Genomic DNA, 112899 nt, shown 5'->3' with positions numbered 1-112899 from the left:
AGATCCAGCCCACGCCCGTCGCATCTGGCCCCAGCGACACCTTCACGCCTGGCGGAAACTGCGCCTGTACCTGGCTTAAATATTCCAGCACCCGGGATCGCGCCCAGTAGAGATCGGTGCCATCCTCAAACAGCACATACACATAAGCGTCACCAAACATTGAAAAACCACGCACGGTTTTAGCTCCCGGCACAGACAACATGGAGGTTGTCAGGGGCCAGGTCACCTGATCTTCAATCACCTGCGGCGCTTTTCCGGGGTAACTCGCTTTGATAATGACCTGCACATCAGACAGATCGGGCAACGCGTCCAGCGGCGCGCGCTGCACCGCCCACCAGCCCCAGCCGGCCATCATCAGCGCGGCCAGGATCACCAGCAGGCGGTTACGCAACGAGGCGCGAATCACAGCGGCAATCATGGCGTCACCTCCGGCATCACGCTACGCAGGCTGGCTTCGGAATCAATGAGGAATTGCCCGGACGTCACCACCTTATCGCCCTCTTTGACCCCGGACAGGATCGCCGTCCAGCCCTGCGCCGTCAGGCCGGTTGTCACCGTCACAGGCTGGAAATAACCGTCCCCGGTGGCCAGCAGCAGACGCGCAGACTCTCCGCTGTTAATCACCGCCTCTTCCGGCACCGCCAGCACCGGCGGGCCTTTCATCTCTTCCGCACGCCTGACGGAGAGGTACATGCCTGGCTTAAGCGTATGTGCGGTATTTTCCAGCACGATACGGGCTTTCAGGGTTCGCGTGGTCGCCTCCATCTGCGGCAGCAATTCGCTGACCGTGCCGTGGAATTGCTCCCCCGGCCAGCTTTCTGAAGTTGCTACCACGTTGCTGCCCACTGCCAGAGACTGCGCCTGGGTTTGCGGGTAATCGACCACCAGCCAGACCGGATCGAGGCTGGCGATCTCAAACAGCGGCGCCGTTGCGGTGATTTGCGCCCCTTCCCGCACGTCCAGCTTCACCACATAGCCCGCCCGGTCAGCGCGCAGGGTGAGCGTGGTCTGCGGCTTACCGCTACGCTCCAGCAAACGAATGACCTCTTCCGGCATAAACTGCAACGCCAGCCGCTCGCGTGCGGCGCGGGTCAATGCGGCATCGCCAAGCTGACGAACCGCGAGATACTCCTGCTGGGCGGTGGTCCATTGCGGGATCCACAGTTGCGCCAGCGCCTCTCCGGCTTTCACCTGCTGCTGTGGCGCATTAACAAACAATTTTGACACCACGCCATTGGCCGGGGCTGACACCACCGAGACGTTACGTTCATCCGTTGCAACCGTGGCAAAGGCCGAGAACGGCGAAACCAGCTGGCGCATCTCAACGTTGGCGGTTTTCATCCCCAGGTTTTGCTGCTGTTGAGTGCTGATGGCCACGCCCGACGCCGCCTGTGCTTCATCGGCGTAGCGCGGGACCAGATCCATATCCATAAAGGGGGATTTACCCGGCTTATCGAAGCGCTGACCGGGCACCATAGGGTCGTACCAGTAAAGCACCTTACGTTCAGAGGGTTGTGCAGCCGCAGCCGGCTGATGCGTCTGCTTCTTTCCGACAAAATAGCCGCCAGCGGCAGCTATCGCGATGGCAATCGCCATTAACGTTGTTTTTTTCATTGCGCCAGCTCCTGCGGGATCAGCCAGTTCACGGCAGCCCAGGTTCGCGCCATTTCGCGCTCCGCCTGGTTCACCGCCAGTTCCGTATCCAGTACGCCACGACGCGCCTCCAGCAGGGCCGGAAGCGCCGACTGTCCAGAGCGATATTGCGCCGTCAGTACCGCCAGCCGTTGACGCTGCAACGGTAGTACCTCGTCCCGCTGTCGCTGCCACACCGTTTGCGCAGCCTGATACTGCGCCACCAGCGTTTGCACCTGGGCAATGTGTTCACGTTTGAGCAGCGTCAGTTGATCCACCGCCTGCATTGAGCGGGAAACATCGGCGGCGTAATCCTTGTCCTGACGTTTTGACTGGAACAAAGGCAGATCCACGCTGAACATCACGCCAGCCATATCGTCATAGCCTTCGGCGCGGTGGGCGTAATAGACCTCCACATCCACATCGGGTATCGCCGCCACGGCAGATTGCGCTGAACGCGCTTTCGCGGTCTCGGCTTCACGTCGTGCGGCCTCCACTTCCGGGTGCCTGACGATCCCCTCCTGCAACGTTTTTTCATCGGCAGGAAGACGCTGATAGCGCGGCAGCGGACCGCGAACCGCCGTAATCGCGTGCCCCGTAAGCTCCAGCAGACGGCTTTGCGCCAGCTGCACATCCCGCTGCGCCAGCGTCTCTTTGTCGCGCATGGCGCTGAGGATCATTTGCAGGGCCAGTACGCTGTCCGGCGTGGCGCTTCCCGCCCCGACGCTCGCCTTCTGCACGCCCCGCTGGCGTTCCGTTTCGCGGACCAGCGTTCTGGCCGTGTTCAGCGCCTGCTGGGCCAGCGCCAGATCCAGCCAGGCCTGGGCGGTATCACGCTGAAGCGCGGCGCGGACGGCCTCGGATTTTGCCAGCACGCTTCGCGCCTGCGCCTGAAAGGTCTGCGCTTTACGTTCCCGCTTCTCTGAGCTGACGTAGCTTTGCATGATGCCAACCTTCTGCATGGTCATCCCTTCGCGCGTCAGCCGCCGATCGTTGCTGCCCTGTACCGGCACGTTTTCGATACCGAATTTCAGTTTTGGGTCAGGTAATTGCGTGGCGGAATCCGCCATCGCATCCAGCGCCTGCGCTTCATTACGGCTGGCAGAGAGTTCTGCCGAGTAGCGCTGGGCTTCGGTCAGGGTGTGTTCGAGCGTCCACGGCTCCGCCTGCGCGGCGGAGGTTAACAGGCCGAACAACACCCCACCGAGCCACAGGCTCAGTGTGTGTTGTTTCATGGTGACCTCGCTTAGCGTGCTGGCGTCAGCGAGATAATCTGGAAACCGTCACCCGCACGCTCAAGCGTGAAGGTCACTTCATCCCCTGGTTTGGCGTCATTCAGCGTGGCGCCGGCAGATAAAGTAAACGGCATGGTCATTGCTGGCCATTTTAGTTCCGGTATGGCCTCGTGCCGGAGCATGACGGCGCTGTCAGAGATCGACTGAACCACGCCGTGGCCCTGCCAGGTCTGGTTTGCCTGAACGGTATAAGAAGCGAAAGAGACGGACGCGCCAACCAGCGCGGAAAGGAATATAGTACGCATGATAAATCTCCTGTTAAACGTTAAGTAAATAAAATCAACGAATTAACAGGTTTTTACTCCCGAAACCGGCAGTAGCGGATCGTTGCCGGCGGCCCCACAGCAGGAGGGGTAACGGACCACGCAGAATGGCTTGCAGATGAGCACTCTGGGGTCGTTAAGGTCAGGGTCATGGCGGCAGGCAGCGCCACCAGATGCGGCTGGGCAGGATCTTTTTGTACCTGATCCGGCACACAATGCTTTTCACACAGCGGTGAAGCACCGGCAGCATAATGCGGCCCCGGTTGCGCCATCATATCCATATGCTGGATGGTGGCCACCTCACCGCGCAAATCCATTGAACATTGATGGGAGGCGACGGCAACCTGACTCTGGATCAACAGCCAGCCAAACGCCAGCAAAAACATCAGCAGATGTTTTTTGATAAAGCGCAGGCGATATGTCCAGCTGGCGTGCATATTCAGATCGTCGGATAGGGTAAAAGTGAACCGAGTATAAGCAGGCAAAAGAATGAAAGAGAAGTGGTTTTAAAGAGATTTACGTTTTAAATCGATTGTCGGCAAGTAATACTCAAAACCTTAACACTTCACCATCATTTTAATGACATATAATATCTATTCATCAGGTCAATAACGTCTTAATATAAATGACGCAGGGTTAGCAAAAATATCGTCATCAGTGCCTTTAGTAGTCTCTTTCTTGATTTTAATCAGCAAGGACTGGACATTTATTCGGCACATTTCAGCTTCTTTTTTATTGATTATTTGTCTCTCGGGCAGCAAGGATACAGGGGAAATCATGCTTACTTTTCTCGAACTCCTCATTGGAGTCGTGGTCATTGTTGGTGTAGCACGCTACATCATTAAAGGTTACTCAGCCACCGGCGTGCTATTTGTCGGCGGCCTGACGCTGCTGATCATTAGCGCGCTAATGGGTCATCAGGTTTTACCCGCCAGCGAAGCCAGTACCGGATATACCGCTACCGATATTGTGGAATATATAAAAATTCTGCTGATGAGCCGCGGCGGCGATCTGGGCATGATGATCATGATGCTCTGCGGATTTGCTGCCTATATGACCTATATCGGCGCGAATGATATGGTGGTAAAGCTGGCTTCTAAGCCGCTGCAATATATTAATTCCCCCTATCTGCTGATGGTCGCGGCCTATTTCCTGGCCTGTCTGATGTCATTAGCCGTTTCCTCAGCAACGGGCCTTGGCGTGCTGTTAATGGCAACGTTGTTCCCGGTAATGGTTAACGTCGGGATCAGCCGTGGCGCAGCGGCGGCTATTTGCGCCTCTCCGGCGGCGATTATTCTCTCCCCTACTTCCGGTGACGTAGTGCTGGCCGCAAAAGCCGCGGAAATGTCGTTGATTGACTTCGCCTTCAAAACCACACTGCCGATCTCCATCACCGCTATTCTCGGCATGGGCGTGGCGCATTTCTTCTGGCAGCGCTATCTCGATAAGAAAGAGAACGTCAGCCACGAAATGATGGACGTCAGCGAAATCACCACTACCGCCCCGGCGTTTTATTCCATCCTGCCCTTCACGCCGATTATTGGCGTGCTTATTTTCGACGGCAAATGGGGCCCGCAGCTGCACATCATCACTATCCTGGTGATCTGTATGCTGCTGGCGGCCATCCTGGAATTCGTTCGTGGTTTTAACACCCAGAAAGTATTCACGGGTCTGGAAGTTGCTTTCCGCGGTATGGCGGATGCCTTCGCGGGCGTGGTGATGCTGCTGGTTGCCGCGGGGGTGTTTGCCCAGGGGCTGAGCACCATCGGCTTTATTCAGAGCCTGATCTCTATCGCCACCTCGTTCGGCTCGGCCAGCATTATCCTGATGCTGGTGCTGGTGGTGCTGACCATGCTGGCGGCGATGACCACCGGCTCCGGTAACGCGCCGTTCTACGCCTTTGTTGAGATGATCCCTAAGCTGGCGCACTCCTCCGGCATCAACCCGGCTTACCTGTCCATTCCAATGCTTCAGGCTTCCAACCTGGGTCGTACCATTTCTCCGGTATCGGGCGTGGTGGTTGCGGTTGCGGGGATGGCGAAAATCTCTCCGTTTGAAGTGGTAAAACGCACGTCAGTGCCGGTGCTGGTTGGCCTGATTATCGTTATTATCGCCACCGAAGTGCTGCTTCCCGGCGCTGCCTAAGCGAAATTCCTGATTTCCAAAAAGCGCCTGCGGGCGCTTTTTGTGCTTTAATAACCCCCAGAAATTAATCGCGCCCAACCAATCAGGAAAGCAAATGTTCAGGAAGGATATCGTTATCCCGTCTGGCGCAGTAGCGCTTGCACTCTGTGTCTTCTCAATTCAGGCAGATCCGCTTAAGCCAACCCAGTACGGCGATTTCGATCGCTACGTTCTGGCCCTTTCCTGGCAAACCGGATTTTGCCAGAGCATGGTCGAACGTAACCGTGACGAACCGGAAGAGTGTCGCCTGCAAAAAGAGAGCAGCAACAAAACCGATTTTCTGACCGTCCACGGCTTATGGCCCGCGCTGCCGAAATCTATTGCCGCTCGCGGAGTGGATGAACGCCGCTGGATGCGCTTCGGCTGTGCCACTCGTCCGGTTCCGAATATGCCGGAAGCAAAAGCCAGCCGCAAATGTGACGCCGCAGAGACCGGACTATCGCTAACCGGCGCGGCGAAGCTGAACAGCGTGATGCCCGGCGCGGGCGGCAACTCCTGCCTTGAACGTTATGAATACGCGAAACACGGCGTCTGCTTTGGTTTTGATCCCGACGCTTACTTCGGCACCATGGTGCGCATGAACCAGGAGGTGAAGCACAGCGCGGCAGGAAAATTTCTGGCGGAAAATTATGGCAAAACCGTCCGCCGCAGCGACTTCGATGCAGCCGTGGCCAAAAGCTGGGGGAAACAGAGCGTAAAAGCGTTCAAGCTTACCTGCCACGGCAATCCGGCTTATCTGACCGAGATGCAGATCTCGCTGAACGCCAGCACCATCAACAACCCGCTCTCTGCCGGCTCCTTTGCGCCACAGCCGCATCCGGGCAACTGCGGCAAACAGTTTGTCATTGATAAAGCCGGTTACTGATGCTGCGCCGGGCACCTTTTTGCCCGGTTTTTCATTGATTTCCGTGATATGACGATTAACCTCACACTTCCGCTCACACGCATCATTTTTCCAGCTAAAGCATTATTAATCCGGTAAACATCACTGAAACCTCCCCGCCATAATCATGGCGTTATCTACAGGAGGAATTTCACATGGCTAAAAAACTGATTGCACTGTGCGCCTGCCCGATGGGCCTGGCACATACCTTCATGGCAGCCCAGGCGCTGGAAGACGCGGCGACGGAAGCCGGTTATGAGGTAAAAATTGAAACCCAGGGCGCGGACGGGATCCAGAATCGCCTGACCCCGCAGGATATTGCCGACGCTGACATTATTATCCACGCCATCGCGATCACCCCGGAAGACAATGAGCGCTTCGAAACGCGCGACGTGTATGAGATTACGCTTCAGGACGCTATTAAAAACGCGGCAGGCACCCTGAAAGAGATCGAAGAGATGATTGCAGCAGAACAATAATAATCCTCACACCCAGGGGTTTTCGTCATGGCTATTAAAAAACGCAGCGCGGTTCGCCCGGACAGTCACGAGGGTGACACACTTGCCATCAAATCCGCACCGGTTGCCGCCGGTGCGTCTTTCTGGAAAGAGCTTCCACAGCACATTATGTCGGGGATATCCCGCATGGTGCCAACGCTTATCATGGGCGGGGTTATCCTCGCCATTTCACAGCTCATCGCCTACGTCTGGCTGGAGATCCCGCCTGACACCGGTATTCTCGACGCGCTTAACTCTGGCAAATTCACCGGTTTCAATCTCTCGGTATTGAAATTTGGCTATCTGACCGAATCGTTCGGCGGGCTGCTGTTCAGCTTCGCCATCCCGATGTTTGCCGCCTTTGTCGCCAACTCTATCGGCGGAAAGCTGGCCTTCCCGGCCGGGTTTATCGGTGGCCTTGTCGCCACGCAGCCGACGCTGGTGCTGAACTTTGATGCGGAAAAACTAACCTGGCTTGCCACCAAACCCGTGCCCTCCACGTTTATTGGCGCGCTGATTATCGCCATAGCCGCAGGCTATCTGGTCAAATGGCTGAATAGCCGTATTAACGTACCGCAGTATCTGCTGGCCTTTAAAAGCACCTTTCTGATCCCAATCCTCTCGGCGCTGTTTGTGATGCTGGCGATGTATTACATCATCACGCCGATTGGCGGCTGGCTGAATGCAGGTATGCGGACCGTACTGCTGGCGGCGGGTCAGGCGGGCTCAATGATGTACGCCATCGGGATGGCGGCGGCCACGGCGATTGATCTTGGCGGCCCCATTAACAAAGCGGCGGGATTTGTTGGCCTGGGGCTGACAACCGATCATGTCCTGCCCATCACCTCCCGCGCCGTGGCGATTGTTATTCCGCCCATTGGTCTGGGGCTGGCCACGCTGATTGACCATCGTCTGACCGGCAAACGCCTGTTTAGTCCGCAGCTTTATCCGCAAGGCAAAACGGCCATGTTCCTCGCCTTTATGGGCATCAGTGAAGGGGCCATCCCGTTCCTGCTGGAAAATCCGCTTGCGACGCTGCCGGCGTATATGGCGGGTGCGATCGCGGGTGCGATGACCGCCACCGCGCTCGGTGCCGTGCAGTGGTTCCCTGAATCGGCGATCTGGGCGTGGCCGCTGGTCACCAATCTGGGGGCGTACATGCTCAGTATTGTGGTCGGGGCGGCGATCACCGCGCTGTTGGTCGTGATTATTCGTAACAGTCTGCACAAGCGCGGAAAACTCGCTATCGACACGCTGTAACGGGGTGAACCATGGAATTACTGAGAAGGCTTCGTGCCTGGCTGGCTGCGGAAAAACTGGACGGCGTGCTCATCTCTTCGCGCCAGAATAAACAGCCGCACCTGGGCATTTCAACCGGTTCGGGATATGTGCTGGTGTCACAAACCGCGGCACATATCCTGGTGGATTTCCGTTACTACAGCGATATCGCTTCACGAGCGGCGGGCTATGAAATGCACCTGCTTAACACGGAGAACCCGTTTGCGCAGGCGGTGAACCAGATTATTGCGAAGGACAATCTCGCCCGTCTTGGCTTTGAGGGTGAATACGTGAGCTGGCAAACAGGCGTGCTGTGGCGCGATACGCTGAATACCACCCTTTGCAGCACCTCGCTAGACGCGCTGCGGCAGATAAAAACCGCTGACGAAATCGACCGTATCCGTGCAGCATGCGGCATTGCCGACCGCGCCGCACAGCACATCCGGCGTTTCATTCAGCCCGGTATGCGCGAGCGTGAAGTCGCTGCCGAGCTGGAGTGGTTTATGAAGCAGGAGGGTGCGGACAAGCCCTCTTTCGACACCATTGTCGCCAGCGGGCCGCGCGGTGCGCTGCCCCACGGCAAAGCCTCTGACAAAGTGATTATGCCTGGCGAGATGATCACCCTTGATTTCGGCGCCCAACACCAGGGGTATTGCTCGGATATGACAAGGACCTTTCTTGTCGCCGGGCAAAACACGCCGCCGGAGGAGCACCCTCTCTATGCGGTGTACCAGATCGTTCTGGCGGCACAACAGGCGGCCATTGATGCCATCCGCCCCGGCGTTTCCTGTCATCAGATCGATAGCGCCGCACGTTCCGTGATTGAACGTGCAGGTTACGGTCCGCAGTTCGGGCATAACACCGGTCATGCCATTGGTATTGATGTCCATGAAAATCCACGTTTTTCCCCTACCGACCGCACCCCGTTGCAGCCCGGCATGGTGCTGACCGTTGAGCCGGGGATCTACCTTGAACACCAGGGCGGGGTACGAATTGAAGATGTGGTGCTGGTGACGGAAACGGGCGCCGAGGTGCTTTATACCCTCGACAAACGGCTATTGCTGACGGGAGAACAAGAATGGACAGAGATTTACTGCGCGCCCTGAGCGAAGCAGACGCCATTGCGGCCTCAGAGCAAGAGGTGCGCGACATCCTGCTCAGTGAGGCGCAAAAATACCATAAAGAGGTTCAGTTTGATGGGCTGGGTTCCGTGCTTATCCGCGTCAACCAGAGCCGGGGCCCGAAGGTGATGGTCTGCGCCCATATGGATGAAGTCGGTTTTATGGTGCGTAGCGTCTCGCGCGAAGGGGCCATTGATGTCCTGCCCATCGGCAACGTGCGCATGATGGCCCGTACCCTTCAGCCGGTGCGCATCACCACGCGTAACGGGGAAAAAATACCGGGACTGCTGGATGGAGATCTGAAAGGAGAAAACGTTGACAATTTACGTGTCGACATTGGCGCGACGTCGGCGGAGGAGGTGTTCGCCGCCGGTATCGACGCAGGCGACCGCGTGACGTTCGATACACCCTTTCAGACCCTTCCCCACAATCGGGTGATGGGTAAAGCCTTCGACGATCGTCTCGGCTGTTACCTGCTGATCGCGCTGCTGCGCAAGCTGCACCAGACACCGCTCGACTGCGAGCTTTGGCTGGTGGCCAGCTCAAGTGAAGAGGTCGGCCTGCGCGGCGGCCAGACCGCCACGCGCGCCATTCATCCTGATATCGCGCTGGTGCTGGATACCGCCTGCTGGTCAAAAAATTTCGATTATGGCAGCGCCAACCATCGCCAGATCGGTGCGGGCCCGATGCTGGTGCTGTACGACAAAACGCTCATCGCCCCAGCCAAACTGATTGCGCTGGCTGAGACGATCGCGCGCTCGCAAGGGATCCCGCTGCAAAAAGACATGTTTAGCAACGGCGGAACGGACGGCGGGGCGATCCATCTCTCCGGCACTGGCGTGCCGACTCTTGTGCTTGGTCCCCCGACCCGACACGGGCACTGCGCGGCATCCATTGCCGACGAAAAAGACATTCATCACACCCAACAACTGCTTGTCGCGCTTGTGGCATGCATGAACCGTGAGACCGTGGATCATCTGACGGACTTCAGATGCTGATCTCACGCGGCCAGGAGGAAGTATGCTTTCAATTGAATTTTTCTGCCCACTGCCCAACGGCCTACATGCGCGTCCGGCCTGGGCGTTAAAAGAGCAGTGCAGCGCATGGCGCAGCGACATCCGTTTTATCAACAGACGGCTTAACACTCACGCGGATGCCAAAAGCTCGCTGGCGCTGATCAGTACCGGTACGCTGTTTAATGACAGCTGCGTGCTGGAAATTAACGGCAGCGACGAGGAGCAGGCCCGACGCGTGCTGGAGGCGTATCTCACCGGCGCGTTTATCGACAGCGACAGTATTCCCTCCGGCGACGCGCCGCACGTTGCGCATCCCCTGCCCCGTTCGCTTGTAAGGCTTGCTCCCCACCTTCAGCACGGCATTACGCTCGCCAGTGGCATCGGGGCTGGCACTCTGCGAGGCTGGCAGAGCGATAACCTCAAACGTTATTGTCAGATCCCCGCCTCGCCGGAAGATATTACCCGCCTGGAACACAGCCTGGCGACGCTGGCTGAACAGCTCAACCACCGTCTGCGCGGGCTGGACGGCGAGAGTAAAACCATTCTCAGCGCGCATCTTTCGCTGATCCAGGATGAGGAGTTTGGCGGCACCATACGCCGACTGATCGCCGAGGAACGGCTAAGCCTTGCGGAGGCGATCATTCGTAATATGGCGCTGATCTGCGACAAGCTGTCGCTCTCCGCCAGCGACTACCTGCGTGAACGCGTCAGCGATATTCGCGACATCAGCGAGCAGCTTCTTAACATTACCTGGCCGGAGTTGCAGCAAACCTCCGCATTCACCCTCAGCGCTCCCACTATTCTGGTGGCGGAAGATCTGACGCCCAGCCAGTTTCTCAGCCTCGACACGCAGTATCTGAAAGGCATGGTGCTTGAAAAAACAGGCCGGACGTCGCATACGCTGATCCTGGCACGCGCGGCCTCCGTGCCTGTGCTGAGTGGTTTAACGGTCGCCTCGCTGGCGCCGTTGATGGGAAAAGAGGTCATTCTGGACGGCATCTGTAGCGTGCTGGTCGTTGAACCCAACGACGCGGTGAATGATTACTATAGCGTGGCGCAGCGCCTTGCCGACCGACGCCACCAGCAGCAGATCAAAGATGCGGGTCTTCCAGCACTCACCCGCGACAACGTACCGGTAGAGATTGCCGCCAACATCGGCAGCGCGCTGGAAGCGCCCGGGGCGTTTGCCTGCGGCGCGCAGGGTATCGGGCTGTTTCGCACTGAAATGCTGTATATGGACAGAGACTCCGCGCCGGACGAGCAGGAGCAATTCGAAGCCTATCAGCAGGTGCTGCTCTCCGCGCAGGGCAAGCCGGTCATCTTTCGCACAATGGACATCGGCGGCGATAAGCAGATCCCTTACCTGAACATTCCCCAGGAAGAAAACCCGTTCCTCGGCTATCGCGCCGTTCGTATTTATCCCGAATTTGCCGATCTCTTCCGCACCCAACTGCGCGCGATCTTACGCGCAGGCGCCAGCGGCAATGCGCTGTTGATGATCCCGATGGTGCACAGTCTCGATCAGATTTTATGGATCAAACAGGAGCTGCAAAACGTTCGTGACGCCCTGGCCTCACAGGGGTTACGTCACACCGCACACCTGCCGCTGGGGATCATGGTTGAAGTGCCTTCAGTCTGCTTTATCATCGATCACTTCTGCGAAGAGGTGGATTTCTTCAGTATCGGCTCGAACGATATGACTCAGTATCTCTACGCTGTCGATCGCAACAACCCGCGCGTTTCGGGGCTGTATAACCCCATCACACCGTCTTTTTTACGCATGGTTCGCCAGATCGTCACCGCAGCGCATCGTCACGGGAAATGGGTCGGCATTTGCGGGGAACTTGGCGGAGAGCAGCGCTACCTCCCTCTTCTGCTTGGTCTGGGCTTAGATGAGTTCAGCATGAGCGGGCCGCGCATCCCTGCGGTAAAAACCCAGCTGCGTCAGCTGGACATGGCAACCTGCCGGGCGCTGGCGGAAAAGGCCTGCGACAGCCGCAGCGCAGAGGAGATTGAAGCCCTGCTGGCGGATTTCACACCGGAAGCGCCGCCGCGTCCCTTGCTGGCCCTGGAGACTATCGTGGTCAATGAGCCGCTGACCTCAAAAGAGCAGGTGCTTCAGTTCTTATGCGGAAATCTTGCGATTCATGGCAGGACCGAAAACCCGCTCGAACTTGAAGAAGATCTCTGGCAGCGCGAAGAGATTGTCACCACCGCCGTCGGGTTTGGCGTGGCGATCCCTCACACCAAATCGCAATGGATACGCCACTCCAGCATCAGCATTGCACGCCTGGACAAGGCGATTGACTGGGAGTCGGATTTGGGCGATGTCGAGCTGGTGATCATGCTGACGCTCGGCGCTCAGGAAGGGATTAATCACGTGAAGGTCTTTTCCCAGCTGGCGCGGAAGCTGGTCAATAAAACGTTTCGCGAGTCGCTGTTTGCAGCAACGACGCCGCAAAGTATCCTGGATCTGTTGAACGCTGAAATCACGTTCTGACTGTCACTGAAAGCGTGCGCGATACTCCCCCGGCGTCAGGCCAAACTGGCGCCGGAACAGACGGCTAAAATAGTCGCTATCGGCATAGCCGCAGCGCTTCGCCACTTCCCCCACCGGCAGGTGGTATTTTTGCAGGATGGTTCTCGCCTTCGCCATACGCACCCAACGAACGTAATCCACAAAACTCATCGTCCCCTGTTGGGAGAACAGGCGTGACAGATGGTTAGCCGAAATATTAAAAAGCGCGGCGACGCTGTCCCGCGACAGGGATTCAGCATAGTTTTCCTGCACCCAGTTACAAATGCTCTGATAGAGGAAATCCCCGCGCGACAGTCCCGGTTCAGGCAGCGACGACACCACTTTCCGGCACCAGTGCAGCAGGCTCAGCACCAGCGGTTGAATAATGGCCTGATCCTGCGGGGAAGCGCTCAGGTGCGTCAGGGCCATCAGCATCGCAGCACATTCGCCTCGTTCAGGGTGAGGAAGCTCAACGTGTCGCTGCGCAGGCACGGAGCGCCCGTGACGGGTATCATGAAACACCAGCCCCAGCCACGACGGCGCAAAAAGAATGCTCAGCAGCATGACCGGTCGTTCAAACACCGGGACGCTGGCGGCCTGGGCGGGAAGAAACAGCATTTCCCCCTGGCAGAGGGTCTGCTGCCCGGTAACCAGTCTGTTGCCATATTCCCCGCGAAGAACGACATCAAGCCGTGGCCAGTCGCGGCTCACGCTTCCGACAGCGTCAGACGCGCCACGTTGAGCAAACCAGACTCGCCCCAGCTGCTGTGGGTTGAGCACCAGGCCGCTCAACAGATCGGCAAAAAACTGCTGATCGGCGGGCAACAGGGTTGCGTGCATATCACCCCCTGCGCGCATCCGGGCGTACCAGATCGAAGCGATGGCTGTCACTGATGGCGTAGTAGGCCGTCGGTCCACCCGCACGCAGAATGGGCTGCGCTTTCGCGGTCTGGTAAATCCCCTCTTCCAGCAAACTCTCGGCGATATGGACGCCCACGACTTCGCCGAGCACCAGCCAGGTATCAATCGGTGTCCCATCCGCGCCGGTAAGCTGAATGCACTGTGACAATCGACACTCGAAATTCACCGGGCTTTCCGCCACGCGCGGCGAGCTCACAAGCTGGCTGGCAACGGGCGTCAGGCCGGCAAAGGTAAATTCATCCTCGCCATGAGGGAGCGTGGCGGAGGTTTCATTCATCGCCTCGGCGAGATCGCGCGTTGCGAGGTTCCAGACAAACTCCCCCGTTTCGGTAATATTCCGCACGCTATCCTTCCAGCCGTTGCTGGAAAAACCAATGATCGGTGGGCGATAGTTAAAGCAGTTAAAGAAGCTGTACGGGGCAAGGTTCAGTTGACCGGCCTTATCACAGGATGAGATCCAGCCAATCGGACGTGGACCGATAATGGCGTTCAGCGGGTCGTGCGGCAGGCCGTGCCCCTGAGACGGTTGGTAAAAGTACATATCGCTCTCTCTACGCTGGGGCTGCAACGCGCATTGCCCGGGTTCAGTCTTTCCAGCGTAACGAAATTTCCGTTCAGCGTGAATCGGGACGCCGGGTTTATTGCCAAAAATTCATATGGCGCATGATTGTGACCTTCATCACTTCAAACTTACGGTTTCAGACAGTATCATCAGATAAGTTAAACCCTCGCTGCCAGACGGCGAGGGTTTTCTTTTGGATTGGTTTCTGCGTTACACGCAGCATTAACGACATGGAGTAAAAATGTCCAGACCTACGATTATCATCAATGAACTCGACGCAGAACGTATTGACCGACTGTTGGAGAAACCAGAATTCGCCTCGCTGCCGGTAGCCGATGCGCTGAACGAAGAGCTCGACCGGGCGCAGATGTGTACGCCTGAGACCATGCCGCATGATGTGGTCACCATGAACAGCCAGGTGAAGTTCCGCAACCTGACCACCGGAGAGGAGCTCACCCGTACGCTGGTCTATCCGGCGCAGATGACCGACAGCAGCACGCAACTGTCGGTGCTGGCACCCGTGGGCGCGGCGCTGCTTGGACTGCGCACGGGCGATACCATCCACTGGGAACTCCCGGGCGGCGCCTCAGCTCACCTGGAAGTGCTTGAGCTGCTCTACCAGCCCGAAGCCGCTGGCGATTACCTGCGTTAATCCCTTCTGAACAAGCGACCCCGCTTTGCACAGAGGATGCACACGCATCCTCTTTCCGCAAATTCACCCTATTGTGCTATACCGGACAAAAACCGCTTAATTCACGCTTAGTCTGTTGTAGTGCCGTGGGGACGGTCATGGGTGAGATACTTGTTATCACACTGGTTTTTCTCATCATCCTGGCGATCCTCGTCGTTGCGGTGCTGTATCTTGAGCGCCACTGGTGAGTGAGGAACCTCACACAACGCCGCCGGGGAAGGCATTCACCAGTCCCTTCACTTTCTGCTGCGCTGCCTCCGGGGTGTCTGCGCCAGGCACCAGGATCACCTTGCGGCACTCCTCCTCCCGTTTTTCGAAGATCTTATAGGCGCGTTCCGCATCAGCCAGCGGAAGATAGTGGGTCACAATATCTTCTGGGGTAAGCAGCCCTTTTTCGATGAGCGGCAGCAGCTCTCCCAGCCAGGCATGGACGTGGGTCTGCCCCATCTTAAAGCTCAGCCCTTTATCGAAGGCATCGCCAAACAGGAAGCCGTGAATAAAACCGGCGTACACGCCCGGCACGCTGACCACGCCGCCGCGTCGCACCGCAGCAATGCACTGGCGCAGGGCTTTGCCGCTGCTGCCTTCAATTTTCAGGTTACTGAGGATCGTTTCCGTGGTGCTGCCTTTGGCCTCAAACCCGACGGCATCAATCACCGCATCCACTCCGCGCTGTCCGGCCGTTTGCTCAATGATTTTCTCCGCCGCGTCGTTATCGTCATCAAAGTTAATCGGGATCGCGCCGTAGCGCTCCTGGGCAAACCGCAGTCGATAGGGATGATGGTCAACCACGAAAATCTGCTCTGCGCCGAGAAGCCGCGCGCAGGCAATGGTCAGTAACCCCACCGGCCCGGCCCCGAATACGGCGACGCTGGAGCCTTTCTGGATCTGCGCATTTTTTGCCGCCTGCCAGGCGGTAGGCAGAATGTCTGACAGGAAAAGCGCTTTGTCGTCAGACAGCAGCTGGGGCACTTTAAACGGCCCCACGTTGCCTTTCGGGACGCGCACATACTCCGCCTGTCCGCCCGGCACGCCGCCGTAAAGATGGCTGTAGCCAAACAGCGCGGCAGGGGCGGGAATTTGCTTTTTGTTCAGCGCCGCGCCCTGCCCGCGGTTCGTGTTTTCGCAGGCCGCGTACTGTTGCATCTGGCAAAAGAAGCAGTCACCGCAGGCAATCACAAACGGGATCACCACCCGGTCACCTTTCTGCACGTTTTTCACTTCGCTCCCGCACTCCACCACCTCGCCCATAAATTCATGACCAAAGATATCGCCGTGCTGGACCTTGGGAATTTTTCCGCGATAAAGATGCAAATCAGAACCACAGATCGCCGTGGCCGTTACGCGCAGGATGATATCGTCAGGTTGTTCGATGCCCGGATCGGGGACATTATCGACCCGAACATGATGTGGACCGTGATAGGTGAGAGCTTTCATGCAACCTCCGAAAGGGTGTGGGTAAGCTTATAAAAGGGTAGCTACCTCTCGGGATCTGCCCCGAAATCCGGCTGTTTTGAGATTTATCCTGGCGAGATAAAAAAGTGCTGTCGGGATTACAGAAACCTTTTATATTTTGTGGTTGAATGATTTCAGCGTTTATAAACAAGGAGAAACGGTTATGTATCAAACAATCATTATGCCGGTTGATGTTTTCGAAATGGAACTGAGTGATAAGGCTGTACGTCACGCGGAATTTCTCGCGCAGCAGGACGGAGTTATTCATCTTCTGCATGTTTTACCGGGCTCTGCCAGCCTGAGCCTGCATCGTTTCGCTGCTGATGTGCGTCGTTTTGAAGAGCATTTACAGCATGAAGCCGAGACACGCCTGCAAACCATGGTCGGGCACTTCAGCATCGATCCTTCCCGCATCAAAACCCACGTCCGGTTCGGTAGCGTGCGCGACGCCGTTAATGAGCTGGCGGGGGAATTAAATGCCGACGTGGTAGTGATTGGTTCACGTAACCCTTCCATCACCACTCACCTGCTGGGGTCGAACGCCTCCAGCGTGATCCGCCACACCTACATTCCGGTGATGGTCGTGAGATAAAAAAAGAGGCCACCTTTTGGTGGCCTCCGGCATTGCAGGTGTCGTCTTGCTTTCTTTTATTATGCGGTTTTGGTGCGGATCAGATAATCAAACGAGCTCAGCGACGCTTTCGCACCTTCGCCAGTGGCGATGATGATCTGTTTGTACGGCACGGTGGTGCAGTCGCCCGCCGCAAATACGCCCTTCACGCTGGTTTCGCATTTCGCATCAATGATGATCTCGCCCATGCGGTTGCGCTCAATCGCGCCTTCCAGCCAGGTGGTGTTTGGCAGCAGGCCAATCTGAACAAAGATCCCTGCCAGCGCCACGCTGTGGATATCGCCACTCACGCGGTCACGGTATTCCAGACCGGTCACTTTGCTGCCGTCGCCTTTCACTTCTGTCGTCTGGGCATTGAGCACAATATCGACGTTATTCAGGCTACGCACCTTATCCTGCAACACCTGGTCCGCTTTCATCTCCGGGGCGAACTCCAGCAGGGTAACGTGTTCAACAATTCCCGCCAGATCGATAGCCGCTTCCACACCGGAGTTACCGCCGCCGATCACCGCTACGCGTTTACCTTTGAACAGCGGGCCGTCACAGTGCGGGCAATAGGTCACGCCTTTGGTACGATACTGATCTTCGCCCGGGACGTTCATGTTGCGCCATTTCGCGCCGGTGGCAATGATCACGCTGCGCGCCTTCAGCACCGCGCCGGACGCCGTTTCAATCTGGTGCAAACCACCCTCGACCGCGGCCGGAACCAGTTTGCTGGCGCTCTGGCTGTCAATGACATCCACGTCGTAGTCGCTGACGTGCGCTTTCAACGCCCCGGCCAGCTTCTGGCCTTCGGTTTTCGGCACGGAAATGTAGTTTTCAATGTCAACGGTATCCAGAACCTGACCACCGAAACGCTCGCCCATCAGACCGGTACGGATCCCTTTACGTGCGGAGTACACCGCCGCCGCTGCGCCCGCCGGGCCGGAGCCAACAATCAGTACGTCGTACGCATCGCGTTGGTTCAACTCTTCCGCCGCACGTTTTTCTGCGCCGGTATCCACTTTGGCGACGATTTCGGTCAAGGTCATACGCCCCTGGCCGAACTCCTGACCATTCAGGTAAACCGCCGGAACGCCCATCACGTTGCGCTCGGTGATTTCGTTCTGGAACGTACCGCCGTCAATCGCCGTGTGCTTAATGCGTGGGTTGAGGACTGACATCAGGTTCAGCGCCTGCACCACGTCCGGACAGTTATGGCAGGAGAGTGAGTAATAGGTTTCAAACTCAAAATCACCGTCGATATCGCGTATCTGCTCCAGCAGCGCCTGCGCTTCTTTTGACGGATGACCACCGGTCCACAGCAGCGCCAGCACCAGGGACGTAAATTCGTGCCCCAGCGGAGAGCCCGCGAAACGCGGCCCCTGGTCAGACCCTGGGTTGGCGATCAGGAAAGAAGGCTTACGTACTGCCAGCGTGTTGTCTTCTTTGAAGGTCACCTTCGTCGACAGCTCAGCAATCTCTGTCAGCAGCGCTTTGATTTCTGCCGATTTCGCGCTGTCGTCCAGCGTGGCAATCAGCTCAACAGGTTTGGTCAGTTTCTCAAGGTAGGCCTTGAGCTGGGTTTTCATGTTAGCGTCGAGCATTATTCTTCCCTCTCTTAAAACGTCATCATGCAAGCCGCCTTATACGGGCTGCCTGAATGCAACTTGCATCATGGTGCTGGAATGAAATGGGCGCGGGGAGCGCCCATTGATTGCCGGGTGGCACTTCGTTTACCCGGCCTACGATACTGTAGGCCTGTGCAAGCGTAGCGCCGCCAGGCTTTACAGACTTAGATCTTGCCGACCAGGTCCAGAGATGGAGCCAGCGTCGCTTCGCCTTCTTTCCATTTCGCCGGGCACACTTCGCCTGGGTGAGAAGCAACGTACTGAGCCGCTTTCACTTTGCGCAGCAGGTCAGATGCATCACGGCCGATACCTTCAGCGGTAACTTCGATAGCCTGGATAATGCCCTGCGGGTCAACAACGAAGGTCGCGCGGTCTGCCAGGCCTTCATCTTCACGCATGTTGTCGAAGTTACGGGTCAGGGCGCCAGTCGGGTCGCCGATCATCGCGTATTTGATTTTCGCGATAGTTTCAGAGCTGCTGTGCCACGCTTTGTGGGTGAAGTGGGTATCGGTAGAAACAGAGTAAACGTCTACGCCCAGCTTTTGCAGTTCTTCGTAGTGGTCTGCCACGTCGCCCAGTTCGGTCGGGCAAACGAAGGTGAAGTCAGCCGGATAGAAGAAGAACACGCTCCAGCGGCCTTCGGTATCTTTCTCAGTTACTTCGATGAATTCACCGTTTTTGAACGCCTGGTTTTTGAAAGGTTTAATTTTGGTGTTAATCAAGGACATCTGTACTTCCTCCGTGTTTTCGTTGAGATGTAAGGTAACCAACTTTGTTCATCGGGGCTAATGCGTATGCTTTATCAAATCAATCAGCCAAACCTTACAACAGCAACAAGACAGCAAGGTGAACCTTTTAAAGGAAAACCTGAAAGTAAAAAGGCCGCCTCAACGGGCGGCCCTGATACCTGAATTCCCCGCAGGTACATTCAGTGCCAGCCGAAGCTGGCGTTGCGTTGCGCTCTACATACCTTGTATCAAGGCCGTAACAGCGGTTTGATTACAGCACCCGCGCGCGCATTGAGCAATGGATAAGAGGGATAGTCCTGCCTATGGTTGTGATAGGCTGAACCGAACAGGCTTCTGAAACGTTATAAATTTAATTTCATTATAAATTTCGCGCTATATATAAATGCCAGTTGTTATTCAAATAATTCAATCACACTTCAAAGATAAAATTATCTTAATAAACCTTGAAGTTGTGTTTCAATAATCCAAAGCCATGATATATTAAGATCACTTAAATTTTGAATTAAGCAAGTTACCCACACGGATTGAAAAAGGTAACTTTCCTCTGTCGTACTCCATGATGTGATAACGACAGCAAACACAGCACACTCAGGACGAAACATGGCCAACCTCTACGACCTAAAAAAATTCGATCTCAATCTGTTAGTCATCTTCGAATGCATTTACCAACATCTCAGTATCAGTAAGGCTGCCGAGACACTTTATATCACGCCATCCGCCGTGAGCCAGTCGCTGCAACGCCTGCGTGGCCAGCTCAATGACCCCCTGTTCATCCGTTCAGGTAAGGGAATTACGCCGACCACGGTGGGCACCAACCTCCATCATCATCTTGAACAGAATCTCAACCAAATTGAACAGACGATCAACATGATGCATCACTCGGACATCAAGAAAAAGTTCGTTATCTATTGCTCCCAAATGGTGTCGCCTGGCTATATGCTCGAACCGATGAAACTATTAATATCCGAGGAAAATTACGAGATAGAACAACGTGATATGCTTATCTCTCCGGAATCCGCAGAGGACCTGCTCGCCTACCGTAAAGCCGACCTGATTTTCACAATTGCCCCGGTAAAAAATCGCTCTGTGGTTTGTGTTCACTTTACCACGGTGCCAATAACGTTAATCTGCCGGGAAAACCATCCAAGACTCACCGATACGGTCAGTCTCGAGGCGTTATACCGGGAGAAATTCACCTTTTACCAGAGCGCTCACCCGGGCGTTAAAGAGTTCCAGAATCGCGCCAATGACGTTTTCCCGGAAAGAAATATTGCTTTTCGCACGGACTCCATCAGCTCGCTTATCTCCATGGTCAGTTCATCTGATCTGTTAGGCTTTATACCCATATCAATCTATGAAGCCTATAAAGAGACGTTAAAATTAAAACGAATCGCCGCCCCTTTTGAATTGCCCGAAATACATGTCTATATGCTTTACAGCCGTTCTTCTCTGAACAGCAGCGTTTTTTCAACGTTTATTGAGAAAATGCATAAACTCTGTCTTTCCGCTCCGTCTGCGTAAAATCATTTACATGGTGAATATAAAAGCTGCAAACTAAAAAAAATGATTCCGTGAAAATAATGAAAAATGATTTCATAATATCGTCTTAATTTCTTCCAGACATTTAACACGCAGGATGCGATTAACTATGTCGATCTATAAAATCCCTTTACAGGAAAATGTTTCAGACGCTTCAGCGGAACGCATAGACTGGACGCTAAACAATTTCTCCAGGGTATGCGTTTCCTTTTCCGGTGGAAAAGATTCTACCGTGATGCTGCATCTCGTTGCCCAGCAAGCACGGCAATTAAAGCGAAAAATAGATGTCATCTTTCTGGACTGGGAAGCGCAATTCTCCTCAACCATTCAGCATGTTGACACGATGAGAACGCTGTATCGTGATGTTATCCATCAGTTCTGGTGGGTAGCGCTTCCGCTCACGACCCAGAACGCACTGTCACAGTTTCAACCTGAATGGCAGTGCTGGGAACCCGGGACAAACTGGGTTCGCCAGCCACCGGAAGATGCCATTACCGATTATCACTATTTCGATTTTTATCAGCAGGGAATGACGTTTGAAGTCTTCGTGCGAGAGTTTGCCGAATGGTATGCGCAAAAACGTCCTGCCGCCGTCATAGTGGGGATCCGCGCCGATGAATCCTACAACCGTTTTCTGGCGATCGCGTCGGCACGTAAGCAGCGCTTTTCTGACGATAAACCCTGGACGACCGTCGCACCGGGTGGTCACTCCTGGTATATCTACCCTCTGTACGACTGGAAAACCGCCGACATCTGGACGTGGTTCGCGAAATCAAAATGTTGCTATAACCCCTTATACGACCTGATGTACAAGGCGGGGGTGCCGCCACGTTATATGCGCATCTGCGAACCGTTTGGCCCGGAACAGCGTCAGGGCTTGTGGCTCTATCATGTCATTGAACCCGAACGCTGGGCGGCGATGTGTGAGCGTGCCTGCGGGGTGCGCAGCGGCGGTATTTATGCCGGGCACGATAACCATTTTTATGGCCACCGGAAGATCCTGAAACCAGACCATCTTGGCTGGCGCGAATACGCCATGCTGCTACTCGACAGCATGCCGCAAAATACGGCGGAGCATTACCGCAATAAAATTGCGGTTTATCTCCACTGGTATCAAAAGCGAGGCATGAACGATATTCCCGATACGCAGGAGGGCGACATTGGCGCCAAGGACATCCCCTCCTGGCGACGTATCTGTAAGGTTTTACTTAATAACGATTACTGGTGCAGGGCCCTGTCATTTAGCCCAAATAAACCAAAACACTATCAGCGCTACAGCGACAGAGTGAAGGCAAAACGCAAGGAGTGGGGCATTTTATGCGACAGCGAATAATCACCGAAATTGACATCTACCTTCAATCACTTACCGAAGAGGATCGAATCAATGCCATTAACGCCTTCCGTCAGGCAATACATAAAAACAGCCCTTTTCGTGAGCAACCTATAGACTGTGTGCTCTGGGTTAAGCAGGACGCGATTACCGCCAACGATTACAACCCCAATAACGTTGCCCCACCGGAAAAACGATTACTCAGCAAGTCACTGGAACTTGATGGATTCACCCAGCCTATCGTTGTGACCGAAAGCGAACAGCAGCAGTATGAAATCGTGGACGGTTTTCACCGCCATGAAATTGGCACAACCCGGGCGGTTTTGAAGCGCCAGCTCAAAGGGTACTTACCCGTCACTTGCCTGCGCCAGGAGCGACAGGACAAACATAACCGAATGGCGGCCACCATTCGCCACAATCGGGCTCGTGGGCGGCATCAAATCAACGCCATGTCAGAGATTGTTCGTGAACTGGTTCAGCTCGGCTGGGACGATGAGAAGATAGGCAAGGAGCTTGGGATGGATAGCGACGAAGTGCTGCGCCTCAAACAAATCAACGGTCTGCTCGAACTCTTCGCAGACCGTCGTTTTTCTGAAGCCTGGACGGTGAAATAGTCAGAGCGCGTTTAACCGCGCTGCCGCTGCCAGCAGCGTCGATTCCTGCTTCGCAAAGCAAAGTCGGATCAGCTTATGCGGGAAGGGATCGGCGCAGAACACCGACAGCGGAATGGCCGCCACGCCCACCTCTTTCGTCAGCCACTGGCAGAAACTCACGTCGTCCAGATCGGAAATCGCGCTGTAGTCGGCCAGCAGGAAATAGGTCCCTTCACAGGGTAAAATCTCCAGACGGCTTTTGCTCAACGCAGCCACAAACCGATCCCGACGCGCACGGTAGAAATCCGGTAGCTCACGGTAGTGTCCGGGGTCGCTGCGCAGCATATCCGCCAGCGCCAGCTGAGCGGGTGTGTTCACCGCAAACGTCAGATACTGATGCACTTTACGCAGCTCAGCGCTGATGGCGGCGGGCGCCACGCAGTACCCGACCTTCCAGCCGGTCATATGGTAGGTTTTGCCAAATGACGATACCGCGATTGCACGCTCACGAAGCTGCGGATGCGCCAGCACGCTGGCATGCCCCTCTTCGGCGAAGCAGATATGCTCATACACCTCGTCGCTCAGAACATAGATTTCACGTTCGGCGATGGCCTGCCACAGGGCGGCAAAATCGCTCTTCTGCCACACCGTCGCCGATGGGTTGTGCGGCGTATTCAGGATCACCAGCCGGGTTTTATCGCTCAGCAGCGCGGCAAACGCCTGCCAGTCCGGACGAAAATGCGGCGGCTGGAGCGCCACGCGTTTCACTACGCCGCCAGCCAGTTCAATCGCCGGGGCGTAGCTATCGTAGCTCGGGTCAAAACAAATCACCTCATCGCCCGTACGCACCAGGGCGGTTATCGCCGCATACAGCGCTTCGGTCGCCCCTGCGGTTACCGTGATCTCGCTGTTCGCATCAGGTTTATAGCCATACAGCTCAGCCGTTTTATCCGCAATGGCTTCACGCAACGCCTGCACGCCGGTCATCGGCGCGTACTGGTTGGCTCCCTGCGCCACGTGGTACGCCAGACGCTCCTGCAAATATTTCGGCCCGCCAAAATCCGGAAAACCTTGTGAGAGGTTAATGGCGTTGTGCTGCTGCGCCAGGGCGCTCATCTGGGTAAAAATCGTCGTGCCGAGATTTGGAAGTTTACTCTGCGGGATCAACGGGTTATTGCTCATTGTAGTGTGCCTGCCTGTAATACTTATGTTGCTGACACTATAACACGATGTTAGTCTTTGGCAATCAAGACGCTTAGACGTCTAAACGATATAAATATTCCTGACCGAGAGGGTAAAAGGAAATGACAGACAACCTGCAACTCACACACCTGGTCGAGGCCTGCCGCTGGATTGGCGCTAAAGGCTGGGCGCCCGCTACCGGCGGCAATATGTCCGTGCGTCAGGATGAACACCTGTGCTGGCTGAGCGAATCCGGAAAAGATAAAGGCAGCCTGACCACCGCCGATTTTCTACAGGTTGAAATCGCCACCAACCGTGCGCCGTCTGGCCGTAAACCGTCGGCAGAGACCGGGCTGCATACCCTCATCTATCGCCTGTTTCCCGAGGCTAACGCCGTCCTGCACGTTCACACTGTCAATGCCACGGTGCTGTCGCGTCTGGTCAACGAGGCCGAGCTGAAGATCACCGGTTTCGAGATGCAAAAATCCCTTACCGGGCAGACCACGCACCAGGATACGGTGGCCATCCCGGTGTTTGATAACGACCAGGACATCGACGCCCTCGCCTCGCGCATCGCCCATTACGCGCAGGAACGCCCGCTTAATTATGGTTTTCTTCTGCGCGGTCATGGCTTAACCTGCTGGGGACGCGACGTGGCCGAAGCCCGCCGTCATCTGGAAGGGTTAGAATTCTTATTTGAATGCGAAATGCGTTTACGACAATGGGAGAGAGTATGATTCGCGCGATTGTGACGGATATTGAAGGGACCACCAGCGATATCCGTTTTGTCCATGATGTTTTGTTCCCCTACGCGCGTGAGCGGCTGGCGGCCTTTGTGACCGCGCAGCAGTACGCCGAGCCGGTCAAATCGATTCTGGACAACCTGCGCGATGAAATCAGCGCTCCGCATGCCAGCGTCAGCGATCTCATCAACGTACTGTTTACCTTTATGGATGAAGACCGCAAATCGACGGCGCTCAAAGCCCTGCAAGGCATCATCTGGCAGGACGGTTACGTCAACGGTGACTTTACCGGACACCTCTATCCTGACGTACTGCCCGCGCTGGAAAAATGGAAGGCGCAAGGGATTGATCTCTATGTTTATTCCTCTGGCTCCGTCACCGCGCAGAAACTGTTATTTGGCTACAGCGACGAAGGTGATATTACTCATCTGTTCAGCGGCTATTTTGATACCCACATTGGCGCCAAGCGCGAGGTGCAGTCTTATCAAAATATTGCGGCGCAAACGGGCATTGCCCCGTCGCAGATCCTGTTTCTGTCGGATATTCATCAGGAGCTGGACGCAGCTGAGCAGGCGGGTTTTCGTACCCTGCAACTGATTCGCGGTGAAGATGACGGCGCAAGCCATCATCATCAGATCCACCAGTTTGACGAGATTAATCCGGAGCAGATCCCTTCATGAGCGCATTGACCATTTATTCCGATAAAGACGCCAGTCAGCACCAGTGGCACAGCACCGACGCCGCCGAGATTGCCCAACAGCTGAACGCCAAAGGCGTGCGGTTTGAACGCTGGGCTGCGGATCGCGATTTAGGACACGATCCCGCACCAGAAGCCGTGATCGCGGCCTATCAGCATGCGATCGACAAGCTGGTGGCAGAGAAAGGTTACCAGAGCTGGGATGTGATCAGCCTGCGCGCCGACAATCCGCAGAAAGAGGCGCTGCGCGCGAAGTTTCTGAACGAACACACTCACGGTGAAGACGAAGTGCGCTTTTTCGTGGAAGGGGCGGGATTGTTCTGCCTGCACATCGGCGATGAGGTGTATCAGGTGCTGTGCGAGAAAAACGACCTGATTTCCGTTCCCGCGGGCACGCCGCACTGGTTTGATATGGGCTCAGAGCCGAACTTTACGGCGATTCGTATTTTCGATAACCCGGAGGGTTGGGTCGCACAGTTTACCGGGGATGCGATTGCGGATGCGTATCCACGCCTGGCATGATCTTTTCTCCCTCTCCCTTGTGGGAGAGGGCTGGGGTGAGGGGGAACATACGGCTCTGGTGGTCAGTTCCATATTCAGACATTAATCAAATACTGGCGATAATCCTCTGCACATCAGCGCCAACCAGCCTCGCCAGATGCACAAACTCCACTACGTCTAACCTGCGTTCACCACTTTCCACTTTAGCGATAAACGATTGGGGTTTCCCCAAAGCCTCCGCAAGCTGGGCCTGAGTAATCCCCTTCTCTTTACGAGCTTTCTTCAACGCATTGATAACAAGCTGGTATTCTTCTGAATAAACTGAGGCCATTGTTCCGATTCCATACAAATATCCTGAAATCGAATATCCACCTATTGCCTTTTTATCCCAAAACAGGTTAATTGAGTGCGTAACGCAAACCTGTAAGGAGTAAAGAATGCAACGTCAAAACTGGCATCCTGCCGATATTGTTGCGGCATTAAAGAAACAAGGAACAAGCCTGGCAGCGTTGTCACGCAAGGCCGGCCTTTCTTCATCCACATTAGCAAACACACTCTCGCGCCCGTGGCCAAAGGGCGAATTGATTATCGCTCAGGCGTTGAACATTCCACCGGATGTGATATGGCCGGAAAGATATTTTGGTAAAAATGGTGAACGCATATTCCGTCAGATGAGAGCGACCAGGAAAAAAACGTGTCTTTGACATGAACAGCGTTTTCCCCCCCTTCGGGGAAGCCCATCAGTTCATGCTGCTCAAGAATTTCCCTTTCGCTACCTCGTCCGGCGTGACCACGCCTGTATCCAGCACCCAGCCGCTAATCAGCGAGGCGGGGGTGACGTCAAACGCCGGGTTGTAGACTTGCGCGTTTTCCGGCGCCCACTGCACCACGCCAAAGCTCCCCGCCACGCCCGTCACTTCACTGGCCGCGCGCTGCTCAATCGGGATTGCGTCACCGTTCGGGCAGTCCGGGTCGAGGGTCGTTTGCGGGGCAGCGACGTAGAACGGAATGCCGTGAAACTTCGCCAGCACCGCCAGGGAATAGGTGCCGATTTTGTTCGCCACGTCGCCGTTGGCGGCAATGCGGTCTGCACCCACCCACACGGCGTCCACCTGCCCTTTTGCCATCAGGCTGGCGGCCATGGAGTCGGTAATCAGCTGATACGGTACGCCCAGCTCGCCGAGTTCCCACGCGGTCAGCCTGCCGCCCTGCAATAGCGGACGGGTTTCATCCACCCAGACGTTGCTTACCTTGCCTTCCTGATGCGCGCGGGCAATCACCCCCAGCGCGGTACCGACGCCCGCCGTCGCCAGCCCGCCGGTGTTGCAGTGGGTCAGCAGACGGCTGCCGGGCTTCACCAGCGCGCTGCCCGCACTGGCAATAGCGTCACAGAGCCGTTTGTCTTCGTCAATCAGCCGCAGCGCTTCAGCCACCAGCGCCGGAATATAATCTTCCTGCCACAGCGCAATCTTCATGCGGTCGAGGTTATTCATCAGGTTCACCGCCGTCGGGCGGGAGGCGCGCAGGGTTTCCAGCGCCACCGCCAGCTCGTCGCGGCTTTTGCCGCTTTCCGCTAACAGCGCCAGCAACAGGCTTGCAGAGAGACCAATCAGCGGCGCGCCGCGCACCCGCAGGGCGTGGATGTGCCCGACCAGCGCCTCGACCGTCGAGGCATCCAGCCAGCGTTTCTCCTGTGGAAGCGCCTGCTGGTCGAGAATAAAGAGCTGATTATCCGCCACCCGCAGGCTGGTCGTCTGTAATGTCTGCATGTCGTTAATTCCCTGTTGCGTTGTTGTAGCACATTGTGTCAGGATGAAATCCAGATGTATAGACGTCTACATGTCTTAATTAGCAAAACTGAGGAGCAGGCCATGTCGCAATACCGTACCTTTACCGCTCAGGACGCCGTGGAGTATGCCAGGCAGTTTGGCGGACTTGACGATCCTTCATCGCTGGTAGAGGCGCAGGAAATCGGCGACGGCAACCTCAACCTGGTCTTTAAAATTTTCGACCGCGCGGGCGTGAGCCGCATCGTCGTTAAGCAGGCGCTGCCCTATGTACGCTGCGTCGGCGAATCCTGGCCGCTGACGCTGGATCGTGCCCGTCTTGAAGCGCAAACCCTGGTCGAGCATTACCAGCACAGCCCGCAGCACACGGTGAAAATCCACCACTTTGACCCGGAACTGGCGGTGATGGTGATGGAAGATCTCTCCAGCCATCGCATCTGGCGCGGCGAGCTGATTAACAACATTTACTACCCCCAGGCGGCGCGTCAGCTGGGGGAATATCTGGCTCACACCCTGTTTCACACCAGCGATTTTTATCTGCATCCGCACGATAAAAAAGCGCAGGTAGCGAAATTCATCAACCCGGAGATGTGCGAGATCACCGAAGATCTGTTCTTTAACGATCCGTACCAGATCCACGCGCGCAACAGCTACCCGGCCGAGCTGGAAAACGATGTTGCCGCCCTGCGCGACGACGCCCAGCTTAAAATCGCCGTGGCCTCCCTCAAGCACCGCTTTTTCTCGCACGCCGAAGCCCTGCTGCACGGAGACATTCACAGCGGTTCGATTTTTGTGGCCGACGGCAGCCTGAAGGCCATCGACGCTGAGTTCGGCTATTTTGGGCCGATTGGCTTTGACGTTGGCACCGCCATCGGCAACCTGCTGCTGAACTTCTGCGGCCTGCCTGGGCACCTCGGCATTCGCGATGCCGCCGCCGCGCGCGAGCAGCGCCTGACCGATATTCAGGAACTGTGGAACACCTTCGCGGAGCGCTTCCAGGCGCTGGCAAACGAGAAAGCCCGCGACGCCGCACTCAGCGCGCCGGGCTATGCCTCCGCGTTCCTGAAAAAGGTTTGGCATGACGCCATCGGGTTCTGCGGCACCGAGCTGATTCGCCGCAGCGTCGGGCTTTCACACGTGGCGGATATCGATACCATCCAGGATGAAGCCATGCGCCACGAATGCCTCCGCCATGCAATATCCCTCGGTAAAGCGCTGATTGTCATTGCCGACCGCATCGACAGCGCGGAAGAGCTGGTGGCGCGGGTGCGGCAGTACAGCTGATTTTCTCCCTCTCCCTGTGGGAGAGGGCCGGGGTGAGGGCATCAAACCGCACTCACCCCAGATACTCAATCACCGATAACCCGCCGTTATAATCCGTGCTGTAAATAATCCCCTGCGCATCCACAAATACGTCACACGACTGGATCACCTGCGGGCGGTTGGGCCGCGTATCCATCATCCTCTCCGGCGCCGCGGGCACCAGCGCTCCCGTTTCTACCGGGCGATACGGATTGGAAATGTCATACGCGCGCACGCCCGCGTTCTGGTACGTCGCGAAGATCAGCGTTGAGCTGACGAAGCTTCCCGGCCGGTTCTCGTGCAGGTTGTGCGGGCCGAAATGCGCCCCTTTCGCCACGTAGTCGGTTTCATCCGGCTGCGGGAAGGTGGCAATACTTACCGGATTCGACGGCTCGCGGATATCAAACAGCCAGATCAGCTTTTCGCCGTCCTGCTGGTTATCCAGCACCGCTTCGTCCAGCACCACCAGCAGGTCGCGGTCCGGCAGCGGCAGCGCGGTGTGCGTTCCGCCGCCAAACGGCGGGCTCCAGTTGCGATGGCTAATCAGCTTCGGCTGCGCGCGGTCCTTCACGTCCAGCAGCGTCAGTCCGCCGTCACGCCAGCTGCCATACGCGGTGTCGCCGGCAATAATCGCATGGTGCAGCGCGTAGCGTTTGCCTTCCGGCCAGCCCGGCTTCTCACCTTCGGCCTGGTTCATCCCGGGCAGCCACCAGCGCCCCGCGACTTCAGGCTTACGCGGGTCCGCCAGATCGATAGTCAGGAAAATGTAATCGGTAAAGCCGTCGATCAGCGCTGAAACGTAGGCCCAGCGGCCACCGACGTACCAGATGCGGTGAATGCCGATGCCGCTCAGCGACAGAAAGCCGATTTCGCGCGGCGCGTCCGGCGTGGAGATATCAAAGACGCGAAGCCCGGCGCTCCAGCCTTTATCCTGCACGTCGCTGACGGTCTCCCCCACCTGGCGGGTGTAGTAGACCTTCTCATCGGCAAAACGCGCATCGGCAAACAGATCCCGGGCGTTGATCACCAGCAGCAGATCGTCGTGCGCCTGGAGGTGTACGTTCCAGGTACCCGGCGGCGCGGGCACGTAACCTGCGGCTTTTGGTTTTTTCGGATCGCGCACGTCGACAATGGAAAAGCCCTGCGACACCATATGACCGATATAGGCGAAACCACGGTGCACCATCAGCTGTACACCGTCCGGACGACCGCCCTGGTCGCTATGGCCAATCAGCCGCATATTGCGGCTGTATTCGGGAGGGGGTAATTGAGACACCTTATGCTCCTTACGCCCGGTGGCGCTACGCTTACCGGGCCTACGGGTGCGAAATGTAGGCCGGGTAAGGCGCAGCCGCCACCCGGCTTGGTTTACTTGTTTTTAGCGGCAAGCGTCGCAAACCACGGCGCGATAAAATCTTCCGTCTGGCCCCGGCCTGGAATGATTTTCCCCAGAGACGCCACGTTCACCGCGCCCGGCTGGGCGGTCAGCAGCGCCTGCGGAATAGCCGCCGCCTTGAAATCGTAGGTGGCAGGCGTCGCTTCTCCGGCAATCTTATTGGCGATCAGGCGTACGTTGGTCGCGCCAATCAGCTTCGGATCTACCGCCACGCTCACCTTCCACGGGCTACCCGGCTCGCGCATCAGCTGGAGATCCTGGTTGGAGATGTCGATGCTGTAGAGCTTGATCTCGGTGCGGCCGTTCTCTTTCAGCGCCTTATACGCGCCCTGACTGAAGGCATCCCAGGTCCCCCAGATGGCGTCGATTTTACCTTTCGGGTATTTCGCGAGGATCGCCCCCACCTTGTTGGCGGTGTCGCCCTGCACGTCAGAGGAGACCGCGCCGATGGACTCCAGCTCTTTAATCTCCGGATACTGCTTTTGCAGTTCTTTGTAGGCCGCCTGACGGCGCTCCATCGGCGGGAAGCCCGCGACCCACAGCTTGACGATATTGGCCTTGCCGTTGAAATCTTTCGCCAGTTGACCAAAAGAGAGGTTGGTCAGGGAGGCATCGTCCTGCTGGGTAACGGTTACACCCGGGATCTCGCCGTTCACGGCGGTATCAAACACCGAAACTTTAATCCCGGCATCCACCGCCTTCTTTACCAGCGCGGTGGAGTACGGATCGCGCCCCTGAGAGAGAATAATCCCGTCGTATTTCTGGCTGATGGCCTGGTTCACGAAATCCTGGAATCTGGCGTCGTCCCCGTTACTTAAAAACGTGCTGACCTTAAAGCCGAGCTTTTTCCCTTCCTGAATCGCCCCGGCAACAAACTGCGTGGTGTTGTCGTCCGAGCCCAGGTTGCGGATCACCGCAATGCGAATGGGGCCGTCATGGCTGGCAATGGCGGCCGGAACCGGCGCGGGGGTAGCCGCCAGGCCCGGCAAAGAAGTGAGTAATCCAAGAGCTACCAAAGAGAGCGCAATCTTTTTCATTTATTATCCCGTTGTGTTGTCAGCGTTTTTGTATGTAAGTAATCGCCAGTGCCACCGCGAGCACCAGCCCTTTTATAATGTCCATGGCGTAATACGGCACGGAGAGCATCACCAGCCCGTTCGACAGCACGCCAAGGATCACCGCCCCCACCAGCGTGCCCAGCGCGTTCGGCTTGCCGGACCCGGCCAGCGAGAACCCGATCCACGCCGCCGCCACCGCATCCATCAGGTAGCCGCCCCCCGCATTCACCTGCGATGAACCGATACGCGAAGCCAGCAAAATTCCGCCCAGTCCCGCCAGCAGCGAGGCGATCACGTAGGCCGCCACCTTGTAGCGCGTGGTGCGAATACCGGAGAGACGCGCGGCTTCCGGGTTGCCGCCAATGGCGTACATCCGGCGTCCGTGGGTGGTCAGCGACAGGCCAAGCTGCGCCAGAATCGTCACCACCAGCATGACGATCACAATGGTCGGCACCTGCCCCAGCAGGCTGAACGCCGCCGGAATGGTCCCTTCCGCCATGTCGCCGCTCGGCAGCACCATGTTCTCGGTAATCGACCCGCCGTAGCTGTAGGTCATCGCCACGCCCTGGATGACAAACAGGCTGGCAAGGGTCGCGAGCATGTCCGGAATGCGCAGGATGACGATCAGAAAGGCGTTAAACAGGCCGACCAGCGTGCAGAGCGCAAGGGTCAGCAGAATCGACTCGGTGGTGCCGAAGCCGTGCCAGACGAAAAGCGAAATCACCAGCGCGTTCGCCAGCGACGCGGTTGACCCCACCGAGAGATCGAACCCGCCGACGGTCAGCGAAATCGAGACGCCGATGGCAATCACCGTCACGATGGCAATCGAGCGCAGAATGTTGATGATGTTGTTCGGATCGAGGAAGCTGTCCGACGCCAGGCCAAACACCGCCACCAGCGCGACGACGGTCAACAGCATGCCCCACCTGTAGAGAAAATCGAAAATCTGCTGACGGCCAGACGCCGCCGCGTTCACTGAAAGGGCCTTGCTCACGACGCCGTTCCTCCGGTTGAATAATAAAGTAGTGTCTCTTCCCGGGCCTCGGCCCCGGCGATTTCCGCCACGATGCGCCCGTCCCACAGCACGCAGATGCGGTCGCACAGCCCGACCAGCTCGGCGAACTCGCCCGAGGCGTAAATCACCCCTTTGCCCTCGCGCGCCAGGCCGTCGATCAGCTGAAACAGATCGGTTTTGGCCTTCACGTCCACGCCTTTGGTCGGCTCGTCGAATATCAGCACGCTGGCGTCATTGCGCAGCCATTTGCCGATGGCGACCTTCTGCTGGTTACCGCCGGAAAGCCGACGCAGCACCTGCCCCGGCCCGCGCGTGCGCACACCGACGCGGGCAATCACCTCTTCTGCCCAGCGCCACGCCTGACGATGACCAAACAGGCTCCAGCGCGAGAAGCTGTTATCGGCGCACACGGCAAGGTTCATGCTCACCGGCTCGTCGATAAAAATGCCCTCTTTGCGCCGCTCCTCCGGCACCAGCGCCAGACCGCGCAGTACCGAGTCTGCCGGATCGCGCGGTTTCCAGGCCTGATGGTTCAGCTCGCCGCGCGCGACGCGGCTTTTGCTGGCGCCAAACAGCGCCTTGCAGAGTTCCGTTTTCCCCGCCCCCGCCAGCCCGGCAATGCCAAGGATTTCACCTTTGCGCAGGTGCAGGGAGATATCTTTCAGCAGCGCATCGTCGTGCAGCCCTTCCACCCGCAGCAGCGTCTCCTCACCGTGCGGCGGGCGCGGGGGCGGATAGATATCGCTCAGCTCGTGGCCGAGCATCTTCTCAACAATCGCTTCGCCGCTCAGATCCGCCATCGGGCCGGACTCAATCAGCCTGCCGTCGCGCAGCACCGTCAGGGTGTCGCAGATGGCCTTCAGCTCGTGAATGCGGTGAGAGATAAACACCACGCCGATACCCTGCTGTTGCAGACGTCTTACTACCGCAAACAGACGCTCACTCTCGTGCGCGTCCAGCGGCGCGGTGGGCTCATCAAGGATGAGAAAACGGCAGTGGTGCGACAGCGCCCGCGCCAGCAAAATCTGCTGTTTTTCAGCCAGCGTGCAACTGTCGATGGAGCGGCGTACGTCGAGCGAAACATCCAGCTGCGCCAGCGCCTGCCGCGCCTGCTGGCGGATGTCGCGCCAGCTGTAGCGATGCCCCGGATGCGCCAGCTGGTCGAGCATGATGTTTTCGGCAATGCTTAACCCGGGAATGAGCGCAACATCCACCTCCTGCTGCACAAGGTGGATACCCAGCCGTTTGGCGTCCAGCGGCTCGCGGATACTTACCGGCTGGTTGTTAATGCAAATTTCGCCTTCATAACGATCGTGCGTCCCGCACAGCACCGCCATCAGCGTCGATTTCCCCGCGCCGTTGGCGCCGGTCAGCGCATGCACCGACCCGCCGTTCAGGGTGAAATCCACGCGCGACAGGGCCTGAAAGCCGGAAAAGGCCAGGCTGATACCGCGCATCTCAAGGCGACTGGAAACCATCCGCGTAAATCCTTCATTACTCTTCTGATTTAGCGAATTTTTCACAGCTCTTGTTGACTGACAACGACGTAAAAGGCATAAGTTAAAGCAAAATATTATTAGCCATCCGGATGTCCAGACATAACATCGGGTTAGCGCTTGCTAAAAAAGGACAACTTCATGAGCAACACCGATATCCGCGTCGTGCCCGGCCCGGCGAACTACTTCTCTCATCCGGGAAGCCTTGCCCACCTGGATGATTTCTTTACTCCGGAACAGCTTTCCCGCGCGGTCTGGATCTACGGCGAGCGGGCAATCGAGGGCGCACGCCCTTATCTGCCGCAGAGTTTTAACGCGACGGGGGCAAAACATCTGCTGTTTAAGGGCCATTGCAGCGAGAGTGACGTCACCCATCTGGTGAACGAGTCGGGTAGTGAAACCAGCGTGGTGATTGGCGTGGGCGGCGGTGCGGTAATGGATACCGTCAAGGCCGTGGCGCGTCGTCTGGGCGTGCCGTTCGTAGGCATTCCCACTATCGCCGCCACCTGCGCGGCGTGGACCCCGCTCTCCGTCTGGTACAACGATGCCGGTCAGGCGCTACAGTTTGAGATTTTTGACGACGCCAACTTTCTGGTGCTGGTGGAGCCGCAGATCATCCTTAACGCCCCGGCGGAATACCTGCTGGCGGGCATCGGCGATACGCTGGCGAAGTGGTACGAAGCGGCGGTGCTCGCCCCTCAACCTGATAGTCTGCCGCTGACCGTGCGTCTTGGCCTGAACGGTGCGCTGGCGATCCGTGACGTGCTGCTGGAACGCAGCGAAGAGGCGCTTGCGGATCAGCAGCGCGGCGAACAGACGCAGGCGTTCCGGGACGTGGTGGATGCGATTATTGCCGGAGGCGGAATGGTCGGCGGTCTGGGTGAGCGCTATACCCGCGTGGCGGCGGCGCACGCGGTGCACAACGGCTTAACCGTGCTGCCGCAGACGGAAAAATACCTGCACGGCACCAAGGTGGCCTACGGCATTCTGGTGCAGAGCGCCCTGCTCGGTCAGGACGACGTGCTGGCGCAGCTGGTGGCGGCGTACCAGCGCTTCAATCTGCCGACCACGCTTCGCGAGCTGGACGTCGATATTCACAACCGCGACGAGCTGGATAAGGTCATTGCCCACACCCTGCGCCCGGTGGAGTCGATTCACTATCTGCCGGTGACGTTAACGCCTGAGGTGCTGCGCGCCGCGTTTGCGAAGGTGGAATCCTTCAGCCGTTAATCGCGCCGACGGGCTATACCTAATGATGATTCTCTCCACTCTTGCAACGAGGTCATCATGCAGATCGATTTAACAGGTAAAAAGGCGCTGGTTACTGGCGCCAGTCGTGGGCTGGGGCCGCGGGGCAAATTTCCGGCACCGGTCTGGACGTGGACGGCGGTTTGAACGCCTGATCGCATCTTTTTCTGCAAGCCTCTGTCGCCCGGCAGAGGCCTGTTCGAGCCGCCTCGACGATTCGCGGTTTGCCGCTTTCTCGCGGTTTTTCTCCGCTCTACAGTACCCATAAGAAATTCGGAATTTATCTAATAGTCTTATTATTCCCTTATATTTTGTGTGGGCGTACAGTGGAGGTACGGATGAAGATTGTGTGGTCTAAAACAGCAGAGAAGCAGTTTTCTAAAATCGATACGCGATATCAGAACCGCATTAAATTCAGGCTGGAGAAGATGGATGATAAAACATCACCTGTCGCGGATATCAAGAAATTATCATCTCCCGAAAACCACTACAGGCTGCGATTAGGTGATTACAGGGTAATTTACACCTTCGGGGATCCGCCGGGTGATATCTGCTACGTAGTGGCGGTTAAACGCCGGACAACAACCACCTACCTTCATGAGGAGCATACGGAATATGACTGTTCAGTTCATAAAGGATAAAGAAGGGAAAAAACAGTATGTTGTCATTCCTTATAGTGAATATTTTCGCATGCGTTTAGCCACGCTTGAGTATGACGATGAGGATGAAAGCGACTGGGAAGACATCCCTTATGAATCAGATATCTACGATAACGTAGGTTTACCGGGGGAAGTGTGCGACGTCATGCATAACGAGAACGTCAGCCTACAGGCCGCCTGGCGCATTTTACGCGGCATGTCCCAGCAGGAGGTGGCGGAGAAGCTTGGCATCAGCCAGTCCGCCGTGTCACAGCTGGAAGCGCTGGACTCCCGACCGCAAAAGCGCACCCGCGAAAAGCTGGCGGCAATTTACGGCTGTAAACAGGAGCAGATCAGCCTCTATTTACCAAAAGAGGGTTAACAGCACTTCGCCCCGCCCTTGCCGCCGTAGCGGGCGTCCTGACGGTCGCGGAAAAATTCTTCGTAGGTCATGGGCGTCTGGTCCGGGTGGTTGACGCGCATATGCTCGACGTAGTTGTCGTAATCCGGCACGCCAATCATCATTTTAGCGGCCTGGCCCAGGTATTTACCTGCTTTGGAAAGGGTGTCGAACATAGTTCTGATCTCACAGGAAATGTAGGCCGGGTAAGGCGAAGCCGCCACCCGGCACACGGGTTAATGCGCCCCTTTCGCCTGGGTGACAATCTCGTCCAGGTTCTCAGGCATTGGCTCATACGGCGTCTCTTTCGCCGTCGGTTTGTCGACTTTCAAAGCCGCCAGCGCGGTTTTCAGAGAATACAACGCCAGCACCACAACCACCACCATAAAGAAGATGGTCAGCCCGGCGTCCAGACGGTTGTTAAACACCAGCTGCGACAGTTGAGATTCGGTGTACTGTGCCGGGATCTTACCGCTGTCGATCATCGCCTGGAACTTGTTGGCGATCGCCAGGAAGCCCACCTTATTGTCCGGGCTGAAGGCTTTCTGCCAGCCCGCGGTCAGGGTACAGATCAGCAGCCACGCCGTTGGCACCAGCGCCACCCATGCGTAACGCTGGCGCTTCATCTTGAACAGGACTACGGCACAGAGCATCAGGGCCATGCCCGCCAGCATCTGGTTGGCGATACCGAACAGCGGCCACAGGGTGTTAATCCCGCCGAGCGGATCGACCACGCCCTGATGCAGGAAGTAGCCCCACGCCAGCACGCACAGCGCCGTCGCCAGCAGGTTAGCCGGGAGTGAATCGGTACGCTTCAGGTTCGGGGAGATCACCCCCAGCAGATCCTGCAACATAAAGCGCGCCGCACGCGTACCGGCATCCACCGCCGTCAGAATAAACAGCGCCTCGAACAGAATGGCGAAGTGATACCAGAACGAGACATCCATCAGCCCGCCCAGTGCGCCGTGCAGAATGTAGGCCATGCCCACCGCCAGCGTTGGCGCCCCGCCTGCGCGGGAGATAATCGACTGCTCGCCGACCTCATTAGCGATATGCGTCAACGTTTCAGGGGTAATCGCAAAGCCCCAGCCGCTGACCACCTGCGCGGCAGAGGCAACCACGTCAACGGTGCCGGCCGGGGCCAGTACCGCCATTGGGCTGTTCATCGCAAAGTAAACGCCCGGGTCAATAATACAGGCCGAAACCAGCGCCATAATCGCCACGAAGGATTCCATCAGCATGCCGCCGTAGCCAATCAGGCAGGCCTGATTTTCATTCGCCAGCATCTTCGGCGTGGTCCCGGAGGCAATCAGCGCGTGGAAGCCCGACACCGCCCCACAAGCGATGGTGATAAACAGGAACGGGAACAGGTTGCCGGTCCAGACCGGGCCGGTGCCGTCAATAAATTTGGTCAGCGCAGGCATGGTCAGGGTCGGACGCATAATCAGAATGCCGATCGCCAGCCCGACGATGGTGCCGATTTTCAGGAAGGTGGAGAGGTAGTCACGCGGGGCCAGCAGCAGCCATACCGGCAGCACCGCCGCCACAAAGCCATAGCCCACCAGCATCCAGGTCAGTTGCACGCCGGTGAAGTCGAAGAACGGCGCCCAGGTCGGGCTTTCCGCTACCCAGCCGCCGGAGATAATGGCAAACACCAGGAACACCAGGCCAATAACTGAAACTTCACCAATGCGCCCCGGACGCAGATAGCGGATATAGATCCCCATAAACAGCGCCAGCGGAATGGTGAAGGCGACGGTATAGGTTCCCCACGGGCTGTGGGTCAAGGCTTTCACCACGATCATCGCCAGCACCGCGAGGATGATCACCATGATCATAAAGGTCGCCACCAGCGCAATCACCCCGGCGGTTGCGCCCATCTCCTCTTTCACCAGCTCACCCAGCGAACGACCGTCGCGGCGGGTGGAGACGAACAGCACCATGAAGTCCTGCACCGCGCCCGCCAGCACCACCCCCGCGAGGATCCAGATCATCCCTGGCAGGTAGCCCATCTGCGCGGCCAGTACCGGCCCCACCAGCGGGCCTGCCCCGGCAATCGCCGCGAAATGGTGACCGAACAGCACTTTTTTATCGGTCGGCACGTAGTCCAGCCCGTCGTTATGACGCACGGCCGGCGTCATGCGCGTGCCGTCTACGCCCAGTACCGTCTTCGCGATATAGCGGCCATAAAAACGGTATGCGATCAGATAAATGCAGACGGAGGCGACGACGATCCACAGCGCGTTGATCTGCTCCCCCCGGTTGAGGGCGATATAGCCCAGGGCAAAGGCTCCCACCACGGAGAGCACCGCCCACGTAAGGTATTTCCCTGAGTTGTTCATAGTTGTTGTCCGTTGTTGTGAAACAGTGAGATGTTACATTTTGTTTCTAGAACAACGGATAAAATTTAACAACTTTGAAACGCAATAATGCGTGGTCAAACCAGAGATTTACACCACAGTGTTAAGCCGATCACTTTCAGCTGAATGACTTACCCCAACACCATCGTACTCAACCGACAGGTACAGCACCGCCGCCCCTGCTCGTCGAACACCACGATCTCCCAGCTCTGGCTGGAACGGCCCAGATGCAGCGGCTGACACACGCCGCGTACCTTACCGTGAGAGACCGCGCGGTGGTGCGTGGCATTCAGTTCCGTGCCCACCACGTTCTGCCCGTCACGGGTCATCAGAAAACCGGCCATTGAGCCCAGCGTTTCCGCCAGCGCCGCCGAGGCGCCGCCATGCAGCAGGCCAAACGGCTGGTGGGTGCGGGCATCCACCGGCATCTCCGCTTCCAGCGTATCGTCCCCGAGGCGGGTATAGACGATGCCAAGGTGCCCCACCATCGTATTCAGGCTGGTGGCGTTCAGCTCCTTGAGCGTTAAATGACGTTTCCAGATCATTACGCCCCCAGCGTGGAGCCGCCGTCCACCACGATATCCTGCAAGGTGATATGGCTGGCGGCATCGGATGCCAGGAACAGCACGGTCGCAGCAATCTCCTGTGGACGGGCAATTTTACCGAGCGGAATGCCGAGCTTGAACTGCTCGCCAAAGCCGCGAATGCGCCGCTGTTCCGCATCATCGCTGGTCCACAGGGTGCGCTGCATGTCGGTATCCGTTGAACCCGGCGACACCAGGTTACAGCGTACGCCGCTGCCCGCCAGTTCCAGCCCGACGGTCAGCGCCAGGCTTTTCAGCGCCGCTTTCGACGCGCCGTAGGCGCTCATGCCGATGCGCGGCGTGTGCGCCGCGTCAGAGGCCACCGTCACAATCGCCCCCCCCTGCTGATGACGGAACTGGCCCATCGTCTGCTGGAACAGGTTGAACGCGCCGCCGACGTTGACCGCAAAGGTCTGCTGCCAGTCCTCCTGCGAGAGCTGATCCGTCGCGCCCATACGTAGAATGCCCGCCGCGTTAACCAGCACATCGAGCCGCTCAAGGCTGCTGAGCAAACGCCCGCAGACGTCACTCGCCTGCGCCGCATCCGCCACGTCCAGCGTTTCGGTGGCAAACGGATATTCGCCGTGAGGGAAAGCCAGATCGAACCCGGTCACCTGCGCCCCGGCCTCCACAAATGCCAGCGCGGTCGCATAACCAATGCCCTTACCCGCGCCCGTCACCCAGACCGTTTTACCGGTGAAATCAAAAGCCATCACTTCACCTCGCGGGAGAGCAGCGCCCACCAGGCATCGAGGGTCGGATTTTTTGCCAGCATCACGAAATCAATGTCGCCGTGCACTTTGCGCCAGCGGGCGGCCAGCGCCATCATGCGCACTGAATCCAGACCGTAGTCGATCAGGTTTTCGTCATCCATCGGCTCGTCGGACTCGTCCAGCAGCGGCAGGATCAGCTCACGCAGCGCGGCTTTGGTTGCCGGAACGGACGGCAGCAGTTCGTCGGTCATCACCACGCGGCCCGAACGTCCTGCCACGTATTTCAGCGACATCAGGTGCTCGTCGCGGGTGAAATCCGCCAGCGCGTCGGCGATAAAGAACGGTTTGATGTCGCGCATAAAGGCGTCGGTGGCGGTGGTCATGCAGCCGATGTGGGCGTACACGCCGGTGATCAAAAGCTGGTTGCGCCCGGTCTCTTTCAGCATCTGCTCCAGCGGCGAGCGGTGAAACGCGCTGTAGCGCCACTTCACCAGCACGGTGTCCGCTTCGTCCGGGGTCAGCTCAGCGACGATGCGCTGCTGCTCCGGCGAGCGAGTCAGGCCCGGCCCCCACATATCGTTCAGCAGGGCGCGGTCTTCGTCGCTCTGATCTTTCGGCTGCGCGGTGTAGTACACCGGAATATTGTGCTCTTTGCAGTACGCGCGCAGTTTAGCGATGTTCGCCACTACCTGCTGCATCATGTCGCTATTTTCGCCCCAGAAGTTCAGGAAATACTCCTGCATATCGTGGATCAGCAGCGCGGCGCGCTCCGGTTCAAACGCCCAGTTCACTTTACTGGTCGGCAGTTCGGCGGCGGTTGGCAGCGCGTATGCGGTTAATTTTGGAATGGCCATTCTCTGTTCCTCAGCCCCGGGCGCGTTCAGCAAGCCACAGGCGCAACTGTTTCTTATCAACTTTGCCGACCGGCGTGAGCGGAAGCGCATCCACGCTCTCCACGCGGTCCGGCAGCTTAAATTCGGCGACGCCCTGCTCGCGCAGGAAGCGGCGCACCTCCACCGCGCGCAGGGGCTGTTTCACCACCAGGTACGCGCAGCTTTTTTCGCCCAGCAGGCTATCCTCCATGCTCACCAGCGCGGCGTGGATCACCGCGTCGTGGCGCAGCAGCAGGTTTTCGATCTCTTCGGCGGCGATCTTCTCGCCACCGCGGTTGATCTGATCTTTCTCGCGCCCCTGCACGGTGATGTAACCCTGCTCATCAATGGCGATCAGATCGCCCGAGCAGTAGAAACCGTTGGCATCAAAGGCGCTGGCGTTGTGTTCCGGGCTATTGAAATAGCCGCGGAAGGTGTAAGGGCCGCGCGTCATCAGACGCCCGACTTCCCCGCGCGGCAGCGGGTTGCCGTCCTCGTCCGCCACCCACACTTCATCGTCCGGGCACATCGGGCGGCCCTGGGTATTGATGATGCGCTCCGGCGCATCGTCGAGGGCGGTGTAGTTCACCAGCCCTTCCGCCATGCCAAACACCTGCTGAAGCTGGCAGCCAATTTCCGCCGGAATACGTGCCGCAAGCGTGGCGGAGAGACGTGCGCCGCCTACCTGGAGCAGTTCGAGGGATTTCAGCTGGGCGTTCCCCGCGCCGTCGGCAATCGCCTGCAACCACAGGCTGACCGCGGGCGGCACCAGTGAGGTGACGTTTATCTGATGCTGCTCAATCAGCGGGAAGCAGAGCGTGGCGCTCGGATCGTTAGCCAGCACCACGCAGCCGCCCGCCGTGAAAACGCCTAACGATCCCGGCGAGCTCATGGCGTAGTTATGCGCCGCGGGAAGCGCGTTCAGATAGCGGGTGTGCGCAGTGATACCGCAGATTTCGTTGCTGCGACGGATGCTGTAGTCGTAGTCGTTGTGCGTACGCGGGATCAGCTTCGGCGTGCCGGTGCTGCCGCCGGAGAGCTGGAAGAACGCCACTTCGTCGGCGGGCGTCGGGTTCGGGATGAAATTGTCCGCCGGGCGTGCAATCGCCGCCTCCAGCGCGTGTTCGCCCTTATCGCCGCGTAGCAGCACAACGCGTACCGAGCGATGCGCATCCACAAAGGTATTGAGAAAATCATCACCCGCGAACAGCGTGTGGTCGCGATCGGCAATCAGCACGGCGGGTTTGATCTGCTCCGCGTAGGCGTTGAGTTCGCTGCGCTGATGGCTAAAGAGCGCGTTAACCGGTGCGACGCCGATTTGCAGCAGCGCGAAGAAGGTGATGTAGAACTCGGCCACGTTGCCGAGCTGCACCAGCGCTGTCTCGCCGCGATGCAGCCCCTGCGCCTGAAGGACAGACGCCAGATTCGTCACCGCCTGATTAAACGCGCGGTAGGTGATGCGGCGATCGCCGTCAATTATCGCGACCGCATCGTTGTCCGCATGGTCCGTCAGGATGTGGGTCAGCGGCAGATCCTGCCAGTAGCCTTTTTCACGGTAGCGGCGGGCAAAATCCTCAGGCCAGCGGGTAAAAGGGATGGTCATGAGTATTCCTTAGTGCAAACCAAACACGTTGAGCATGGTGGAGAGCTTCACGCCCGTCTCGCGCCACTCGCCCACCGGGGAGGAAGCAGGCACAATGCCCGCGCCGGCAAACAGGCGAACGGTATTTTGATGCAGCCGCGCGCAGCGGATAGTTACCACCCACTCGCCGTTACCTTCGCTGTCGCACCAGCCGACGATGCCGCCGAACAGCTCACGATCGAACGGCTCCAGCTCGGCAATCAGCTCTTTTGCCGCCTGATGCGGGAAGCCGCTCAGCGCTGGCGTCGGGTGCAGCAGGCAGGCCAGCGTCAGGGCGTTCTCGTTTTCACGCGCGTCACCTTCTACCGGCGTCGCCAGATGCCACAGCGTCGGGGTGGTGATGAGCTGCGGGGAAGCCGGCATGGTCAGATGATGGCTGCGCGGTTCCAGAATGGTTTTCATCGCCTGCGTTACCAGGTCGTGCTCGTGACGGTCTTTTTCGGAGGCCAGCAGCTTAGTGCCCGCTTCGCGATCCAGCACATCGTCCGGCTGACGGCGCGCAGAGCCCGCCAGCGGCAGCGAGCTAAAGTGCGCGCCCTCTTTACGCAGCAGCAGTTCCGGGCTGGCGCCCAGCAGCACGCCGCCGTCTTCCAGCGGTACGTGGAAGTTAAAGCTAGCCGGGTTCTGGGCGATAAGACGCTCCATCAGCGCGCTGCTATCAATCTGTTTGTCGGTGGCGATATCAATCAGGCGCGACAGTACCACCTTATTCACCTGCGGCGTGGCGGTGAGCGACGCGGCGCGGGCGACCATCTCCTCGAAAACCGGCTGCGGCGGGATCTCGGTGCGTTGTTGCACATTCAGCGTCTGCGCGCCGGAGGCGTAGCGTGCGGACTGCTGACGCGCCGGGCGAGAGAAGGTTTGCCAGCGTTGCGGAATAAACAGCGATGACGGTTTGCGGGTATCGAAGGGGATCGCCCCTACCATCACCGGATGGGCAATGCCGCTGTTTTTCGCATTCTGGAAAGCCTGAGCTAATTTCTGCTGAAAGGGGCCCGCCGGATCGTCACCGCCGACGGCGGGTTCAGAAAAACGGGCAAAACAGCCTGACGTGGTAAAACTGCGATAGGGCGACATAAAGAAAAAGCTGTCTGATTGCAGCGTGGTCGCGGTGTGCTGAAGGTCCTCAGCCAATGACGTATCCATATCATCCTCCTAAAATGATAAAAGCAGTAATAATGATTATCATTTATATTTTCGTCGGCTAACCTAATCCCACATCGCCCTGGTGTCAACCGCAGAGCAAACAACTTGTGCGACTAACGCTTGCATACCTTCCCCGCAATCATGAAAATGAGAAGCATTAACTTCAACAAAAACAGGATGCCGCTCTGTGAAACTCCCTGTCGTTTGCCGTAATGCCTTTCTTTTAACAGGACTTTTTGTTTTAGGACTAACCTCAGCGACGGCCGCCGACTGGCCGCGTCAGGTCACAGACAGCCGCGGCGTACATACGCTTGAGAGCAAACCGACGCGCATTGTCTCCACCAGCGTGACCCTAACCGGCTCCCTGCTGGCCATTGACGCCCCGGTTATTGCCAGCGGAGCCACCACGCCAAACAACCGCGTGGCGGATGCACAGGGCTTTTTACGTCAGTGGGGCGATATCGCGAAACAGCGTAAGGTTGCCCGGCTGTACATCGGCGAGCCGAGCGCCGAAGCGGTCGCGGCCCAGATGCCGGGCCTGATTTTGATCAGCGCCACCGGCGGGGATTCCGCGCTGGCGCTCTACGATCAGCTTTCCGCCATCGCCCCGACGCTTATCATTAACTACGACGACAAAAGCTGGCAGGAACTGCTGACCCAGCTGGGGACGATCACCGGGCAGGAAACACAGGCCGCAGAGCGCATCGCTGCCTTCGATAAACAGCTCGCCCAGGTGAAGCAGCAGATGAAGCTGCCGCCGCAGCCGGTGAACGCCATCGTCTACACCGCCGCGGCGCACACGGCGAACCTGTGGACGACAGACTCGGCTCAGGGCAAGCTGCTGCACCAGCTGGGCTTCACGCTGGCGGCGTTACCTGATGGATTGCACACCTCGCAAAGCCAGGGCAAGCGTCACGACATTATTCAGCTGGGCGGGGAAAACCTGGCGACGGGGCTGAACGGCGAAGGGCTGTTCGTGTTTGCCGGCGACCAGAAAGACGTGGACGCGATTTACGCCAATCCGCTGCTGGCGCATCTGCCGTCGGTCAAGAACAAGCGCGTCTGGGCGCTGGGAACGGAGACGTTCCGCCTGGATTATTACAGCGCGTTGTTGGTGTTGCAGCGTTTGAATTCAATTTTTAAATAAGTGGCACGTTTCCCGTAGGCCCGGTAAGCGCAGCGCCACCGGGCGTTTTGTCGGGTGGCGGCTACGCCTTACCCGACCTACAGGTTCTGCCTGAACCGACGCAACTCCACCAAAACCGCCAATAAAATTACGCCAACCACGGCTAACACAAACCCGCTGCTGCTCGCCGACGCCACCGGGGTCATTATCGCCCCCAGCCCGCCGAGGATCGCTGCGCCAATCGCATCGCCCGTGACGTTCTGCGCCGTCCACAGGCCGTTAATGCGCCCGAGCATCCCTTCCGGCGTCTGGGTCTGGATCAGGGTGTACTGTAAAAGAGAGCTGACCGCGCTCAGCCAGCCAAAAATCACCAGACACATCACCCCCAGCGCCCACACCGGCATCAGGCTGAAGAAACCAATCGCGATAAACGAGGCCAGCGTCGCCACCAGCATGATTAACCCCGGTCTCGCGCTCTGCGCCAGGTTTCCGCTGGTCAGCGCCCCGCACGCGGCGCCGAGCGGAATGGCGGCGTACAGCACGCCAATCTCTGAGGCGCTCATCTGCCACTCGCCCGCCAGCGCCGGGTACAGCACGCGCACGGCGCTCGCCATCGTCAGCAATCCGCCGAGCAGCGCAATGCCGCCAATCAGCGGGTTGCTGAACAGGAAACGAATCGCGGCCATCAGGGACTTCAGCGGATGCTCGCGCGGCTGCGGCGGGGGTGGCAGGAGTGGCAGACGCAGCAGCGTCAGGGTGGTGATAAAGGTGCCCGCCGCGGCAAGGCCGTAGTTCCACGCCACGTTGCCGGTCGCCAGCAGCAGGCCGCCGACCATCGGCGAAATCACCGATCCCAGACGCACGGTGAGCATGGTGATCGCCCCCGCCTGCATCAGGTTCTCTCGCCCGACCAGCGCGGGCGTGGCCGCCAGCAGCGCCGTCACGCCTAACGAGGCAAAAAAGCCGTCCCACAGGCCCAGGGCATAAATCGCCATCAGCGACGGCTCCGGCAGCATTGCGTTCAGACACAGCCCGACAAAGCCCACCCCGCAGGTGCCGCGCGCCAGCAGGATCAGTTTTTTACGCTCGTAGCGGTCCGCCAGTACGCCGCCCACCATCAGGCCGATAAACATCGCCCCGCCGGTTAAGGTGACGGATAACCCCACCAGCCAGCTGGAGTGGGTCATGGTCTGGATCTGTACCGGCACGGCGACCCCGAGCAGGCCGAGGGATAAAATGGAGATAAAGCGGGCGATAAAAACCGCTCGAAACGCCGGGTGCGTTTTCAGCAGGCTGTGGTTGAGCAGCCAGGATTTTTGATTCATGACAAGGCCTTGAGGTATCGGTCTACCATTTCCATGGGCGCACATGCTAACATAGCCAAATAAGATAGATAACGATAATTACTATCATTATCACATCATGGACGTTGCTATGTCGTTTTCCTCTTCCGCGGTGCGCGCCGTAGCCGTGCCCGTTTTATTGCTGCTGTTGATCCTTGCGATTGCACTCAGTTTGCTGGTTGGCGCGAAGCCGCTGCCCGCGTCCGTTATTGTCGATGCGCTCTCCGGTACCTGTCAGAGCGCCGACTGCATTATCGTGCTCGACGCCCGCCTGCCCCGCACCCTTGCCGGCCTGCTGGCCGGTGGCGCACTCGGGCTTGCCGGTGCCCTGATGCAAACCCTCACCCGCAACCCGCTGGCGGACCCTGGCATTCTCGGCGTGAACTCTGGTGCCAGTTTCGCCATTGTGCTCGGCGCGGCGCTGTTTGGTTTCACCTCTCCGTCTGAACAGCTGGTGATGGCCTTCTGCGGCGCGCTGGCCGCCTCGCTGGTGGTGGCCTTTACCGGCAGCCAGGGCGGCGGACAGCTCAGCCCGGTACGTCTGACACTGGCGGGCGTGGCGCTCGCGGCGGTGCTGGAAGGCTTATCGAACGGCATCGCCCTGCTCAACCCGGACGTGTATGACCAGCTGCGCTTCTGGCAGGCCGGTTCGCTGGATATCCGTACCCTTGATACCCTGAAAGTGGTGGCATTCCCGGTGTTTATCTCTGCCGCCGTAGCGCTGTGTTTAAGCCGGGCGCTCAACAGCCTGAGCCTCGGCAGCGACACCGCGACCGCCCTCGGCAACCGCGTGGCGCGCACGCAGCTGACGGGCCTGCTTGTCATCACCGTGCTGTGCGGCAGCGCGACCGCCGTCGTCGGGCCGATTGCCTTCATCGGCCTGATGATGCCGCACATGGCGCGCTGGCTGGTGGGGGCGGATCACCGCTGGTCGCTGCCGGTCACGCTGCTGGCGACCCCTGCCCTGCTGCTGTTTGCCGACGTACTGGGCCGCCTGCTGGTGCCGGGTGAATTGCGCGTCTCGGTGGTCAGCGCCTTTATCGGCGCGCCGGTGCTGATCTTCCTGGTACGACGCAGACGCGGGGGTGGCGCATGATGGCCCCGTCCCGTCGATTACTCACCAGCGTCGCCCTGCTGGTCGTCGCCAGTCTGCTGCTGGCGGTCTGGAGCCTGCAAAGCGGTGCCGTAACGCTTGATTTCGCGCAGGTCTTTCACGCTCTCACTGGCAGCGCGCCGCGTAACATCACCATGGTGGTCACCGAATGGCGACTGCCGCGCGTGGCGATGGCGATCCTGGTTGGCGCGGCGCTCGGCGTCAGCGGCGCAATATTCCAGTCGCTGATGCGTAACCCCCTCGGCAGCCCGGACGTGATGGGCCTGAATACTGGCGCGTGGAGCGGCGTGCTGGTGGCGATGGTGCTGTTCGGGCAGCATCTCATGGCCATTACCTTTACGGCGATGGCGGGCGGCATTCTCACCTCCCTGCTTATCTGGGCCCTGGCCTGGCGCAACGGCATCGACACCTTCCGCCTGATCATCATCGGGATCGGCATCCGCGCGATGCTGATGGCGTTTAACACCTGGCTTCTGCTACAGGCGTCGCTGGAAACCGCACTCTCCGCCGGGCTGTGGTACGCCGGTTCCCTCAACGGTCTGACGTGGGGAAAAACCTGGCCCGCCGCGCCGCTGATTATCCTGATGTTTATTGGCGCGCTGCTGCTGGTCAGGCGCATGCGGCTGCTGGAGATGGGCGACGACAGCGCCTGCGCGCTGGGCGTGAGCGTAGAGCGCTCGCGCCTGATGCTGATGCTGGTGGCGGTCTTGCTGACCGCAGCGTCTACCGCCATCGCCGGGCCGATCTCGTTTATTGCCCTTGTCGCGCCGCATATCGCGCGGCGACTTAGCGGCACCGCGCGCTGGGGATTAACCCAGGCAGCGCTGTGCGGCGCAGTATTACTGCTGGCCGCCGATCTCTGCGCTCAGCGGCTGTTTACGCCTTATCAACTGCCGGTGGGCGTGGTGACCGTCAGCCTCGGCGGGATTTACCTCATCGTCTTGCTCGTTCAGGAGTCACGCAAGAAATGACAGATTCAACACCCCGCTTGCGCGGCGAAAACTTGACCCTCGGCTACGGTAAAAAAATCATTGCCCGGGACTTATCCGTTGCCATTCCGGACGGCCACTTCACCGCCATTATCGGGCCAAACGGCTGCGGCAAATCGACATTGCTGCGCACGCTGAGCCGCCTGATGTCGCCGGTCGAGGGCAGCGTGTTCCTCGACGGGGAGCAGATCCAGCGCTTCGCCAGCAAAGAGGTGGCGCGCCGAATTGGGCTGCTGGCGCAAAACGCCACCACGCCGGGGGATATCACGGTGCAGGAGCTGGTCTCGCGCGGACGCTATCCGCACCAGCCGCTGTTTACCCGCTGGCGCAAGGAGGACGACGAGGCCGTGAAGCGCGCGATGCAGGCGACGGGCATCACCGATCTGGCCCAGCAAAGCGTCGATACCCTCTCCGGCGGACAGCGCCAGCGCGCGTGGATCGCGATGGTGCTGGCGCAGGAGACCTCCATCATGCTGCTGGACGAGCCGACGACCTGGCTGGATATCAGCCATCAGATTGACCTGCTGGAGCTGCTGAGCGAACTGAACCGCACGCAGGGCTACACCCTGGCAGCGGTGCTGCACGATTTAAACCAGGCGTGCCGCTACGCTACGCATTTGATTGCGCTGCGCGACGGCGAGATTGTGGCGCAGGGCGCGCCGAAAGAGATTGTGACGCCGGATCTGATCGCGCGGATCTACGGCATGCGCTGCATGATTGTTGACGATCCGGTGGCGGGTACGCCGTTGGTGGTGCCGTTGGGTCGGCGGTAATTGCCGGGTGGCGGCTACGCCTTACCCGGCCTACATTCAGCTCCCGTAGGCCCGGTAAGCGCAGCGCCACCGGGCATTTGCACTATCCAAAAATTTCCTTCAGTACCGGCCCAATCTTTTCAAACGCCTGCGGTGAAATAATATCCACGTGGGCGCAGTCCTGGCTGTACACCTCCAGCTCATCCACCCACGGCGCCCACGCGGCCTGCGGATCCAGGGTTCGCGTTCGCTCGGCGACAAACAGCGTCGCTTTACCGTCAAACCGCGCGCTGTGTGCCGTGGTGAGCAGCCGCACCGCGTCCGCATAGTTGCCTTCAATGGCGTTAAACAACTCGCTGGAGCCCTGCCCCTGCTGGGCAGCGATAAACGCCTGGCGTTCGCGCTCAATTTCCGCCAGCACCTCCGGATCGAGGCCGTTGGCCTCTTTCTCCGCCCAGTTCTGGGTTTCCGGTGGCCAGGTATCCAGCAGGCCGAGGAACGCTACGTCTTCACCCTGCTCGCGCAGACGCGCCGCAATGCCCTGCGCCAGCGTGCCGCCGAGGGAATAGCCGAACAGATAATACGGCCCCTGCGGCTGTTGCTTACGCAACGTGTTCAGATGATGTTCGATCACCGCATCGAGATCCGCACACTGCTGCATCGGCCCCTCAGGCCGGGGAGACTGAATGCCGACGATTGACCAGCGCGGGCTGAGGTAGCGCGCCAGGACGCTAAACTGCCAGGCAAAGCCGGACGCCGGATGGAAGCAGAACAGCGTGGGGCCGTTGCTTTCACGCAGCGGGAGAACGGTTTCATACCCCAGACGCTGCGCCTGCTCGTCGCTCATCTGCGAGTCCAGCAGGGCGCTAAGCTTGCTCACCGTCGAGGCGACCATAATCTGCCCCGGCGTGACCTTGCGGCTGAACGCACGGCTGAGCTGAGCCGCAAGGCGCATCGCCAGCAGCGAGTGGCCGCCGAGGGCAAAGAAATCGGCCTCGATATCGTTCACCGCGCAGCCCAGCAGGGCAGAAAACGCCTGCGCCACGGTGACTTCAGTTTGCGTCTCGGGCGCGCGACCGGAAGTTTTGCTGGTCAGCTCCGGCAGCGGCAGCGCCTTGCGATCCAGCTTGCCGTTGGCGCTTAACGGCAGCGCGCTGATTTGCAGCAGCACCACCGGCACCATATGCGGCGGCAGCTGGGCTTTGAGTGAGGCAAGCAGCGCGTCGCGATCCAGCGGTAAGCCGGATTCAGAGACAACGTATCCCACCAGCTGGCGGGCATCGCCGCCCGTGGCAGCCGCCTGGTTGAACACGCAGGCGTGCGCCACCGCCTGGGCCACATCCGGCAGCGCGAGCATCGCCCGGTCGATTTCGCCCAGCTCAATGCGCTGGCCGCGGATTTTCAGCTGATCGTCGCTGCGGCCCAGATATTCCACCGCGCCGTTGTCCAGCCAGCGGGCAACGTCCCCGGTGCGGTACATTCGCTCGCCGGGGGCAAACGGATCGGCGATAAAGCGGCTGGCGGTAAGGTCGGGGCGTCCCAGATACCCCTGCGCCAGCTGAATGCCGGTGAGATACAGATCCCCCGCCACGCCGAACGGCACCGGGCGCATCATCGCGTCCAGAATGCGCAGCCCCGTATTCCACACCGGGAAGCCGATAGGCACGCTGTTGCCCTCCACCGCCGCCAGCTCGGGGCCGTACGCCGGATACCAGCTGACGTCCACCGCCGCTTCGGTCGGGCCATAGAGGTTGTGCAGCGGCGCATGGGTGAGCTGTTCCCACTCGCGACACAGCGCAGTCGGCAACGCCTCGCCGCTACAGAACACCTGCTTCAGCGTCCTGCAACAGTCGACGTTTTCCGGCGTCAGCGAGGCGACAAAGGCCGCCAGCATCGACGGCACGAAGTGGGTGGTGGTTACGCCATATTCTGCGAAGAAGCCCTGCATCGCCTGCGGATCGCGGTGCGCGTCCGGCTCGGCCATCACCAGCTTCGCCCCGGCGATAAACGGCCACCAGAACTCCCACACCGACACGTCAAAGCTGCACGGCGTTTTCTGCGCCACCACGTCATGCGCCGCCAGTGGATAATGATCCTGCATCCACTTCAGGCGGTTAACGATGGCGGTATGGCCGACCATCACCCCTTTTGGACGCCCCGTCGAACCGGAGGTAAAGATGATGTACGCGGTCTGCTCCGGCTTCGCCAGGCGCAGAGGTTCAGCATCGGTGACCGGTAATAGTGTGTTGTAACTAAAGGTGGCGATCGGCAGATCGTTAAAGCGCGGAAGCTGCTCGTCGGTGGTAATGAGCAGCGACGGCTTCGCGTCCTCCAGCATCATCCGCAGACGGTCATCCGGGTAACCGGTATCCAGCGGCAGCCAGGCGGCGCCTGCTTCAACAATCCCGTGCAGCGCCAGGGTCAGGAACACCGAGCGCGGGAGCGCCACCGCCACGCTGTCGCCCGGCTTCACGCCGCGCGCGCGCAGCAGGTTTGCCAGCGCGACCACCTGCTCGCGCATCTGGCGGTAGTTCAGTTCAGTATGGGCATCCGCCAGCGCGGGGGCGTCCGGCGTTTTGCTCGTCTGCTCCGCCACAAGATCCGCCAGCGTGGTGGACGGCAGCGCCAGCCCGGTATCGTTGATGCGCGCCAGCCGGGCGTATTCCTGCTCTGATACGGTTTCCACGTCGCCACAGCGCAGGTCCGGATTGGCGGCAAACTGCGTCAGCATTGCGTTCAGGCGCGCCGCGTGCCCCTTCAGCGTCGCCTCGTCGTAACGCTGCCCGTTGGCGAGGATCTCAATGCTCAGTCCGCCCTGATCGTCCGGGAACAGCGCCAGCTCCAGATCGTTCACCGGGCCGGTTGCCAGCGTGTGGGTAATGGCCTCCACGCCGTCGATATTCAGCTGATAATCGAACACCTTGACGTTCAGCACCGGACCAAAAAGGGCTTCGTCGCCTGCGGCACGTCCGCTGTCGCGCACGATCTGCTCGGCGTCGTAACGCTGATGGCGGCGCATCTTTTTCAGCTGGTTCGCCAGGCGCAGCGCCAGTTCCGGCAGGCTCTCCTGCGGGCGAATATTCACCGCCAGCGGCAGGACGTTGAGCACCGGTCCGGTCGCGGTCAGCGCGGCGGAGCCCATGCGGCGCATAAAGATAAACCCGGCGGCGTAGTCCAGCCGTCCGGTCAGGCGGCCCAGCCACAGCGCCACCAGCGCAAGGGCCAGATCGGTACGCTGCGCCTGGCCTGCCTTCTGTGCAAGCTGGCTGAACGCACGGCCGTCCATCGCAATTTTCAGGCGCAGGATATCGGTGGTGGCGGCGCGTCCCGGCAGCGGCGCGGAAGAGAGCGAGACCGGAGAAGGAAGCTGTTTGCGTTGTTCGGCCCAGAAAGCACCGTCGCGCTGATACGCCTCGCTGTCGCGATAGCGCTGATACTCCTCCACCACCTCGGCGAACGGGGTGAACGGCGAGGCCGGCGTGGATTCACCTTTCTGCCACGCAGCGTAAGTGGCGGCGATCTGACGGGTAATAGCCGGGAAGCTGAAGCCATCTACCACCAGATGATGATACCGCTGATACCAGTACCAGTGGCTTTCTCCCACCTGGATCAGCTGGTGAAACGCCAGCGGCTGACCGCTGTCGACGCGCAGGTTCTGGTTGAGATCGGCCTCCATCAGCGCCACGGCGGCGTCGTGGGAGTCAACGCGCACGATGGACGGCTCCGGCAGGAGCATGGCCTCATCGATCCACTGCCACACCTCACCGTTATCTTCGGCAAAACGCATCCGCAGGGTGTCGGCCTGCATCATGCCTTCAGCGATGGCTTTTGCCAGCAATGACGCATCGATAGCACCTTTCAGCTCGGTGTAGTGCGCGACGCTCCAGGCGTTTGGCAGGGAGGAAAGCTGCTCTGCCATCCAGATCCCCGGCTGGGCGGCGACAAGAGGGAGACGGTTCATGCGCGCTCCCCCGCAAAACATGACGGCTCAAGCGTCTGCCACTGTTCCGCCAGCCACTGCTGGCACGCCTCCTGAGATTGCGGTTCGCAGACCACGCGCCAGCCCGCGGGCAACTCGCACTGCTGCGGCCACAGGCTGTACTGCCCCTGGTCATTTTGCAAAATGGCGAACTGTCCCTGCGGATTATCGAAAGGATTGCTGAATTCCATACAGACTCCGTTATTGAATAAGCGGCTGCCAGAGGGTCATCAGCCCCTGCGTCAGCCCACCGCGCCAGCAAAGCGCATCGTGTCCGCCGTCAACCTGACGCCAGAAAACCGGTTGCTGAGTGTGTAGTTCGGCGAGGATCGCCTGGTTTGCGCGCAAAATAAGCGGCTCGTTGCGCCCGGCCTCAAGGACGATGCGCAGCCCGCGAGCGGTTTTGTCACCCGCTTTGAGTTGTTCGATGAGCAGCCCGTCCTGCTGCGCGCCGCGGTGCGGCCACCAGTAGGATCCGGACTGGCTGAGGATGCAGCCAAAACGCTGCGGCCAGTTGAGGCCCGCATAGAGGGAAGAGAGCCCGCCGAAGCTCTGACCCGCCACCACGGTATGGTCGGCGCGGTCGCTGAACGGGGCCATACTTTTCACCTGCGGGAGAAGTTCGTCCTGCACCGCCAGCCAGAAATCAGGGTTACACGGCAGCTCGCGGCTGCGGTGTGCGGTGTCAATCACGTCGATTAAGACATAGACCGCAGGCGGCAGTTTGCCTTCATGGGTGAGCGACGCCAGCGCAGGCCAGACGGGCATGCTTTCGGCCCAGAACTGCCCGTCGAGCAGCACCGCCAGCGGGCGCTCGGGGCTTTCATCCCCGGTGGTAAAAATCCACACGCGGCGACGGTTCTTCAGACGCGCGCTGTGCCACTCAATGCAGACAGGCTTTTTGTAAGGGGTATCGGGATGGTTCCAGCCGGGCTGTACGGGCGCCTCCGGCATCTCCAGCGCCGAGACGGCGTGCCCGCGCCCGCCGCGCCAGCTCTGGGCATTCAGCGGGTCGGACACCGCGTGCGGCAATAGTTTGCGCCAGCCTTCGCGCAGCGCCATGCGGTCCGGCTGATCGCCTTCAAACACTGCGCTGGCAAAATCGTTTTCATTGTCGGAGGGGATAAAACAGTAGCTGCCGCGCCATTCGGGGCTGAACTCGCCCTGCCACTGCCAGACGTCGGTATCCGGGATACGTTCAAGGGACTGCGGACGGGCATTTTGATGGTGATCGGTCACACCGGTGACGTAGAGCCAGACGCGTTTAACCGTCGACGTTTTCTGCGTTCCCGCCGGGTCCCGCCACCAGAATGTCACGCGATAGTTTTCCTGATGACGTTCCCGTTCCGGCCCGTCTTTCGCCTGCCACCACGCTTCACTTCCGGTTGTTAACGCCGTCACCCTTATAACCCCATGTTTAACAGTCTTTTTTGTTTCAGAGCAAATTTTATTGATAATATTATTGATAACTATTTGCATTTGCAATAGCGTAATGCCCGCGCTGTGGGAAGCGCGCTCATTAAATAACCATAAAAGCGGGACGTACAATGAATAAGAAGATTCACTCTCTGGCCTTGCTGGTCAATTTAGGGATTTATGGTGTCGCGCTGCCCGTCATGGCAGACGACAACACCGCCTCCGCGCAGCATGAAGACACCATGGTGATCACCGCCGCCGAGCAGAATTTGCAGGCGCCGGGCGTGTCGACCATCACCGCCGACGAGATCCGCAAAAACCCGCCCGCGCGCGACGTGGCGGAAATCATCCGCACCATGCCGGGCGTTAACCTGACCGGCAACTCCACCAGCGGCCAGCGCGGGAATAACCGTCAGATTGACATTCGCGGCATGGGCCCGGAAAACACCCTGATCCTGATCGACGGCAAGCCGGTCACCAGCCGCAACTCCATCCGTCTGGGCTGGCGCGGCGAGCGTGATACCCGCGGCGATACCGGCTGGGTCCCGCCGGAGATGATCGAGCGCATCGAAGTGATCCGTGGCCCGGCTGCTGCCCGCTACGGTAACGGTGCGGCGGGCGGCGTGGTGAACATCATCACCAAAAAATTTGACGACCAGTGGCACGGCTCCTGGAACACCTACCTGAATGCGCCAGAGCATAAAGACGAAGGTTCCACCAAACGCACTAACTTCAGCCTGAGCGGCCCGCTGGGCGGGGATTTCAGCTTCCGCATGTACGGTAACCTGGATAAAACCCAGGCCGACGCCTGGGACATTAACCAGGGCCATCAGTCTGACCGTACCGGCGCATATGCCGACACGCTGCCGGCAGGCCGTGAAGGGGTCGAGAATAAAGACATCAACGGCGTGGTGCGCTGGGACTTTGCGCCTATGCAGTCCCTGGAGTTTGAGGCGGGATACAGCCGCCAGAACAACCTTTACGCGGGCGATACCCAGAATACCAACAACGACAACAGCTCAAGCGGGCTGGTGAAGAAGAACTACGGTAAAGAGACTAACCGTATCTATCGTCAGAACTTCGCCGTGACCTGGAACGGCGGCTGGGATAACGGCATTACCACCAGCAACTGGGCGCAGTACGAGCACACCCGCAACTCTCGTCTGGGTGAAGGGCTGGCGGGCGGTCTGGAAGGCCTGTTCAACAGCAATAAATTCACCGATACCGACCTGGCCGACGTGATGCTGCACAGCGAAATCAACCTGCCGATTGATTTCATTGTGAACCAGAACCTGACGCTCGGCACCGAGTGGAACCAGCAGCGCATGAAGGACTCGACCTCCTTCACGCAAACCCAGCAGGGCGGCACCATTCCGGGCATGAGCGAAGACCGTAGCCCGTACACTTCAGCGGAGATCTTCTCCCTGTTTGCCGAAAACAACATGGAGTTGACCGACAGCACCATGCTGACCCCTGCCCTGCGCTTCGACCACCACACCATTGTGGGTAATAACTGGAGCCCGTCCCTGAACCTGTCGCAGGGTCTGGGGGATGACTTCACCCTGAAGATGGGCATCGCGCGCGCCTATAAAGCGCCAAGCCTGTACCAGACCAACCCGAACTACCTGCTGTACAGTAAAGGCCAGGGCTGCTACGCCAGTTCCGACGGCGTGGGCTGCTACATGATGGGTAACGACGATCTGAAAGCGGAAACCAGCATCAACAAAGAGATTGGCCTGGAGTGGAAACGCGACGGCTGGCTGGCGGGCGTGACCTGGTTCCGCAACGACTACCGCAACAAGATTGAAGCGGGCTACGCGCCGATTGGCCAGACGTCCACCGGCAAAGTCACCACCGATATCTACCAGTGGGAAAACGTGCCGAAGGCGGTAGTGGAAGGTCTGGAAGGTTCCCTGAACGTGCCGGTCAGCGATACCATCAACTGGACCAATAACATCACCTACATGCTGCAAAGCAAGAACAAGGAGACCGGCGATCGTCTGTCGATCATCCCGGAGTATACGCTGAACTCTACCCTGAGCTGGCAGGTACGTCAGGATGTCTCATTGCAGTCGACCTTCACCTGGTACGGCAAGCAGCAGCCGAAGAAGTACAACTACAAAGGTCAGCCGGTGACCGGGTCTGAAAAAGACGAAGTCAGCCCGTACAGCATCGTTGGCCTGAGCGCGACCTGGGACGTGACCAAAAACGTCAGCCTGACCGGCGGCGTGGACAACGTCTTCGACAAGCGCCAGTGGCGCGCCGGTAACGCCCAGACCACGGGTAATACCACGACGGGTGCGTATATGTACGGTGCGGGCGCGTATACGTATAATGAACCGGGCCGTACCTGGTATATGAGCGTGAATACGAGGTTCTGATAAAGGCAGTGACTTCCCCCTCTCCCCATGGGAGAGGGCCGGGGTGAGGGCATCAGGCCGCACAATACTGAAGGGAAAACCATGCACACAACCCACAGCACATTTTCTCTCGCCGGCCACACCCTCCACCGCATCACATTCGACCCCGCCACCTTTACCGACGCCGATCTCCTCTGGCTCCCCCATCACGCGCAGCTTGCTGACGCCGGACGCAAACGCAAGGCCGACCACCTGGCAGGACGCATCGCCGCCGCGCACGCCTTACCTGACCACACCATGCCCGCCATCGGCCCCAGCGGGGAACCGCTCTGGCCGCAAGGTATTTCCGGCAGCATCACCCACAGCGGCACGCAGGCGATAGCCGTCGTCACGCAATACCCGGCGCTTATCGGCATCGATTGTGAAACGATCCTCTTCGAAAACGAAGCCAGGGAAATCAAAGACGGCATTATTGATACGCAGGAAGAACCTGTGCTTTCCCGCCAGGGATACCCGTTCGCCCTCGCCCTGACGCTGGTCTTCAGCGCCAAAGAGAGCCTGTTTAAGGCCCTCTTTCCGCAGGTACAAGCCTGGATGGGTTTTGACAGCGCCCGCGTTACCATTCTCGACGATAAGACGCTCACGCTGGCGTTGACCCGTCAACTGGCAGGCTTTGAAGAAGGCACCGCCTTCCGCCTGCACTGGCAGCAGCACGGTGAACAGGTCATCACCCTGCTGTCACACGCTCCTGGCGACGAGCCTTCACGCTGGTCATCACAAACGTCACGATAAACACCATCGCGAACAGGACCACAATGGTCGGCGCAGGCGCGCTGTCGAGATAAAACGAGGCATAAACGCCGCTTACCGACACCAGCGCTGAAACGGCGACCGCCACCAGCAGCGCCATGTGAAAGCGTCGGGTAATCAACACCGCCACGGCGCCGGGCGCAATCAGCAGGGAAATCGACAGAATGATCCCCACCGCTTTCAGCGTCGCAACGATGGTCAGCGAAACCATGCACAGTAAGCCGTAGTGCAGCCAGCGGGTGCGCAGGCCACTCGCCTGCGCCTGCTGATAGTCAAAGCAGAACAGCAGAAAATCGCGCCACTTCAGGCCAATCACCAGCGCAATCAGCCCCGCGACGAGACCGCTTTGCAGAATGTCCATCCCGTTAATACCCAACATATCGCCGAACAGAATGTGGTCGAGATGCACCTCAGGTTTGACGGCGATATAGAGGATCAGCCCGGCGCCGAACATGCCGGAAAAGACGATCCCCATGACCGTATCCTGTTTGATGCGACTGTTATCCTTCAGATATCCGGTGGCGACCGCGCAGAAAAGACCGGCCACGAACGCGCCCAGCGCCAGCGGCAGGCCCATCATCCAGGCCAGCACGACGCCGGGAAACACCGCGTGGCTCATGGCGTCGCCCATCAGCGCCCAGCCTTTCAGCACCAGAAAAACCGACAGCAGCGCGCAGGGCACGGCCACCAGGAGTGAAATCAGCAGCGCGTTGTTCATAAACGCAAACTGGAACGGTTCGAGAAGCAGCGTCAGCATGGGTGTGCCTCCCGCGCCCGACGGCGGCTGGCAAGCAGCCCGTGCTTCGGCGCAAAGACGAACGCCAGCAGGAACAGCAGTGTCTGGGCCACGACGATAATGCCGCCGGTGGCGCCGTCCAGGTAATAGCTGGCCCACGCGCCGAGGAAGCTGGTGATGCTGCCAATGGCGACGGCAATCATCAGCAGGCGCGGGAAGCGGTCGGTCAGCAGCCACGCGGTCGCGCCGGGCGTGACCACCAGACAGATCACCAGAAATGCGCCGACGGTTTGCAGCGCCGCCACGGTAGAGACCGCCAGCAGCGTGAAGAAGAGAATTTTCAGGCGTTCAGGACGCAGGCCGATGGCGCGGGCGTGGTTCTCATCAAAAAAGGTCACCATCAGATCTTTCCATTTGAACAGCAGGATAACTATCGACACCACGCCGATAATCGCCAGCTGGACGATATCTTCCGGGGCGATAGCCAGAATATTGCCGAGGACGATGGTCTGAATGTTCACCGAGGTCGGGTTGAGCGAGACCATAAACAGCCCCAGCCCGAAAAACGAGGAGAAGATCAGCCCGATAATGGCGTCCTCCTTCAGGCGGCTGCGCTGGTTGAGAAACAGCATGCTGCCCGCCGCCAGCCCGCCCGATAAAAACGCCCCCAGCGAGAACGGCAGCCCGAGCATGTAGGCCCCCGCTACGCCCGGCACGATGGAGTGCGACAGCGCATCGCCGATCAGCGACCAGCCTTTGAGCATCAGATAGCAGGAGAGAAACGCGCATAGCCCGCCCACCATCGCCGAGACCCACATCGCGTTGAGCATGTACTCGTAGCCGAAGGGTTCGAGAAGCACGTTCATTTGGCCTCCTGACGGTGCGTGACGAAGGGGCGTTCGTCGTCGGTAATAATGCGATCTTCCGAGCCGCTGAGCACCACGTGGCGCAGCACGCCGCTAAAGGCGCGCTCGAGATTCTCGGCGGTAAAGGTGGTTTCCGTCGGGCCGCTCGCCAGCACGGTGCCTTTGACCATCACCGTGTAATCGCAGAATTCCGTGACCGAGCCCAGGTTATGGGTCGAGACCAGCATCGTTTTACCCTCGTCGCGCAGCTCCCGCAGCAGGCTGATGATCCTGGCTTCGGTTTTGACGTCCACGCCGGTAAACGGCTCGTCGAGCAGGATCACCTCGCCCTGCTGGGCAATCGCACGGGCCAGAAACACGCGCTTCTTCTGCCCGCCGGACAGCTCGCCAATCTGCCGATGGCGCAGCTCGAGCATATCTACACGCTTCAGGGCGTCGGTGACGATCTGCTTATCGCATTCTTTGGGACGACGCAGAAACCCCATATGCCCGTAGCGGCCCATCATCACCACGTCCTCGACGAGCACCGGAAACGACCAGTCGACCTCTTCCGACTGCGGCACGTAGGCGACCAGGTTCTGACGCAGCGCCCGGTGAGGCGGCAGCCCCAGAATGGAGATAGTGCCGCTCGCCGCCCGCACAAACCCCATCACCGCCTTAAACAGCGTGGACTTGCCGGAACCGTTCACCCCCACCAGGGCGGCAATCGATCCGCCCGGCACGCTGAACGATGCGTCGCGCAGCGCCGTGTGGCCGTTGCGGTAGGTCACGGTCACGTCGGTTACAACAATCCCCTTCTGCATGGTTACTCCTTCATCCCGTCGTGGATGCCCTGCACCAGCGTGCGGGTGGTGACGTTCAGCAGATCGATATAGGTCGGCACCGGGCCGTTTTCCGCGCTCAGAGAGTCGACGTACAGCACGCCGCCATAGTGGGCGCCGGTTTCACGCGCCACCTGACGGGCGGGCTTATCCGAGACCGTGCTTTCGCTAAACACCGCCGGAATGTGATGTTTTTTCACCAGATCGATAACCTTGCGCACCTGCTGGGGCGTGCCCTGCTGATCGGCGTTGATCGGCCACAGGTAAAGCTCCTTCAGGCCCAAATCCCGCGCCAGATAGGAGAACGCCCCTTCGCTGGTTACCATCCAGCGCTTGTCTTCCGGGATCTCCGCGACCTGCTTGCGCAGCGGTTCGAGAGTGGCGGTGATCTTCTGCTTGTAGGCTTCCGCATTGCGCTGGTAGGTCTGTGCGTTGGCCGGATCGTACTTCACCAGCGCGTCGCGGATGTTATCGACGTAAATCAGGGCGTTGTCCGGCGACATCCACGCGTGCGGATTGGGCTTGCCGTTATAGGGCCCTTCGCTGATGCCCATCGGGGTGATGCCTTTGGTGACAATCACCTCCGGCACGCCGTTCAGATGCTGATAAAAGCGCTGGAACCACAGCTCCAGATTCATGCCGTTCGCCAGGATCAGCTGTGCCTTCTGCGCGCGTTTGATATCGCCCGGGGTGGGCTGGTATTCGTGAATTTCCGCGCCCGGTTTGGTGATGGAGGTGACCTCTGCGGCATCCCCCGCCACGTTTTTCGCCATATCAGCGATAACGGTAAAAGTGGTGATGACCTGGAACTTTTCAGCCGCCAGCGCGCCGGTCGTGGTCGCAGTCATGAGCAGCGCGCCGAGCAACAGACGCTTCAATCCTTGCCGTGGATGCATCGCAGAAGTCTCCTGAGGTGATTAAATTCAAAGCAAAATTAGCCTGTGCTATAAGGTATAGCACAGGCTATGTTTAAATGAAAATAATTATCATTAAAGTTGTGTCAACCTGGACTATCAGGCGGAATTTTTAGGAAATGTGCTTTCTTTTTTCTCTCACGGTCAGGAGTATTATTTACGGCCAATACCCATGTTAACAAAAGGGAATTGACATGCCGGTTAATGAAAGAATTCACCCCACTTCGGGAACCCCGATTAATCCGGGCGGGATCCGACAGCTCACAATTGGTGAAATCGCCCTTGCGAAGACGCTTTACGGTTACAGCATCCGTTATCATCTGGTGTGGGTACACAGGGAAAGCTATCTTCCTTTTAATCTGCAACCCGTTGATGTGGCGATGAGTCCCAACGGGGAAATGTGGTTTAGAGAAGACACATATTCTCCGGATTTTTCATTAGAAAAATTGTTAGATAAAAAACACCTATTCATGCATGAAATGATGCATGTCTGGCAGGCCCAAAAAGGGATGTTTGTCAGAACAAGGGGATTATTCTCTGGTATTGCTGACTACACCTATAGCTTTGATAAAGCAGATCTATTGCATTACGGATTAGAACAGCAAGCATCGATCGTAAGTGACTACTGGTTATTACAATTTTATGGGTTTGAAAAATATACATTTCTGCCAAAATATCGAGATATTAATTCGAATGAACCCGTTTATTCTCTGCTGCAAAAATATAAAAATATTCTGAAAGGATTCCCAGGATGAAAACTATAACGCTCATCTCACCATTATGTATTCTCCTGACGGGGTGCCCTGGTTGCCCGCCGTTGTCTCATCCCAGAGCTACTTTTATTGATGGTAACCATGTTTGCTTTAGTATTGATAAAAAAGATGTCGTGAACTATTACACCATTGATTCCAGCAAAGGTCTCGACATTACTACCATCACACGTTCGGGAAGGAATAAAATCAGTTGGTCTTATCCTAACAGTTGCATAGATGTGAATTGGGAGTATGGCTATACGTATGTTATTAGCTATGGTTTAAATAATAAAAAATATCACCACGAATTTTTCATTGATAATGACGGACAGCTTACTAATTTAGGAGGATTATAATGTCATTACCCGCTTACTTATTTCTCTACGATGAAAACGGAATGCAGGTTCAGGGCGACTGTATGATGCCAGGCCGGGAAGGTGCTATCGAAATTATGAACAGCAGTTACGGCATAAAACAGGCAGTGGACAGCCATACCGGGAATATGACCGGAACACGGCAGCATAGTCCGGTTACCGTGCATAAGCAATTAGATAAAGTGAGCCCTTATCTTGCCGTTGCCGCCAGCGAGGGCAGACGGCTGCAAAAAGCCATTATCAAATATTATGAAATTGTTGAAGCGGGAGCAGAAAGAGAGATCTACACCATGACGCTTGATAGCGTGGTGATCTCATCTCTGGATTTCACGCACGTTTATTACCCAGGCAGCTCAGCCCCGAATATGCATGAAGTTGTTGGGCTTCGATTCCGGGGCATTCAGTGGAATTATGTGAAAGGTAATATTCTTTATGCCGATGCATGGATGAAACCAGCTCAGAAAGAGAAGAGTAACGCATAATTTACCTGCCTCATAAAGATCAATGTATGCTGCTGCTCAGAAACGGCGATCCTGGTATTCCCTGGATCGCCTGGTTAATCTTAAGCGCTACCCTTTTCGACTTTCGTTCACGGGCAAATCCCCCGTATCAATTAACGCTCCCGGAAACGTCTCCAGCCACTTCATCATCTTCAGTTTGTTGGTATACGTTGCACTGACGCCTTCCAGACAGCCCCACAGCTCACGGGAATTTTGCGGCGTGATCACAATACAATCCGGCATCACGCGGATCTTCACGGCTATTCCTGCTTTAAACCCTGCGCGGGTTAACCACGTGCCGGTTAACGGCAGATAGTTGCGCTCCATTCGAGTATAAAGTTCCACACAGGCGGAACCCGCCTCTCCTCTTTCATGCAGATACGCAGAGTGAACCGGCTCGTCATGCCACGCCCGGATGCGTTTTTTGCGTAGCTTCTCGCGATTTTCTTGCTGAATCTCTAAATCTGCATTTTCTGTTTGGGCAATAGCCCGCTCTGGCATAGAATTCTTCGCAGCCATAATCAACTCCGTGTTAGTTGTTTGTGGTTAGCGGTATGGGGGTGGTCGCACACCTTTGTACCGCGATTCCTTTTCTTACCTTTTTACCTATTCTTTCAAGATCTCAGTGCTGGCTTAACTGCCGCTATTATACTGCCATGGATAAATGTACAGGGGTCGAATATTAGGGAAATGCGAGGCGGCTCGAGTAAATGAAGAAAAATAAAATGGTGAATATAAAGAAAGGAAATATTGCCCTTCAGATCCAATGCTCATTAAACGCCTGATGGCGCTTCGCTTATCAGGCCTACGATAAACCGGTTTTGTAGGCCGGGTAAGGCATCGCCGCCACCCGGCATGGGGGCAGCGGCGCTGCCTTTGTAGGTTCTTCAGATCAAGCCTCAAACATCCGGGAACATCACGCTATTCCCCGGCGCTTCCCTGTGCAGATGGATAAAGTTCAGGTGCCGTTCATACTGATCCAGAATGTCCGTAATCACCTGCTCCTTGCTGTAATCCATCAAATCATTCCCCTGGCTGCCTTCCAGCAGGAAGGTCTCCAGCCGGTAGTAGGTCGACTTCCCGCTGCGCGCCCGGTAGGTGAACCCGGGCACCGAATACTGCTGCGGCCAGATCTGATAGACAAAGTTCTGCTCGTCGCCCATGTGCACCAGCAGATCCAGGTGCCCCAGATTTTCGCCCTCTTCCGGGGGCAGGTTTTTCAGCTCCACGTAGGCGCCACGCAGCTTCAGCTCCTGGGCCACCTCTTCCATCGCCGGGAAACAGACCGTCTCCATCATCTGGCTGGTGTAGCGCGTGCCGGGGTAGTTCATCAGACGCGAGAGACGTTTTTTCCAGCTCAGCCTGTCCTGCGCGCCCAGCGGACGCGGGGCGGTGTCGCGGCTGGCGCTGACGCGGCGGTAGTCTTCCACCTTAAGCGATTTATACAGCCCGGCCATCACGAAGAAGATCACGAAGCTGAACGGCAGGCCCATGATCACCGTGGTGTTCTGCAACGCCGAGATACCGTTGGTCATCAGCATGCCGAGCGTCAGCAGGCCGATGGCGACGGACCAGAAGATGCGCAGCCAGTTCGGCGCGTCGCTGTTAATGTCCTTGAGCTTCGAGGTGAAGTTCCCCAGCACCAGCGCGCCGGAGTCCGCCGAGGTGACGTAGAACAGCAGGCCGGTAATGGTCGCTACGGACGCGCTAAAGGTAAACGCCGGATACTGCGCCAGCAGGCTGTAGAAGCCGCGCTCCGGGTGCGCCATCGCTTCCTGGGCAAAAGTCGCATTGCCGTGGATGATCTCGTGCAGCGCGCTGTTGCCGAAAATCGACAGCCACAGCAGGGTAAAGGTGAACGGGATGATCAGCGTGCCCATCACGAACTGACGGATGGTGCGCCCACGCGAAATACGCGCCAGGAACAGGCCGACAAACGGCGACCACGCCACCCACCACGCCCAGAAGAAGAGCGTCCAGTTGTTCATCCACTCTGTCGGACGGTCAAAGGCGAAGCTGTTCAGCGTCATGCCCATAAAGCGGTTCACGTAATCACCCACGTTCAGCACTAAGGCATTGAGCAGGAACGAGGTGTCGCCCATAAACAGCACGAACAGGATCAGCCCCAGCGCCAGCGCGACGTTCAGCTCGGAGAGCACGCGAATCCCTTTATCCACGCCGGAGGTCACCGAGATGGTGGCGATAATCACCGACAGCGCAATCAGCGCCGCCTTCGCCGCCATCGAATCCGGGATGTCAAACAGCACGCTCAGCCCGTAGTTAAGCTGCACTACGCCAATTCCGAGCGTTGTCGCGATACCAAAGATGGTGCCGATTACCGCCGCGATGTCTACCGTGTGCCCAATAGGGCCGTTGATCTTTTTGCCGAAAATCGGGTACAGCGCGGAGCGGATAGTGAGAGGCAAATTATAACGATAGCTAAAGTATCCAAGCGCCATGCCCATCAGAGCGTACATCGACCAGCCGGTCAGACCGTAGTGGAAGAGCGTCCAGACCATCGCCTGGCGCGCGGCCTCCATCGTCTGCCCTGCCCCTTCCGGCGGCTGCATATACTGCGTGACCGGTTCCGCCACGGAGAAGAACATCAGGTCAATGCCGATGCCCGCGGCAAACAGCATCGCGGCCCAGCTCAGCAGGCTGAATTCGGGCTTGGACTGCTCAGGCCCGAGCTTCACCGAACCGAAGCGCGAGCAGGCAATGCAGACCACGAAGACAATATAGAGCGTCGCCGCCAGCAGATAGTACCAGCCGAAGGTCTTCGACACCCAGTTCAGGGTGCGCCCAATCCACTCGGCAGAAAAATCACGAAAGAAAATGGTCGTCAGGGAAAACAACAAAATCAGCCCGGCGGACGTATAAAAAACGACCGGGTTGATTTTGTCTTTTTCTCTGTCCTGTGAAAGGTCTGTCATCCAGTATCCCCACTGTTTTTGTAACTATTGAAATCCAAATCCGCAACAATTAAGACACATTTTATATTGAACGTCCAATCAAAAACCGCTTTAATAGTTAACCAACGCTGATGAATGGAGTGGCAAAAATGCCCAAAGTGGGGATGCAGCCGATCCGGCGCAGGCAGCTAATCGATGCCACGCTGGAAGCAATTAATGAAGTGGGAATGCATGACGCAACCATCGCGCAAATCGCCCGTCGGGCGGGCGTATCCACTGGGATCATCAGCCACTATTTCAAAGATAAAAACGGTCTGCTGGAAGCGACCATGCGTGACATCACCGGTCAGCTGCGCGACGCGGTATTAAGCCGTTTACGCGCCCTGCCGGACGGCAGCGCAGAGCAGCGATTGCAGGCGATTGTCGGCGGCAATTTTGATGAAACCCAGATCAGCGGCGCGGCGATGAAGGCCTGGCTGGCCTTCTGGGCCAGCAGCATGCATCAGCCGATGCTCTACCGTTTGCAGCAGGTCAGCAGCCGCCGATTGCTCTCTAACCTGGTGTACGAGTTCCGCCGCGAGCTGCCGCGTGAACAGGCTGAAGAGGCGGGCTACGGGCTCGCCGCACTGATTGACGGGCTGTGGCTGCGCGCTGCGCTCAGCGGCAAACCGCTGGATAAAACCCTGGCCCAGTCGCTCACCAGCCACTTTATCAGCCAGCATTTACCGACCGATTAACCGAGGAGAATTTATGTCCCGAATGGCAGAACAGCAGCTTTATATCAATGGTGGTTACACATCGGCCACCAGCGGTCGCACCTTCGAGACCATCAACCCGGCGAACGGTGAAGTTCTGGCAACCGTGCAGGCCGCCGGGCGCGAAGACGTGGACAGCGCCGTGGAAAGCGCACAGCGCGGGCAGAAGATCTGGGCGGCGATGACCGCCATGGAGCGCTCGCGCATTTTGCGCCGCGCCGTCGATATCCTGCGCGAGCGCAACGACGAGCTGGCAACGCTGGAAACCCTCGACACCGGTAAAGCGTATTCCGAAACCTCGACCGTCGACATCGTTACCGGCGCGGACGTGCTGGAGTACTACGCGGGGCTGATCCCGGCGCTGGAAGGCAGCCAGATCCCGCTGCGCGACACCTCGTTCGTCTACACCCGCCGCGAGCCGCTGGGCGTGGTGGCGGGCATCGGCGCGTGGAACTACCCGATCCAGATCGCCCTGTGGAAATCGGCCCCGGCGCTGGCGGCGGGCAACGCGATGATCTTCAAGCCGAGCGAAGTGACGCCGCTTACCGCCCTGAAACTGGCGGAGATCTACACCGAAGCAGGCGTGCCGGACGGCGTGTTTAACGTCCTGCCGGGCGTGGGCGCAGAGACCGGCCAGTTCCTGACCGAGCATCCGGGCATCGCCAAAGTCTCCTTCACCGGTGGCGTGGCCAGCGGCAAAAAGGTGATGGCGAACTCGGCGGCCTCGTCCCTGAAAGAGGTGACGATGGAGCTGGGCGGTAAATCTCCGCTGATAGTGTTTGACGACGCGGATCTGGATCTCGCGGCAGATATCGCCATGATGGCGAACTTCTTCAGCTCCGGTCAGGTGTGCACCAACGGCACCCGCGTGTTCGTGCCCGCGAAGGTCAAAGCCGCGTTTGAGCAAAAAATCGTTGAGCGCGTGGGCCGCATCCGCGCGGGCGACCTGTTCGATGAAAACACCAACTTTGGCCCGATGGTCAGCTTCCCGCACCGCGACAGCGTGCTGCGCTACATCGCCAAAGGCAAAGAGGAAGGCGCGCGCGTGCTGTGCGGCGGCGACGTGCTGAAGGGTGACGGCTTTGACAACGGCGCGTGGGTGGCCCCGACCGTGTTCACCGACTGCACCGACGAAATGACCATCGTGCGCGAAGAGATCTTCGGCCCGGTGATGTCCATTCTTACCTATGACACTGACGAAGAGGCCATTCGCCGCGCCAATGATACCGACTACGGTCTGGCGGCGGGCATCGTCACCGCCGATCTGAACCGCGCCCACGGCGCTATTCATCAGCTCGAAGCGGGCATCTGCTGGATCAACACCTGGGGTGAATCCGCCGCAGAGATGCCGGTTGGCGGCTACAAACACTCCGGCATTGGCCGTGAGAACGGCGTCATGACGCTTCAGAGTTACACCCAGGTGAAGTCCATCCAGGTTGAGATGGGTAAATTCCAGTCCATATTTTAACCGGGAGGTTTATTTGCAATTTGACTACATCATTATCGGAGCCGGCTCTGCCGGCAACGTACTGGCAACACGACTGACTGAAGATCCGAACACCACCGTCCTGCTGCTTGAGGCGGGCGGGCCGGACTACCGCTTTGACTTCCGCACCCAGATGCCTGCCGCGCTGGCCTTCCCGTTGCAGGGCAAGCGCTACAACTGGGCGTATGAAACCGAGCCTGAGCCTTTCATGAACAATCGCCGCATGGAATGCGGACGGGGTAAAGGGCTGGGCGGCTCGTCGCTGATCAACGGCATGTGCTACGTGCGCGGTAACGCGATGGATCTGGACAACTGGGCGAAACAATCGGGTCTGGAGCACTGGAGCTACCTCAACTGCCTGCCCTACTACCGCAAGGCAGAGACCCGCGACGTGGGGCCGAACGACTACCACGGCGGCGACGGTCCGGTGAGCGTCACCACCTCTAAGCCGGGCGTGAACCCGCTGTTTGAAGCGATGGTAGAGGCGGGCGTGCAGGCGGGCTACCCGCGCACCGACGACCTTAACGGCTATCAGCAGGAAGGCTTTGGCCCGATGGACCGTACGGTCACGCCGCAGGGCCGACGCGCCAGCACCGCGCGCGGCTATCTGGACCAGGCCAAACCGCGCCCGAATCTGACCATCCGCACCCACGCCATGACCGATCACATTATCTTTGACGGCAAGCGCGCGGTGGGCGTCGAGTGGCTGGAAGGCGAAAGCACCATTCCGTCAAAAGCGACGGCGAAGAAAGAGGTGCTGCTGTGCGCGGGCGCCATCGCGTCTCCGCAGATCCTCCAGCGCTCCGGCGTGGGCAACGCTGAACTGCTGAAGCAGTTTGATATCCCGCTGGTACATGATTTACCCGGGGTGGGTGAAAACTTGCAGGATCACCTGGAGATGTACCTTCAGTATGAATGTAAGGAGCCGGTCTCCCTCTACCCTGCCCTGCAATGGTGGAACCAGCCGAAGATTGGCGCGGAGTGGCTGTTTGGCGGCACAGGCGTGGGCGCGAGCAACCACTTCGAAGCGGGCGGGTTTATCCGCAGCCGCGAGGAGTTCGAGTGGCCAAACATTCAGTATCACTTCCTGCCGGTGGCGATTAACTACAACGGCTCGAACGCGGTGAAAGAACATGGCTTCCAGTGCCACGTTGGCTCCATGCGCTCGCCGAGCCGCGGCCACGTGCGCATCAAGTCGCGCGATCCGCACCAGCATCCGGCGATCCTGTTCAACTACATGTCCCACGAGCAGGACTGGCAGGAGTTCCGCGACGCGATCCGCATCACCCGCGAGATCATGCACCAGCCTGCGCTGGACAAGTATCGCGGTCGTGAAATCAGCCCGGGCGTGGAATGCCAGACCGACGAACAGCTGGACGAGTTCGTGCGCAACCACGCTGAAACCGCCTTCCACCCGTGCGGCACCTGCAAGATGGGCTACGACGAAATGGCGGTGGTCGACGGCGAAGGCCGGGTTCACGGGCTGGAAGGGTTACGCGTAGTGGATGCGTCGATTATGCCGCAGATTATCACCGGCAACCTGAACGCCACCACCATCATGATTGGCGAAAAGATTGCCGACGCCATTCGCGGGCGCGAGCCGCTGGCGAAGAGCACGGCGGCGTATTATGTGGCGGATGGGGCGCCGGTTCGCCGCTGAGTGCGAACTTCTCCCCTCACCCCGGCCCTCTCCCAAAGGGAGAGGGTGTCATCGTCCCCTCTCCCTCTGGGAGAGGGTTAGGGTGAGGGGAAATTATTGCCGAAATGCTTCAAGCCGCTTAACCTGCCGTCCTTCCCCGTCAAAATTCTCCGCCGCCAGCCAGGCGCGCAGCTCTGCATCGCGCTGCGGCCATTCGCCGTCAATAATCGAAAGCATATCGCTGTCGCGGTTGCGTCCTTTACGCACCAGCTTCTGGCGCAGGCGCCCTTCCCAGACAAACCCCAGCCGCTCCGCCGCGTTGCGTGAGGCGATGTTCATCGAATCGCACTTCCACTCCAGCCGGCGATATTGATGCTCAAAGGCATTTTTCAGCAGCAGCCACACCGCTTCGGTACCCACGCGGGTGCCCTTCATTCTGCGCGACCAGGTGACGTGGCCGATCTCAACCGAGCCCTGAAAGCGTTCTATCGCCATATAGCTGACCAGCCCTACCGCCTTTTCGGTGCGCAGATCGATAACGGCAAAGGGCACCAGGTCGTCATCCAGCACCTTTCCCAACACCCAGTGCGCAGTGGCCTCAACGCTCACAGGCTGGGTGCTGGCAAGCCACGTCCAGTCGCTGTCGTCACCCAGCGCATAGGCTTCAAACAAATCAGCCGAATGGCGGTCAGCATCCAGCGGCTCCAGGCGGCAATACTGCCCGGTGAGCAGGGTACGGGTTAACGCGCGGGCGCATTTCCAGTCCGGGACAATATCATTAACGGTTTGACCATGTTGATTGATTTCGGGCACGGCGGTGACTCCCTGAAAGGTAAGGAGTTTGTTATAGCAGGTTAAAAAGCGAACGAAAAGAGAGGTGATTCATAACCAGACCGAATGCGTTATTCCCGGAGGGCATAAGCAAAGCAGAATTTCGACTTTGAGGAAATCCTCAGCCAGCCTACCGTAACGGTGCATAAAACAATCACAATATATTTTCTTCAGGGATCGCTATGAATAAAAAACTGCTGCCGTTACTGGTGCTGGCTGCGCTCTCAAGCGCTGCTCACGCCGCTACCCCGCCCAACACGCTGGTTGTCGCCCAGGGTCTGGATGATATCGTGAGCCTTGACCCGGCCGAAGCCAACGAACTTTCCAGCATCCAGACCGTACCGAGTTTGTATCAGCGTCTGGTACAGCCGGACCGCGATAACCCGGAAAAAATCACCCCGGTTCTGGCCGAAAGCTGGGAAGCGGACGCGGCAGCAAAAACCCTGACCATCAAACTTAAGCCCGATGCAAAATTTGCCTCCGGCAACCCGCTGCGCCCGGAAGATGTGATCTTCTCATATACCCGCGCCGTGACGCTGAACAAATCCCCGGCGTTTATCCTCAACGTACTGGGCTGGGACGCCAGCAATATCGCCAGCCAGCTGAAGAAAGTGGACGACCATACCCTCACGCTTCGCTGGACGGCGGACGTCAGCCCGTCGGTAGCGCTGAATATACTCTCCACGCCGATTGCCTCCATCGTCGATGAAAAGCAGGTTGCGGCGAACGTGAAGGATAACGACTTCGGCAACGCGTGGTTAAAAATGCACTCTGCGGGCAGCGGCGCGTTCAAAATGCGCGTTTACCAGCCGCATCAGGCCATCGTGCTGGAAGCCAACGAATCCGCACCCGGCGGCGCGCCGAAGCTTAAAAGCATCATCATTAAAAACGTCCCCGATTCCGCTTCCCGCCGCCTGCTGATCCAGCAGGGTGATGCGGACGTGGCACGCGATCTGGGTGCAGACCAGATAATCGCCCTCAGCGGCAAGCCGGGCGTGAAGGTGCTTAGCATCCCTTCTGCCGAGCAAAACTATCTGGTGTTTAACACCGGCAACAGCGCTAACCCGCTGCTGAATAATCCAGCGTTCTGGGAAGCCTCGCGCTGGCTGGTGGATTATGAAGGCATCACCAAGGACCTGCTGAAAGGCCAGTATTTTGTTCATCAGAGCTTCCTGCCGGTCGGCCTGCCGGGCGCGCTGGAGGACAATCCGTTCACGTTTGACCCGGCAAAAGCAAAAGCGATCCTCGCCAGGGCGGGCATCAAAGACGCGCATTTCACGCTGGACGTAGAGAATAAACCGCCGTTCATCACCATCGCGCAATCCATGCAGGCGAGCTTCGCTCAGGGCGGCGTGAAGGTGGATCTGCTGCCCGCGGCGGGTAGCCAGGTGTACGCCCGCGTGCGTGCGAAACAGCATCAGGCGGCCATACGTCTGTGGATCCCGGACTACTTCGATGCACACTCCAACGCCAGCGCCTTCGCATGGAATGACGGGAAATCCAGCACCGTGGCCGGGCTTAACGGCTGGAAAATTCCGGAGCTGAACAACGCTACGCTGGCGGCGGTTGCCGAGCCGGATCCGGCAAAACGTCTGGATCTGTATAAGAAGATGCAGGAACAGTTACAGCATAACTCGCCGTATGTGTTCGTTGACCAGGGCAAAACCCAGATCGTGGTGCGCGATAACGTGAAGGGGTATCAGCAGGGGCTGAACGCGGATATGGTCTGGTACGATCGCGTTACGAAGTAGCCCTTGTTGCCGGGTGGCGCTGCGCTTACCCGGCCTACGTTCCTGGTTTTTGTAGGCCGGGTAAGGCGAAGCCGCCACCCGGCATAAAGAGATTTCCCATGCCACATCTTTCCACCCGCGTGCTTCAGGGTCTGCTGACTCTCCTGCTCACGCTGTTCGGGCTACTGCTGGTCACGTTTGCGCTCTCTGCCTTTTCCCCGGTCGATCGCGTATTGCAGATCGTCGGCGATCACGCCAGCCAGTCCACTTACGATCAGGTTCGCCACCAGCTTGGGCTGGATCGGCCCCTGCCGGTGCAGTTCTGGCATTACCTGCAAAACCTCGCTCACGGGGATTTAGGCACCGCCAGCGCTACCGGTCAGCCGGTATTGCAGGACCTGCTGCACGCCTTTCCCGCCACGCTGGAACTGGCAACGCTGGCGCTAATTATCGGCACGGTACTCGGCGTGATTGCGGGTGTACTGTGCGCCCGCTACGTCGGTTCGCCACTGGACTTAGCGATCAGAACGCTCACCCTGCTCGGCAATTCGGTGCCAATATTCTGGCTCGGACTGCTGATGCTGGCTCTGTTCTACGCGAAACTACAGTGGAGCGCTGGCCCCGGCAGGCTGGACGACATCTGGCAATTCACCGTCGAGCCACGAACCGGATTTGCGCTGGTTGATACCTGGCTTTCCGGCGACCGCGAGGCGTTCCGCAACGCCATCAGCCACCTGGTGCTGCCGGTGCTGCTGCTGGCCTACTACTCGCTGGCAAGTATCACCCGCCTGACGCGCTCCGCCTGTCTGAGCGAGATGAACAAAGAGTACATATTGCTCGCCCGCGCCAAAGGCGCCGGAGAGATGACCATCCTGCTGCGTCACGTGCTGCCGAACATTCGCAGCACCCTGCTGACGGTGATTGCGCTGGCCTACACCAGCATGCTGGAGGGCGCGGTATTAACCGAAACCGTCTTCTCGTGGCCGGGCATCGGGCGCTACCTCACCACGGCCCTGTTCGCCGGTGACACCACCGCCGTGATGGGCGGCACGCTGCTGATTGGCGTCTGCTTTGTTCTGATCAATAACCTTACCGACCTGCTTGTGCGGGCGACCGATCCCAGGGTGCGCTAATGCCGTTTTATCTCTTCTTACGCCGCCTGCGCCGCTCCCCTGCCGCGTTTTGCGGGCTGATCGCCATCGCGCTGCTGGTGCTTATTGCCCTGTTAGCACCGTGGCTTGCGCCGCATGACCCCAACTGGCAGGACGCCGCCGCGCGTCTGCAACCGCCCAACGCGCAGCACTGGCTGGGTACCGACAGCTATGGGCGGGATCTGCTCTCCCGATTAATCTACGGCACCCGTCCGGCACTGGGGCTGGTGGCCTTAGTCACCGTTATTACCCTCCCCGCCGGTCTGCTGGTGGGGATTTTGTCAGGCTACTACGGCGGCTGGATGGAGCGCATCCTGATGCGCTTTACCGACGTGGTGATGTCGATGCCGCGCCTGATCCTCGCCTTCGCGTTTGTCGCGATGCTCGGCCCCGGTCTGGTGAACGGCGCGCTGGCGCTGGCCTTAACGACCTGGCCTGCCTATGCGCGCCAGGCGCGCAGTGAAATCCAGCGTCTGCGCCACAGCGATTATCTGGCCGCCGCGGAGATGATGGGCATTCGCGGCCCGCGCCTGCTGGTCGGCCATATTCTGCCCCTGTGCCTGCCCTCCGCGATTGTACGGCTGGCGCTGGATCTGGCCGGGATCATTCTGGCCGCCGCCGGGCTGGGCTTCCTTGGCCTGGGCGCACGTCCACCGATGGCGGAATGGGGCGCGATGATAGCCGACGGCATGCAGGTCATTTTTGACCAGTGGTGGATTGCCGCCATTCCAGGCGGGGCGATTCTGTTTGCCAGCCTGGCCTTTAACCTGCTGGGCGATGGCCTGCGCGACGTACTGGAGCCACAGCATGACTGAACACCGCGTCATCGTCGATGCGCTGAATATCGACTACCCCGCCGCGCGCGTGGTCCACAACCTGAGCTTTACGTTAGGCAACGAGCGGCTGGCGCTGGTGGGAGAATCCGGCTCCGGCAAGTCCATGTCTGCCCGCGCCCTGATGGGGCTGGTGCGCAAGCCCGGCATCGTGAGCGCTAAGCGGCTTAACGTGCTTGGCAACGACCTGCTGACCCTGAACAGCCGCCGCTGGCAGGCGCTGCGCGGCAACGGCATTGCGATGGTTCTACAGGACCCGCGCTACGCGCTAAACCCGGTGAAAACCGTCGCCGCCCAGCTTGATGAAGCGCTGACCCTCCATCAGCGCCTGCCCCGCGCCGAACGCCTGGCGCGCATTCACGATATCATCCGCGCCGTGGGGCTGAACGAGCACGTGCTCCAGCGCTATCCCGGCGAACTCTCCGGCGGCATGGGCCAGCGCGTGATGATCGCCATTGCGCTCGTCAACAACCCGCAGGTGCTGATCGCCGACGAACCGACTTCCGCGCTGGACGCACGCCTGCGCAACCAGATCCTGGAGCTGCTGGTACAGCAGTGCGAGGCGCGGCAGATGGCGATGCTGTTAATCAGCCACGACTTGCCGCTCGTCGCGGAACACTGTGACCGCGTGCTGGTGATGTATCAGGGTGAGAAAGTTGATGAAATGGCGGCGAGCCAGTTGCCGCAGGCAACCCATCCCTACACGCGCACGCTCTGGACCTGCCGCCCGAACGCCGGGACGTTTGGCCAGATGCTGCCGACGCTCGACCGTTCGCAACCGTGGAAGGAGGCCGACAATGGCACTCGTTGAGGTTAACCAGCTCCGGGTGAGTTTTGGTGAAAAAACGGCGGTTTCCGCCGCCAGTTTTGCGATCGAAAAAGGCGAAACCTTCAGCCTGATCGGTGAATCCGGCTGCGGCAAATCGACTCTTCTGCGCGTGCTGGCGGGGCTGCTGCGCGAGTGGAATGGCCACATTTCCGTCCTCGGGGAAAATTTACGGCCAGGACGACGTTTTGAAGGCGCGCTTCGCCGTAACGTGCAGATGGTGTTCCAGGATCCGTGGGCGTCTTTGCACCCGAACCACACCATTGCCCGCACCCTGTCGGAGCCGTTAAACATCCACGGCGAACCCCAGGTTGCCGAAAAGGTGGCGGATGCGCTGCAACAGGTGGGTCTGGCTGCCGACGCCAGCAGGCGTTACCCGCATCAGCTTTCCGGCGGACAGCGTCAGCGCGTGGCCATTGCCCGCGCGCTGCTGCTGCGCCCGCAGCTTCTGCTGCTGGATGAACCGACCTCGGCGCTGGATATGTCGGTACAGGCGGAGATACTGAACCTGCTCAACCGCCTGAAGGCGCAGCACGGCATGACCTACCTGCTGGTGAGCCACGATGCGGACGTGATTGCGCATATGTCCGACCGGGCGGCATTTATGGCGCACGGGGAGATCCAGCGGGTATTTGACCGTGAAGCAATGTTGCGGGGGGAGCACAGGATGGGGTAAACCGTGCGGCGGCGAGTGCCGCACGCATTTCGTAGGCCGGGTAAGGCGTAGCCGCCACCCGGCAAAACGTTACTTCAGCAGCTTCACCGTGGCATCAATGTCGATCTCATCTTCAGTGAAGATCATCGTCGTGTTCTGGAAGGTGGTGATCGCCAGCTTCTTCACCGTGCGCATTTCGCCCGGCTTTTTCTCGGTTTTTGGTTTGATGCTGTTCATCAGCAGCCCCACCGACAGCACCGCATTCTCTTTGTCGATTTTGGTCTCAACGGGCTCTTCCTCGCTGAACACCACGAAGGATTTAATTGAGGTGAGCTTCACGCGCTCGCCCGCAATATAGAGATGCTTACTCTCCGGGATCACCTTCACCGCATACGCGGAAAGGCCTTTGCTGTTGGTGGTTGGCTCGAAGGTCACCGCCGCATCTTTTTTAATCAGATCAGGGTTGGCGACCTTAATCACATGAAAATAGCGGTTGTCGCCGTTTTCATCTTTGATAAATCCAAAGCCTTTATCTTTAAACCACGTTGTGATTGTACCGTTCATCGCTGTTACCGCCTGTCAGATCTCAAGACTAAAGTTTTGCAGCGCGCAGTGTAATGCACAATGGCTGACGAGACAAAAAAAAGCCCCTGCACGGGAGCAGGGGAAAGTTCATGTCAGAGCTTTTTAGTATTGTGTATTTAGTTGAACACCATCCCACCATCAATCAGCAGCGACTGACCGGTCATGTAGTCGGAATCCGGCCCGGCGAGGTAAGAGACGCAGGCGGCCACGTCTTCCGGCTCGGACAAACGGCCAAGCGTGATGCGTTTGGCAAAGGTTTCCGTCCCGTAGCCAAGCGGTTTACCCGCCGCCTCGGAGACCTGACGGTCGATTTCCGCCCACATCGGCGTTTTGACGATCCCCGGGCAGTAGGCGTTAACGGTGATCCCCAGCGGCGCGAGATCCCGCGCGGCGGTCTGGGTTAAGCCGCGCACCGCGAATTTACTGGAACTGTAGACGGCCAGCTCCGGGTTACCGGTGTGGCCCGCCTGGGAGCAGGCGTTGATGATCTTGCCGCCGTGCCCCTCTTTACGAAACGCGTCAATTGCGGCCTGAATGCCCCAGATCACCCCTTTCACGTTGATGTTGTAAACCTTGTCGACAATCTCCGGCGTGATGGATTCGATGGGCGTGGACGGCGCCACCCCGGCGTTATTGACGATGACGTTAAAACCGCCCAGCGCGGTGCGGGCTTTTTCCACCGCCGCGAACACCTGCTCGCGGTCAGAGACGTCCACCTTCACGGCGACGGCCTTCCCGCCGTTACGGGTGATCTCATCCGCGACCGCTTTCGCCGTCTCTTCGTTGTAATCCGCAATAGCAACGGCAAAACCATCCTTCACCAGGCGAAGCGCGATCGCTTTGCCAATCCCCTGGCCGGAGCCGGTTACGAGAGCCACTTTTTGCATTTCTCTGTCCTTATATTGATTCACAAAATCTGGCTGAGATGGAGCTGGCCCATCAGCAGCGGGTTATCGCTGTAGTCAACGGGAATGGCCACCACGGCCGGGCCATCGACATCCATTGCCGCACGCAGCGTCGGTTCGAGCGCATCGGCGCTCTCGACGGCAAAGCCTTTCGCACCGAACGCGTCGGCATAGGCTTTGAAATCGACCGGGCCGAACTCGACGCCGGAAAGCCTCTGGTATTTTTTCTCTTCCTGGATGGCCACCATGTTGTAGGCGTTATCCACCCAGATGATGTGCAGCACGTTGGCGTTGAGGCGTACGGCGGTTTCCAGCTCCATGCTCGACTGCAAAAAGCCGCCGTCCCCGGAGACCGAGACCACCTTGCGCCCCGGGTTGACCAGCCACGCGCCAATCGCCCACGGCAGCGCCACGCCCATGGTCTGCTGACCGTTGGAGATCATCACCTGACGCGCCCGGAAGCTGTAGAGGTAGCGGGCGATCCAGATATGGAAGCTGCCCATGTCGACGGTGAGCGTTACGTCGTTATTCACGATGTCCTGCATGGCCCGGACGATGCGCAGCGGATGCAGCGCAAACTGGTTGAGCGATGCGCCGCGACGGTCGAGGAGGTCCCGCTGATGCTGGCGATCGACAAGAATTTCCGAGGCGCGCTGGCTGAGTTCAAGTTTGTGCTCGATTCGACTGGCAAGCAGATTCAGCGTGGCGGCAATATCCCCGACCAGTTCCAGATCGGGAACATACTTGCGCTCCTCATAGGCGGGCAGCACGTCAATGTGCACCAGCGTGGCGTCGCCGCTGTTCCACATGGACGGCTCGTACTCCACCGGGCTGTAGCCGATGCAGATAATCAGGTCCGCCAGATGCAGCAGCCGGTCGCCAGCCTGGTTGTTAAAGAGGCCGACGCGTCCGGCGAAGCGGGTGAAGTGTTCCTGATTCACCGCCCCGGCGGCCTGATAGGTGCTGGTGACCGGAATACGGCTTCTCTCCAGCAGCTTATGCAGCGCGGCGCTGTTGGCGGGCTGGCTGGCCATCAGGCCGAGTAAGATGACCGGGTTTTTGGCATTCGCGATAAGCTTCGCCACGTCGTTGATGGCTGACTCCGGCGCCGGGCCCATCAGCGCCGCGGTGCTGGCGGGTAAAATAGCCCCCGTGGTGGGCTGGTCGACAATATCCTGCGGCAGGCTGACAAACGCCCCGCCCGGCCTGCCCTGCTCGGCAGCGCGAAACGCGTTCGACACCACCTCGGCAATCGCGTCCGGTGAATTGACTTCGACGGCGTATTTGGTGACCGGGCTGAACATGGCGACGGTATCCATGCTCTGGTGCACCAGTTTCGCTTTATCTGACCGCTTCACCGCACCGCCCAGCGCCACCACCGGGTCACCTTCGCTGTTGGCGGTGGCGATGCCGGTGATCAGGTTGGAGCAGCCCGGCCCGGAGGTGACCAGCGCGACCCCGGCCTTACCGGTTAGCCGCCCTACCGCTGCCGCCATAAACGCCGCGTTCGCCTCGTGACGCACCGGGATAATCTCGATGGAGGAGTCCAGCAGGGAGTCAAAGACCTTGTCGATTTTTGCGCCCGGTATGCCGAACACCTGCTTCACACCCTGCGCTTCCAGCTGGCCGACAACCATATCGGCGCCGTGCGCCCACTGACGTGACTGTTTCTCACTGTTCACGGTAGTTCTCCTGTTAGTTTTCGACGGCGCGGATAGCCGCATCAAGGTTGCTGGGGTGCAGGTTGGCCTGTAAAAACGCGCTGTCGGCGGGCAGGTCAATCATCAGCTTGTGGATTTCGCCGAAGGTGAGCACGCCGTTCTCCAGCTGATAGTCGAGCAGGTGGCCCCCGCCCTGACGGTCGTCGGTGATAAAGTGTTCGTGATAGCCCGCCACGTTAATGCCCTGCATATGCTGTGGGGTGCGGAACCCGACCAGCACGCCCTCGCGCTGGTTAAAGCGGAACACCGGCTGGTCATCCAGCACGTCGGTCATCGCCCGGTACGGCGGTGTCTGGCGCGGTACGGTGCGGGTGTGGGCATGGCGGAAGTTGCCGTCGATGCGCAGCGCGCAGAACAGGTTGTCGGAGGGGATTTGCTGGTCGATCACGTCGTGGATCTGCTGACGGCTGACCGGCCCGTCGAAGGCTTTGCGGTACTGCGGCTGGAACCAGGTCATCACCGCGAACGGCGTTTTTTGCTCCGGCTTCGCGGCGCGGGCGCTGCCGTCGGCGCGCAGCTGGTACACCTGGCTGCTGAAGGCAATCATTTCACCGTCCAGCTCGTTAAAGGTACCGAGACCAAAATCACCGTGTGCCAGCAGGTCGGCGATGGTCGTCTCCCCTTCGTAGACGCCGCTTAGCAGGGCGCTCATTAGCGATGTCTGATAGATCACGCTGTCAGGATGCTGAGCCGAGAACCCACGCAGGGTCTCGCATAAACTCGCCTCACAGTCGCATGCAGATGAATGCATCATCATGCCCGTCCTCTTCAACTTTATTTATAAAGGTTAAATAAATGTTGACCCGATTCAGCAGAGAGTTCCAATCTAGAATCCATGCTGGTTTGAGACGTTTTTGATATGGAACTTCGTTATCTGCGCTATTTTGTCGCGGTAGCACGCGAGCGACACTTCACCAGGGCGGCCAAAGCGCTGGGTATTTCACAGCCTCCTCTGAGTCAGCAGATCAAACGGCTCGAAGAGGAAGTGGGCACGCCGCTGTTCAGGCGCCTGACACGGGGCGTGGAGCTGACCGAAGCGGGAGAGGCCTTCTATGAGGACGCCTGTAAGATCCTGGCGCTGAGCGACGCCGCGCTGGAGAAAGCCCGGGGCATCGCGCGCGGGCTGAACGGCAGCCTGTCGATTGGCATCACCAGTTCAGATGCTTTTCATCCCAAAATCTTCGCCCTGATACGTCAGTTTCAGGTACAGAACATGGCGGTGCAGGTTCACCAGGTGGAAGCCAATATGTCGTCGCTGACGACGATGCTGGCGGAGGGTGAGCTGGATATCGCCTTTGTGCGCCTGCCGTGCGAAAGCAGTAAGGTGTTCGAATTAAAAATCCTCGATCGGGAGCCGATGGTGGTGGCGCTGCATCGCGATCATCCTCTGGCGGCATGTGGCGATCTGGCGCTGGATGAGCTGCGGGATACGCCGGTGGTGCTGTTCCCCCAGGAGGTAGCACCGGGGCTGTATGACCGCGTTTACGGCAGCTGCGAGCGGGCCGGGATCGATATGCAACACACGCTGCAATCCTCACAACTTTCCTCTTCCCTGAGCATGGTCTCCGCTGGCGGCGGGTTCGCGCTGGTGCCGAAATCCATGGCCGCTATTTCTCCGCCGAATGTCACCTACCATGCGCTGCGCTCACCGGAGCTTTATACCGATATCGCGCTCTGCTGGCGGCGTTTTGAGCGTTCGCGGACGGTGAAGCGGTTTCTGGCGATGATGAGCGAGGGGTAGCTACGGTGTGGCTGTGCCCGGCGGCGCTGCGCTTGCGCGGGCCTACGGTTCGTGTCGCGGATAGGTTGGCTGGTTAGCGGTTTTGTAGGCCGGGTAAGGCGCAGCCGCCACCCGGCAATGCCCTTTGGAAGCCGCCTCGCAAACTTTTAAGCAATCTTATGTAATTCAGGGGCATCCCTTTTCATCCCTTCTCCGCGGTCGTAAAGTGCCTGCGTTGCGGCACATCCGTAACCGGGCGTAGGAACCCGTTAGCATGACGTGACATTTTTTTGGACAACGAGGATGCTAAATGGCGACTACCCCTGGATTTTCATACGTACACGCTGAAGAAAGCGCTGTTCATCACCTTCTTCACCTGCAACTTCCCGATTCTGCGGATCTCTTTGAACTGGCTGGCACCTGTGCGGCGTACGTGAGCGTACTGGTGGAAATGGACGATGCGGTGACATTTTCTACGCTCTGTAAGCAACTGCTGGGTTGTTAGCGGAGTTTGTGAAGGAGCCTTATATAACGGCTCACTGAGTCGGCCTTACACAAAGGACAACGTTGTTTGATGAATGACGGTTTGTTAGAGGAATGCACAGGAAGGCGGTCACGCCACAGAGGGCGTGACATAAAATCAGGCCTGGTCGTCTTCTTTACCGTAGTAAAGCTTACCGATCTGAATGAGAGGACGGCCCTGGGATTTGCGGTGCAGGTTGCTGTCACGCAGTGAATAAACGCAGCCGCAGTATTCCTGCTGGTAGAACTGTTCGCGCTTGCTGATTTCAATCATGCGCGACGAACCGCCCTGTTTCCGCCAGTTATAGTCCCAATAGACCATACCCGGATAGTGGGCGGCGGCTCGCTGACCGCAGTCGTTGATTTGCTGCATATTTTTCCAGCGAGAGATGCCCAGTGAGCTGCTAATCACGTTGAAGCCATTTTCAGCGGCGTAAAGCGCAGTCCGCTCAAAGCGCATGTCAAAACACATGGTGCAGCGAATGCCGCGCTCGGGTTCCCATTCCATGCCTTTGGCGCGCTCAAACCAGTTATCTGTATCGTAATCCGCATCGATAAACGGTACGCCGTGCTGTTCGGCAAAGCGAATATTCTCATCCTTACGAATCAGATACTCTTTCTGCGGATGAATGTTCGGATTGTAGAAGAAGATGGTGTAGTCGATCCCTGAGGCCTGGATCGCCTCCATTACCTCACCAGAACACGGAGCGCAACAGGAGTGCAGCAGCAGTTTATCAGCCCCGTTTGGGAGTTCTAGTTTAGGGCGTTTGAAATCAGCGGTAGTCATAAATTTATTTGATGAGGTAATGAGGACTGAAAACAGTGTAGCATCAGAGCTGTGCTATCGGGAATGGCGGCCAGTCTCATACATATCCCGCAATGCCTGTTATTGACACAGGGCTGCTGTTGCAGCCCTGACAACCTTAGACTTCAATCGATTCAGAGATCTCTAACGCATCATCGACTTCGATGCCCAGATAACGGACTGTGCTTTCCAGTTTCTTATGGCCCAACAGAAGTTGGATCACCCGGAGATTCTTGGTTTTCTTGTATATCAGGTAAGGTTTTGTTCTTCTCATGGAATGTGTGCTGTAAAGCGAAGCTTCGAGACCAAGCTTTTCTACCCACCCATGAAAAATTCGGCTGTATTGTCGGGTTGATATGTGCCGGTTAGTTCCGCTCCGAGACCGAAACAAGAAGTCTTTACTGTGCAAATTGCCAAGCTTTATCAATGCAGCAACAGCTTCTCTTGTCCCTTTGGTTATCTCAAATTGCACAGGGCTACCGGTTTTCTGTTGCAGCACCGTTGCTCTGCTTGAAACCGAGCTACCATATGCAACATCAGATACTTTCAGGTTCACCAGATCGCAGCCTCGTAGCTTACTGTCTAAGGCCATATTGAACAGAGCTAAATCACGCGTTTTACCTTCCAGTTCAAGCCGGATTCGGATCCCCCAGATATGAGATATCTGAAGTGGTCTTTTTTGGCCTATGATACGGTCTTTATTCCACGGTGACGTGTTCATACTCAAATCTCCTGCAATGTGGGAGATTTGAGTATGGTTGTCTCTTATGAGCGAACATCGGACCTTCAATGGGGATAATCAGCAGATCCCCACTTGCGCTTGTGGTCAGAAGCGGTCCAAAAAAACAACCTGAGTTAGTAGAATTTAGACCGTTCCAGATAATATTATGATTTTATAAAAACATATCTGCTCAGGTAATTTAAAAAAGTTTTCGTATCTAAAAAATAAGCAGGATATGCATTTTTCAATTCATTAATTGAACTAACAGAAACCATAGCTACTTCACAGCCTTTATTTTCCGCACAGTATTTTTCAGACTCGACATAAGCTTCTGCCGCCTTTGTATGATTGTGATTTTCGAAACTCTTTATATTTATATTCCGTTTTACAGTGTCAACAACAATTATGCAAAGTCCCTTATCATATTTCTCACTACCTTCAATATGGCTTACTGCGGCATTATAAGCAGGTAATATATTGAAAACATTCAACTCAACGGATAAATAACTTAATTCCTCTGATATTTTTATATAACTTCCGGATGGCTCTTTACCATATTCAACTTTATAAAAAAGCTCTGATACCAACTCAAAAAACCTAAGCCATCTTGTATCACCAAAACCAGATTTCAATGATTCTTTTCGAAACAAACCAACCATTTCAACTGCTGTAGCCCAGCTATGCTGAATAACTGTTCTTATTTGCATCTCAATGCGTAATCCATTTAAAGATGGAAATTTTTTATTTTGGAATGAATAGATCATGTGAAAGCTTCTATAACCGGAATCTTTCACGTTTATCATGTAATCATCCATTCTAACTAGTTCATGTGAAAATCTAGATGATTTTATTTTATTGACTAAATCATATACTTGATCTAGATTATTTAAAATAGCCCTGCACCCACCAAGATCCTGCATCTTATTTAACTTCATATCAGGGAATCTGGAAAGCTTAGTAACAATAGAAGGCAGTCTCTTAATTCTAGAGGACAGCAACGCATTTTTGTTTAAGGAAATAGCCTCTCTTTCCATGTAAAATTTTATTTTATTTAAAGGATATAAATGCAACATCCTCCACTCATGAAGAATTTGCACATCTTCCTCATTATACTTTTCACCTAAACTAATCTGAGAGACCAATCTATCACCAGCTCTTCCAACTTCCTTCTTTGAAACAGATAAAGTGTGCATAGTAAGATGCCTTATAATAAGATTATGCGAATTTAGTAATAACAAATTACAAAGACCCAACAGCGGGCAAGGGAAACAAACCACCACCAATTAAGAGGGGCTAGCCCGTACCGTTATGGTTTCAGGGTAACTGAAATAAATTGAATGCACCAGACGTGCTAGAAGTAGCCCGCTTGAAAAAGGGATTTAAAGGTGTTTTTTTAATCAATTGACTGGTATCTATGGCGTTTTATTGCTCAAAACTGAATGTAATCATTCGTTGGAGCGGATCGAAAAAGTCCAAGAAGTACTCACATCAGATGTGACTTACTGTCCATGAGGCATGAGGACATTTCTGAATCCCTTTTTTAACTCACATTCTCTTTAGTAACGTTCGCTGTTGGCACAAAGCGGACTAACGATCGCCTATTTCCGATACGAGAGTAAAAAGAACATCAATAACATAACGGTCATACTGTGCTCGAAACTTATCCCTCCGGACATGGAAGATTATGTGATAGTCAATAGAAACATAACTTCTCAATAAAACTAAGAGGGATTTTTTATAATTCGCAATTTTTAAAATTAATATCATAGCGCAAATCTAACATCCGAGAAAATTGGGAATCATTTTATCAATGATAGAGGAGCCAAGCCCCCTTAATATTAATCAGTTATTAGGGTCTTGGCCCTCTCTTTTTCGGAGTCGCTTCTTGTGTGGATGGCCTAATATTATCTTTAATGTAATTATGTAATAATTCAATAGAACTCATCGTCGTAACCGCTAAATCTTTGGAGTCCGGATTAATGACTAACACTTCAAGTGTTGAACTTGAGGAGCCACTAACATCATTAAGCAGCCAAGCTAAATAATCTACGAAATCGTTGAAAGATAAAGAATGAGAACCTTGACCGTTGAAGAAACTATTTGCGAAAACATTTGCAGTACATAACGAAGAGATGTTAGGGCTTTGATCATTTAAACCGCAAGAGTCTCCAAATATAGATTTATTACAAATTTGCTTTCGGTATACGTTAGTATAGATCACGCCAGTAGTTGAATTGCTAAATGTAATAAAATGACATTTGTCATGATGGATAGTCATTGTAGGGTAAAGGGGCAATTTTTTACATAAATTTAAACGCCTTGGCTTTTTATTTTCGCTAGGCAGTTCGTCTTCTGAAAATTTAAATTCTATAATTGCAAATCTATTGGAGTCGCTGAGTAAATAATCAGCCCCAGCATCACGGTCTTGCCCATCCAGAGAAAATGAGTGAAAATCATAGCCAAATACTTTGGATTGCTTTTCCATGAATTTATTAAATACATCAGCTAAAGATTGCTCGTGTTTCATTAATATCCCGTCCCTTTTATCAGCCACTCACTTCGATGAATATCATTTGCTAAAGTAACGCAATACTTATTGATATGCTACACACATTATTGGTGTATTGACGCCTTAGAAAGGTCCGCTCCTGGCACATAGCGGACGCATCTTTCACACGCTTCTAAATAACCTGGTTAGCAAAACTATCTCCACGGAACTCCTTCCCAGCAAGCAATTCCTGAATACGCTTCGCAAATCACATAAATACTTCAGGCCGAGATACTTCTGGCACTTTAATGACATACCACTCCAACTTAAAGTGCTCGCACTCAATGCAAAGTTCAATTGTCACGATCATGTAGAAACTGCAATTTCATCGAAGTTTCCGCATTGTCAACCCACCAACCACCATCTATAATATTTCCAACCTGGAAACAAGGGGCAAGGATGCACATAGTCTCAAGAGCGCCTTTCGACACAGCGGCCAGACATTATCCCAATCAAGCACAAGCCCTGGACGATCTTTACCGGGTACTAAAAAAGGAACACTACCCCTCACCAGACGAGATGCGAAAGCGCTTTCCTAGCCTGGACCGGATGAAATACCGGGAAAAATGTTGGGTCATTGATGTGGGTGGCGGGCATCTAAGAGTGATGTTTTTTGCTGATTTTGAGCGTGGAAAGATCTTCATCAAACACATCAGCACTCACGCAGACTATGACAAGCTCACGGACTACTACCGGAGAACGAAAGAATGAATTATGCAGCAGCCATCAAAGCGGCAAACGCTCTGACAAACGAGCTCCCTTTCCTGGGTTCAAGCCCGTCGCGGCAAGACTACGAGGATGCGCTGGCGCTGGTGGAGTATCTTATCGAGCACGACCCCGATAACCCGCTGGTAGATATGCTCACTGCCAAAATCGATAAGTATGAAAACGCGTCCCCGGAGTTTGCAGAATTTAACGCGCGTATTGCCAGCATTCCGTCAGGCGTTGCGTTACTGCGAACGCTAATGGATCAGTACCAGCTCACTCAGAGTGATTTCGAGAACGAGATTGGTAAGAAGTCTCTGGTAAGTCGGATCCTTAACGGACAGCGCACGTTAACGCTAGATCATATGCGAGCGCTGGCGAAGCGTTTCGGTTTGCCGGTGAGCGCATTTGTGGGGAACTGATGCGAAGTTTTCACCCAGACCAATTCCCCAGACGTTAATACCACTATATCTCTCACCCCGGCCCCTCACTCCCCGCCGCCAGCAGCGGCACCACCACGTCGCTGACGGGCACCGCAATCCCGTGCCTGCGGCCATAGCGCTGGATCACGCCGTTGCGTATGTCCCACTCCATCGGGCGATCCGCCTGACGGTCGGCAAGGATCGACGTGCCTAAATCCACTGGCGCGCGCTGGAAGTTCGCCAGGATCTCCTGGGCCACCGCATCGTCCAGCTTCGCCCCTTCGGCGCGGGCGACGGTAAGCCCCTCGCGCAGGTAGCCCAGCGCCAGCTCGCTGATATCCTCGCGCCTGAACATTCCGGCGCGGCGATTGGCCAGCACCATCAGCCCGGCGACCGCGTTTTGCAGCAGCTTGCGCCAGGCGACGGTAGTGAAATCTGTCGAGAGCTCAACGTTACAGCGCGTGCCGCGAAGCGCCTCCACCACCCGCTGCGCCTGCGGCACGTCCGGCAGCGTAAGGCGCGGTTTGGCGCGCAGCCAGACGGAGGCATCCGGCTCGCGCTGGGCAGGGAACCAGACCACCGAGGGCAGCACCGTTGCGCCATTGACCAAAGGCGCAAGCTGGGCTTTCTGCTCCACGCCGTTTTGCAGCGCGCAGACCACGGTGTTTTCATCGCACAGAGCGCGCAGCCACCCGGCGCTGTCGGCATTTTGCGTCGTTTTGACCGCCAAAAAAACGAGGTCAACGGGGCGCATAATGACGCTGGGATCGGTGAGTACCGGACCGGGCACCACAATTTCACCCTCATCATGACGCAGGCGCAGTTCCGGATGCGCGGTGCGCCCACACAGCAGCGGCGTGCGGCCCGCTTCATGCAGCACCGCGGCGATGGTGGTCCCAATCGCACCGGGTCCTGTCAGCGCAATGGTTGGATAGTCAGACATGGGTCACTCCCCTTTTGCTAAGCCTGCTATCAGTTATACCACCCTGAGACGAGCGCGCCACGCCCATTGTCTATACTCAACTCATAACAGACAACGGAGTGCGCCATGCCTTTACCCGACTTCAAATCCTCTGAACCTTATACCCTCGGCATTGAGCTCGAACTCCAGGTGGTTAACCCGCCGGGTTACGATCTGAGCCAGGACTCCTCTGCCCTCATCGCCGCCGTCAAAGACGACATCAAAGGGGGGGAAGTCAAACACGACATCACCGAAAGCATGCTCGAAATCGCCACCGGCGTGTGCCAGACCATCGACCAGGCAGCGGCGCAGTTTTCAGTGATGCAGCAGAGCATCCTGCGCGCGGCGGAAGATCAGCATATCCAGATCTGCGGCGGTGGGACGCATCCATTCCAGAAATGGCAGCGGCAGGAAGTGTGCGACGACGAGCGCTATAACGTCACGCTGGAGCGCTTTGGCTATCTGATTTTGCAGGCGACGGTGTTCGGCCAGCACGTACACGTCGGCTGTCGGACCGGGGACGACGCCATTTACCTGCTGCACGGCCTGTCGCGCTTTGTGCCACACTTTATCGCCCTGGCCGCCGCATCACCGTATATGCAGGGCACGGACACGAAGTTCGCCTCATCGCGTCTCAACATCTTCTCGGGCTTCCCGGATAACGGTCAGATGCCGTGGGTCAACAGCTGGCAGGAGTTCGAGGGGCTGTTCCGCCGCCTGAGCTCCACCAGCATGATCGACAGCATTAAGGATCTGCACTGGGACATCCGCCCCAGCCCGCACTTCGGCACCGTCGAGGTGCGGGTGATGGATACGCCGCTGACGCTCAGCCACGCCATTAACATCGCCGGGCTTATTCAGGCGACGTCGCACTGGCTGCTGACCGCGCGGCCGTATAAGCATCAGGAACGGGATTTTCTGCTCTATCGCTTTAACCGTTTTCAGGCCTGTCGCTACGGGCTGGAAGGCATTCTGACGGACGTACATACCGGCGAGCACAAAACCGTGGCGGAAGATATCGCCTGGCTGCTCGAGCAGGTTGCGCCGTCGGCCGAGAAGCTCGGCGCGACAAGCGCAATCAATGAGATTGCCCTGCTGTTAAAGCAGGGCAAGAGCGAGGCGCAGCGCATGCGGGACTTTATCGCCGATGGCGGCTCGCTGATTTCTCTGGTGCAGAAGCACTGTGAGCTGTGGGCGACGAGTCCGTAAGACCGTGGCCCCACTCGCGCAGGCGCTGGAACAGCACGAACAGCGCCGGGATGAACACTATCCCCACCACGGTCGCCACCAGCATGCCGCTGAACACCGTAGTGCCGATGATGCGGCGGCTCTGGGCACCCGCCCCGGTCGCCAGCATCATCGGCAGGACGCCGATAATGAACGACACGGCGGTCATCATTACCGCGCGGAAGCGGCGCGATGCCCCCTCCCGTGCGGCATCGACAATCGCCATTCCATCCATGCGCCGGGCGCGGGCAAACTCCACGATAAGAATTGCGTTCTTGGCGGCGAGGGCTATCAGTAGCACCAGACCTATCTGCACGTATACGTCGTTGGCATAGCCCGTCAGCCACAGCCAGACCAGCGCCCCGCCGATGGCGAACAGCACTGAGAGCATCACGCTCGCCGGCAGCGTCCAGCTCTCGTACTGGGCGACGAGGAACAGCCACGCCATCACCACCGCCGCCAGCACGATCCATATCGCCTGATTGCCGGTCTGCTGCTCCTGATACGACATGCCGCTCCAGGCGTAGTCGTACCCGGCTGGCAGGTTTTCCGCCAGAATCTCGCCCATCGCCGCCATTGCGGTGCTGCTGCTCACCCCTTCCGCTGCCGAGCCGCTCACCGATACCGACGGGAACTGGTTGTACTGCTGAATAAATGGCGCGCCGACGGTCGGCGTGATGGTGATGAGGTTGCTCAGACGCACCCGCTCGCCGCTGTTGCTGCGCACGAACAGCTCGCTGATTTGCTCCGCGCGCTCGCGCCACTGCATCTCGTTCTGCATCACTACGTGGTAGACGCGGTTGTTGACGCTGAAATCCCCGGCGCGCGTGCCGCCAAAGGCGGTTTGCAGGCTGCTGAAGATGCGTGACACCGGCACGTCGAGGCGGGCCGCGCGCTCGCGGTCAACGGTGAGCGTCATCTGTGGCACGTTGCTGCTCCAGGTGGTGAACACGCGGCTCAGCCGCGGGTTCTGGTTGGCTTTCGCCAGCACCTCACGCGTCACGCGCTCCAGCTCCGCCGGACTTTGCCCCGCCTGCGCCTGAATGCGCAGGTCGAAGCCGGAGGCGTTGCCCAGCCCCGGCAGCGTCGGCGGCGCAAAGGTCATGATGGTGGCTTCCGGCAGGGCCAGCAGCTGGTGCTGAAGGGTGCCCATCACCTCATCCAGCGGCGGACGCTCGCTCCAGTCTTTGAGCATGATGGAGATAAACCCGCCGTTCGATGCGCTGGTGCCGTTGAGGATGTTAAACCCGGAGACCTGAATCACGTCTTCTACCGCCGGGTTGTTAGCGATCAGCTCGCGCGCGGTGGTCATCACCGCTTCGGTGCGCTCCAGCGAGGCTGCCTCCGGCAACTGGACGCTGGCGAAGAAGTAGCCCTGATCCTCCTGCGGCAGGAAGCCCTTTGGCATCGACATAAAGCTGAATACCACCACCGCCGCCGCGCCTGCGGTGGCCAGCAGCGCCAGCCACGGGCGCAGGTTTAAAACGTTCACGATGCGGGTGTAGAAACCGCGCGTGGCGTCCAGCCCGTGGTTAAAGGCGCGATAGAGTGCCGCAGGTTTCTCCGGTCGCGGGCGCAGCAACAGCGCGCACAGGGCGGGCGTAAGAGTCAACGCCACCAGGCTTGAGAGCGTGACGGCAGTCGAGAGCGTCACCGCGAACTGGCGGTACAGCTCGCCGACAATCCCCGGCAGGAGCGCCACCGGCACAAACACCGCCAGCAGCACCAGCGTGGTGGCAATCACTGGCCCGGCGATCTGGCGCAGCGCCAGCGCGGTCGCCGCCGTACGGCTCTGCCCTTCCGCCATCAGCGTTTCGACGCTCTCCACCACCACGATGGCGTCATCCACCACCATGGTCAGCGCCAGAATGATGGCGAACAGGCTCAGCGTATTGGCGGAGTAGCCGAGCGTATAGAGCACCGCGAAGGTGCCCACCAGCGACACCGGAATGGCAAGGGCAACAATCAGCGTCGCGCGCCAGCTTTGCAGGAACAGGGACACCACGACCACCACCGCCAGCATCGTCAGCGCCAGCGAGACGCCAATCTCTTTGATGGTGGCGGCCACAAACGAGGTGGTGTCGAATTTGACTTCATAGACCAGATCGTCCGGGAAGCGCGTGGATAACCGTTCCAGCTCCGCGCGCACCGCATCGGCCACGCGCAGGGCGTTAGCGGACGGCGTCGGGTAGATGCCGAGGTAGGCAGAGTCGTGCCCGTTCAGCTGCGCGCCAGAGCTGTAGCTGCGCGAGCCAAGCTCGATGGTGGCGACGTCCTTCAGGCGCACCAGCTGACCCATCTCCCCGGCGCGGATAATGATGTTGGCAAAGTCGTCGGCCTGATTTAAGCGCCCCAGCCCGTTTATGGTCAGGGTCTGCTGCTGGCCGTTAAACACCGGCGGCGTGCCGACCTGGCCTGCCGCCCCCTGCACGTTCTGCTCGCGCAGCGCCTGCGCCACGTCATCGCTGGTCACGTTCAGGGCGTTCATGCGGTCCGGGCGCAGCCAGATGCGCATGCTGTAGTCCCGTGCGCCAAACATCTGTACCTGCCCGACGCCCGGCAGACGCGACAGCGCCTCGCGCACCTGGGTGCTGGCGTAGTTGCTGACGAACAGCGGCGTGTGGGTGTTGTTCGGTGAGTAAAGGCTTACCCCCATCATCAGGTTGGTGGCGCGCTTGCGCACCTGCACGCCGTTTTGCTGTGCCTCGGTCGGCAGCTGCGCCACGGCCTGCGCCACGCGGTTCTGCACGTCGATGGCGGCGAGATCCGGGTCGGTGCCTGCCGCAAAGGTAATGTTCAGGCTATAGCTACCCTCGTCCGAACTGGTGGACTCCATATAGAGCATATGATCCACCCCGTTCAGCTGGGTTTCCAGCGGCGTGGCGATGGCCTCCGCCACGTCAGCCGAGCTGGCGCCCGGCCATGACGCTGACACATTCACGACCGGCGGGGTGATCTGCGGGTACTGCTCCACCGGAATAATCCTCAGCGCGATGGCCCCCAGCAGGGTGATGACCAGCGCAATCACCATCGCAAAGCGCGGGCGTTTGATGAAAAACGTCAGCATGATGGCTCCTTAATTCAGTATCTGGACGGCAACGCCTGGCTGCACGCGCTGCGCACCGTCAGTAATCGCTCGCTCACCGGGCTTCAGGCCGGAGGCAATCTGGAACTGCTGGCCGATCTGTCCGGCGACCTTCAGCGGACGCATTTCGGCTTTATCCTCGGCGTTAACCACCCATGCGAAGAATCCGTGGCCATTCTGCTGTACGGCAGTGGCGGGCAGAGTCAGCACTGGTTGCTCACTTGACGGACGCAGGTAGACGTTCACGTTGCCGCCGGGCAGCAGCTGATGGCGCGGGTTGGCGAACTCGGCGCGCAGCATCACGCTGGCGGTGCGCGGGTCGATGCGGTTGTCCACGGAGGTGAGTTCCCCGCTGATGCGCTGCTGGCCGTTGCTGTCAATCAGCGCCTGCCAGGCCTGCTTCATGGCGCTGATATCCGCATGCTGTCCGGCTTTAGTGGCAAACGTGCCCTCTTCCAGCGCAAAGGCGATGCGGATGGGATCGAGCTGCACCACCTCCACCAGCACACCGCTGGCAGGATTCACCAGGCTGCCGACGTGAAAGTTGCTGTGCCCCACGCGCCCGTCAATCGGTGAAATAATACGCGTGTAGTTGAGGGTGACGCTGCGGGTATCGAGCCGGGCTTTCGCCTGCTCCAGCGCGGCGCTCGCTACGTCGCGCTGCATGCGGGCGTTGTCCACGTCGTGGCGGCTGATGGCGTTGCTGCTGCCCAGGCTTTCGAAGCGTGACAGCTGCTGCTGCGCCTGATGCAGCGTGGCTTTGGCGCTTCTCACTTCGGCCTGCGCCAGACGCAGGGCGGCGCGCGGCTCGGCGTCGTCCAGTTCGAACAACACGTCGCCTTTTTTCACGTACTGCCCATCGCGGAAGTGGATTTTGGTAATCACGCCTTCCGTGCGGGCGCGCAGTTCAACGGTGTGGATAGCTTCAATGCGACCCGGGATCTGACGCTCGGCGGCGTGGGCGGTCTGCTCCACGGTGGCGACACGCACGGGAATGGCCGCGGCGAATGCGGGTGGCAGGGTGCAGGTGAGGAGCGCGAACAGGAGTGGGAATTTCATGGGAGTACCTCGGCGTTGTTTTCCCTCACCCCGGCCCTCTCCCACAGGGAGAGGGAGGTCAGAGTTCCCTCTCCCTGTGGGAGAGGGTTAGGGTGAGGGCAAAAGGTTATGCAGCCTTACGGAACCTGCGGGTCAGTCGCTTCTCGATTTCGACGACGAAGAACATCACGCCCGCCACCGCCAGCGTCACGAACCAGTAGCGCAGCGGCAGCGCTTCGGTGCCGAACAGCATCTGCATAAACGGCAGGTAGATAATCGCCGCCTGGAGCAGGAACAGTACGCCCGTTACCAGCCAGATCCCTTTGTTCGCCAGCAGGCCGCGGTTCAGGGAGAACCCGTCGGTATTGCGGCAGTTAATCATGTATACCCACTGGGCGCAGACCAGCATCTGCAACAGCACGGTGCGGATGAACTCCGCGCTGTGGCCGCGCGGGGCCAGCCAGGCTTCCAGCGCAAAGGCGGCGATGGCAATCATGGTGCCGACGAAGGCCACGCGCCAGACGGCGTAGGCGTCCATCACGTGCTGCCCGGTCTGACGCGGCGGGCGGCGCATAATGTTGCGCTCGGCGGCCTCGAAGGCCAGGCCGAAGGAGAGCGTGGCGGAGGTCGCCATGTTCATCCACAGGATCAGCACTGGCGTCAGCGGAATGATGTTCCCCGCCAGCAGCGCAATCACAATCAATAGCCCCTGCGCCAGGTTGGTCGGCATGATGAACAGAATGGTCTTCTTCAGGTTGTCGTAAACGCGACGCCCCTCTTTTACCGCGCTGGCGATGGTGGCGAAGTTATCGTCCGTCAGGACCATATCCGCCGCCTCTTTGGTCACTTCCGTGCCTTTGATGCCCATCGCGATACCCACGTCCGCCTGGCGCAGCGCCGGGGCATCGTTCACGCCGTCACCGGTCATGCCGACGATTTCGCCTTTGTCCTGCAACGCTTTCACCAGGCGCAGCTTATGCTCCGGGCTGGTACGGGCGAAGATGTCATACTTCACCGCCGCTTCCGCCAGCTCGGCGTCGTCCATCTTCTCCAGCTGGTAGCCGGTAACCGCCTGCTCGCTGTTGGTGATCCCCAGCATCTGGCCGATGCTCATCGCCGTCTGTGGGTGATCCCCGGTGATCATCTTCACGCGGATCCCCGCCTGCTGGCAGGCGTTAATCGCCTCAATCGCTTCCGGACGCGGCGGATCCATCATCCCGGCAATGCCGAGGAAGATCAGACCGTGGCTCAGGTCGTCGTGAGTTAATGCCTGCTCGCCGTTCGCTGGCTTGAACGCCGCGGCGACCATGCGCAGCCCCTGACGCGCATAGCGCTCCATCTCCGTTTCCCAGTACGCGCGGTCAAAGGCTTGCGCACCGTTGCGGGTCTGCTGCTGCTCACACAGGGCGAAAATCACGTCCGGCGCGCCGGTAATCAAAATCTGCTCCTCACTGCCAATCTGGTAGTGGGTGCTCATGTACTTGTACTGAGAGTCGAACGGGATCTTGTTAACCAGCGTGGTCACGACCGGCTCGAGGTGGGCCTTGGCCGCCAGCACCTTCAGCGCGCCCTCGGTTGGCCCGCCGGTGATGCCCCTCAGGCCACGCTCGTCCTGAATCAGCTGGCTGTCGTTACACAGGTCGATGGTGCGCAGGTACTGCTCCAGCACGGTGCCCGGCTGGATCTGCACCGGCTCGTCGCTGCCTTCGAGGTAGATGTTGCCCACCGGCTCGTAGCTGTTGCCGTCCACGCGATAGCAGGTGTCGGCGGTGATGATGGCTTTCACCGTCATTTCGTTCATGGTCAGGGTGCCGGTTTTATCCGAGCAGACCACGGTCATCGCGCCCAGGGTTTCAACCGTCGGCAGCTTGCGGATAATCGCCCGCTTGCGCGCCATCGCCTGCACGCCCAGCGAGAGGATGATGGAGATAATCGCTGGCAGACCTTCCGGTACGGAGGCTACCGCCAGGCTAATCAGGGAGAGCAGCAGCTCGCCCATCGGGATCTCGCGGAACACCAGGCTGAAGACAAACAGCGCGGCCATCATCGCCAGAATGATGGCGAAGATCGCTTTGCCCAGCTTGTCCATCTGCACCAGCAGCGGGGTGCGGTGTTTTTCAATGCCCGCCATCATCTGGTTGATGTGGCCGAGTTCGGTCTCCTGGCCCGTGGCAATGACCACGCCCACGCCGCCGCCCGCGCTGACCGTCGTACCGGAAAAGACCAGGTTCGTGCGGTCGCCCAGCGGTAATTCGCCGTTCAGCGGGTTCGTGTGTTTATCCACCACGGTGGATTCACCGGTCAGAATTGCCTCTTCCACGCGTAAATTATGCGCTTCGATTAAGCGCATATCCGCCGGTATACGATCTCCTGCGCGCAACACAATAATATCGCCCGGGACGATTTCCGTCGTCGGGATAGTTTCATGGTTGCCGTTACGAATAACGCGCGCCTCGCTGGAGAGCATATTGCGAATACTCTTCAGGGATTTTTCCGCGTTACTTTCCTGAATGTGGCCAATTAAGGCATTGATTACCGCCACGCCCAGAATAACCAGCGTATCAACCCAGTGTCCCATTACTGCCGTTAATACGGCGGCTGCCAGCAGGACGTAAATCAGGACATCGTTAAAATGCGCGAGAAAACGCAGCCAGCCCGGCTTGCCTTTTTTCTCCGGCAGCGCGTTCGGGCCATGCTTCTGTAAACGCGCCTGCGCCTCGGCACGGTCCAGGCCATTAGCCTGGCTCTGCGCCTGAGCAAGCACCTGCTCTACGGTCTGCTGGTACGCCTGCCCGCCTGCGGGTGGCATATTCTGCGAGAAATTTTTTTTGGTCATGGTATTTTTCCTTCAATATCCGGTGGACGGAAGCCGGAATTCCTTTCTGGCTTTAAATAATTCATTTTTAAGTCTTGCGGGTTAAATTGATCTACCGCAATATATTGACTACCCGATTATTCAAAACTGATTAAAATTATTTCGACGCGTTGATTTTTACAAAATATTTCTAAACCAACACTAAACGAGGAGGAAGCATGTTTGGTATTTATCGCGGACGGCGTCTGGCGTTATACATTGTCGCAGCCATTGTTATTGCGACGTTAATTGGATATAGCACCTATAGCTTTGTAAAATTATTTTCGTGAGAAAGACGTTTATTTACATAACGCGATATTAATTTAATCGCCCCGAAAATATTATCTATTTTCTGTTATTAATTCGCAGAATAACGGTGGCCTTTTACCCAATTTTGCCAGCGGGGATGATATTGCTTTACGTTTCAGGATGCCGGACAATGACATTTTTAACTGACGATTAACATTACGATGAAACACCCGTTAGAATCGCTGCTCACCGCTGGGGGCATTTTGCTGATGGCCCTGCTCTCCTGCCTGCTTTTACCCGCGCCGTCGCTGGGTCTGGTGCTGGCGCAGAAGCTGGTTCAGACCTTTCATATGGTCGATCTGAATCAGCTGTACACCATTCTGTTCTGTCTGTGGTTTTTGGTGCTCGGCGCCATCGAATTCTTTATCCTGCGTTTCATCTGGCGCTGCTGGTTTTCACTGGCGTCGTAAGCCAGTGAGATCGCGCATCCCGTGGATCAGCGCTTCACACCAGGCCGCGTAGTCGTGGCCGCTGGATGAGGGGTGGAAGCTGACGCGATAGCCTTTTTTCCTCAGCACCTGTTCAAAATCCTGCGTGGTGCGATAGATGCCGCCGCCCGGCCCCGTGGTTTCAAACTTCCCGGCCTGTAACCAGAAACGCACCGGATACGGTGGAGACTGTTGGTACTGGCGCGTCAGCCAGCCGGGAGCGTCACCTTCCGGCGCCCACCAGTAAGAACCGGAAAGGCTCAGCACGTTGCCAAACAGGCGCGGATAGCGCAGCGCCACCCATGAAGAGGCAATTCCCCCGTAGCTTGATCCTGCCAGTACGGTTTTCTGCCGCTGCATGCCGATGCCCTTCCCCCGCAGCCACGGCAGCAGCTCGTGCGCCATAAAGTCAGCAAAATCCGGGTTCGGCGGCAGCTCGTTGCCGCGACGGGCGTGATCGAGGCTGTCGATAAACACCACGTTAATCGGAGGCAGGTGATGTCGGGCAATCAGACCGTCCAGCACGTTGGCAAAATGGTATTCGTCCTGATAAACCTGTCCGTCGAAAAGGATGAGCGTCCAGCGTGCAGGCTGTGCGCCGCGCGGTTGGTAGATCATCACGTCGCGGGCATTGCCGAGGATGTTGCTGCTCAGCCTCTGGCGGCTCAACGTCCCGTGTAACAGCGGCTGTGCCGTAGCCCGAACGGAGCAGTAGCGCGCCGGGCTGAGATCGAGCAGAGAATAGCGATTCCAGCGATCGGTCTTCTGCTCCCCAAAGCTATTCGGGTTAAGCGGATCGGCCTGCGCGCTTACCAGGATGGCGCGGCGTTGATCGCGGGCAGAGCCTTCAACGATCGGCACATCGGGGGCGAGCTTGTACTGCATCACCGTATCAGCGGGGACCACGTAGCTGCGGAACCAGACGTCGCTGTTGCCCAGACGGAACAGCGGATCGTGATCCCCCGCCGGAGAGCCGAGAATGAAGACGTTATCCCGCGCGCCGCGCCACAGAAAGGTCACCCGCTTATGGCTCGCATCTACCGGCTCCACCATCGGCGTTCCCTGTCGACGCTGCGCCTGCCAGAACGCCTCGGTACTTCCACCGGCAGAAATGACGTTTGCCAGCGCCTTCAGCGTCGGGCTTTCTGGCGCCAGCATCTGCACGCGTGGTAACGGAGAGGTCTCTTTCATCCGCCACTGAAAACGCCACGGCTTGCCAGCTTCGCCGTGTAGCACCAGCGAGGTGTTCTGTTTCACCGGCAGGGCAAACAGCAGCGTGTGTTCCCCGTCCGCAGGACCGTTTTCGATCAGCGTGCGGATGCGACGGTTTTGCCCATCCAGCAGGCGCGCATCCGTCACGCCATGCAGCGTGGCGGAAACGTAATTTTCATCCAGCTCGGGCAGGGAGAAGCAGACTTCGCCGCTGGCATCAAACTTTCCCTGAACATCGCCCTGCCGGGACGACTGCTCGCACGTTGCCGCCACGGCGGGCAGCGCGCCGATCCCCAGCAGCAACCCACTCCATACCCTCTTCATTACCGCTTGTTCCCCAACGAAATTTGTTAACAACGCTAATGCAAATGGTAATAATTTGCAATATCATCAACGGCGTTTTACCGGTGTTTTTATGGCGATAGCAACCAAGGACGTTCAATAAAAATGTTTAAAAATAATAAGATAATGCAGCTCTGGCTGCTGAGTCTGGCGACGACCAGCGTCGCGGCTCAGGCAGAAACGAAAGAAGAAACGATTACGGTGACGCAGGGCGTGAGTGAAGAGCCCACTGCGCCCGTAAAAGGCATTGTGGCGACGAAAACGCTCTCCGCCACCAAGACCAGCGCGGAGATCGTGAAGACGCCGCAGTCGGTATCGGTGATCACCCGCGATCAGATGAACATGCAGGACGTCACCTCCGTTTCGCAGGCGCTGCGCTACTCGGCGGGCGTGTTTACCGAGTACCGGGGCTCGTCTAACCGTAACGACGAGGTGTTTGTGCGCGGCTTTAGCTACGTGCCGAAATTCCTCGACGGCTTAAGCTTTGGCGCAACGGCTTCCTCACAGACGGGCACAGTTGACCCGTGGCTGCTGGAGCGCGTGGAGCTGGTGCGCGGCCCGGCGTCGGTGCTGTTTGGACAGGTGAATCCGGGCGGGTTAATCAGTATGACCAGCAAGCGCCCGACGGCGGAGGCCATTCACAACGTGCAGTTCCGCACCGGAAATAACGATCTCGCCGAAGGTGCGTTTGATTTCGGCGGCAAGCTGAGCGACGACGGCCGCGTGCTGTATCGCGTGAACGGTATCGCCCGTACGCAGCATAATCAGGTGGACGATTATAAAGAGACGCGGATGGCGATCGCCCCGGCGATCACCTGGTACCCGAACGATCAGACCCGCTTTACGCTGCTGACCAGCTACCAGAAAGATCCGGATGCCGGATACCGCAACTTCCTGCCCGCGTATGGCACGGTGAAAAGTGCCGACGGGAAGTACATCCCGCGCGACTTTAACGTCAGCGATCCGAATTACAATCAATCCTGGCGCGAGCAGACGATGATTGGCTACGAGCTGGAACACCAGTTCGCCGACAACCTCACCTTCCGCCAGAACGCCCGTTACGCCACCATCAAGCAGAAATATCGTTATCTGGTTTACGCCAACAGCGCGGCCAACAGCACGGTGTTGACCCGTCGCGCCCAGCGTGAAGAGCGCACGACCAACGAATTTGGCCTTGATAACCAGCTGGAATATCTGCTGGAGACCGGAAGCGTCAACCACACCCTGCTCGGCGGGTTTGATTACAAGACCAGTAAGGATAAACAGCTGCTGGCGCGCGGGAGCGGCTCACAGTATGACCTCGACTGGACAAACCCGGTTTACGGCGTGAACGTGGATGAAAGTACCTTCAAAACGGCCACCGACGAGCAGCAAAATCTCGACCAGATGGGCCTGTATCTTCAGGATCAGATGAGCTGGAACAACTGGGAGTGGCTGGTTTCCGGGCGCTACGACTGGAGCGAAGTGCGTACCAACGACTTTACCGATAACAGCTTTACGCAGCAGAACGACAGCAAATTTACCTGGCGCACTGGCCTGCTGTACGCGTTTGATTCTGGCCTGTCGCCGTACATCAGCTACAGCACCTCGTTTGAACCGAACCTGCAAACCAACCGTGCGCCGGGCGTTGCGCCATTCAGGCCTACTACCGGGGAGCAGACCGAGATTGGCGTGAAATATCAGCCGGTCGACACCACGCTGATGACCCTGGCGCTGTACGATTTGACTCAGGACAACGTCGCGACCTATAACAGCGCTGAAGGCTGGTTCGAAAATGCGGGCAAGGTGCGTTCGAAAGGCGCTGAAGCGGAAATCCACGCCACGCTGATGGATAACATCAACCTGATTGGCTCCTACACTTACACCGATGCAAAAACCGAAAGCACCACGGTGACGGGAACTGAAGGCAAAACGCCTGCGCGCATTCCAGCGCATATGGCATCGGCGTTCGCCAGCTATACCGTTCCGGGCGGAGCGCTGAAGAGCCTGACCGCTGGCGTGGGGATGCGCTACATCGGCACCAGCTACGGCGATGCGAAGAACACCTTCAAGGTGCCATCGGTGGATCTGTATGACGCGATGCTGCGCTACGATCTGGGCGAGATGAACCGCAGCCTGAAAGGGGCAAGCGTGCAGTTCAACGTCAATAACGTGGCAGACACGAAGTATGTGGCGTCATGCGCAAGCGATACGGCGTGCTTCTACGGGATTGGCCGGACGGTGACGGCGACGGTGAATTACAGCTGGTAGTTAAAGCCGGGTGGCGGCTATGCCTTACCCGGCCTGGATGTCCGCGCTATACGATGTGTTGTAGGCCCGGTAAGCGCAGCGCCACCGGGCAACTTAAAGGCACCGTGCACACAAAAAAGCCGGGTGGCGGCTACGCCTTACCCGGCCTGGATGTCGTCAATTTCAATGTGTCTGGCGGTGATTCTCTTTGCGATACGCCCCGGGCGGCTGGTTGAAGGTGCGGGTAAAGATGCGGGTAAACGTCTGCTGCGAGTCAAACCCGTAGCGCAGGCAGATATCGTACACGCGCTCGTCTGACTCACGCAGATCGCGCGCCGCCATCAGCAGCTTGCGTTCGCGGATGTAGCGCCCCAGACTTTCGCCTTTGTACTGCATAAACAGCCGCTGTAAATGCCATTTTGAGTAACCCGCATGGCGGGCAATCTCTTCGATGCGTAACGGCTGGTGTAGATTGTCATCAATCCATTCGACAATCGTATCAATGACCTGAGCGGAAATCGTCATACTGCTCTCCCCCTCTGCTTCTCGCTTAAACATTATTCCCACCACTCGCGAAATTGTTGCGTGGTATCACTCACCCGCACGGGCTCGCCCAGCTCCGGCGTCAGCAGCCGGTAGTTTTTATCCTTACTGGCTTTCGCCAGCTGGATCAGTGGATCGTTCCAGGTATGTTTCGCCAGCACAAAACGCCCGTTATGTCCCGGTACGACCGCTTTGGCATTGAGATCTGCCGAGGCCTGCGCCGTTTCTGCCGGGTGCATATGGATGTACTTCCAGTCCTGGTCGTACTGGCCGTTTTCCATGATGGCTAAGTCAACTCCGCCAAACTGCTCGCCAATCGCTTTGAAGTGCGGGCCGTAACCGGAGTCTCCGCTGTAGTAGACCTTTCGCTCTGGGGTGACAAACATAAAGCTGCCCCACTGGGTCTGGTTACGCTTAATGCCGCGCCCGGAAAAATGGCGCGCCGGCAGAACGTGCACCGTCAGCGTATCGCTGATATGCACCGACTGGTTCCAGTCCCGCTCGTCGATAATCTCAGGGTTCATCCCCCAGTAGCGCAGATGCGACCCCACGCCCAGCGGGGTGACCACGCGCTTAACCTTCGGCAGCAGCGCCTTGATGGTGGCGTAATCCAGATGGTCATAGTGATCGTGGGAGATAATCAGCAGGTCGATCTCCGGCATGCTCTCCGCACGCCACGGGTACTCCCCCGCAAACGCTTTATTGAGGAAGGAGAACGGTGCGGCGTAGCTACTCAGAACCGGATCGATCAGGATGCGTTTCCCCGCCAGCTGCATATACCAGGAGGAGTGGCCGAGCCACACCAGCGTGTCCTGTTCAGGCGACAGGCTCGCCAGATCGGTTTTCACCAGCGGCAGCGGCTGCGCAGGACGGGCGTTTTCGGTTTTACGGGTAAGGAACTGCCACCACGCCACCAGCATATTTTGTTGCCCGGTAAAGCCCGGCGTAGGGAGCGTGTTATGGAATTGCCCGTCGCGATAGTGCGGAGAGGCTTCCACTTCAGAGAGCTGCGCACCCTGCGGTGGCTGGCCAAATCCGGCATTCAGTACAAACGGTAAACTGGCAGCTGAAGCAATAATCATGACTAACACCACGCAGATGAATAGAGGCTTTTTCATTTCCTGACCCGCCTACGCGCCCCATCCGATGGTTTGCGCGGGTGACACTTGATTATGAGTGAGTAAGCACTCATTATAGATAGGATGATTACGCCGTCAAGAAGGTTTTCGTTCTTTGACATTCCGCGTTGCAGCGTATCAAGGCTCGTGTTTCAATCAGGGCTTTTACAATTGACGGGAGGAAAAATTTAGTGGCACGTCCGAAGAGTGAAGATAAAAAACAGGCCTTACTGGAAGCAGCAACGGCTGCGTTTGCGCAGTCAGGTATTGCCGCCTCAACGGCGTTAATTGCCCGTAATGCGGGCGTCGCTGAAGGGACACTGTTTCGCTACTTTGCTACCAAAGACGATCTGCTGAATGCCCTCTACCTGCATCTGAAGCAGGATCTCTGCCAGACCATGCTGGCGAATCTCGATCGCACCATCACCGAGCCAAAAGAGCATACCCGCAATATCTAGAACAGCTATGTAGACTGGGGCATTCGTAACCCCCTGGCGCATGCGGCTATCCGCCAGATTGGCGTCAGTGAAAAGCTGAACGCCGAAACCGAGCAGGCGGTGAAAGACATGTTCCCGGAACTGCATGAACTGTGTCGTCGTTCGATCCGCCCGGTGTTTATGTCTGACGAGTTTAAGACCTTCGGTGATGCAATGTTCTTATCGCTGGCTGAAACCACCATGGAGTTTGCCGCGCGCGATCCGTCCCGTGCCGTCGATTTTAAAGCGCTGGGCTTTGAAGCCATGTGGCGCGGGCTTGCTGAGGAAGATAACCATGGACAGTAAATCCTTGCAGGAACATGCCAGATGCGTCGCGCTGGAGATGCCTTTTACCGAACATTGCTGGCCGTTTGGCCCGGAGTATGACGTGTTTAAGGTGGGCGGGAAAATTTTTATGCTGATGGCGACCGCACACGGTCGGGCCCACGTCAGCCTGAAATCCGATCCGGAAAAATCGCTGCTCAATCAGCAGATCTACCGTGGCGTGGAGCCCGGTTACCATCTGAATAAAAAACACTGGATCTCACTTTATGGCACGGACGACATCACGCCTGAACTGGTCACCGACCTGATTACGGATTCGTGGAATCTGGTCGTTGATAAACTGCCGAAAAAAGATCAGAAGTGGATTCGGCCAGCCTGATTGTTCGTCTGAGACGAACAGAATAAGCGCTCGAATCGCACTTATCTTTTCCCGCTTCGCGCGGTAATCTGCTTTCCTTTCACGCCCGCCCGCGGGCGAATTTCATCACCAGGAGTTGTTATGGATATTATTTCTGTCGCCCTGAAACGCCACTCTACCAAGGCGTTCGACCCAGCCAAAAAACTGACCGCAGAAGAAGCGGAAAAAATCAAAACGCTGCTGCAATACAGCCCGTCCAGCACCAACTCCCAGCCGTGGCACTTTATTGTTGCCAGCACTGAAGAGGGTAAAGCGCGCGTGGCAAAATCCGCGGCGGGCACCTATGTGTTTAACGAACGCAAAATGCTGGATGCCTCTCACGTGGTGGTGTTCTGCGCGAAAACCGCGATGGACGATGCCTGGCTTGAGCGCGTTGTCGATCAGGAAGAGGCTGACGGCCGTTTCGCCACGCCAGAAGCAAAAGCCGCGAACCACAAAGGCCGCTGCTATTTTGCCGACATGCACCGCGTGGATCTGAAAGATGACGACCAGTGGATGGCGAAGCAGGTTTACCTGAACGTCGGCAACTTCCTGCTGGGCGTGGCCGCTATGGGCCTGGATGCGGTACCCATCGAAGGGTTTGACGCCGCGATCCTCGACGAAGAGTTTGGCCTGAAAGAGAAAGGCTTCACCAGCCTGGTGGTGGTCCCGGTCGGGCATCACAGCGTGGAAGATTTCAACGCCACGCTGCCGAAATCTCGCCTGCCGCTGAGCACGATTGTGACTGAATGCTAAGCGCTTCTGGCACGCCGGCTATCGGCGTGCCCGTTTTCAGTAAAGCGTTATCTGCGGATGCTTTACCCCGCACACCAGCGCATAACGCGTTAATGTATCGAGACTCGCCCGGGTAATATTTGCTTCCATTCGTGATACCGTCGGGGCGCTGACGCCCATCCGCTCCGCCACCTGGGCGCGCGTCAGACCAGCATGATTGCGCCATTGCGCCAGCATCTCCCGCAGACGCTCCTTGCGCTCTTCTGCATCAAAGGAAGCCTGAACTTCTGAATCGCTTAACAGTTCAGCTCTGAGTTCGTCCCAGTCAATAATCTTTTTGCTCATCCAACATCTCCTGTTGTCGTTTCAGTGCCAGACGGAGTTCAGCAGAGGGCGTTTTTTGCGTCTTCTTGATAAACACCCGCAGCAGAAAAATGGTTCTTTCCCGCTGATAAACGTAGATCCCACGAGTATGGATCAGCCCGACGGTTCGGATTTCGAACAAACCATTGGGTAAGGGTTTGCTGTCAGGTTCACGCAATACTGTCGGGTTGTTGCGTAATTTATCAAGCTGGCGAATCAGCTTCGCCTGTACTCCCGCAGGCAATGAGAGGATCTCCTCCCTGACTGCCGCATGAACGATAAGTCTGAACACTGTATTTCATCCCTGATAATATTAGCATGTAAGGCAATTTGCATTAAAGGCTAATTTTGCCTTTCGTGATTCACCTTACCAGCTTATTCCAGGCAGGACCGGATCCGCGTTGATTCCCTCAAAGCCCCTCGCAAAAAACTTATTTCCCCTGCTCCGCCAGCCACGCCATCGCCCTCTCCCCTGCCTCATCCACGGGTAAATAGACCAGCAGCCGCGATCCGTTTCGCGGGGCGGAGTACCAGTACATCTGCTGGAGATGAAAATCCCCCAGCTCGGGATGGGTAAACAGCTTGAGCTGGTTCTCCACGCCGCGCACGTCGTTACGCTGGTGCCACAGGGTTTTAAACTCTTCGGACACCGCAAAAAAACGCGCCAGCTTCGCTTCCCAGAGCGGGTCGCCACGGTGCTCAGCCATGGCCGCGCGGAAGTAGGAGACGAAAATCGGCAGCACGTCGTCACGTTTGCCGAGCCGCGCGCGCCACGCCGGATGGGTGAGGAACAGGTAAATACAGTTGCGATCTTCCGGCGGGATGGCGTTGAAATCGACGCCCATCAGGTGGCCGAAGCTGTCGTTCCACGCCACGATATCGAAATTCGGTTTCTGAATACTGGCAGGTTTCGGCATCAGGGTATCCAGCAGGCGACGCGTGCCTTCGCTGATCCCCTCGCAGCACACCGCCTGCGGGGCTTCGCCCGGCGGCAAACCGGCGAGCACAAAAAGATGCCGGGCTTCGGTCGGGGTGCATTGCAGCGCTTTTGCGATGGCGGCCATCACCGCGCTGGACGGATTGACGTCCCGGCCCTGTTCCAGCCAAGTGTACCAGGTCACGCCGACATCCGCGAGCATCGCCACCTCCTCCCGGCGCAGGCCCGGCGTGCGGCGGCGGCCGCTGCGCGGTAAGCCGAGCCGCTGCGGATCGAGGCTTTCGCGCCGGGCACGCAAAAACGCGCCCAGCTGCTTGCGGGTGTCATCCTGAAGAGAGGTGACAGGTTCAGACATCAGCGCCATAACATCTCCTGCATGGTAGTGTCAGTACCAGTATAAGCAAGAACTGGTACCCGTTTATTAGATGGTTGATGCTACGACTCTACGCTGTTTGACGCAATGGAGTCACCATGAATACGTCAGTTGTTTCACCGGGTCGTGCGGGCCTGATATTGCTGTTAACCGGCCAGATGCTGCCGCTGATTGATACCTCAATCACCAACGTGGCGCTGGATTCCATCACCCATTCGTTACACGCCACCGCCACCGAACTGGAGCTGATCGTCGCCCTCTACGGCGTGGCCTTTGCCGTCTGCCTGGCCCCCGGCAGCAAGCTGGGCGATAACCTTGGCCGCCGTCGCCTGTTTATGTGGGGCGTGGCGTGTTTTGGCCTGGCCTCACTGCTGTGCGGCATGGCGGGAAATATCGAACAGTTGCTTGGCGCGCGCATTATGCAGGGTGCGGGCGCCGCGCTGATCATGCCGCAAATTCTCGCGACGTTGCATGTGACGTTAAAAGGAACGGCACACGCCAGAGCGATCAGCCTGTTCGGGGGTATCGGCGGAATTGCGTTTATCGTCGGCCAGATGGGTGGCGGCTGGCTGGTATCGGCGGACATCGCCGGGCTGGACTGGCGCAACGCCTTCTTTATCAACGTGCCGATTTGTCTGGTGGTGCTGGCGCTGAGCCGTCGCTACGTGCCGGAAACCCGCCGCGACACGCCGTCGCGCATTGACTGGACCGGGACTGTCCTGCTGACGGCAATACTGTGCTGTCTGCTGTTTCCGATGGCGCTCGGCCCGCAGTGGCACTGGTCGTGGCCGCTGAAGGCCGCACTGCTGGCGATTGTGCCGCTGGCCTGTTTGATGGTGCTGAACGCGCGCAAAAAAGAGCGTGAGAATGCCCACCCGCTCATCGCGCCACGCCTGTTACAGCTGCGCAGCATCCGCTTTGGCGTGCTGATCGGAATACTCTTTTTCAGCGTCTGGTCCGGGTTCATGTTCTGTATGGCGCTGACCATGCAAAGCGGTCTGGGGATGGCGCCGTGGCAGTCCGGGAACAGCTTTATCGCGCTTGGCGTCACCTATTTTATTTCTGCCTGGTTCGCCCCACGCCTGATTGCCCGCTACAGCACCAGCGCCATCCTGCTGACCGGGCTTGCGATTCAGCTTGTCGGCCTGGTGGCGTTGATCGCCACGTTCCGTCACTGGGGAATGCAGAATACCGCGCTGACGCTGGCCCCGGCCACCGGGCTGGTGGGTTACGGGCAGGCGCTGATTGTAAACAGCTTCTACCGTATCGGGATGCGCGATATTCAGCCTGACGACGCGGGGGCCGCGAGCGCGATTTTAAGCACGCTGCAACAGGCTGCGCTGGGGCTTGGCCCGGCCATTTTCGGCGCGATTTTGCTGCACGGGCTGCAAAATCATCACGGAGATTATACCCAGGCGGTCAACGTCTTCCTGATGGTGGAAACGGCCATGATGGTGGTGCTGGCGCTGGTCACGCTGCGTATGCGTCATCGTCTGTGTTTACCGGTCGTCAAGGCCTGTCCGGCGACAAAATAAAACTGCCTGAATTTGCATAATAGATCCGCAGCCGCCATTATGGGGCTGCATCAATACAGGAGACGTTATGCAGGAATTAATTGCTCAGGTTGAAGAGTTAGGGATTGAAATTAATCACACCACCTCTTTAGTGATTATCTTTGGTATTATTTTTCTTACAGCCATTATCGTTCATTTTATTCTGCACAAAGTGGTGCTGCGCGCATTCGAGAAACGCGCCCAGGCCAGCAGTCATTTATGGTTGCAGATCATTACGCAGAACAAATTATTTCACCGTCTGGCGTTTACCCTCCAGGGGATAATCGTCAACGTTCAGGCGGTTCTGTGGCTGCAAAAAGGCAGCGAAGCGGCGGAATTACTCACCACCTGCGCGAAATTGTGGGTGATGGTTTATGCCCTGCTCTCCTTCTTCTCGTTGCTGGACGTGATTTTCAATCTGTCGCAGAAAATGGCCACCGCCTCGCAGCTGCCGCTGAAGGGGATATTCCAGGGCGTTAAGCTGGTGAGTGCCATTCTGGTGGGGATACTGATTATCTCCCTGCTGATCGGTCAGTCACCCGCCATTCTGATAAGCGGCCTGGGTGCGATGGCTGCCGTTCTGATGCTGGTCTTTAAAGACCCGATACTGGGCTTAGTGGCGGGCATTCAGCTCTCCGCCAACGACATGCTCAAGCTCGGCGACTGGCTGGAGATGCCGAAGTACGGCGCCAACGGCACGGTGACCGACATCGGCCTGACCACCGTTAAAGTGCGCAACTTCGATAACACCATCACCACCATCCCGACCTGGGCGCTGGTGTCCGATGCGTTCATCAACTGGAGCGGCATGTCCGCCTCCGGTGGTCGCCGCATCAAGCGTAGCCTGAATATCGATACCACCAGCATTCATTTCCTCGACGAGCAGGAGCAGCAGAAACTGATTCAGGCGAAACTGCTGAAGCCGTATCTGGCGGCGCGTCATGAGGAAATTAACCTGTGGAATCAGCAGAACGGCGAAGGGGAATCGGTATTAAACCTGCGCAAGATGACCAATATCGGCACCTTCCGTGCCTACCTGAATGAATATCTGCGTAACCACCCGCGCATTCGCAAAGATATGACGCTGATGGTGCGCCAGCTCGCGCCGGATGCCAACGGGCTGCCGATTGAAATATATGCCATTACCAACACGGTGATCTGGGCGGAATACGAAGATATTCAGGCCGACATCTTCGATCATATTTTCGCGGTGGTAGATGAATTTGGCCTACGTATTCACCAGTCGCCAACCGGAAACGATATTCGCTCGCTGGCTGGCGTCATCGCCAGATAATCAGGAGCTGGCGCGGGAAATAAAGCGCCAGTCCATCATGACCCTTTCCGTGGGCGCATCCGGGTTGTCGATCTTATTTAACAGCAGATTGACCGCCTTGCGCCCGATATCCCGCGACGGCTGTTCAATAGTGGTGAGTGAAATCATCTCCGCCAGCTCGGTGCCGTCAAAGCCGACCACCGCGATATCTTCTGGCACCCGCAGCCCTGCCTGCTGAATGGCGCGCAGCGCCCCCGCCGCCAGCGTATCGGAAACGGCAAACACCGCATCCGGCGGGTTTGCTTTTAACAGGTTTTGCATCGCCGCCATGCCCGCACCGGAGCTGAGCTCACTGGCGTACTCCACCGCCTGATAGTCCAGATCCCGCAGGTGTATGACGCTCTTATAGCCGCGCTCGCGCAGACGGGCATATTTGTAGCTGAGGTCGTGGTTGATGAGCGCAATGCGTTTGCGTCCCCCGTCGGCAAGCTGGCTGACAACGTGCTGGGAGGCATCAACATCATTAATCCCCACGCAGGAGACCGCGCCCGCATCGGCGTATTCAGCGCACTGCACCCACGGCGCGTTGCCAATCAGCGCGGCCAGCTCCGGCAGTTTCGAGAACGCATCCATGGTGATAATGCCGTCGACGATTTTGCCGGAGAGCAGGCTTAAGCCCGAGCGGGAGCGCTCAATATCCGAGCCGGAGTTGCACAGCAGAATGCGATAGCCGTTCTTTTCTGCCTCGGCTTCAATGCCCTTCACCACTTCGGCGCAGAACGGGTTGGCGATGTTCGAGACCATCACCAGGATCATATAGCTGCGGGCAGTGCGCAGCTGACGCGCCAGCAGATTGGGCTGATAGTTACTCTCCTGGATCGCCTGCAAAACGCGCTCGCGGTTTTTCGCCTTCACGGTATCGCTGTTATTCAGTACGCGGGAGACCGTTGCCACGGATACCCCGGCCAGTTGAGCGATTTTCTGAATTGACATAGCGACGATACATCCTGCGGTTAGCGTTTTGTGCAGGCTACCATAAATTGATTGCCCGGCGAACCGGGCAATGCGTCAGTATTCCACGCGCACCCAGCGCTGCTGCTGATGACTTTTCATAATCGCATCAATGATATACATCACACAGGCGCCATCGTGGAAGGTGGCAAACTGCGGATTATCCGGCATCGCGCCCGCCTGCACGGCACGGTAAAACTGCGCCATCATATTTTTAAAGGCATCCGGCCAGCCTTCAATGTGCCCGCCGGGGAAGTGGGCGCTGTCGGCCACGTCACGGTTCATAAGGCCCGGATCGTCGCAGAGTATCTGGTTTGCCCTGGCGCGATGGCCGACCCACAGCTGCTGCGGGATTTCCTGATCCCACGCCACCGACTGCTCGCTGCCGTTAATTTCAAAGGTCAGGCGATTTTTTCGCCCCGCGCTCACCTGCGAGACGCTAAAGCTGCCCTTGCTGCCGTCGTCAAAGCGGAACAGCACCGAGCCAAAGTCTTCGGTGGTGACCGGTTTGTCTTCATACTCCGCCTGCTCGTCATGGGAGAAGGTCTGATGACCGCCCGCGCTGGCCTTGCGCGTCGGCCAGACGGTGGATAAATCAGCCATCACCCCGGTAATACGCCTGCCGGTCACATACTGTACCGTATCGCACCAGTGGGAGCCGATATCCGCCACCGCCCGCGACGCGCCACCGAGCGCGGCATCCACCCGCCAGTTGTAGTCGGTTTCCAGCAGCATCCAGTCCTGTAAATAGCTGCCGTGCGAGGCAAACAGCCGCCCGAGGCTGCCCGCACGCATCATGCTCGCCGCCTGGCGCACCATCGCAAACTGGCGATAGACAAAACTCACGCCATGCACCACGCCTGCCTGCTCCGCCAGCGCCACCAGCTCGCGCGCCTCGTCCGGCGTCATGCACAGCGGCTTTTCGGAAAACACGTGCTTGCCCGCACGCAGGATCTGGCAGTTAATCTCCGCGTGCAGGTGGTTCGGCGTGCAGTTGTGCACCGCGTGCAGATTAGGGAGCGCGAGCAGTTCCTCCACGCTGGCACAGGCGTGCGGCACATTGAGCTGGTGCGCCTTTTCCTGCGCCTTAACGAGCGAGCCGTCACAGAGCGCGACCACCTGCACAAACCCGAGACGCCTGAGCGCCTCGATATGCGCCGGGCCAATAAACCCGCTGCCGATAATCCCGACGTTAATCATGGCAGCCCCCTGCGGCGAAATCATCAAACGCCCGTCCGGAAACCGGGATGATATGACGGCGGATAAATTCACTGCCCTCACTCGCGCCGGTATCGCCATCCTTCAGGCAGCACTCCCACTCCAGCACCGCCCAGCCGTCGTAGTCGTACTGGGTCAGCTTGCTGAAAATGCCCTTAAAGTCGATCTGTCCGTCGCCGGGCGAGCGGAAGCGTCCGGCGCGGTTGATCCACGGCTGGTAGCCGCCGTAGACGCCGCTGCGCCCGCTGGGGCGGAACTCGGCGTCCTTCACGTGGAACGCTTTAATGCGCGCATGGTAGATATCAATAAAGGTCAGATAGTCCATCTGCTGGAGCAGCATATGGCTTGGATCGTAGAGAATATTACAGCGCGGATGGTTATCGACCAGCGCCAGAAAACGCTCGAAGGTGACGCCGTCGTGCAGATCTTCCCCCGGATGCAGCTCAAAGCAGACGTCCACGCCCTGCTCGTCGAAGGTATCCAGAATCGGCCGCCAGCGGGCTGCCAGCTCCCCGAATGCATCCTGAAAACGCTGCTCGTTGTGCGGCGGCCACGGGTAGAAAAACGGCCAGGCCAGCGATCCGGAGAAGGTGGCGTGTGCTTTCAGGCCTAATCGGGCCGAGGCGACCGCCGCCTGCTTCAGCTTTTCCGTCGCCCACGCCTGACGCGCCGCCTCGTTACCCCGCACGGAAGCAGGGGCGAAGTGGTCAAACGCCTCGCTGTAAACCGGGTTTACCGCAACAAGCTGCCCTTCCAGATGGGTCGACAGCTCGCTGATGACCAGCCCATGCGCGGCCAGCCTGGCGGTGATGTCGTCGCAGTAGGCCTGACTCTCTGCGGCTTTCTCCACATCAAAAATATGCGGATGGTTGCAGGGGATCTGCACCGCTTTGTAACCCTTCCCCGCCGCCCATCCTGCCAGCCCGTCGAGCGTGTTGAAGGGCGCTTCCCCGCCAATAAACTGCGACAGAAAAATGCCCGGTCCTTTCATTGTCCTCATACCACCTCCTGAACGTTACGCCTTGTCATCGTCATACTTAAACGTGAGAAGGAAAATCAGCGCGATCGCCGCGGCAGCCACCGCCGGGATCCACCAGAATGTGACCCACGCCTGCGGCACGGTCTGCCCTGCCACCAGACGGTTGTAGAGCGCGCCGGAAATCTGCGAGCCGAGCAGCATGCCGATGCCGTAGGTGAACATCACGATCATGCTCTGCGCCTGGCCTTTGACCTTTTCGCCCGCCACGCGGTCGGTGTAGATAAAGCCAACGACAAAGAAGAAATCGTAGCAGACGCCGTGGAGCAGAATGCCGAGATACAGCAGAATGCGCCCCTCCTCGCTGACGCCCAGCGCGAACATGGCATAACGCACGAACCACGCCAGCATGCCGATCAGCAGCATATATTTCACGCCCAGGCGGCGGAACAGCAGAGGAATAACCAGCATGAAGACGATCTCAGACATCTGCCCGAAGGACATGGCGGTGCTGACGTCGGCAATGCCGGCATCCGCCAGATACGAGGCGGTGTAGGCGTAATAGGTGCCGAGCGGGACGGAGATCAGCATCGCGCAGACGGAGAAGACGAAGAAGTGGCGGGTTTTGAGCAGCGCGAAGGCGTCCGCGCAGAAGAGATCCCGCACCTTTACCGGCAGGCCTTTCGCCGGGGCGGGCGTGTGCGGCAGCGTCAGGCTGTAGATCGCCAGCAACACGGAGCTGACCGCCGCCACCTGGAAGATGGTGACGCTGGACGCCACGCCGGTGACGCCGATGAAAATGCCCGCCGCGATCCAGCCGATGGTGCCGAACACGCGCACTACCGGGAAGGTTTTATCCACGTTCGCCAGACTGTGAAACGCAATGTTGTTGGTCAGCGCCAGCGTCGGCATATAGCAGAGCGTGTAGCCAAACAGCAGGCCAATCAGCAGCGCGCCGTTCTCAGCAATCAACGCCCCCGGCACGAACCAGAGGATCGCCGCGCCCGCGAGGTGCATCACCGCCATCACCTTCTGCGAGGCGAAGAAGCGGTCCACCAGCATCCCGAGCACGAACGGCGAAAGAATGGAAGCGATGGGTCCGGCAGAGAACGCATCGCCAATCAGCAAAGACATGTTGTGCCGGGTCATCACCAGGCCAAGCGTGACCGACCAGCTACCCCAGATAAAAAATTGCAGAAACATCATCAGCGACAGACGCGGCACCAGCAGCCGGTGCTGTGTTATCGCCTTTTCACTACTCTCAGTTGACACCATGATAAGCCTCACCCGGAAAAAGTAATCGATTACAAATTCGTTCAAATGAAAAGTAATCGATTACAAAACAAAGATCCTGTGGATCAAAACAGAATTGGGAGGGGAGTCACGATAACGGTGAAGGGGAGGTGCCGGGTGACGGCTGCGCCTTACCCGGCCTACTAAATAACGTCCCCGAACATGTAGGCCCGGTAAGCGCAGCGCCACCGGGCGTGAAGGCGGGTGCGGTCTGGTGCCCTCACCCCGGCCCTCTCCCACAGGGAGAGGGTGCAAACACTAAAAACGGCAACCAGGTTGCCGTTTTGCTTTTACCTTCGTGAAAGCTTAAACGCGATAAACAGGAACACCACCCACACCGGCAGCAGCATCGCTGACAGGCGCATCTCATCCATGGTGCACATCAGCACCAGAATCAGGCCGAGGAAGGTGATACAGAGGTAGTTCCCCGCCGGATAGAGCAGCGCTTTAAACTGCGTCTCGCGCCCCTTGCGTCGCATCGCCGCGCGGAAGCGAAGGTGCGCCAGGCAGATCATGATCCAGTTCAGCAGCAGCGTGGCGACAACCAGCGCCATCAGCAGGCCAAACGCCTCTTTCGGCAGCAGATAGTTAATCAGCACCACCAGCGAGGTGATAGCGCCAGAAAGGAACAGCGAATTGATCGGCACGCCGCGACGGCTGACGCGGGTGAGGAACTTCGGCGCGTTGCCCTGTACGGAGAGGCCAAACAGCATGCGGCTGTTGGAGTAAACCCCGCTGTTGTAAACCGACAATGACGCCACGAGAATGACGAAGTTGAGCGCCGAAGCCAC

At 58.0% G+C, this 112899-nt stretch carries 107 protein-coding genes and 1 pseudogene (2 of these 108 cut by a window edge); 50 read left to right on the top strand and 58 right to left on the bottom strand.

The genetic code is table 11. The features are described 5' to 3' along the window. The 5 genes in view from ACQG1Y_RS06520 to ACQG1Y_RS06500 are tightly spaced (at most 53 nt apart) and all read right to left on the bottom strand, a layout consistent with a single transcriptional unit that may run on beyond the window. Window positions 1-418, bottom strand: partial view of an efflux RND transporter permease subunit gene (locus ACQG1Y_RS06520; RefSeq protein WP_368740712.1) — the start only. 2699 nt of this gene lie to the left of the window's left edge; only the first 418 of its 3117 coding nucleotides appear in the window; it begins with the start codon at window positions 416-418; the stop codon falls past the left edge of the window. After that, window positions 415-1614 (bottom strand): efflux RND transporter periplasmic adaptor subunit, encoded by a 1200-nt coding sequence (locus tag ACQG1Y_RS06515; protein WP_368740713.1) that lies wholly within the window; start codon window positions 1612-1614, stop codon window positions 415-417. Before ACQG1Y_RS06515 ends, ACQG1Y_RS06520 begins: the two co-directional genes overlap by 4 nt. After that, on the bottom strand, window positions 1611-2867 hold the full coding sequence (locus ACQG1Y_RS06510; protein WP_023303289.1) for a TolC family protein: 1257 nt from the start codon (window positions 2865-2867) through the stop codon (window positions 1611-1613). Before ACQG1Y_RS06510 ends, ACQG1Y_RS06515 begins: the two co-directional genes overlap by 4 nt. An 11-nt stretch (window positions 2868-2878) precedes the next feature. After that, window positions 2879-3172 carry a copper-binding protein gene (locus tag ACQG1Y_RS06505; RefSeq protein ID WP_017694319.1) on the bottom strand — a complete coding sequence of 98 codons (294 nt, stop codon included), beginning with the start codon at window positions 3170-3172 and terminating at the stop codon, window positions 2879-2881. Window positions 3173-3225: 53 nt separating this feature from the next. Beyond that, the gene (locus ACQG1Y_RS06500; RefSeq protein ID WP_032652952.1) at window positions 3226-3627 is read right to left on the bottom strand and encodes a hypothetical protein; all 402 of its coding nucleotides are present in this window, start codon (window positions 3625-3627) and stop codon (window positions 3226-3228) included. 340 nt (window positions 3628-3967) lie between these two features. On the opposite strand from ACQG1Y_RS06500, the gene dcuC reads away from it, so the two are divergent. The 7 genes from dcuC to ptsP all read left to right on the top strand — a co-directional run bounded on the left by dcuC (window position 3968) and on the right by ptsP (window position 12669). Beyond that, window positions 3968-5335 (top strand): anaerobic C4-dicarboxylate transporter DcuC, encoded by a 1368-nt coding sequence (dcuC, locus tag ACQG1Y_RS06495; protein ID WP_368740714.1) that lies wholly within the window; start codon window positions 3968-3970, stop codon window positions 5333-5335. Between the two features lie 94 nt (window positions 5336-5429). After that, entirely contained in the window at window positions 5430-6239 is an 810-nt protein-coding gene (gene rna / locus ACQG1Y_RS06490; RefSeq protein ID WP_003858741.1) for a ribonuclease I, read from the top strand. A gap of 173 nt (window positions 6240-6412) precedes the next feature. Then, the gene (locus tag ACQG1Y_RS06485; RefSeq protein ID WP_017382483.1) at window positions 6413-6736 is read left to right on the top strand and encodes a PTS fructose transporter subunit IIB; all 324 of its coding nucleotides are present in this window, start codon (window positions 6413-6415) and stop codon (window positions 6734-6736) included. Window positions 6737-6763: 27 nt separating this feature from the next. Further along, window positions 6764-8014 (top strand): PTS fructose transporter subunit IIC, encoded by a 1251-nt coding sequence (locus tag ACQG1Y_RS06480; protein WP_017382484.1) that lies wholly within the window; start codon window positions 6764-6766, stop codon window positions 8012-8014. 11 nt (window positions 8015-8025) lie between these two features. Then, window positions 8026-9138, top strand: coding sequence for an aminopeptidase (gene ypdF / locus ACQG1Y_RS06475; protein ID WP_045337957.1), 1113 nt, complete (start codon window positions 8026-8028; stop codon window positions 9136-9138). Beyond that, entirely contained in the window at window positions 9111-10151 is a 1041-nt protein-coding gene (gene ypdE, locus ACQG1Y_RS06470; protein WP_032670368.1) for an aminopeptidase, read from the top strand. The genes ypdF and ypdE overlap by 28 nt, the downstream gene beginning before the upstream one ends. A 22-nt stretch (window positions 10152-10173) precedes the next feature. Beyond that, complete coding sequence (gene ptsP, locus ACQG1Y_RS06465) at window positions 10174-12669, top strand: phosphoenolpyruvate--protein phosphotransferase (protein ID WP_126495307.1); 2496 nt, start codon at window positions 10174-10176, stop codon at window positions 12667-12669. Window positions 12670-12672: 3 nt separating this feature from the next. On the opposite strand, the gene ACQG1Y_RS06460 is transcribed toward ptsP, so the two are convergent. Both ACQG1Y_RS06460 and ACQG1Y_RS06455 read right to left on the bottom strand, forming a co-directional pair. Beyond that, the gene (locus tag ACQG1Y_RS06460; RefSeq protein WP_032671319.1) at window positions 12673-13527 is read right to left on the bottom strand and encodes a helix-turn-helix domain-containing protein; all 855 of its coding nucleotides are present in this window, start codon (window positions 13525-13527) and stop codon (window positions 12673-12675) included. 1 nt (window position 13528) lies between these two features. After that, the gene (locus ACQG1Y_RS06455; protein WP_003858756.1) at window positions 13529-14149 is read right to left on the bottom strand and encodes a flavin reductase family protein; all 621 of its coding nucleotides are present in this window, start codon (window positions 14147-14149) and stop codon (window positions 13529-13531) included. A 262-nt stretch (window positions 14150-14411) separates the two neighbouring features. Here ACQG1Y_RS06455 and rnk point away from each other — a divergent pair, with 262 nt between their 5' ends. Continuing rightward, on the top strand, window positions 14412-14822 hold the full coding sequence (gene rnk, locus ACQG1Y_RS06450; RefSeq protein WP_006809650.1) for a nucleoside diphosphate kinase regulator: 411 nt from the start codon (window positions 14412-14414) through the stop codon (window positions 14820-14822). 137 nt (window positions 14823-14959) lie between these two features. After that, window positions 14960-15049, top strand: coding sequence for a small membrane protein YldA (yldA, locus tag ACQG1Y_RS06445; RefSeq protein WP_015571155.1), 90 nt, complete (start codon window positions 14960-14962; stop codon window positions 15047-15049). 10 nt (window positions 15050-15059) lie between these two features. Here the strand turns inward: yldA and ACQG1Y_RS06440 are convergent, their stop codons facing one another. Continuing rightward, window positions 15060-16298 (bottom strand): zinc-dependent alcohol dehydrogenase, encoded by a 1239-nt coding sequence (locus tag ACQG1Y_RS06440; RefSeq protein WP_015571156.1) that lies wholly within the window; start codon window positions 16296-16298, stop codon window positions 15060-15062. A 181-nt stretch (window positions 16299-16479) separates the two neighbouring features. Here ACQG1Y_RS06440 and uspG point away from each other — a divergent pair, with 181 nt between their 5' ends. After that, a complete protein-coding gene (gene uspG, locus ACQG1Y_RS06435; protein WP_426736700.1) occupies window positions 16480-16908 on the top strand; it encodes a universal stress protein UspG in 429 nt (142 codons plus the stop codon). A 59-nt stretch (window positions 16909-16967) separates the two neighbouring features. Here uspG and ahpF read toward each other — a convergent pair whose 3' ends face one another. Further along, entirely contained in the window at window positions 16968-18533 is a 1566-nt protein-coding gene (ahpF, locus tag ACQG1Y_RS06430; RefSeq protein WP_045142408.1) for an alkyl hydroperoxide reductase subunit F, read from the bottom strand. 188 nt (window positions 18534-18721) lie between these two features. Continuing rightward, window positions 18722-19285: an alkyl hydroperoxide reductase subunit C gene (gene ahpC / locus ACQG1Y_RS06425; RefSeq protein ID WP_014882974.1), complete on the bottom strand. Its 564-nt coding sequence runs from the start codon at window positions 19283-19285 to the stop codon at window positions 18722-18724. Window positions 19286-19906: 621 nt separating this feature from the next. On the opposite strand from ahpC, the gene citR reads away from it, so the two are divergent. From citR to ACQG1Y_RS06410, 3 genes are all read left to right on the top strand, one after another. Then, window positions 19907-20827, top strand: a complete 921-nt coding sequence (gene citR, locus ACQG1Y_RS06420; protein ID WP_032671321.1) for a DNA-binding transcriptional repressor CitR — start codon at window positions 19907-19909, stop codon at window positions 20825-20827. A 127-nt stretch (window positions 20828-20954) separates the two neighbouring features. Continuing rightward, the gene (locus ACQG1Y_RS06415; RefSeq protein WP_032671322.1) at window positions 20955-22178 is read left to right on the top strand and encodes a phosphoadenosine phosphosulfate reductase; all 1224 of its coding nucleotides are present in this window, start codon (window positions 20955-20957) and stop codon (window positions 22176-22178) included. Further along, complete coding sequence (locus tag ACQG1Y_RS06410) at window positions 22163-22789, top strand: IbrB-like domain-containing protein (RefSeq protein ID WP_032671323.1); 627 nt, start codon at window positions 22163-22165, stop codon at window positions 22787-22789. Before ACQG1Y_RS06415 ends, ACQG1Y_RS06410 begins: the two co-directional genes overlap by 16 nt. Here ACQG1Y_RS06410 and ACQG1Y_RS06405 read toward each other — a convergent pair whose 3' ends face one another. Next, entirely contained in the window at window positions 22790-23950 is a 1161-nt protein-coding gene (locus ACQG1Y_RS06405) for a pyridoxal phosphate-dependent aminotransferase (protein WP_246933244.1), read from the bottom strand. Window positions 23951-24072: 122 nt separating this feature from the next. Between ACQG1Y_RS06405 and ACQG1Y_RS06400 the strand changes: the two genes are divergently transcribed. Genes ACQG1Y_RS06400 through ACQG1Y_RS06390 form a run of 3 tightly spaced genes read left to right on the top strand, consistent with a single transcriptional unit; the run spans window position 24073 to window position 25912 of the window. Further along, window positions 24073-24687 carry a methylthioribulose 1-phosphate dehydratase gene (locus tag ACQG1Y_RS06400; protein ID WP_017382494.1) on the top strand — a complete coding sequence of 205 codons (615 nt, stop codon included), beginning with the start codon at window positions 24073-24075 and terminating at the stop codon, window positions 24685-24687. Continuing rightward, a complete protein-coding gene (gene mtnC / locus ACQG1Y_RS06395) occupies window positions 24684-25373 on the top strand; it encodes an acireductone synthase (RefSeq protein WP_032647663.1) in 690 nt (229 codons plus the stop codon). The genes ACQG1Y_RS06400 and mtnC overlap by 4 nt, the downstream gene beginning before the upstream one ends. After that, complete coding sequence (locus ACQG1Y_RS06390; RefSeq protein WP_023315605.1) at window positions 25370-25912, top strand: 1,2-dihydroxy-3-keto-5-methylthiopentene dioxygenase; 543 nt, start codon at window positions 25370-25372, stop codon at window positions 25910-25912. The genes mtnC and ACQG1Y_RS06390 overlap by 4 nt, the downstream gene beginning before the upstream one ends. Window positions 25913-25997: 85 nt before the next feature. Here the strand turns inward: ACQG1Y_RS06390 and ACQG1Y_RS06385 are convergent, their stop codons facing one another. Further along, on the bottom strand, window positions 25998-26222 hold the full coding sequence (locus tag ACQG1Y_RS06385) for a helix-turn-helix transcriptional regulator (RefSeq protein ID WP_032652941.1): 225 nt from the start codon (window positions 26220-26222) through the stop codon (window positions 25998-26000). Window positions 26223-26328: 106 nt separating this feature from the next. Between ACQG1Y_RS06385 and ACQG1Y_RS06380 the strand changes: the two genes are divergently transcribed. Then, window positions 26329-26595, top strand: a complete 267-nt coding sequence (locus ACQG1Y_RS06380; RefSeq protein ID WP_032652939.1) for a helix-turn-helix domain-containing protein — start codon at window positions 26329-26331, stop codon at window positions 26593-26595. A 36-nt stretch (window positions 26596-26631) separates the two neighbouring features. On the opposite strand, the gene mtnA is transcribed toward ACQG1Y_RS06380, so the two are convergent. Further along, on the bottom strand, window positions 26632-27660 hold the full coding sequence (mtnA, locus tag ACQG1Y_RS06375; RefSeq protein WP_254309655.1) for an S-methyl-5-thioribose-1-phosphate isomerase: 1029 nt from the start codon (window positions 27658-27660) through the stop codon (window positions 26632-26634). A gap of 102 nt (window positions 27661-27762) precedes the next feature. Between mtnA and mtnK the strand changes: the two genes are divergently transcribed. Further along, window positions 27763-28962 (top strand): S-methyl-5-thioribose kinase, encoded by a 1200-nt coding sequence (gene mtnK, locus ACQG1Y_RS06370; protein ID WP_017694331.1) that lies wholly within the window; start codon window positions 27763-27765, stop codon window positions 28960-28962. 52 nt (window positions 28963-29014) lie between these two features. Here mtnK and ACQG1Y_RS06365 read toward each other — a convergent pair whose 3' ends face one another. The 4 genes from ACQG1Y_RS06365 to ACQG1Y_RS06350 form a co-directional block, all read right to left on the bottom strand. Then, window positions 29015-30256 carry an LVIVD repeat-containing protein gene (locus ACQG1Y_RS06365; RefSeq protein ID WP_368740715.1) on the bottom strand — a complete coding sequence of 414 codons (1242 nt, stop codon included), beginning with the start codon at window positions 30254-30256 and terminating at the stop codon, window positions 29015-29017. A gap of 92 nt (window positions 30257-30348) precedes the next feature. Then, window positions 30349-31413, bottom strand: coding sequence for a sugar ABC transporter substrate-binding protein (locus ACQG1Y_RS06360; RefSeq protein ID WP_426736699.1), 1065 nt, complete (start codon window positions 31411-31413; stop codon window positions 30349-30351). A gap of 19 nt (window positions 31414-31432) precedes the next feature. Further along, a complete protein-coding gene (locus tag ACQG1Y_RS06355; RefSeq protein ID WP_045348565.1) occupies window positions 31433-32428 on the bottom strand; it encodes an ABC transporter permease in 996 nt (331 codons plus the stop codon). Continuing rightward, window positions 32425-33927: a sugar ABC transporter ATP-binding protein gene (locus tag ACQG1Y_RS06350; protein WP_015571168.1), complete on the bottom strand. Its 1503-nt coding sequence runs from the start codon at window positions 33925-33927 to the stop codon at window positions 32425-32427. Before ACQG1Y_RS06350 ends, ACQG1Y_RS06355 begins: the two co-directional genes overlap by 4 nt. A 159-nt stretch (window positions 33928-34086) precedes the next feature. Here ACQG1Y_RS06350 and ACQG1Y_RS06345 point away from each other — a divergent pair, with 159 nt between their 5' ends. The 3 genes from ACQG1Y_RS06345 (at window position 34087) to ACQG1Y_RS06335 (ending at window position 36213) form a co-directional block, all read left to right on the top strand. Continuing rightward, on the top strand, window positions 34087-35175 hold the full coding sequence (locus tag ACQG1Y_RS06345; protein WP_368740716.1) for an oxidoreductase: 1089 nt from the start codon (window positions 34087-34089) through the stop codon (window positions 35173-35175). A gap of 356 nt (window positions 35176-35531) precedes the next feature. Further along, entirely contained in the window at window positions 35532-35834 is a 303-nt protein-coding gene (locus ACQG1Y_RS06340; protein ID WP_015571170.1) for a type II toxin-antitoxin system RelE family toxin, read from the top strand. Beyond that, complete coding sequence (locus ACQG1Y_RS06335; RefSeq protein ID WP_017694334.1) at window positions 35809-36213, top strand: helix-turn-helix domain-containing protein; 405 nt, start codon at window positions 35809-35811, stop codon at window positions 36211-36213. The genes ACQG1Y_RS06340 and ACQG1Y_RS06335 overlap by 26 nt, the downstream gene beginning before the upstream one ends. On the opposite strand, the gene ACQG1Y_RS06330 is transcribed toward ACQG1Y_RS06335, so the two are convergent. The 7 genes from ACQG1Y_RS06330 to entC all read right to left on the bottom strand — a co-directional run bounded on the left by ACQG1Y_RS06330 (window position 36210) and on the right by entC (window position 43548). Further along, the gene (locus ACQG1Y_RS06330; RefSeq protein WP_006809671.1) at window positions 36210-36407 is read right to left on the bottom strand and encodes a YbdD/YjiX family protein; all 198 of its coding nucleotides are present in this window, start codon (window positions 36405-36407) and stop codon (window positions 36210-36212) included. The two genes, ACQG1Y_RS06335 and ACQG1Y_RS06330, sit on opposite strands and share 4 nt — an antisense overlap. 60 nt (window positions 36408-36467) lie before the next feature. Continuing rightward, window positions 36468-38573 (bottom strand): pyruvate/proton symporter CstA, encoded by a 2106-nt coding sequence (gene cstA / locus ACQG1Y_RS06325; protein ID WP_015571172.1) that lies wholly within the window; start codon window positions 38571-38573, stop codon window positions 36468-36470. 149 nt (window positions 38574-38722) lie between these two features. After that, window positions 38723-39136 (bottom strand): proofreading thioesterase EntH, encoded by a 414-nt coding sequence (gene entH, locus ACQG1Y_RS06320; protein ID WP_368740717.1) that lies wholly within the window; start codon window positions 39134-39136, stop codon window positions 38723-38725. Continuing rightward, a complete protein-coding gene (gene entA / locus ACQG1Y_RS06315; protein ID WP_015571174.1) occupies window positions 39136-39888 on the bottom strand; it encodes a 2,3-dihydro-2,3-dihydroxybenzoate dehydrogenase EntA in 753 nt (250 codons plus the stop codon). Before entA ends, entH begins: the two co-directional genes overlap by 1 nt. Then, window positions 39888-40742, bottom strand: a complete 855-nt coding sequence (locus ACQG1Y_RS06310; RefSeq protein WP_017382510.1) for an isochorismatase — start codon at window positions 40740-40742, stop codon at window positions 39888-39890. Before ACQG1Y_RS06310 ends, entA begins: the two co-directional genes overlap by 1 nt. A 10-nt stretch (window positions 40743-40752) precedes the next feature. Beyond that, entirely contained in the window at window positions 40753-42363 is a 1611-nt protein-coding gene (gene entE, locus ACQG1Y_RS06305) for a (2,3-dihydroxybenzoyl)adenylate synthase EntE (RefSeq protein ID WP_017382511.1), read from the bottom strand. 9 nt (window positions 42364-42372) lie between these two features. After that, complete coding sequence (gene entC, locus ACQG1Y_RS06300) at window positions 42373-43548, bottom strand: isochorismate synthase EntC (protein WP_017382512.1); 1176 nt, start codon at window positions 43546-43548, stop codon at window positions 42373-42375. A 187-nt stretch (window positions 43549-43735) separates the two neighbouring features. On the opposite strand from entC, the gene fepB reads away from it, so the two are divergent. Further along, a complete protein-coding gene (gene fepB / locus ACQG1Y_RS06295; protein ID WP_368740718.1) occupies window positions 43736-44695 on the top strand; it encodes a Fe2+-enterobactin ABC transporter substrate-binding protein in 960 nt (319 codons plus the stop codon). A 77-nt stretch (window positions 44696-44772) separates the two neighbouring features. On the opposite strand, the gene entS is transcribed toward fepB, so the two are convergent. After that, the gene (entS, locus tag ACQG1Y_RS06290; RefSeq protein WP_368740719.1) at window positions 44773-45999 is read right to left on the bottom strand and encodes an enterobactin transporter EntS; all 1227 of its coding nucleotides are present in this window, start codon (window positions 45997-45999) and stop codon (window positions 44773-44775) included. 109 nt (window positions 46000-46108) lie between these two features. Between entS and fepD the strand changes: the two genes are divergently transcribed. The 3 genes from fepD to fepC are packed head-to-tail and all read left to right on the top strand — an operon-like array spanning window position 46109 to window position 48893. Further along, window positions 46109-47113 carry a Fe(3+)-siderophore ABC transporter permease gene (gene fepD, locus ACQG1Y_RS06285; RefSeq protein ID WP_017382515.1) on the top strand — a complete coding sequence of 335 codons (1005 nt, stop codon included), beginning with the start codon at window positions 46109-46111 and terminating at the stop codon, window positions 47111-47113. Further along, a complete protein-coding gene (gene fepG / locus ACQG1Y_RS06280) occupies window positions 47113-48102 on the top strand; it encodes an iron-enterobactin ABC transporter permease (RefSeq protein WP_026094382.1) in 990 nt (329 codons plus the stop codon). The genes fepD and fepG overlap by 1 nt, the downstream gene beginning before the upstream one ends. Continuing rightward, entirely contained in the window at window positions 48099-48893 is a 795-nt protein-coding gene (gene fepC / locus ACQG1Y_RS06275; RefSeq protein ID WP_368740720.1) for an iron-enterobactin ABC transporter ATP-binding protein, read from the top strand. The genes fepG and fepC overlap by 4 nt, the downstream gene beginning before the upstream one ends. Window positions 48894-48975: 82 nt before the next feature. On the opposite strand, the gene entF is transcribed toward fepC, so the two are convergent. The 3 genes from entF to fes are packed head-to-tail and all read right to left on the bottom strand — an operon-like array spanning window position 48976 to window position 54252. Continuing rightward, a complete protein-coding gene (entF, locus tag ACQG1Y_RS06270) occupies window positions 48976-52833 on the bottom strand; it encodes an enterobactin non-ribosomal peptide synthetase EntF (protein WP_368740721.1) in 3858 nt (1285 codons plus the stop codon). Beyond that, the gene (locus tag ACQG1Y_RS06265; protein ID WP_015571182.1) at window positions 52830-53042 is read right to left on the bottom strand and encodes an MbtH family protein; all 213 of its coding nucleotides are present in this window, start codon (window positions 53040-53042) and stop codon (window positions 52830-52832) included. The genes entF and ACQG1Y_RS06265 overlap by 4 nt, the downstream gene beginning before the upstream one ends. Before the next feature lie 10 nt (window positions 53043-53052). After that, the gene (gene fes, locus ACQG1Y_RS06260) at window positions 53053-54252 is read right to left on the bottom strand and encodes an enterochelin esterase (protein ID WP_032670401.1); all 1200 of its coding nucleotides are present in this window, start codon (window positions 54250-54252) and stop codon (window positions 53053-53055) included. Between the two features lie 146 nt (window positions 54253-54398). On the opposite strand from fes, the gene ACQG1Y_RS06255 reads away from it, so the two are divergent. Together ACQG1Y_RS06255 and entD are read left to right on the top strand one after the other, a co-directional pair. Continuing rightward, entirely contained in the window at window positions 54399-56648 is a 2250-nt protein-coding gene (locus tag ACQG1Y_RS06255; RefSeq protein WP_015571183.1) for a TonB-dependent siderophore receptor, read from the top strand. 81 nt (window positions 56649-56729) lie between these two features. Further along, a complete protein-coding gene (gene entD, locus ACQG1Y_RS06250) occupies window positions 56730-57419 on the top strand; it encodes an enterobactin synthase subunit EntD (protein ID WP_260673293.1) in 690 nt (229 codons plus the stop codon). Here entD and ACQG1Y_RS06245 read toward each other — a convergent pair. The 4 genes from ACQG1Y_RS06245 to sitA are packed head-to-tail and all read right to left on the bottom strand — an operon-like array spanning window position 57355 to window position 60756. Then, complete coding sequence (locus ACQG1Y_RS06245) at window positions 57355-58194, bottom strand: metal ABC transporter permease (protein ID WP_368740722.1); 840 nt, start codon at window positions 58192-58194, stop codon at window positions 57355-57357. The genes entD and ACQG1Y_RS06245 overlap by 65 nt on opposite strands. Continuing rightward, the gene (sitC, locus tag ACQG1Y_RS06240; protein WP_015571185.1) at window positions 58188-59039 is read right to left on the bottom strand and encodes an iron/manganese ABC transporter permease subunit SitC; all 852 of its coding nucleotides are present in this window, start codon (window positions 59037-59039) and stop codon (window positions 58188-58190) included. Before sitC ends, ACQG1Y_RS06245 begins: the two co-directional genes overlap by 7 nt. Then, on the bottom strand, window positions 59036-59842 hold the full coding sequence (sitB, locus tag ACQG1Y_RS06235) for an iron/manganese ABC transporter ATP-binding protein SitB (protein ID WP_032647626.1): 807 nt from the start codon (window positions 59840-59842) through the stop codon (window positions 59036-59038). The genes sitC and sitB overlap by 4 nt, the downstream gene beginning before the upstream one ends. Before the next feature lie 2 nt (window positions 59843-59844). Then, window positions 59845-60756: an iron/manganese ABC transporter substrate-binding protein SitA gene (gene sitA / locus ACQG1Y_RS06230; protein WP_047732852.1), complete on the bottom strand. Its 912-nt coding sequence runs from the start codon at window positions 60754-60756 to the stop codon at window positions 59845-59847. 212 nt (window positions 60757-60968) lie between these two features. Here sitA and ACQG1Y_RS06225 point away from each other — a divergent pair, with 212 nt between their 5' ends. From ACQG1Y_RS06225 to ACQG1Y_RS06215, 3 genes are read left to right on the top strand one after another with little or no spacing between them, the layout of a single operon-like run. Beyond that, window positions 60969-61529, top strand: a complete 561-nt coding sequence (locus tag ACQG1Y_RS06225) for a hypothetical protein (protein WP_045339332.1) — start codon at window positions 60969-60971, stop codon at window positions 61527-61529. Continuing rightward, a complete protein-coding gene (locus ACQG1Y_RS06220) occupies window positions 61526-61882 on the top strand; it encodes a putative T6SS immunity periplasmic lipoprotein (protein WP_368740723.1) in 357 nt (118 codons plus the stop codon). Before ACQG1Y_RS06225 ends, ACQG1Y_RS06220 begins: the two co-directional genes overlap by 4 nt. Then, window positions 61882-62382 carry an Hcp family type VI secretion system effector gene (locus ACQG1Y_RS06215; RefSeq protein WP_368740724.1) on the top strand — a complete coding sequence of 167 codons (501 nt, stop codon included), beginning with the start codon at window positions 61882-61884 and terminating at the stop codon, window positions 62380-62382. The genes ACQG1Y_RS06220 and ACQG1Y_RS06215 overlap by 1 nt, the downstream gene beginning before the upstream one ends. Window positions 62383-62469: 87 nt before the next feature. On the opposite strand, the gene ACQG1Y_RS06210 is transcribed toward ACQG1Y_RS06215, so the two are convergent. Both ACQG1Y_RS06210 and betT read right to left on the bottom strand, forming a co-directional pair. Beyond that, window positions 62470-62919, bottom strand: a complete 450-nt coding sequence (locus ACQG1Y_RS06210; RefSeq protein WP_368740725.1) for a SymE family type I addiction module toxin — start codon at window positions 62917-62919, stop codon at window positions 62470-62472. Window positions 62920-63299: 380 nt separating this feature from the next. After that, window positions 63300-65333: a choline BCCT transporter BetT gene (betT, locus tag ACQG1Y_RS06205; protein WP_023303253.1), complete on the bottom strand. Its 2034-nt coding sequence runs from the start codon at window positions 65331-65333 to the stop codon at window positions 63300-63302. 128 nt (window positions 65334-65461) lie between these two features. On the opposite strand from betT, the gene betI reads away from it, so the two are divergent. Genes betI through betA form a run of 3 tightly spaced genes read left to right on the top strand, consistent with a single transcriptional unit; the run spans window position 65462 to window position 69213 of the window. Beyond that, a complete protein-coding gene (gene betI, locus ACQG1Y_RS06200; RefSeq protein ID WP_017382531.1) occupies window positions 65462-66049 on the top strand; it encodes a transcriptional regulator BetI in 588 nt (195 codons plus the stop codon). Window positions 66050-66062: 13 nt separating this feature from the next. Further along, on the top strand, window positions 66063-67535 hold the full coding sequence (gene betB, locus ACQG1Y_RS06195; protein WP_368740726.1) for a betaine-aldehyde dehydrogenase: 1473 nt from the start codon (window positions 66063-66065) through the stop codon (window positions 67533-67535). A gap of 13 nt (window positions 67536-67548) precedes the next feature. After that, window positions 67549-69213 (top strand): choline dehydrogenase, encoded by a 1665-nt coding sequence (gene betA / locus ACQG1Y_RS06190; RefSeq protein ID WP_023296081.1) that lies wholly within the window; start codon window positions 67549-67551, stop codon window positions 69211-69213. A gap of 93 nt (window positions 69214-69306) precedes the next feature. Here betA and ACQG1Y_RS06185 read toward each other — a convergent pair whose 3' ends face one another. Continuing rightward, the gene (locus ACQG1Y_RS06185; protein WP_032103078.1) at window positions 69307-70005 is read right to left on the bottom strand and encodes a GNAT family N-acetyltransferase; all 699 of its coding nucleotides are present in this window, start codon (window positions 70003-70005) and stop codon (window positions 69307-69309) included. Between the two features lie 200 nt (window positions 70006-70205). Between ACQG1Y_RS06185 and ACQG1Y_RS06180 the strand changes: the two genes are divergently transcribed. The 5 genes from ACQG1Y_RS06180 to ACQG1Y_RS06160 all read left to right on the top strand — a co-directional run bounded on the left by ACQG1Y_RS06180 (window position 70206) and on the right by ACQG1Y_RS06160 (window position 75239). Beyond that, window positions 70206-71774: an ABC transporter substrate-binding protein gene (locus ACQG1Y_RS06180; RefSeq protein ID WP_368740727.1), complete on the top strand. Its 1569-nt coding sequence runs from the start codon at window positions 70206-70208 to the stop codon at window positions 71772-71774. A 98-nt stretch (window positions 71775-71872) separates the two neighbouring features. Then, window positions 71873-72886 (top strand): ABC transporter permease, encoded by a 1014-nt coding sequence (locus ACQG1Y_RS06175; protein WP_045349878.1) that lies wholly within the window; start codon window positions 71873-71875, stop codon window positions 72884-72886. Then, window positions 72886-73719, top strand: coding sequence for an ABC transporter permease (locus ACQG1Y_RS06170; RefSeq protein WP_023296077.1), 834 nt, complete (start codon window positions 72886-72888; stop codon window positions 73717-73719). Before ACQG1Y_RS06175 ends, ACQG1Y_RS06170 begins: the two co-directional genes overlap by 1 nt. Continuing rightward, on the top strand, window positions 73712-74548 hold the full coding sequence (locus ACQG1Y_RS06165) for an ABC transporter ATP-binding protein (RefSeq protein WP_023303248.1): 837 nt from the start codon (window positions 73712-73714) through the stop codon (window positions 74546-74548). The genes ACQG1Y_RS06170 and ACQG1Y_RS06165 overlap by 8 nt, the downstream gene beginning before the upstream one ends. Further along, a complete protein-coding gene (locus tag ACQG1Y_RS06160; RefSeq protein ID WP_232960013.1) occupies window positions 74535-75239 on the top strand; it encodes an ABC transporter ATP-binding protein in 705 nt (234 codons plus the stop codon). The genes ACQG1Y_RS06165 and ACQG1Y_RS06160 overlap by 14 nt, the downstream gene beginning before the upstream one ends. 69 nt (window positions 75240-75308) lie before the next feature. On the opposite strand, the gene ACQG1Y_RS06155 is transcribed toward ACQG1Y_RS06160, so the two are convergent. The 4 genes from ACQG1Y_RS06155 to budA form a co-directional block, all read right to left on the bottom strand. Beyond that, the gene (locus ACQG1Y_RS06155; RefSeq protein WP_017382537.1) at window positions 75309-75782 is read right to left on the bottom strand and encodes a cold-shock protein; all 474 of its coding nucleotides are present in this window, start codon (window positions 75780-75782) and stop codon (window positions 75309-75311) included. Between the two features lie 137 nt (window positions 75783-75919). After that, window positions 75920-76690, bottom strand: a complete 771-nt coding sequence (locus ACQG1Y_RS06150; RefSeq protein ID WP_003858846.1) for a (S)-acetoin forming diacetyl reductase — start codon at window positions 76688-76690, stop codon at window positions 75920-75922. A 20-nt stretch (window positions 76691-76710) separates the two neighbouring features. Then, a complete protein-coding gene (alsS, locus tag ACQG1Y_RS06145) occupies window positions 76711-78432 on the bottom strand; it encodes an acetolactate synthase AlsS (protein WP_426736698.1) in 1722 nt (573 codons plus the stop codon). After that, window positions 78404-79183: an acetolactate decarboxylase gene (gene budA, locus ACQG1Y_RS06140; RefSeq protein ID WP_026080550.1), complete on the bottom strand. Its 780-nt coding sequence runs from the start codon at window positions 79181-79183 to the stop codon at window positions 78404-78406. The genes alsS and budA overlap by 29 nt, the downstream gene beginning before the upstream one ends. A gap of 105 nt (window positions 79184-79288) precedes the next feature. Between budA and ACQG1Y_RS06135 the strand changes: the two genes are divergently transcribed. Then, window positions 79289-80170 carry a LysR family transcriptional regulator gene (locus tag ACQG1Y_RS06135; protein ID WP_003858850.1) on the top strand — a complete coding sequence of 294 codons (882 nt, stop codon included), beginning with the start codon at window positions 79289-79291 and terminating at the stop codon, window positions 80168-80170. 289 nt (window positions 80171-80459) lie between these two features. After that, window positions 80460-80654, top strand: coding sequence for a hypothetical protein (locus tag ACQG1Y_RS06130; protein ID WP_023315576.1), 195 nt, complete (start codon window positions 80460-80462; stop codon window positions 80652-80654). A gap of 135 nt (window positions 80655-80789) precedes the next feature. Here ACQG1Y_RS06130 and ACQG1Y_RS06125 read toward each other — a convergent pair whose 3' ends face one another. The 4 genes from ACQG1Y_RS06125 to ACQG1Y_RS06110 all read right to left on the bottom strand — a co-directional run bounded on the left by ACQG1Y_RS06125 (window position 80790) and on the right by ACQG1Y_RS06110 (window position 84724). After that, a complete protein-coding gene (locus ACQG1Y_RS06125; protein WP_023296073.1) occupies window positions 80790-81458 on the bottom strand; it encodes an epoxyqueuosine reductase QueH in 669 nt (222 codons plus the stop codon). 136 nt (window positions 81459-81594) lie between these two features. Next, window positions 81595-82197 (bottom strand): site-specific integrase, encoded by a 603-nt coding sequence (locus tag ACQG1Y_RS06120; protein ID WP_045344558.1) that lies wholly within the window; start codon window positions 82195-82197, stop codon window positions 81595-81597. A gap of 164 nt (window positions 82198-82361) precedes the next feature. Further along, window positions 82362-83390, bottom strand: a complete 1029-nt coding sequence (locus ACQG1Y_RS06115) for a RelA/SpoT domain-containing protein (protein ID WP_368740728.1) — start codon at window positions 83388-83390, stop codon at window positions 82362-82364. Between the two features lie 656 nt (window positions 83391-84046). Beyond that, window positions 84047-84724 carry a hypothetical protein gene (locus tag ACQG1Y_RS06110; protein WP_223349634.1) on the bottom strand — a complete coding sequence of 226 codons (678 nt, stop codon included), beginning with the start codon at window positions 84722-84724 and terminating at the stop codon, window positions 84047-84049. A 420-nt stretch (window positions 84725-85144) separates the two neighbouring features. Between ACQG1Y_RS06110 and ACQG1Y_RS06105 the strand changes: the two genes are divergently transcribed. Both ACQG1Y_RS06105 and ACQG1Y_RS06100 read left to right on the top strand, forming a co-directional pair. Then, the gene (locus tag ACQG1Y_RS06105) at window positions 85145-85456 is read left to right on the top strand and encodes a type II toxin-antitoxin system HigB family toxin (protein WP_368745121.1); all 312 of its coding nucleotides are present in this window, start codon (window positions 85145-85147) and stop codon (window positions 85454-85456) included. Then, window positions 85453-85872 (top strand): helix-turn-helix domain-containing protein, encoded by a 420-nt coding sequence (locus ACQG1Y_RS06100; RefSeq protein WP_045349893.1) that lies wholly within the window; start codon window positions 85453-85455, stop codon window positions 85870-85872. The genes ACQG1Y_RS06105 and ACQG1Y_RS06100 overlap by 4 nt, the downstream gene beginning before the upstream one ends. Before the next feature lie 52 nt (window positions 85873-85924). Here the strand turns inward: ACQG1Y_RS06100 and ACQG1Y_RS06095 are convergent, their stop codons facing one another. Continuing rightward, complete coding sequence (locus tag ACQG1Y_RS06095) at window positions 85925-86815, bottom strand: oxidoreductase (protein WP_368740730.1); 891 nt, start codon at window positions 86813-86815, stop codon at window positions 85925-85927. A 105-nt stretch (window positions 86816-86920) separates the two neighbouring features. Here ACQG1Y_RS06095 and ACQG1Y_RS06090 point away from each other — a divergent pair, with 105 nt between their 5' ends. After that, entirely contained in the window at window positions 86921-88042 is a 1122-nt protein-coding gene (locus ACQG1Y_RS06090) for a YbdK family carboxylate-amine ligase (protein ID WP_015571201.1), read from the top strand. Here ACQG1Y_RS06090 and ACQG1Y_RS06085 read toward each other — a convergent pair. From ACQG1Y_RS06085 to ACQG1Y_RS06075, 3 genes are all read right to left on the bottom strand, one after another. Further along, the gene (locus tag ACQG1Y_RS06085; protein ID WP_368740731.1) at window positions 87972-91127 is read right to left on the bottom strand and encodes an efflux RND transporter permease subunit; all 3156 of its coding nucleotides are present in this window, start codon (window positions 91125-91127) and stop codon (window positions 87972-87974) included. The genes ACQG1Y_RS06090 and ACQG1Y_RS06085 overlap by 71 nt on opposite strands. 9 nt (window positions 91128-91136) lie before the next feature. Beyond that, window positions 91137-92204, bottom strand: coding sequence for an efflux RND transporter periplasmic adaptor subunit (locus ACQG1Y_RS06080; RefSeq protein ID WP_368740732.1), 1068 nt, complete (start codon window positions 92202-92204; stop codon window positions 91137-91139). 106 nt (window positions 92205-92310) lie between these two features. Continuing rightward, window positions 92311-95019, bottom strand: a complete 2709-nt coding sequence (locus ACQG1Y_RS06075; protein WP_252053278.1) for a cation-transporting P-type ATPase — start codon at window positions 95017-95019, stop codon at window positions 92311-92313. A 488-nt stretch (window positions 95020-95507) separates the two neighbouring features. Here ACQG1Y_RS06075 and ACQG1Y_RS06070 point away from each other — a divergent pair, with 488 nt between their 5' ends. Then, on the top strand, window positions 95508-95756 hold the full coding sequence (locus tag ACQG1Y_RS06070) for a DUF1158 domain-containing protein (RefSeq protein ID WP_192969443.1): 249 nt from the start codon (window positions 95508-95510) through the stop codon (window positions 95754-95756). Here the strand turns inward: ACQG1Y_RS06070 and ACQG1Y_RS06065 are convergent. Then, entirely contained in the window at window positions 95742-97310 is a 1569-nt protein-coding gene (locus ACQG1Y_RS06065) for an alpha/beta hydrolase-fold protein (RefSeq protein WP_045910684.1), read from the bottom strand. The two genes, ACQG1Y_RS06070 and ACQG1Y_RS06065, sit on opposite strands and share 15 nt — an antisense overlap. Before the next feature lie 123 nt (window positions 97311-97433). On the opposite strand from ACQG1Y_RS06065, the gene ACQG1Y_RS06060 reads away from it, so the two are divergent. Further along, window positions 97434-99578 carry a TonB-dependent siderophore receptor gene (locus ACQG1Y_RS06060; protein WP_141414131.1) on the top strand — a complete coding sequence of 715 codons (2145 nt, stop codon included), beginning with the start codon at window positions 97434-97436 and terminating at the stop codon, window positions 99576-99578. 162 nt (window positions 99579-99740) lie between these two features. On the opposite strand, the gene ACQG1Y_RS06055 is transcribed toward ACQG1Y_RS06060, so the two are convergent. Beyond that, window positions 99741-100082 carry a RamA family antibiotic efflux transcriptional regulator gene (locus ACQG1Y_RS06055; RefSeq protein WP_032670430.1) on the bottom strand — a complete coding sequence of 114 codons (342 nt, stop codon included), beginning with the start codon at window positions 100080-100082 and terminating at the stop codon, window positions 99741-99743. Window positions 100083-100114: 32 nt separating this feature from the next. Continuing rightward, window positions 100115-101218 carry a RomA family MBL fold metallo-hydrolase gene (locus tag ACQG1Y_RS06050; RefSeq protein ID WP_045349906.1) on the bottom strand — a complete coding sequence of 368 codons (1104 nt, stop codon included), beginning with the start codon at window positions 101216-101218 and terminating at the stop codon, window positions 100115-100117. A 191-nt stretch (window positions 101219-101409) separates the two neighbouring features. On the opposite strand from ACQG1Y_RS06050, the pseudogene ACQG1Y_RS06045 reads away from it, so the two are divergent. From ACQG1Y_RS06045 to nfsB, 3 genes and pseudogenes are all read left to right on the top strand, one after another. Further along, window positions 101410-102000, top strand: a pseudogene (locus tag ACQG1Y_RS06045) (TetR/AcrR family transcriptional regulator). Continuing rightward, the gene (locus ACQG1Y_RS06040) at window positions 101990-102358 is read left to right on the top strand and encodes an MmcQ/YjbR family DNA-binding protein (RefSeq protein ID WP_033486537.1); all 369 of its coding nucleotides are present in this window, start codon (window positions 101990-101992) and stop codon (window positions 102356-102358) included. The pseudogene ACQG1Y_RS06045 and the gene ACQG1Y_RS06040 overlap by 11 nt, the downstream one beginning before the upstream one ends. A gap of 120 nt (window positions 102359-102478) precedes the next feature. Continuing rightward, entirely contained in the window at window positions 102479-103132 is a 654-nt protein-coding gene (nfsB, locus tag ACQG1Y_RS06035; protein ID WP_003858884.1) for an oxygen-insensitive NAD(P)H nitroreductase, read from the top strand. A gap of 36 nt (window positions 103133-103168) precedes the next feature. Here the strand turns inward: nfsB and ACQG1Y_RS06030 are convergent, their stop codons facing one another. The 3 genes from ACQG1Y_RS06030 to ACQG1Y_RS06020 form a co-directional block, all read right to left on the bottom strand. Beyond that, the gene (locus tag ACQG1Y_RS06030) at window positions 103169-103456 is read right to left on the bottom strand and encodes a helix-turn-helix domain-containing protein (protein WP_015571209.1); all 288 of its coding nucleotides are present in this window, start codon (window positions 103454-103456) and stop codon (window positions 103169-103171) included. Next, window positions 103437-103766 carry a type II toxin-antitoxin system RelE/ParE family toxin gene (locus tag ACQG1Y_RS06025; RefSeq protein ID WP_017382553.1) on the bottom strand — a complete coding sequence of 110 codons (330 nt, stop codon included), beginning with the start codon at window positions 103764-103766 and terminating at the stop codon, window positions 103437-103439. The genes ACQG1Y_RS06030 and ACQG1Y_RS06025 overlap by 20 nt, the downstream gene beginning before the upstream one ends. A 139-nt stretch (window positions 103767-103905) precedes the next feature. Further along, on the bottom strand, window positions 103906-104775 hold the full coding sequence (locus tag ACQG1Y_RS06020) for a helix-turn-helix transcriptional regulator (protein WP_017382554.1): 870 nt from the start codon (window positions 104773-104775) through the stop codon (window positions 103906-103908). A gap of 107 nt (window positions 104776-104882) precedes the next feature. On the opposite strand from ACQG1Y_RS06020, the gene ACQG1Y_RS06015 reads away from it, so the two are divergent. Both ACQG1Y_RS06015 and ACQG1Y_RS06010 read left to right on the top strand, forming a co-directional pair. After that, on the top strand, window positions 104883-106319 hold the full coding sequence (locus ACQG1Y_RS06015; RefSeq protein WP_368740677.1) for an MFS transporter: 1437 nt from the start codon (window positions 104883-104885) through the stop codon (window positions 106317-106319). A 67-nt stretch (window positions 106320-106386) separates the two neighbouring features. Continuing rightward, the gene (locus ACQG1Y_RS06010; RefSeq protein WP_414234604.1) at window positions 106387-107631 is read left to right on the top strand and encodes a mechanosensitive ion channel family protein; all 1245 of its coding nucleotides are present in this window, start codon (window positions 106387-106389) and stop codon (window positions 107629-107631) included. Here ACQG1Y_RS06010 and ACQG1Y_RS06005 read toward each other — a convergent pair whose 3' ends face one another. From ACQG1Y_RS06005 to pheP, 5 genes are all read right to left on the bottom strand, one after another. Beyond that, the gene (locus tag ACQG1Y_RS06005; protein ID WP_015571213.1) at window positions 107632-108603 is read right to left on the bottom strand and encodes a LacI family DNA-binding transcriptional regulator; all 972 of its coding nucleotides are present in this window, start codon (window positions 108601-108603) and stop codon (window positions 107632-107634) included. A 75-nt stretch (window positions 108604-108678) separates the two neighbouring features. Next, the gene (locus ACQG1Y_RS06000) at window positions 108679-109821 is read right to left on the bottom strand and encodes a Gfo/Idh/MocA family protein (RefSeq protein ID WP_032652872.1); all 1143 of its coding nucleotides are present in this window, start codon (window positions 109819-109821) and stop codon (window positions 108679-108681) included. Further along, entirely contained in the window at window positions 109814-110839 is a 1026-nt protein-coding gene (locus ACQG1Y_RS05995) for a sugar phosphate isomerase/epimerase family protein (protein WP_033486543.1), read from the bottom strand. Before ACQG1Y_RS05995 ends, ACQG1Y_RS06000 begins: the two co-directional genes overlap by 8 nt. A 15-nt stretch (window positions 110840-110854) precedes the next feature. Continuing rightward, the gene (locus ACQG1Y_RS05990) at window positions 110855-112090 is read right to left on the bottom strand and encodes an MFS transporter (protein ID WP_015571216.1); all 1236 of its coding nucleotides are present in this window, start codon (window positions 112088-112090) and stop codon (window positions 110855-110857) included. Between the two features lie 308 nt (window positions 112091-112398). Beyond that, window positions 112399-112899, bottom strand: partial view of a phenylalanine transporter gene (pheP, locus tag ACQG1Y_RS05985; protein ID WP_047063268.1) — the end only. The gene runs 885 nt beyond the window's last position; the window shows 501 of its 1386 coding nt (coding positions 886-1386); the start codon falls outside the window, past its right edge — the gene reads right to left on this strand; it ends in the stop codon at window positions 112399-112401.

This window comes from Enterobacter cloacae complex sp. 397G4 (assembly GCF_050031515.1).
Lineage (GTDB): Bacteria > Pseudomonadota > Gammaproteobacteria > Enterobacterales > Enterobacteriaceae > Enterobacter > Enterobacter hormaechei_C.
This window is presented reverse-complemented; position numbering and strand designations above follow the sequence as displayed.

What these genes read in the sequence shown, in the direction of transcription:
- ACQG1Y_RS06515 (WP_368740713.1), bottom strand. Translation starts at nt 1,614, where the DNA reads ATGAAAAAAACAACGTTAATGGCGATTGCCATCGCGATAGCTGCCGCT.
- ACQG1Y_RS06510 (WP_023303289.1), bottom strand. Translation starts at nt 2,867, where the DNA reads ATGAAACAACACACACTGAGCCTGTGGCTCGGTGGGGTGTTGTTCGGC.
- ACQG1Y_RS06505 (WP_017694319.1), bottom strand. Translation starts at nt 3,172, where the DNA reads ATGCGTACTATATTCCTTTCCGCGCTGGTTGGCGCGTCCGTCTCTTTC.
- ACQG1Y_RS06500 (WP_032652952.1), bottom strand. Translation starts at nt 3,627, where the DNA reads ATGCACGCCAGCTGGACATATCGCCTGCGCTTTATCAAAAAACATCTG.
- dcuC (WP_368740714.1), top strand. Translation starts at nt 3,968, where the DNA reads ATGCTTACTTTTCTCGAACTCCTCATTGGAGTCGTGGTCATTGTTGGT.
- rna (WP_003858741.1), top strand. Translation starts at nt 5,430, where the DNA reads ATGTTCAGGAAGGATATCGTTATCCCGTCTGGCGCAGTAGCGCTTGCA.
- ACQG1Y_RS06485 (WP_017382483.1), top strand. Translation starts at nt 6,413, where the DNA reads ATGGCTAAAAAACTGATTGCACTGTGCGCCTGCCCGATGGGCCTGGCA.
- ACQG1Y_RS06480 (WP_017382484.1), top strand. Translation starts at nt 6,764, where the DNA reads ATGGCTATTAAAAAACGCAGCGCGGTTCGCCCGGACAGTCACGAGGGT.
- ypdF (WP_045337957.1), top strand. Translation starts at nt 8,026, where the DNA reads ATGGAATTACTGAGAAGGCTTCGTGCCTGGCTGGCTGCGGAAAAACTG.
- ypdE (WP_032670368.1), top strand. Translation starts at nt 9,111, where the DNA reads ATGGACAGAGATTTACTGCGCGCCCTGAGCGAAGCAGACGCCATTGCG.
- ptsP (WP_126495307.1), top strand. Translation starts at nt 10,174, where the DNA reads ATGCTTTCAATTGAATTTTTCTGCCCACTGCCCAACGGCCTACATGCG.
- ACQG1Y_RS06460 (WP_032671319.1), bottom strand. Translation starts at nt 13,527, where the DNA reads ATGCACGCAACCCTGTTGCCCGCCGATCAGCAGTTTTTTGCCGATCTG.
- ACQG1Y_RS06455 (WP_003858756.1), bottom strand. Translation starts at nt 14,149, where the DNA reads ATGTACTTTTACCAACCGTCTCAGGGGCACGGCCTGCCGCACGACCCG.
- rnk (WP_006809650.1), top strand. Translation starts at nt 14,412, where the DNA reads ATGTCCAGACCTACGATTATCATCAATGAACTCGACGCAGAACGTATT.
- yldA (WP_015571155.1), top strand. Translation starts at nt 14,960, where the DNA reads ATGGGTGAGATACTTGTTATCACACTGGTTTTTCTCATCATCCTGGCG.
- ACQG1Y_RS06440 (WP_015571156.1), bottom strand. Translation starts at nt 16,298, where the DNA reads ATGAAAGCTCTCACCTATCACGGTCCACATCATGTTCGGGTCGATAAT.
- uspG (WP_426736700.1), top strand. Translation starts at nt 16,480, where the DNA reads ATGTATCAAACAATCATTATGCCGGTTGATGTTTTCGAAATGGAACTG.
- ahpF (WP_045142408.1), bottom strand. Translation starts at nt 18,533, where the DNA reads ATGCTCGACGCTAACATGAAAACCCAGCTCAAGGCCTACCTTGAGAAA.
- ahpC (WP_014882974.1), bottom strand. Translation starts at nt 19,285, where the DNA reads ATGTCCTTGATTAACACCAAAATTAAACCTTTCAAAAACCAGGCGTTC.
- citR (WP_032671321.1), top strand. Translation starts at nt 19,907, where the DNA reads ATGGCCAACCTCTACGACCTAAAAAAATTCGATCTCAATCTGTTAGTC.
- ACQG1Y_RS06415 (WP_032671322.1), top strand. Translation starts at nt 20,955, where the DNA reads ATGTCGATCTATAAAATCCCTTTACAGGAAAATGTTTCAGACGCTTCA.
- ACQG1Y_RS06410 (WP_032671323.1), top strand. Translation starts at nt 22,163, where the DNA reads ATGCGACAGCGAATAATCACCGAAATTGACATCTACCTTCAATCACTT.
- ACQG1Y_RS06405 (WP_246933244.1), bottom strand. Translation starts at nt 23,950, where the DNA reads ATGAGCAATAACCCGTTGATCCCGCAGAGTAAACTTCCAAATCTCGGC.
- ACQG1Y_RS06400 (WP_017382494.1), top strand. Translation starts at nt 24,073, where the DNA reads ATGACAGACAACCTGCAACTCACACACCTGGTCGAGGCCTGCCGCTGG.
- mtnC (WP_032647663.1), top strand. Translation starts at nt 24,684, where the DNA reads ATGATTCGCGCGATTGTGACGGATATTGAAGGGACCACCAGCGATATC.
- ACQG1Y_RS06390 (WP_023315605.1), top strand. Translation starts at nt 25,370, where the DNA reads ATGAGCGCATTGACCATTTATTCCGATAAAGACGCCAGTCAGCACCAG.
- ACQG1Y_RS06385 (WP_032652941.1), bottom strand. Translation starts at nt 26,222, where the DNA reads ATGGCCTCAGTTTATTCAGAAGAATACCAGCTTGTTATCAATGCGTTG.
- ACQG1Y_RS06380 (WP_032652939.1), top strand. Translation starts at nt 26,329, where the DNA reads ATGCAACGTCAAAACTGGCATCCTGCCGATATTGTTGCGGCATTAAAG.
- mtnA (WP_254309655.1), bottom strand. Translation starts at nt 27,660, where the DNA reads ATGCAGACATTACAGACGACCAGCCTGCGGGTGGCGGATAATCAGCTC.
- mtnK (WP_017694331.1), top strand. Translation starts at nt 27,763, where the DNA reads ATGTCGCAATACCGTACCTTTACCGCTCAGGACGCCGTGGAGTATGCC.
- ACQG1Y_RS06360 (WP_426736699.1), bottom strand. Translation starts at nt 31,413, where the DNA reads ATGAAAAAGATTGCGCTCTCTTTGGTAGCTCTTGGATTACTCACTTCT.
- ACQG1Y_RS06350 (WP_015571168.1), bottom strand. Translation starts at nt 33,927, where the DNA reads ATGGTTTCCAGTCGCCTTGAGATGCGCGGTATCAGCCTGGCCTTTTCC.
- ACQG1Y_RS06345 (WP_368740716.1), top strand. Translation starts at nt 34,087, where the DNA reads ATGAGCAACACCGATATCCGCGTCGTGCCCGGCCCGGCGAACTACTTC.
- ACQG1Y_RS06340 (WP_015571170.1), top strand. Translation starts at nt 35,532, where the DNA reads ATGAAGATTGTGTGGTCTAAAACAGCAGAGAAGCAGTTTTCTAAAATC.
- ACQG1Y_RS06335 (WP_017694334.1), top strand. Translation starts at nt 35,809, where the DNA reads ATGACTGTTCAGTTCATAAAGGATAAAGAAGGGAAAAAACAGTATGTT.
- ACQG1Y_RS06330 (WP_006809671.1), bottom strand. Translation starts at nt 36,407, where the DNA reads ATGTTCGACACCCTTTCCAAAGCAGGTAAATACCTGGGCCAGGCCGCT.
- cstA (WP_015571172.1), bottom strand. Translation starts at nt 38,573, where the DNA reads ATGAACAACTCAGGGAAATACCTTACGTGGGCGGTGCTCTCCGTGGTG.
- entH (WP_368740717.1), bottom strand. Translation starts at nt 39,136, where the DNA reads ATGATCTGGAAACGTCATTTAACGCTCAAGGAGCTGAACGCCACCAGC.
- entA (WP_015571174.1), bottom strand. Translation starts at nt 39,888, where the DNA reads ATGGCTTTTGATTTCACCGGTAAAACGGTCTGGGTGACGGGCGCGGGT.
- ACQG1Y_RS06310 (WP_017382510.1), bottom strand. Translation starts at nt 40,742, where the DNA reads ATGGCCATTCCAAAATTAACCGCATACGCGCTGCCAACCGCCGCCGAA.
- entE (WP_017382511.1), bottom strand. Translation starts at nt 42,363, where the DNA reads ATGACCATCCCTTTTACCCGCTGGCCTGAGGATTTTGCCCGCCGCTAC.
- entC (WP_017382512.1), bottom strand. Translation starts at nt 43,548, where the DNA reads ATGGATACGTCATTGGCTGAGGACCTTCAGCACACCGCGACCACGCTG.
- entS (WP_368740719.1), bottom strand. Translation starts at nt 45,999, where the DNA reads ATGAATCAAAAATCCTGGCTGCTCAACCACAGCCTGCTGAAAACGCAC.
- fepD (WP_017382515.1), top strand. Translation starts at nt 46,109, where the DNA reads ATGTCGTTTTCCTCTTCCGCGGTGCGCGCCGTAGCCGTGCCCGTTTTA.
- fepG (WP_026094382.1), top strand. Translation starts at nt 47,113, where the DNA reads ATGGCCCCGTCCCGTCGATTACTCACCAGCGTCGCCCTGCTGGTCGTC.
- fepC (WP_368740720.1), top strand. Translation starts at nt 48,099, where the DNA reads ATGACAGATTCAACACCCCGCTTGCGCGGCGAAAACTTGACCCTCGGC.
- entF (WP_368740721.1), bottom strand. Translation starts at nt 52,833, where the DNA reads ATGAACCGTCTCCCTCTTGTCGCCGCCCAGCCGGGGATCTGGATGGCA.
- ACQG1Y_RS06265 (WP_015571182.1), bottom strand. Translation starts at nt 53,042, where the DNA reads ATGGAATTCAGCAATCCTTTCGATAATCCGCAGGGACAGTTCGCCATT.
- ACQG1Y_RS06255 (WP_015571183.1), top strand. Translation starts at nt 54,399, where the DNA reads ATGAATAAGAAGATTCACTCTCTGGCCTTGCTGGTCAATTTAGGGATT.
- entD (WP_260673293.1), top strand. Translation starts at nt 56,730, where the DNA reads ATGCACACAACCCACAGCACATTTTCTCTCGCCGGCCACACCCTCCAC.
- ACQG1Y_RS06245 (WP_368740722.1), bottom strand. Translation starts at nt 58,194, where the DNA reads ATGCTGACGCTGCTTCTCGAACCGTTCCAGTTTGCGTTTATGAACAAC.
- sitC (WP_015571185.1), bottom strand. Translation starts at nt 59,039, where the DNA reads ATGAACGTGCTTCTCGAACCCTTCGGCTACGAGTACATGCTCAACGCG.
- sitB (WP_032647626.1), bottom strand. Translation starts at nt 59,842, where the DNA reads ATGCAGAAGGGGATTGTTGTAACCGACGTGACCGTGACCTACCGCAAC.
- sitA (WP_047732852.1), bottom strand. Translation starts at nt 60,756, where the DNA reads ATGCATCCACGGCAAGGATTGAAGCGTCTGTTGCTCGGCGCGCTGCTC.
- ACQG1Y_RS06225 (WP_045339332.1), top strand. Translation starts at nt 60,969, where the DNA reads ATGCCGGTTAATGAAAGAATTCACCCCACTTCGGGAACCCCGATTAAT.
- ACQG1Y_RS06220 (WP_368740723.1), top strand. Translation starts at nt 61,526, where the DNA reads ATGAAAACTATAACGCTCATCTCACCATTATGTATTCTCCTGACGGGG.
- ACQG1Y_RS06215 (WP_368740724.1), top strand. Translation starts at nt 61,882, where the DNA reads ATGTCATTACCCGCTTACTTATTTCTCTACGATGAAAACGGAATGCAG.
- ACQG1Y_RS06210 (WP_368740725.1), bottom strand. Translation starts at nt 62,919, where the DNA reads ATGGCTGCGAAGAATTCTATGCCAGAGCGGGCTATTGCCCAAACAGAA.
- betT (WP_023303253.1), bottom strand. Translation starts at nt 65,333, where the DNA reads ATGACAGACCTTTCACAGGACAGAGAAAAAGACAAAATCAACCCGGTC.
- betI (WP_017382531.1), top strand. Translation starts at nt 65,462, where the DNA reads ATGCCCAAAGTGGGGATGCAGCCGATCCGGCGCAGGCAGCTAATCGAT.
- betB (WP_368740726.1), top strand. Translation starts at nt 66,063, where the DNA reads ATGTCCCGAATGGCAGAACAGCAGCTTTATATCAATGGTGGTTACACA.
- ACQG1Y_RS06180 (WP_368740727.1), top strand. Translation starts at nt 70,206, where the DNA reads ATGAATAAAAAACTGCTGCCGTTACTGGTGCTGGCTGCGCTCTCAAGC.
- ACQG1Y_RS06175 (WP_045349878.1), top strand. Translation starts at nt 71,873, where the DNA reads ATGCCACATCTTTCCACCCGCGTGCTTCAGGGTCTGCTGACTCTCCTG.
- ACQG1Y_RS06170 (WP_023296077.1), top strand. Translation starts at nt 72,886, where the DNA reads ATGCCGTTTTATCTCTTCTTACGCCGCCTGCGCCGCTCCCCTGCCGCG.
- ACQG1Y_RS06165 (WP_023303248.1), top strand. Translation starts at nt 73,712, where the DNA reads ATGACTGAACACCGCGTCATCGTCGATGCGCTGAATATCGACTACCCC.
- ACQG1Y_RS06160 (WP_232960013.1), top strand. Translation starts at nt 74,535, where the DNA reads ATGGCACTCGTTGAGGTTAACCAGCTCCGGGTGAGTTTTGGTGAAAAA.
- ACQG1Y_RS06155 (WP_017382537.1), bottom strand. Translation starts at nt 75,782, where the DNA reads ATGAACGGTACAATCACAACGTGGTTTAAAGATAAAGGCTTTGGATTT.
- ACQG1Y_RS06150 (WP_003858846.1), bottom strand. Translation starts at nt 76,690, where the DNA reads ATGCAAAAAGTGGCTCTCGTAACCGGCTCCGGCCAGGGGATTGGCAAA.
- alsS (WP_426736698.1), bottom strand. Translation starts at nt 78,432, where the DNA reads ATGCGGCTATCCGCGCCGTCGAAAACTAACAGGAGAACTACCGTGAAC.
- budA (WP_026080550.1), bottom strand. Translation starts at nt 79,183, where the DNA reads ATGATGCATTCATCTGCATGCGACTGTGAGGCGAGTTTATGCGAGACC.
- ACQG1Y_RS06135 (WP_003858850.1), top strand. Translation starts at nt 79,289, where the DNA reads ATGGAACTTCGTTATCTGCGCTATTTTGTCGCGGTAGCACGCGAGCGA.
- ACQG1Y_RS06130 (WP_023315576.1), top strand. Translation starts at nt 80,460, where the DNA reads ATGGCGACTACCCCTGGATTTTCATACGTACACGCTGAAGAAAGCGCT.
- ACQG1Y_RS06125 (WP_023296073.1), bottom strand. Translation starts at nt 81,458, where the DNA reads ATGACTACCGCTGATTTCAAACGCCCTAAACTAGAACTCCCAAACGGG.
- ACQG1Y_RS06120 (WP_045344558.1), bottom strand. Translation starts at nt 82,197, where the DNA reads ATGAACACGTCACCGTGGAATAAAGACCGTATCATAGGCCAAAAAAGA.
- ACQG1Y_RS06115 (WP_368740728.1), bottom strand. Translation starts at nt 83,390, where the DNA reads ATGCACACTTTATCTGTTTCAAAGAAGGAAGTTGGAAGAGCTGGTGAT.
- ACQG1Y_RS06110 (WP_223349634.1), bottom strand. Translation starts at nt 84,724, where the DNA reads ATGAAACACGAGCAATCTTTAGCTGATGTATTTAATAAATTCATGGAA.
- ACQG1Y_RS06105 (WP_368745121.1), top strand. Translation starts at nt 85,145, where the DNA reads ATGCACATAGTCTCAAGAGCGCCTTTCGACACAGCGGCCAGACATTAT.
- ACQG1Y_RS06100 (WP_045349893.1), top strand. Translation starts at nt 85,453, where the DNA reads ATGAATTATGCAGCAGCCATCAAAGCGGCAAACGCTCTGACAAACGAG.
- ACQG1Y_RS06095 (WP_368740730.1), bottom strand. Translation starts at nt 86,815, where the DNA reads ATGTCTGACTATCCAACCATTGCGCTGACAGGACCCGGTGCGATTGGG.
- ACQG1Y_RS06090 (WP_015571201.1), top strand. Translation starts at nt 86,921, where the DNA reads ATGCCTTTACCCGACTTCAAATCCTCTGAACCTTATACCCTCGGCATT.
- ACQG1Y_RS06085 (WP_368740731.1), bottom strand. Translation starts at nt 91,127, where the DNA reads ATGCTGACGTTTTTCATCAAACGCCCGCGCTTTGCGATGGTGATTGCG.
- ACQG1Y_RS06080 (WP_368740732.1), bottom strand. Translation starts at nt 92,204, where the DNA reads ATGAAATTCCCACTCCTGTTCGCGCTCCTCACCTGCACCCTGCCACCC.
- ACQG1Y_RS06075 (WP_252053278.1), bottom strand. Translation starts at nt 95,019, where the DNA reads ATGACCAAAAAAAATTTCTCGCAGAATATGCCACCCGCAGGCGGGCAG.
- ACQG1Y_RS06070 (WP_192969443.1), top strand. Translation starts at nt 95,508, where the DNA reads ATGAAACACCCGTTAGAATCGCTGCTCACCGCTGGGGGCATTTTGCTG.
- ACQG1Y_RS06065 (WP_045910684.1), bottom strand. Translation starts at nt 97,310, where the DNA reads ATGAAGAGGGTATGGAGTGGGTTGCTGCTGGGGATCGGCGCGCTGCCC.
- ACQG1Y_RS06060 (WP_141414131.1), top strand. Translation starts at nt 97,434, where the DNA reads ATGTTTAAAAATAATAAGATAATGCAGCTCTGGCTGCTGAGTCTGGCG.
- ACQG1Y_RS06055 (WP_032670430.1), bottom strand. Translation starts at nt 100,082, where the DNA reads ATGACGATTTCCGCTCAGGTCATTGATACGATTGTCGAATGGATTGAT.
- ACQG1Y_RS06050 (WP_045349906.1), bottom strand. Translation starts at nt 101,218, where the DNA reads ATGAAAAAGCCTCTATTCATCTGCGTGGTGTTAGTCATGATTATTGCT.
- ACQG1Y_RS06040 (WP_033486537.1), top strand. Translation starts at nt 101,990, where the DNA reads ATGGACAGTAAATCCTTGCAGGAACATGCCAGATGCGTCGCGCTGGAG.
- nfsB (WP_003858884.1), top strand. Translation starts at nt 102,479, where the DNA reads ATGGATATTATTTCTGTCGCCCTGAAACGCCACTCTACCAAGGCGTTC.
- ACQG1Y_RS06030 (WP_015571209.1), bottom strand. Translation starts at nt 103,456, where the DNA reads ATGAGCAAAAAGATTATTGACTGGGACGAACTCAGAGCTGAACTGTTA.
- ACQG1Y_RS06020 (WP_017382554.1), bottom strand. Translation starts at nt 104,775, where the DNA reads ATGGCGCTGATGTCTGAACCTGTCACCTCTCTTCAGGATGACACCCGC.
- ACQG1Y_RS06015 (WP_368740677.1), top strand. Translation starts at nt 104,883, where the DNA reads ATGAATACGTCAGTTGTTTCACCGGGTCGTGCGGGCCTGATATTGCTG.
- ACQG1Y_RS06010 (WP_414234604.1), top strand. Translation starts at nt 106,387, where the DNA reads ATGCAGGAATTAATTGCTCAGGTTGAAGAGTTAGGGATTGAAATTAAT.
- ACQG1Y_RS06005 (WP_015571213.1), bottom strand. Translation starts at nt 108,603, where the DNA reads ATGTCAATTCAGAAAATCGCTCAACTGGCCGGGGTATCCGTGGCAACG.
- ACQG1Y_RS06000 (WP_032652872.1), bottom strand. Translation starts at nt 109,821, where the DNA reads ATGATTAACGTCGGGATTATCGGCAGCGGGTTTATTGGCCCGGCGCAT.
- ACQG1Y_RS05995 (WP_033486543.1), bottom strand. Translation starts at nt 110,839, where the DNA reads ATGAGGACAATGAAAGGACCGGGCATTTTTCTGTCGCAGTTTATTGGC.
- ACQG1Y_RS05990 (WP_015571216.1), bottom strand. Translation starts at nt 112,090, where the DNA reads ATGGTGTCAACTGAGAGTAGTGAAAAGGCGATAACACAGCACCGGCTG.